Raw genomic sequence first — 109,949 nt, forward strand, 5'->3', positions numbered from 1 at the left:
TTATTCATTTTTCACATCTTATTAGGTCAATACTGTTTGGATGTTCATTTATATACTTATTAAATTCCATTGCTAGTGTTCTAGCCTCGTAAGCGTCAGAGGCATAAAAACAATTTTCTAATCTTATATTTTGAAAATCACGGTAGTGCACTGTATATGGCTTCAACATATTAATTTTGTTAATTTTAATTTACTAAAAAGCAATTAAGCTATATCTCAACCATGCATATGTTCGTAAAATTAAAGCACTACTTTTGTTGTTATCAAAATATATATACATAGATTATGTATTTAAAAATACTTAATGAAGAAAAAAAGTAATTAATCTATTTTTTTTTATTTTTAGAGTCCTGCTTTTTACCTTCTATTAAAAAAACAAATTTAGATAAAATATGACCAAATACTGGAACCCAAAACTTTTCATAAAAAAATTTCATAAAAATTAAGCAGCCAATGATTCGTCATCTATAGTTTCATTTTTATTTATAATCTTCAAATCTATAGAATTAAATAAATGTTGCATAAGAAGGAAATCAAGTTCCCCTTTTAACAAATTAACATCGGATGAAAGTAGATCATCAACAAAATCATCAAAAGTATCAGAAAGACGATTCACAATTAAAAATTTATTTTTGACATTATCATCGCATTAACAATAAAAGTCAACCAAATTAAAATAATAATTTTTAAATTTTTTGTAAATTAAATAATAAATATAAACAGGCAAAATAACAGATTTAATATCAAGCTTAAGGTTTTTGAATTAAACTTCATTTAGCTCGCTTTTCTTAATTTTATATCGTTCCTGATTTGCATTATCAAAACGATAATACACATATTTGCTAAAAATAAATTTAAAGAAAGCATCATAAAACCTTTTAATATATTTATAGCCAGAATATTGATGTGCCAATTAGGAAAGAATCACTTAAAAATTTGTTAAAGGAAACAAAATTTTAAAGCAATCAAAAGCAATCAAATTAGATATTAATAGTTTATTTTAAATATTATTTTTTAATTAGCTCGAAGTAACCATTTTTATTTAATGAGTACTTATCAAACCAAAGGCTTAATAGATTATCTAATCCTATTCCATCCATTTTATTTATTTGCGAAGTCTTATAGTCTGAGAGTGCAAGCAATAAATACGGAAAAATCATATCTGAAACTCCTTTTGGCAGTTTTTCTAAAGGTACACCATGAGCTCTATCCCATAAAATTTGCATATCCTGAGAGAACAAAGAACTCCAATAACTAAAATTACAATATAACTTGTCTGGAGGGAGTAGATTTACAGATAGAAATGGGAGAGATGAATTCATAGGAATAAATATTTTATCGATTAATTGTTTTTATGTTTTTGAAATGTTGAAAATATTTTTAATAGGCGAATCTCCTATAAATACAAATTTAATTTAACGCACAGTGTATCACTTAGCAACACTTTATTAAGAGTTATATTTATCCATCATTTCCTGAAATTTTAGAAATGATAAAAACTTTTTATAAGTTTGCAAGTCAAAAGCCTCTTGATTCTCCTCATTTAAAAAGGTTGATTTTCTAGGAATTAAATTATTTTCAAAATTATTATCTATTGAGTGTTTTGCATTATCTATAAAGTCAGCAGAATTATCAGATAAGTCTTGTTTATCGAGATTATTCCTCTGATATGATTGAATTGCTTTACCATTTTTTTTATTAAATATACCTCTCATAGAAAGTGCTTCTTCCACCAAAATACTTATTATTTTAGAATTACTTAAATTGTTCTCTATGCTCAACTCATCAATTATTCTCATAACATCATCTCTAGGAATAAAACCAACTCTTTTTTTCTTGGTAGGCATTTAATAATTAATTAAAGTTCAGCACTTGACTGTCATAAGTGTTGCACTATATTCATTATAAGTCAATTAAATGCTAATGATTTTACCAACAACCTTACTTCTAGGAGCCCTTGGATATCTTTTCTACAACTCAAAAAAAGAACTTTCTATAGATCACTACAACACTACAGAAAAACAAAAAGAGAATGATGATTTGTATAAAGATTTGGAAGATCTATTTATCTAAAATTACTGCATCGGTACTTAAGAACTTTGTTTCTTGACTAAAGATATACAATTCCGTAAACATAATTAGAATAAAAATAAAGATATAAAATCAATGACTGTTCATCAAGATTACGAAATAAAAATCAATTTAAATGAATTGATTGAGAAGAGAATTCCATGTTGTGATTTACTTCATCCAGATCATTGTCTAACAGAACAACAAGTCTCTGAAATAGCACATGATATTCGTATGGATTTAAATTTGCACGATCTTTACAAGCAAGTGGATCAACACATTATGAATTATGTAAATGCAGCTGGTATTGATAACAAAGAACATTGGGTTGAACCCCATCTACCAGATTTGGAGAGAGATTTAAAAGAAGAAGTTGGTATAGAATTTGATTAATTTTTATTCCTAAAAAAATTAATATATGTATTTTTTTTCTAAATCATCTATTAATTTATAAATACTTTTTGCTGACCTCTTTCTTTTTTTTAAAATGGTAAAAACTATAAATCCAATCAATACTGCAAAAATAGGTGTGAAAATAATAATTTCAAGATTCATAACCATCTAACAGAGGCATATTATTTAAATTATTAAAAAGTCTGACTCTATAGAATAGGTACTTTATACAAATATTTCACTAAAAACAATTAAGTTTTTTTATAAAGAAGTGAAAGAATTAAAATTTTTTGTAAATTATGTAGATAAATTTTAATTAAATAAATGTAATGAATAAATATTTTGCCTTAACATTAACTGAGATAGGAATCGGTAAAGTAGAGTTAGCAGTTATTGGCCTAGTAATTTTAATATTTCCAATTTTATTTATTTATGCATCTAAAAACCTTGATGCTAAGGGTGTTTTCGAATGGATGATGGAGAAACCTAATGATTGGATAGGTAAAAAATGAAACTTTAAAAATTTACATTTTCTCTAGTTAAATTTTAAATTTTCTAAATTACTAATTTCAAAATCATAAACTTGGCAATTATTTTCTAAATCATTAACTATTGAATTTTTTAGAAGAGAATAATCTATCAACTTATTGAGTTTATTATTTTTAAATTCCTTATTAGTCTCTCCAATAGCAAAAGCCAAAGCTCCTTCATAAGAAATACCGAATTTGGTAGTGTTGCAGTAAGTTCTAGTGAACTTGCTAGAAATCTTTTTAGTATACTTTTCAAGAGTTTTAGAGGAAATATCTAATGAGTAAACTGGACTACTTAAAAGAAAAAGCAAAGTTAAAGTGAATATAGCAAAAACCCTTTTGATCATAATATTTCAAAAATTGCAAATTTAATATAGTTTAAAATTTAACTCTGCGGACTATGTTTTATTAAAAATATAGAAATTAAAAGTTTATTAACCAAAATAGAAATTTCATATTTTTGAAGATAAAAACTCTCTAAAGGAGTATTTTATAGTTTGAATTTTTTTTGGTAGTTTTTTTATAAAGCGCCTAAATGATTTTGGCATAATAAAAAATCCATATCAATAATTAATAAATAACAAATAATACATGGGTATTCAATCAATAATTATCCAAAAATAAGTAAATTAATTATTAAATATATGGATTAAGCTATGGAAATGTATTTGAACATGAATTATTGTTTAATTATTAAATACAAAATTAATATGGCATTACCAGAACTTATTTATGCTCCTATTGATGGCGGAACAATACATAGATATGAAATTAGTGGTGGCAAGAGAAAATTTTTAAGATTTATAGGTTGTTATTTGGGTCAATGTAATTTCCACAAAAATATTGATGATGCTATTGATTACATAAAAAATTTGAAGGAATCACAAAAGATACAAAAAACATGAAATAAAGATACATAGATACTAAGAGACTCAATATTTTTTTGATAACTACATAATTATTGCTACAAATAATAGAGAATTTTCTTTTTATAATAAATTGATTATTTACTTGGGTTATAGTTCCGAAAGATAAACAGTCATTTAAAAAAAGAAATTAATTTATGGAAAACAGACAAATTAATTTTTTTAAATCAAAAGACTTTAATACCGTTCTTAAGCCATTTAAAAAAGGAACGGTAGTTAAAATTGACTCGTTTGATATTAGAGATAATCAAAAAGAATTAAATATAGGTTTATTTGGTTGGTATGCAATCTGTCCTTCTAATGAAGTAAAAAAAAATAAGTTATATTATTTTTCACTCTATGATGAGCCTCTTATTCTTTATAGAGATGAAAATAAAAACGTTAGGTGTATTAAAAATATTTGTCCACACAGAGGGGCCTCCTTTTTTGGAGGGACATTATCAGATGGAGTAATAACCTGCCCTTATCATGGAGCTAAGTTTTCATCTGAAGGAAGTTGCCAAAATCTCGACAGAATAACATGTCGCCACATAGTTGATAATAACTACGATAACTACGCCAAAAGAATTCATTTGTCTCAATACAAAACTTCAGAAAAAAATGGATATATTTTTGTACATTTTTCTAAAAAATCTGAGACTGATTTATACAACATAAGTGAAGATACTCCTATAAATAACTACGAATTACATGAAAATGGGTTTACACATAAGGATTATGTCTTTGAGGAGGTATTAGTTGACTTCAAATGTGATTGGTCAAGGATTATTGAAAATCACCTAGATATCCTTCATATCTTTTGGGTTCATGGTGATACAATCCCTGATAAAGATGTGAATAAAAACGTACTAGTTAGTTTTAACCAGAAAATTAATATTAATCCCAAATACATTGAAAGTATTTATTATTACAAGAATGACCCCACAAAAGAATTTATTCGGATAAAGTACATACCTCCAGGAAGGATATTAATTTACAAAGGCGATCCTTCTTCATCAAGATATTTGCAAGTTTTAGATCATATTCCTCTAGGAAACAACAAAGCAAGAGTAATAGTGAGACACTATAGGAAATTCTTACAAAATAAACTACTTAATAACCTCTTATTATTTAAAGAGACCCAAAGAAAGATTTTTTATAAGATATTCGATGAAGATTATATGATTTTAAAAACACAAACATATAATCACGATATGGGATTTATAAGTAAGGATGAAATAAAATTATTGGGAGAAGACAGAATAATTAATTATTTTTGGAAGTGGTATAAGAAGTCGGAAGATAAAGATAAACCATGGAAAAATACTAACAAAGCCCAAGATCTTGATGTATATGAAAAAGTGATATTGAAATATCCTCCTGAGATAAAGAAGTTAGAAATTGCAAATAATTTAGATATTATTAGAAAAACATTTGTAAGATTTGCTGCTCCGCTTATATTTTTTATGTTAATAATATAATTAATGAAAAAAGTAAATAGACCTTCATGGTTGAATTGGCTTTATCTCTTTATATTTATTTTAAGCTCGATTCAATTAATTATATTTTGGAGTAATAAGTTTTAGTGTTTAATAAATTTTGGTTTGACGCAAAAAATATAAATTGTTTTAAAAATGGATTTAGAGTAATTAAAGATTTAAATTTAAAGATAGCGTATTCAGAAAATGTAATATTAATAGGACCAAATGGTTCTGGCAAATCATCCTTAATTGAAATAATTAATAGAAACATATACCCAGTGGTAACTAATGAATCGAAACTGATGATATTTGACAAAGAACTTATAAATTTATGGGAACTAAGAAATAAAATAAGTACCGTAAATAATGATGTAAAAAATAGAATAAATCCAAATTTACAAGTTTTTGATTTAATTTTAAGTGGACTATACGGAAGATATTGCAACGTACAAAATAAATCTGAAAGAGATTTTTATAGGGTGGAAAGAATCATAAAGAGAATGAATATTTCTAATTTATCTAAAAAGAATTTTTCCTATTTATCAGATGGAGAAAAACAAATTTCTCTCATTGCAAGGGCATTAGTCAAAAAGCCTGAAATCTTAATCTTAGATGAACCAATTGCAAATTTAGATTATAAATCAAAGTTTTTTGTAATTGATAAGGTTAATGAATTATCAAAATTAAATACTAAAATCTTGTGCGTCACGCATGATATTTCAACGATTACAGAAATTTATGACCGGGTCATAATGCTAAAAAATGGCAAAATAATCGCTGATGGAGATCAAAATAAGGTTATAAATAGTGAAAATCTTAATAAGTTATTTGGCATTCAAGTAGAGGTAACTAAAAATAATGGACTTTGGAATATAAACAGATTACTTAAATGATTATTATAAAAATAGCTATCGAAATTGCAAGCAAAACTAATTTTTTACTTTTTAAAAATGAAGAAGATTTTTTTTTAAATGAAGAGGATCCACATTTTGAACATACAATCTTACCTCCTAAAGATCGGTCCGAGACGAATGAAGAACATCCACAATTGAAACAAACTCTATTTACGCTCATATAAAATAAAATATTTACCAATTCTACATAAATTATATTCCTAAATACTATGTAAAGAAAAACATCAGAAATGTGATGATAATGAGAATCTATTGCAATAAGTAAATTTATAGTGCATAATTGATAATAATTCTCATTATCATATTTTTATTAAATGAATTTCCATAGCTATGGAGAATCTCCGTCAAAATCAGTAAGGATAATAACTGGGCAATCCGTTTTAATAGACCCTTCATCAAGACCAAAAGGCACATGCCTAGAGGTTGAAAGTGGAATTGCAAGAGTTTATTGCCCCTGTGAAGAAACTGAAGGAATGACTCTCGCATTTCTACAATCAGGAGATCAATTAAGAACGGATCTTTTATGTAGTGAAGGTGTATGTGTTGAAGCACTAACAGATTTGTCTTTTCATAGCAATGTAAATATTGATGAGAATATTGGTTTCGATGCAGTAAATGAATGGACTTTGCAACTTCTTAGGATTAGACACTTAGGAAATGCAGAACAGCGATTACAAGCGTTGCTTTCAATACTAGTAAATCGTCTAGGTAGAAGATGCGGTCAATGGTGTGAATTACCTTTTAGGTTAACTCATGAAAGGATTGGTGAATTAATCGGTTCTACACGAGTAACATCAACAAGATTAATTTCTAAATTAAGATCATCTGAGTTGTTAATAGCTCCTATCGGAACCCAAACAGTCAGTGTTGCTCCCTCTTTTATTGAAACATCACCTCTATAAAAAAATGAAGGAATCACAATCACTTACTAACAACTTATTAATGGAAGTTGAAATTTTATCGAATAGACTTAGAAATATCAAGCAATCCTACAAAACTACAGAAAATAAAGCATTAAGGGAAAGGTTATTTTCTGAAAACAAAAATATTTTTAAAAGAGTTAATGAGATTTATAAAATAGCTGAGCTATTAAATAAAAAAAATAGTGAGAAAATTAAGTTTTCTAATTTACTTTTTGAAATAAGTAAAAGAATATTGAATGAGAATAAATTTGAAAGTAATTTATTTTTTCTTTAAATCACTATCTATTAATAAGATTGCAGAAGGTTGATTAGAAGCGAACTTTACTTTTCCAAGTATATTTGCGAATTCATCTTCTGATTTTGTTTGAGCATCTATGATTGGATCTAAAAATACGTTAGTTCTTGTATCAGAAATTCTTTCTGAAATAGAATAAAGTTGTTGCAAGGATGAAGTTAAATCAGCTTCCATGTTGAAAGAATAACAAATCAGATCCTCTATTGAATCCCATTTTTGAACGGGTGCAGGAATTTCATCTAATTTTACGCTTTGTCCTCTTGCGATTAAATAATCTGCAAACTTCTGAGCATGTATCATTTCACCATGAGATTCACTTAGAAAATGAGAAGCGAATCCATTTAAATCACGTTCTTGAAACCAAAGATACATAGAAAAATATTGAACATTAGCATATCTTTCCATAGTTAAATGTTCAAAAATATTATCTAATAAATTATCCTCTATCGGTTGAGCAACAGCTCTCCCAGATGGACCAAAATTGATTAATTTCTTTGTTTTTAAATTATTATCAATCATTTTCCGAAAAAAAGAAACTAATTAAATAATACAACATTTTGTATAAATTAGTAATAAATTTATCCTTTAAATTAAATTAAATAATATGATAATGAAAATCAATCTCAATACTATAAATGAATTTAGAGTACAGTTTTTCTGAACTGCTATTAACAAATAAAATATATAAAAGTAAAAAGAAGAAATGTAAAAAGAAAAAATGCTCTAATTGGAAGGGGGGCAAGTGTAATTGCCTATAAAAAAGTCTATATATATTCCTTATATGCCCCAGGATATAAAAAATAATAACTATTTTTATTAATAGAAAGAGAACATTTATCGCCATTACTAAGGAGATTATTAATATCAGTTCTAACCCTTAATATGTTTCCATTAATAGATACCTTATATATAAGAAATTCTCCAAGAAATTCTTTAGATATAACAATCGCATCACCAGATTCTGATCTTTTAATTGAAATAAATTTAGGCGAAATTGACATACTTTTTATACTTGTATTTTTCGAATTCTCTGAACAATTTATCTCACCTAAACAAGAAATATATGAATTACCATTTTTTTTGAGATTGATAATATTATTGCCCAAAATAAAACTACTTACAAATATGGTCTTGGGATTATTTAGAAGGTTAATTGGAGTATCAATTTGATGTATTTTTCCATCATTCATAACGGCGACTTTATCGCAAATTGACATCGCTTCTTCAGGATCATGAGTAACCATCAACCCGCTTGCGTTACAACCTTTTAGAATATTAGGGAGTTCACTTCTCAATTTTAGTTTGACATGCATATCAAGACTACAAAAAGGTTCATCTAATAAAATAAAATTTGTACCTGGAGCAAGTGCTCTCGCAATTGCAACTCTTTGTTTTTGGCCTCCAGACAGTTCATGTGGGTATCTTCCAACAAAACTATCAAGACCAACAACATTTAATAAATAATCAACTCTAGATCTGTCTTTTTTGTTTTTTAAACCAAAAATCACATTTTCCAAAACAGTTAGGTGAGGAAAAAGTGCATAGTCTTGAAAAACCATCCCAATATTTCTTTTCTCAGGACTAAGATTTTTTTTCCTACTTGAAATTTCCTTATCATTTAGAGAAATCCTCCCTTTAGAGGGATTTTCAAACCCCGCGATTAATCTTAAAAGAGTAGTTTTTCCGCAACCAGAAGGACCAAGTAATCCTAACAATTCACCATTTTCAATTTTCAGGCTAATTTCGTTTAATATCCAATTTGAACATTCTCGCTTATCATATTTATGATGCAAATCATCAATTATTAACGCATCATTTTTCACTAAGTACTTCTTATTTAAATATATTAAATTAGCAGAAAATATTCACCTAAAATATACCTTGTATAATTTTATACACCATTTAATTTTCAAATTTAATGAGAAAGTCTGAAAGAGCAGAAATAATACGTAAAGAACTCAAAAAGCTATATCCATCGCCTCCAATACCCCTTGATCATACAAATGCATATACTCTTCTGGTAGCAGTAGTTTTAAGTGCACAATCAACAGATAAAAAAGTTAATGAATTAACAAAAAGCTTATTTAAGGTTGCAGATAATCCAGAAAAGATGATGCAGCTAGGTATTAATGGCATTTACGAATACATAAAATTTCTAGGTCTATCCAATCAAAAATCAAAGAACATCTATAATTTATCTAAATTGTTGCTTGAGAAGCATAATGGTACGGTCCCAGATTCTTTTGAGAAGCTTGAATCTCTTCCAGGGGTAGGTCATAAAACAGCATCAGTTGTAATGTCTCAAGTGTTTAAAATACCCTCATTCCCAGTCGATACTCACATACACAGGTTGGCACAAAGATGGGGCCTATCAAATGGCGATAGCGTAGTTCAAACAGAAAAAGACCTAAAAAAAATATTTCCTGTTAATGATTGGAATACTTTACATTTGCAAATAATCTTTTATGGCAGAGAATACTGTACAGCAAGAGGCTGTGATGGAACAAAATGTTATTTATGTCGCACTCTTTATCCCAAAAGAAAAAAGAAATTTATATGTAAAAAGCCTTAAGAAATTTATATAATATTAAAATTAGTTTTTTAATCATGAAAATAGCAATTACTGGTGCATCGGGGAAAACAGGTTATAGAATTTCCGAAGAAGCAGTTAAGAAAGGATATAAAGTAAGGCAAATCATCAGAAAGAATTCAAAAGTTTCAGCAGGACTAGAGCGTTTAGAAACAATTAGGGTTTCTTTAGACAAAAAAGGGGAACTTGATGAAGCTTTAAAAGATATTGATGCTTTGATAATTGCGACTGGAGCTAGAGCATCATTAGATTTAACTGGTCCTGCTAAGGTTGATGCATTAGGTGTATACAGGCAATTAGAGAGTTGCAAAAGAGTTGGTATTAAAAGAGTTATTTTAGTTAGTTCCCTTTGTACTGGTAAATTATTTCATCCATTAAACTTATTTGGTTTAATTCTTATTTGGAAGAAATTAGGTGAAAACTTTCTACGCAATTCAAATTTTGAATGGACTATTATTAGACCTGGAGGATTAAAGGAAAATGAAGATATTAAATCAGAAAATATAAATTATTCAAAAGAAGATACTCAAGTTAATGGATCAATACCAAGAAGATTAGTTGCGCGATGTTGTATAGATTCTTTAAAAAACAAAGAATCCATAAATAAATTAATAGAAGTTACAAGTTCAAATGATAATAAAAAGATATCTTTTAAAAAAGCTATGCAAATGATTTAAAAGATGTAAATATATTAATTAAAACTATGCAAATAAATCCCAAAATTGACGCATTGCAATTAATGCTTACTGATTTAAGAACTAGAAATGAGCCAATAAGACATAAAGCTGCATTTAAAGGTTGTCAACCAGAATTTCAAAGTCTTGTATCAAGATTAATAAAGCAGTTAGAGGACGAATTAGTTGCTGAAAAGCTTACTAATCGTGATAGTTAAAAAATTTAGATTACTTAAATGAAATTAAGTTATCCAATTTTGCTTGTTCTGAAAGTTCATCATATCCTCCAAAAAATTTATTATCCAAAAAAATTTGAGGGAAAGTATTATGGCTACTTTGAGCCATAATTTTTTGAAAGCTCTCATCATTGTCTATTAGAGTAACTTCATGAGGGATAGATAAAGAATTAAGCAATCTAATTGCTCTTTTAGACCAAGGACAATCCTTTAAAATATATGCTTTTACACGTGATTCATTAGTGATTAAATCATGATTTGAGATATTAATAATTTTCTGTTCAAAAGAAAGTAAAAATATATCAGTACCTTTTTTTACAATACATCCCTCCTCTAGATGCCCGCCAAACACATTACATCCCTCATCTGCAAAACTCAAATGTAAATGAACATCTCCTTTATTAAAATGTCCGTTTAATGAAACTATTTCTAGATTTCCTTCAAATTTATTTATCTCTTGATTACCTGGGCATTGAATACAAACTGTTCTAAGATTACCAACCACTCCAGAAACATACCCATATAAATTATTCGATAAAGAATATTCTTTAATTGAATTTATCAAATCAGATTCTGGAGATAGCTTTAGGCTATGAGGCTGCATTAGATGTAAGGAATAATTTTGTAATATAAAACATCATCATTCATAAAGAGAAGTTGAGTTTATAATCTTTAGGATTAAGATTTAAATTAAATTTTAGAATCTTGCTTCAAAAACCATTTAAAATTTTTACTTAAAATTTAAGCTTGTTGAGAGTGTAATATATTTTTTATATACAAAAACTAATTTGTTATTAAGAAAAAATCTTAAAAATTTGGCATTGAATACTCCCAATCTATTATCGATATCTCGCCTTTTCCTTGTATTTCCATTAATACTTTTTTTAGAAATTAACAGACCTTTTTATGTCTTTATATTGATAATTATTGGAGGTTTAACTGATTATTTTGACGGGTTAATTGCAAGGAAATTTAATCTTAAAACCAGAATAGGAGCTATCCTTGATCCCTTAAGCGATAAAGTATTCTATTTAATTCCTTTGACCTTCCTTTGTAAAAATAATTTTATACCCTTCTGGTCTTTGTCATTAATTTTATTTAGAGAATTAATTATCTCTAGCCTAAGGAACTCTACAAAAGATGGTTTGCCAGCATCAATGTTAGGAAAATATAAAACATTTTTCTTTTTTATTTCAGTAATTACTTTCTTTACACCATTAAAAATTACCTTATTGAATAATTTGGCTTTAATTTTTTATTGGTTAGGATTCATCCTGACCTTGGTGACTTTATTAGGCTATTTAAGAATTAAAAAGAATATTATCTGAATTTTCATCAAACTCCTCACTCTTTTTATTATTAAAATCATTCACAAAACTATCCTTTAGACCGTTAAGTAAATCAAAAGTTGGCGCCCACTCTAAATCACGTTTTATCTTAGAGATATCAGTCTGATAATGATTTAATCTAATTGGAAATCCCTTTCGAGACTTAGGATCTAATTTTTGATAATCAAATGTTCTTAGAGAAATCTCATTTTGGTTTAATCCAAGAACTTTCGCACAGAAAAAGATTAAACCCTTGATTGTTACTCCTTTTTCACCTGAACAATTGTAAATATTATTTCTGGAATTTTCAAAATTTATGCACCTAATCATTACATCAGTTAGGTCCGAAACATGGCCTAGCTGAGTAATTAAGGAACCGTCACCAGGGATTGGTATAGATTTTTTAGTAAATAATCTTTCAAAAAACCAATTTTCAATTTTATTATAATTTCCTGGTCCATAAATATAAGTAGGTCTAAAACTTGTAAAAGGAATTTTTTGTTTTTTTAACCAATTTTCTGTCTCAAACTTTCCTTTGTGCCTACTTTCTGGATCAATTGGATCAACTTCGGATAATGGTAGTTCAGAATTATCTTTATAAACACCTGCAGAGCTTACATATATATATCTCTGGAAAGAGTTATCTAAATTTTCTATAAGAAGTTTGGTTTGTTCTAACTCTCGTCCAGAAATATCAAAAATAACATCATACTTTTCATTTCTTAGTTTGACGATATCTTCTGAATTATTTCTATCACCCTTAATTAAATATGTTTTTTCAGGATTACTTTTATTACCTCTCGTGAAAATATCAATATCATAATTTTTACTTAATAACTTTCCAACCAAAGACTTGCCAACAAATCTAGTGCCACCCATTACAAGAATTTTCATATTCAAAAAATATTTAACTGAAGTAGTAATCTTAAATAGAATTACATATTGAATAGTACTACTAATAAGTAATTAATGAAAAGGATGATTCTATGGACCTAATACCAGCAATTGATTTAATGAATGGTAAGTGTGTAAGGCTTTTTAAAGGCGACTTTAATAAAAGAAAAGACTTCACAAAAGAGCCTCATGAGCAAGCTAAATTTTGGGAAAGCGAAGGAGCAAAATATATACATATAGTTGATTTGGATGCTGCAAAAACTGGATCCCCAACAAACGATAAATCAATAAAAAAGATTGCAAAAACAGTAAACATACCTATTCAAATAGGTGGGGGTATAAGGTCTCAAGAAAGAATAGAACAATTATTTTCTTATGGTATTGAGAAAGTTATCATGGGAACCTCTGCAATAGAAAATAAAGAACTAGTTAAAGACTTATCAAATAAATTTCCTGGAAGGATAATTGTTGGGATAGATGCAAAAGATGGAAAAGTTAGTACAAGGGGGTGGCTTGAGCAATCTAATATTTTTGCTACAGATCTAGTAAAGGAGTTTTCTTCATTTAAAATTGCTAGTTTTATTGTTACAGATATAAATACAGATGGGACTTTAGAAGGGACAAATGAAGAATTCATAAAAAGTATACTTGAAATTACAGATATTCCAGTAATAGCCTCAGGAGGTGTTGGTTCAATTTCTGATTTATTATCCTTAGTAAAATTTGAAAACTCTGGACTATTTGGAGTAATAGTAGGTAAAGCTCTATATGAAAATAAATTCACGATAAACGAAGCGAATAATGTATTGTCAGCAGAGAGATTAAATGACATTGATTTAAACACAAATTACTACGCTTAAAAGAGTATAAAAATTGATTTAAGGCTGGTGTTTGCAGTAATTGTTAGTTAATTTTGTATAAGAGATAAGAAAACTAGTCTTGGAATTAATTTCAAAAAAATCGATATTGATTATTGCTCCAAGCTTAATAGCGGAATCTTTATCGCTTAAGTTAACATCACTAGACCAAAATTTAGAAATTAATTTTAATAATGAAACAGGTGATAAAACTCCAGATTTAGTTATATGGAATGTTCTTAATTTCCAATCAGAAGATCTTATAAGGTTAGAATTATTAAAATTAAGAGAAAGATATGATGAGTCAAAGTTTCTTATAATTCTCTCTGGCGAACTTGTTTATGAAGCAAATACCTCGCCATCGTTAAATGCTGAAGGTTTTCTTTTAAATCCCAGTGCAGAAAAAGTTCTTGAATCTATTGATACCATTTTAAATGGAGGGAGGGTATTTGATATTGAAAATAATTCCCGAGTTCAATTAAACAAAAATAAGCCTCTCTCTTTTAGTCAAAAAATTCTAACTTCAGGTCTTAAACAAATAGATTCTGAAATTAACTATATATTCAAATATGTCAACTCTGATTCAACACCAGAATTTTATAAATTCATTTTAAAAGGAAGATTAAGAGAACTTATTACTGCAAAATCTTTTCTAATTTTCTTATGGGGTAATTCACTAGAACTTTATACAGAGGCAGTTTACACTGAAAATAAAATTAATCTTGAAAATAAGAACACTGTTTTCATTAAAGATAAAAACACCGCAGAAATATGGAATTTGATTTTAGATAGACTAAAAGAAAGGTATAGCTCAACTAACTTACAAGTTGAATTTAATAATTCATCAATAATTCTCTCTGGAATAAAGAAAGAATTCATTTCGCGACTAATTTGCAAAATGTTAGATGAGTTAGATAATTTAGTCAAAAATATTAAGGAAAACTATAAGGAGAAAGATTTTAAAGATGATTTAAACTCTCTTATAAAAGAACTTAAAGTTAATACAATTTCAAATATCACAGACAGTTATTTTCGATTAAAAAAAGGAAGCGAATCTATTTCAATAAATGATTTTATTTATAGTGAAGTAAGTTGCGAAGAGATAGATAGAGAATCACATGAATCAATTATGTTTATTGAGCCAATTATTAAAAATGAAGCTCTTGACTATGATGGGAAATTACTCCCTCTATATGAAACAGAATCGTTTTTGATCCTTGAAAATATTATTTCAAACTGGACAATAAGGAACTGTAATTTATTAGCTTCTGAAATCTTTAATATTTGTTCTTCTTGGCCTGAATTAAGAACTGTACTCATAAATCCCGAATTACAATCGACAAGAAATTTTGAAAGATTTAGAAATAATATTAATAACTACAATCGCTGGCATGACAATATTTATATGCCTATCTACTTGTATGAAAGTAAAAGAGAATATATTGATATTATCGATAAAAAATTTACCCGTTACTTTAAAAATGAAAATAGGGAGAAAGAATTAGATAATCTAGAATGGCTACAAAAACAAGTTACATTGTTAGTTGAGATAAGAGATGCCGTAGCACCGCAGTTAGAAGTTGCTGTAAAATATATCGGTAATCTTTTCGTAACTTTCCTTACAAAGGTCGTTGGTAAAGCTATCGGTTTAGTGGGGAAAGGAATCCTTCAAGGATTAGGAAGATCAAGTTCAAAGTAAGTTATTAAACTTTAATGAAAATAATTCAATGGATCCTGATAGCATTAATTTTCTTAAGCCCATTTAAAGCAAATGCCTCTAGAGATACTGATAGTTACGATGGCAACATTTTCCCAATATACGCAGGTAACGGGGCTATAGTTCCTCCCCAGACAACTCTTCAGGAATCATTAAAAAATAAAAGAGTTGCAGTTTTATTTTTTTATCTTGACGACAGCTCGGATAGTAAAGCTATGGCTCCGATAATATCCGGTTTAGATTTGATATGGAGAAATAATATAGATATTATTGCTCTAACTACTGATGAATTACAGGATAAAGAAAAGTCTGATCTTATAAATGAACCTAATTATTATTGGAACGGATTAATTCCACAAACCATTATTTTAAATAGTGATGGTGAAGTTAAATTTGATAAAAATGGAATAATTAATATCGATGAATTAAACAAAATTATTGGAGAACTAAAGGGAATTGATATAGAAGAAACGACATTTTCTGTAGAAAGTTTTAATGAATACAATAGTATCATTTCTGAAAAAAAAAATAAAAACAAAAATTAATTAAAAAAAATGATATTAATAAATATCTTCTTAGTTCTTTTAATTTTTTTAATTATTTCAGATTTATATATTAAAAACTCACCCAAATCAAAGTTAAATCTGGTACCTATAAGTTACAAAATCAAAAAAAAGGATGGTTTAAACGAATTAATTATTGATTTAAAAATAACTAATAAAAGTAAAGCTAAAGAGACGATGGTTTCTAATATAAATTTTGAGTTAGATTGTTTTAAAAGTAAAGGTAACGAATATTGCCAAAATTTTAATTATCAAGAAGATATTTACATATATGAAAATAATAAAATTAAGAATTTAAATAACTACTGGCCAACAACAATTATCAAGTCAAATTCAGAATTATTTGTAAGAATCATATATAAATTTAGCAATGATAATTTTAGAAAAAAAATAAAATATCTATGGTTAAAAATATATTGGGAGAACTATGGACATTTTGGTATTTCAAATAATAAGGATTGTTTCTTAATTAATTTAGATGGTCAAAAACAAAGGCCGAAAGAAGTTTTTGAAATTCCAATAAATAATAAATATAAAGCTTTTGCTATTGAAACTGATTTACTTGGTTGCTTTGATAACCCAGTAAATACTGTTATTGAATACTGCAAAGGAATTGTAGAAAAAAATGATATTTTAACTATCGGTGAGAGTCCGCTAGCGATTATGCAAAATAGATATATTTCCCCTCAGAATTTAGAATATAGTTTATTTTCGAAAGCTTTATGTTATTTTTTTCACCCTACAAGCAGTCTCGCAACAGCTTGCGGGATGCAATTATTAATAAATAGAATTGGAGTCACAAGAATAACCTTTGCACTATTTGTTGGATATCTCTTCAAATTAGTTGGGATTAAAGGTATGTTTTATAGGTTAACTGGTTCAGAATCATCCCTCATTGATGATATAAGCGGCACAGTTACACCTTACGACAAGAGTATAGTCATGGGTCCTCTCAATGCGGATTTATTTTGTAAGGAGGTCTCGAACTATCTAAATATAGATGTTGCAGTTGTCGATGTTAATGATCTTGGAGGTGTGAAAGTCTTAGCAAGTTCAAATAAAAAAGTAAATAAAATACTTAAAAAAAACTTATTATCTAATCCAGCTGGCAATGGAGATGAAAAAACCCCTATAGTATTAATAAGAGAAAAAAAGTAAATGAAAAAAGATACCTCTTATTCTTTTCAATCTAAAAAAGGAATGGAAGTAACTTTTGAAGAACTCCATATACGGCACATTAATCTTTTAATAGATATTAAAAATAAGGAATTGAATAATTGGTTTTTAAAGATGGCAATTATCAATACCTTTGATGACTTAAAAATCTTTTTGAATAATCTTAAGAAAAATAAAAATAAATGCATAATTGCTATATATGGAAACGAAATTATTGGTTATTTGAATATTTTTCCTTTAAACAAAAAAGAGACTTGCTTAAAAATATCTAAGCCCAAGTTGATTAATAGCAAGTGTTCTTTAACCGATAAACAATTAACTTTAGGATTGATAAAAAAATCCATCTCAATAAAAGAAATCAAAACTTCAAGTTGGATAATTAATTCAGATATAAATAATGTTGATCTCATATCAAACGCAAGAGAATTAGGCTTTCAACCTTTAGGAGAGATAATCCTTTGGGATGGTTCTGATCTAAATAAACCTAAAAATCAAAATTCCAATGCCTATACATTTATTAATGAATACCAAAACATTAATAAACAAAATATATTAAAAATAGTTAATTTCATAAGATCAAATCAATCTCCCTTAATAAGAAATATTTTAGATTTTGATCAATACGACATTCTTAAAAGAAATAACTCTAAGAGTGGTGCCTTAATATATGAAAATTCAGTTTTATGTACAATTTTAAAAGATATTAATTATCAAAATGAGGAAATTTATACTTTAACTATAAGTAGATATTGGGATAAGAGACTCAATTCTATTTTAAAAGAATTTATAAAAAGATTTTTTGAAAAATCACCTGTTTCATATTTAAAAACCTATAAAGAAAATTCTCAATTAAATGTTTTTCTTGAAGAGTGTAATATCAAAGAAAAAAATCAAGAAATAATTCTTATTAGGAACACAATAATTAAGAATGAAGCCAAGCAAGTAAATATAATAAATCAATCTTTGGAATCAATCTTTGAAAAATTAAGTCCACAAGGTAATCCATATCCATCTCCTTTTCCATTAAAAACAAAGTGAAATTTTGCAAACCCAAACCCAAGTCAATTTTGAGTTTGGATATAGGTACCAAAAGAATAGGATTAGCTTATTGTGATCCCCTCTGCATAACATCAAATATCCTTCCAGCAGTAAAACGATTTGAAAATAATCAAGAGATTAAAATCATTAGAAATTATATAAATGAATTTAATTTGACTGGTTTTATTGTGGGTATTCCGCTAGATGAGGAAGGTAAAATGACCACTCAAGCTATTGACTGTAAAAATTACGGTCAATTACTTTCAAATGAATTAAAGCTTCCTTTTTCTTATGTCAACGAACATAGTTCAACTTGGGAATCTTCAGAAAGATTTGGAATAAAAAAAGATAAATCCGGATTGATTGATAGTTTTTCAGCAAAAATAATACTTGAACAATGGATCGAAGAAGGTCCTGAATTAGAAGAAATAGCTGGTAAACGTCAAATAAAATATTAGTATTAAAAAGGATAGATAATTTTTAAATGAAAGAAGCCAATTCAAATGATAATTATGATGCACAGACTCTTTTATTAAATGACTCAAATGGAAACGAGTTATTTTGTTATCTTGAACAATTAGTAAGTGTTGAAGGCCAAGAATATGCTTTATTAACGCCAGTTGATACACCAGTAAGTCTTTTTAAGATAAATGAAAAAGATGAACCTGAACTAATTGAGAAAATAGATAAAAATGAACAAATACTAAAAAATGCTGAAGCAGTCCTTCAAGAACATGATTTAAGACTTATCAGATCAGCAGTTACATTAACAGTATCAGGAGAACTTGAAGAACCAATTTACGATGAATTAGAAGAAGATTACGTCGATGATGATAGTGAGAGTTATGAATTGCTCGTTAACTTTAATCTTTTTGACCAAGAATATGGCTTATATATACCACTAGATCCTTTTTTTATTGTTGGTAAATTAAAAGACAAAGGTGTCTTATTAGTTGAAGATGATGAGTTCGATAAAATTCAACCTTTGATTGAAACTGAGCTTGAAAAAAGTAGTTCTTAAAATAAATGAGATCTATCCTAAATATCAATTGGGATTCAAACTTACCAATATATAATATTTCTCAATCTGAGTTGCAAAAAAAAGGAATTAATTCTTTATTGCTAGACGTGGATGGGACTCTAGTAAATAGAAAATCAAATATGATCCCAAAAGCTGTAAAAAATTGGATCATAGAATCTAAAAAACTTTTCTCCTTATATCTAATAAGTAATAATCCATCAAAAAAAAGAATCGCAAAAATAGCGAAAGAATTAAATTTAAGGTATAAATACAATGCATCAAAACCTAGAAAAAAAGTAACTTTGTCTGCTATCAAAGAAATTGGCAGAGAGCCAAAAAATATAGCCATTATTGGCGACAGAATTTTTACAGATATTATTGTTGGGAATAGATGTGATATAAAAACAATATTAGTTAAGAGATTAAATAGAGATGGCCTGCCTATAAAATTTAATTTAACTTTGACAATAGAAAAATTAATTTCTCATTTTATAAAATGAAAACTTGGGTTATAAAAATTGGTACTAGTATTTTAAGAGGAACAGAGGAAACATCTACAGAAGAAGTTATTGAAAACCTTTCTAAATCCTTTACAAGTTTTCTTTCAAAAGGAAACAAGTTAATTTTAGTAACTAGTGGAGCCGTTGGATTAGGTTGCCAAAAGTTAAATATTAAAACAAGACCAAATGATTTAAGTACCCTTCAAGCTACTGCTGCAGTAGGTCAAGTTAATTTAATGTCCTTATACGATAAAGTATTTAATAAATTAGGTCTTAATATTGCTCAAATTTTAATAACTAAAGCTGATTTCAATTCACGAGAATCTTTTAATAACGCTTCTAGAACTTTAAAAAGATTAATCGATTTGAATGTTATTCCAATAGTAAATGAAAATGATACCGTAGCAAATGAAGAGCTTAAATATGGAGATAATGATACCCTCTCTGCTTTAGTTGCCTTGGCTATAAATGCTAACAAGCTTATATTATTAACCGATATTGAAAATCTATACTCAAAAGATCCACGTAATAATAAAGATGCGCAACCTATTAAAGAAGTTCATAATAGTGAATTAAAGGAGATTAAAGATAAAAATATTCAAAACTCAAATAATGAATGGGGAACAGGAGGAATTTCTACAAAATTAATTTCTGCAGAAATAGCAACAAAAGGAGGAGTCGAAGTCCAACTAGTTGATGGAACTAATAAAAAAAACTTAATTGAAATATTTAATGATAATAAAATTGGAACTTTATTTTATCCAGTAGAAAAACCTATTGGAAATAAAAAAAGTTGGCTTTCACACGCAATTCAAACAGTAGGGAAAATCACTTTAGATGATGGCGCTTCTTTTGCAATTAAAAAAAAAGGTGCCTCACTTTTAGCGGTTGGTGTTAAGAATGTAGAAGGAAACTTTACGATTAATCAGGCAGTTAAAATCGTAAATACAAATGATAAAGAAGTTGCAAAAGGTTTAGTATCAATAAGTAGCGACAAATTAAGAAGTATCTTAAATAATAAAGAAAATAACAACTCCTCGATAATTGTCGTTCATAGAGATGTTCTTGCTCTCTCTTAGAAAAAATTAAAACTGAAAAATGCTTTTAAGTGATTTAGTTGATCTAATAAAAAAAGGAAATTCAAATTTTATTAGTGCCAATATTTTCGAAGATTTAAATATAGATAATGCTGCCTCATTAGATGCTGCAGTTAAACATCAAATATCTTTTTTAGAAGAAAATAATATACTTAAAGAAAAATTAGATCAAACTAAAGCATCAGCAATAATAACTACTAACAACGATGAAATCGTTAGTGCCCTAAAAAAACTCAATATATCTAACATAATCGTTAAAAATCCAAGAATTGCATTTGCAGAAGTATTGGATTATTTATATAAAACTATCAATTTCAAACCAGGAATTCATGCTTCAGCAGTTATAGATAAAACAGCAATAATTGGAGCAGATTGCCATATTGGACCTAATGTCTATATTGGAGAAAATACCGTAATTGGAGACAATAATCATATTCTTCCGGGATCATCAATTTTAGGCAATGTTCAAATAGGAAATAATAATATAATTCATCCAAATTGTGTTATTTACGAAAATACCACTCTAAAAAATAATTGTGTAATTAATTCAAATTCTGTTATTGGATCAGAGGGATTTGGTTTTATTCCTGAAAATGGTAAATGGGTAAAGATGCCGCAAAAAGGTGGTGTAAAAATAATGAGTTTTGTAGAAATTGGAACTAATTGTTGTATTGATAGACCCGCAGTTGGATTTACTTTTATTGATGAAGGAACAAAGTTGGATAATTTAATACAAATAGGTCATGGCGTAAAAATTGGAAAGAATTGTGCATTTGCAGCTCAAGTTGGTATCGCTGGAGGCGCAAATATTGGAGATGGTGTTATTTTGGCAGGGCAAGTAGGAGTCAATAATAGAGTAAAAGTTGGTAATAATGTCATTGCGAGTTCAAAATGCGGAATCCATTGTGACATTGAAGATGGCAAGGTAATAAGTGGTTTCCCCGCGATGGAAAATAAATCATGGCTAAGGAGTTCAAGTATTTTTAAAAAATTACCAGAATTAGCAAAAAAACTTAGACAATTAGACAAGCAATAATTTATTGTTCTATTAAACAAAAATTTAAATGAAGAAATATAAGATTGTTTTATTGTCAGGAGACGGAATTGGACCAGAGATTTCAGAAGTTTCAAAAAAAGTTTTAAAAAAGCTTTCAAAAAATCATAATTTCGATATTGAGATTATTGAAAAATTATTTGGAGGGATAGCGTATGAAAAATATGGTACTCCTGCTCCAGATGAAACACTAGATCAATGTAAAAAAAGTGACGCAGTACTTTTAGCATGTGTTGGAGATATTAAATATGATTCTCTTGCAAGAGAATTAAGGCCAGAAAGTGGGTTACTAAAGTTAAGATCTGCCCTAAACCTTTTCGCAAATATCAGGCCTGTCAAAATAAGAAAATCTTTATTAGAGGCAAGTACATTAAAAAAAGAAATCGTTGAGCATGTAGATCTTATTGTTGTAAGAGAATTAATAGGAGGAATTTATTTTGGAAAACCAAGAGGTTACATAACAAATACAAAAATCCCAAAAGCTTTCAATACGATGGTTTACGATTCGACTGAAATAGAAAGAATAACAGAAATAGCAATAAAAATTGCTAACCAAAGAAATAAAAAAATATGCTCTGTTGATAAATCAAACGTTCTTGAGGTTAGTCAATTGTGGAGAGATACAGTTTTAAATATCACCTCAAAAGATAAAAATATATCTCTAAGCAATATGTACGTTGATAATGCTGCAATGCAATTAGTTAGAGATCCTGGTCAATTTGATGTGATTTTAACTAGTAATTTATTTGGAGATATTTTAAGCGATTTAGCCGCAATGTTAACTGGTTCTATTGGTATGCTTCCATCTGCTTCTTTAAACAATAATGGCCCAGGCGTTTTTGAACCTGTTCATGGTTCGGCTCCTGATATAGCTGGTAAAAACATAGCTAATCCTATTGCAATGCTTTTATCTGCTTCCATGATGTTAAAAATTGGATTAAATGAAGAAGAAGCTGCAGAAAATTTAGAAACTGCCATTGATAAAGTTTTATCAAAAGGATTTAGAACAGCAGATTTAGCTGATGGGTCTACTGAAGTTTTATCTTGCAGTGAAATCGGAGATAAAATAATGGATGAAATTTAAAAAAAAATTAATAAATAAAAAAATATTTTTAAGTAAAACATAAAGTTGGCATATGACCTGTCAGAATCATTAGATATTGTTTTTAAAAAATGTCAAAACGTCATCCAGTGGTTGCTGTAACAGGATCTTCAGGAGCAGGAACAAGTACAGTAAAAAGAGCCTTTGAGCATATTTTTGCCAGAGAAGATATTGTTCCCGCAGTTGTTGAAGGTGATAGTTACCACAGATTTGAAAGAATGCCTATGAAAAAAGCTATGGCAAACGCTCTTTCAAAAGGTGAAAATTTCTCACATTTTGGTCCAGAGGCTAATCTTTTTGACAAGCTAGAAGAACTTTTTAAAATCTATGGTGAAACTGGAGGAGGAAAGAAAAGATATTATCTACATAGTCTTGAAGAAGCAGAAGAACATAATACAAGACTTGGGACATCCTTAGAACCTGGGCAATTTACTCCATGGGAAGATATTCCTGAGGGAACAGATGTACTTTTTTATGAAGGTTTGCATGGCGGGGTAGAAGGTGATGGATACAATGTTGCCTCTTATGCTGATCTACTTGTTGGAGTTGTTCCGATAACAAATTTAGAATGGATTCAAAAAATCCATAGAGATAACGCAGAAAGAGGTTACTCAGCGGAAACCATTGTAGATACTATATTGAGAAGAATGCCTGATTATATAAATCATATATGCCCACAATTCAGCAAAACCGATATTAATTTCCAAAGAATTCCCACAATTGACACTTCTAATCCTTTCATATGCAGGAATATCCCAACTCCTGATGAGAGCTTTGTGATCATACATTTCAGAAAAGGGGCAAGAGAGAAATGGGGGATTGATTTTCAATACTTACTTGGAATGATTAATGATTCATTTATGTCAAGTCCAACAAGTATCGTTGTAAATGGAGGGAAAATGGGATTCGCAATGGAACTAATTCTCACTCCAATAATTCATAAAATGATTGAGGAGAAAAATAAATAATAATTAATTTTCGATTATCAACTTAAATCATTATTCTTTAATTTTGAGAAGTTTTTAATCTAGAGGATCTCAAATTTTTATATATCTTTCTTGATAAAAGTACCTTACTTAGATTTAAATAGAAAAAAAAGGAAAAGTTGTGTCATTAATCGACTGGTTTGCCGCAAGGCGTAAAGATCAATTTGTTGGGAAAGTTTCCCAAGATACTGACGAAGGAGATGGTTTGTGGGTTAAATGTTCAGAGTGTTCGCAAGTAGCCTATAGAAAAGACCTAATTTCAAATTTCAATGTTTGTAGTAATTGTGGACACCACAATAGGATTAATAGCGATGAAAGGATAAATATAATTGCTGATAAAAATTCATTCAAAGAATTTGATAGTTCACTAAGTCCTACAGATCCTTTGGGTTTTAAAGATAGAAGAGCGTATGCTGATCGTATTAAAGAAAGTCAAGCAGGTACCGGTTTAAGAGATGGAGTCGTAACAGGTATCTGTTCTGTAAATTCAATGCCTTTAGCATTAGCTGTTATGGATTTTAGATTTATGGGAGGATCCATGGGTTCAGTAGTTGGTGAAAAAATTACAAGGATAATTGAGAGAGCAACTTTGGAAAATTTTCCAATTCTTATTGTTTGCGCATCAGGAGGAGCAAGGATGCAAGAAGGTATGTTGAGTCTCATGCAAATGGCTAAAATATCTGGAGCACTAAAAAAACATAAAGAGAAAAATCTCCTATATATGCCATTGTTAACTCATCCAACTACTGGAGGGGTAACAGCCAGCTTTGCGATGTTAGGTGATTTAATTTTGGCGGAACCTAAAGCACTTATTGGATTTGCTGGAAGAAGGGTTATAGAACAAACATTAAGAGAAAAATTACCCGATAATTTTCAAACAGCTGAATATCTGCTTGAGCATGGTTTTGTTGATGTAATAGTGAAAAGGAAAGATCTCAAGGATACTTTGACTAAAATTTTAAAAATTCATGGTGTAAAAGAACTCGCAGAATCAAATATATAAAATGAGAATAATTTCTAATTTATTTTATTTTTCTTTAAGCCTTCTACTCTTTATTTTAAACTTTGCCTCCTATTCATATGCGATAGGAAATGTTGATTGGGTTCTCCTTAAAGAAAATGATGATGGGAAGGAATGGCTTGATAAAGGGAGTATTAAGTCGCTCCCAAATGGCGAAATAAGTGTATTAACAAAGTTCTTTAAGAATCCAACTAATTCTGATGATGATGGAGAGTTATCACTTTATGTAATGAGAATTAATTGCAATGAAAAAAAGTTCAAAGATACATCAATAAATGGAATTCCTCAATTCAATTCAAAATGGCAAACTTCTAATAATGATGAACTTATAGATGTTGTTATTGAAAATAGCTGTTCAGAGTTTATTAATAAAAAGAATGAATACTAAAAATAAAAAATTAAAAATAGCAGTCGCTGGACTAGGATTTGGGAAAAAAGTTCATTTAGAGGCATTAAAAGAGTCTGATCACTTAACTCCTGTAGCAATTTATCATTACGAGAAAAAGCAAAAGTCGATATTAGAAAAAGAAACGGGCTTAGATTTTTTTCACAATTGGGAAGACTTAATTAAATCTCCAAAAATTGATGGAATTATTATTGCCACTCCTCCCGAATCAAGATTTAAGTTAGCAAAACAAGCCCTTGAGAACAATAAAAATTTGCTCCTAGAAAAACCCGTTTCAATAACCTCCTCAGAAATTGAAGAGCTTCAGAGAATATCTTTGATTAATAATTTAAGCGTATGTGTTGATTTTGAATATAGAGCAGTACCTCTTTTCCTTCAGACAAAAAAACTTATTGATGAAAATATCTTAGGAGATATATATTTAGTCAAATTAGATTGGTTAATGGGCAGTAGATCCGACCCCAAAAGATCCTGGAATTGGTATTCATTGGAAGAAAAAGGTGGAGGAGTTATTGGCGCTTTAGGTACTCATGCATTCGATATGTTGAATTGGTTTTTTGGAGAAGCAATAAACGTGTCTGGCAAGTTAGCAACATCAATAAAAAAAAGACCTTTACCTAATTCATCTGATTCAAATGATGTTACGAGTGAAGATGTATGTTTAGCCAATATAGAAATATCAAACTACAGCTCAAATCTTATTCCATGTCAGGTATCTTTATCATCAATTTCTAAAAATGGTAGAGGATTTAGTTTAGAAATATATGGAAGCGAAGGTTCACTAATTCTTAAAAGCGAAAACCAAAAAGATTATGTACATGGTTTTAATTTGAAATATTCAAACAACGAAAATAAAATACAAAATCTCACTGCAGATTCAAGTTTTAATTTTGAAAAAACATGGACTGATGGGAGAATAGCTCCAGTTTTGAGAATTCAAAATTTATGGGCACAGAGTATAATTAATGGAACACCTGTAATCCCAGGCTTATGCGAGGGACTTGCTAGTCATAAAGTTTGCGAAGCCATAAGAGAATCTTCCAAAAGTGGATTAAGTATAAAAATTTAAGGCTATACATTTATAAGTAGCAATTATCACCCGATAAAGTATTGGATTGATTTTATTTTTTTTTCATATTCTGGAAAAATCAATTGAACTGAATTATTAAAGAATGGCTTTAAATTATTACAAAAATGAGCTTAAAGAAAATGCTCAATTACTAGCTTCTAAAGGAAAAGGAATATTAGCGGTAGATGAATCCACTAAAACAGTAGGTAAAAGACTCGCTGGAATTGGCGTTGAGAATACTGAAGACAATAGGAAGGCATATAGAGGAATGCTTTTTACTACAGAGGGTCTTGGCAAATATATAAGTGGAGCAATCCTCTTCGAAGAAACTCTTTATCAGAATCACCAAGATGGCGAGTCAATGGTTAAGAAACTAAATGAATTAGGTATTATTCCAGGTATAAAGGTCGATAAAGGCCTAAATCCACTTCCAGGAGGTGGAGATGTAGAAACTTTTTGCTCTGGCCTAGATGGGTTAGTTGAAAGAGCCGCAAAATATTATGAACAAGGTGCCAGATTTGCAAAGTGGAGAGCAGTTCTGCAAATTACAAATGATGGTTATCCTTCAAAACTATCAATTCAAGAGAATGCTTGGGGATTAGCAAGGTATGCAAGATCAGTTCAAGAATCTGGGTTAGTACCAATTATTGAACCTGAAATCTTAATGGACGGTGACCATACTATTGAAAAAACTGCTGAAGTTCAAGAAGAGGTAATAAAGCAGGTTTATATTGCCTGTCAAGCAAATGGAGTTTTTCTAGAAGGCTCTCTATTAAAACCTTCTATGACTGTTAATGGAGCAGATTGTCCAACAAAGGCTGATCCTATGAAGGTTGCTGAAATGACAATTAGAACTATGGAAAGATGCGTTCCTGCATCTGTTCCTGGAATAGTTTTCTTATCAGGAGGGTTAAGCGAAGAAGCTGCTTCTGTTTATCTAAATAATATGAACACTCTTTACAGGAAAGCTTTATGGAATGTTTCATTCTCTTATGGAAGAGCATTACAGCACTCATGCTTAAAGGCCTGGAAAGGATGCGACGTTGAAGGAGGTCAAAAAGCATTAATAGCAAGAGCTCAAGCAAACTCTGAAGCTTCAAAAGGTGCCTATGTAGCAGGATCTCAACCTTCATCTGATGAGCAATTGTTTGTGGCAGGCTACACTTACTAACTAAAAAATCCTAAAAATATACTCTGGGTCATAAAATTAGTTTCTTTAATTTAGTATTTTGTATATCTAATGACGTGACATTTGATACCTCTTTATACTAAACTCTCGGAAACATATGCTTTATATAGCATTTAACTTATTTTAATTATGGCTCTCGTTCCACTAAGACTACTTTTAGATCACGCTGCTGAGAATGGTTACGGTATTCCAGCTTTCAATGTTAATAACCTTGAGCAAGTTCAAGCAATTATGGAAGCAGCATATGAAACTGATAGTCCTGTAATCCTCCAAGCTTCAAGAGGGGCAAGAAATTATGCAGGAGAAATTTTCCTACGTCATCTAATCCTTGCTGCCACAGAAACATATCCTAATATTCCAGTGGTAATGCACCAAGACCATGGTAATGAGCCATCAACATGTTATTCAGCAGCAATAAATGGTTTCACATCAGTAATGATGGATGGTTCTCTAGAGGCAGATGCAAAAACACCTGCTAGTTACGAATATAATGTTGCAGTTACTAAAAAAGTTGTAGATTTTGCTCATTCAGTTGGAGTTAGTGTTGAAGGAGAATTAGGTTGTTTAGGTTCATTAGAAACAGGGAAAGGTGAAGCAGAAGATGGTCATGGATTTGAAGGTGAACTTTCTACTGATATGCTTTTGACTGATCCTGAAGAAGCTGCAGATTTTGTTGCTAAAACAAAAGTTGATGCATTAGCTATTGCTATAGGTACAAGTCATGGTGCTTATAAATTCACAAGAAAACCTACAGGAGAAGTTCTTGCAATAAGCAGAATTGCTGAAATTCATAAAGCACTTCCAAACACCCATCTTGTAATGCATGGATCAAGTTCAGTTCCTCAAGAATGGTTGGATATCATTAACAAATATGGTGGTGAAATTCCTCAAACATATGGTGTTCCTGTTGAAGAGATTCAAGAGGGAATAAGAAATGGAGTTAGGAAAGTCAACATCGATACCGATAACAGACTTGCTTTCACTGCCGCGGTAAGAGAGGCAGCATTTGCTGATAAAGCAAACTTTGACCCAAGACATTTCAACAAGCCTGCTAGAAAATACATGAAGCAAGTTTGTCTTGATAGATACAAACAGTTCTGGTGCGAAGGTCAAGCAAGTAAGATCAAGCAAAACAGCACCAATTACTTTGCTGATCTTTACGCTAAAGGTGAATTAGATCCCAAAGTAAAAGCTACTGTTTAATTTCTTCCCAAATAAAATAAAAAAGACCTCCAAAAATGGGGGTCTTTTTTTATTTCAATATTAATGATTTTAATGTAAAGAGACCATCAGTCCCTCCAATTGTCTCGTCACATGCTCTCTCTGGATGAGGCATTAAACCTAGAACATTACCCTTTTCATTAGTTATGCCTGCGATATCGAATGAGGATCCATTAGGATTATTTTTATATCTCAAAGATATCAATTCGTTATCTACAAGTTTTTTTAAAGTATCAGAATCACAATGATATCTTCCTTCCCCATGCGCTATGGGTAACTTAATAGTTTGTTTTTCAACTCCATCATTAAACCAACCTCCCTTTGAAGAAACAATATCAAGTTCAACATCATCACAGATGAAATTAAGATTTTTATTTGTAGTAAGGGCACCAGGCAAAAATCCTGATTCTGTCAAAATTTGGAACCCATTACAAATTCCTAAAACTCTTCTTCCACTTTTCACAAAGTCATCCAAAGCATTTATTAATGGAGAGAATCTCGCTATTGCTCCGCATCTTAAATAATCACCATAGCTAAATCCTCCGGGTAAAACTATTGCATCTACATTGCTTAAATCTGAAGACTCATGCCACAAGTATTTTGTTCTTATGTCTAAACAACCTTCCAATGCCCATGAAACATCACGATCACAATTAGAACCAGGGAAGACAACAACTCCTACAGTAAAATTATCCATCTTATAATTTTTCTAGTGAATACTCATAATCTTCAATAACAGTATTTGCGAATAACCTATCACACAATAAATCAATTTTTTCTCTTACTTCGTTTTCACCATTACCTTCTATTTTTACCTCAATCATTTTTCCTATACGTAGTGATTTTATTCCTTCGGCTCCAAGTTTTATAGAAGCAGATTTGGTAGCTTCCCCTGCTGGATCTAAAACTGAGGGTCTTAGTCTTACAAAAACTTTTACAGCAAATTGGTCCAATTAAAAATTAATTTCTATTAGAAGATTAGTTTAAATTCTAATAAAAAAAACTATTGATTAATAAACAAATATTTTTACCTTAAGGTTTTCTGAATTATTAAATATTTATGTAGCCTCTACCAAAACAAACTAAACAAGTTCTTCTTGAATTTTCATGTGTTTTAAAATTTCCTGCCCCTCCACATTTTGAACATTTTATTTTATCAATTGATGTAACTTCGTCAGAGATTATTTGTTTTAAAGTAATTTTTGAATTTTTCATCTTGGGCTGTCTACTGTAGTTAGTATCCCGACAGCTAACTATAAAGTCAAATTGCTATTTTTGGGTCACTTAAAATCTTAAATTTCTCTTTAATTTTTCTATTGAAATTTTTTATAGATTTTTCATCAAAGGAAATTATTACTAATTCAAGCCCAGCATCATCATTTGGTCTCCAACAATTGTCTGGAGCTTCTTCAAACCAAGTATTAATTTTCTTTCCAACAATTTGTATTTGTAAAGGCAATGATTTATTCGGTATCCAAATACGTCCTTTTATTCGAAGAATGTTTAATTTATCCAATATTTTTGACATCTCCTTTTCAAAGTCATTTTTTTCAAGGAAATAATTTGATTTAATTGAATCTGATACAAGCTCAACATGATTATGGTCATGTTCTTCAGTTAAATATTTTTTATAAGTCTCTTTTTTAAAATTAAAATCGAATAGATAATTCAAATCAATTTTGCCCTTCTTGGATTTAAGGACAGGTGTAGTTGAGTTTAGACTTCCTTGAATTTTATTTTTTACAACATCAAACTGATCATCATTTAAGATATCTGATCTAGAGACTAAAACGATATCAGAAACTTCTAATTGCTCCTCAAAAAGTTCATCTATAGTGGCGTTGTGATCAATTTTATCTGTTTCATTATATTGTTTTGTTATTTTATTTAAATCATTAATTGGTGAACCATTAAGCATTGATTCTCCATTAACGATACCAACAACAACATCAAGGTAGATGGAAGACCTAATCTCAGGCCAATTAAGTGCTTGAATTAAGGGAATTGGTAGTGCTAAGCCACTTGTTTCGATAATTATTGATTCGATAGAAGGATTAAATTCTAGGAGAGCTTTTATTGATGGAACAAAATCATCTTGAACAGTACAACATAAGCATCCATTATTTAATTCAATTACGCAGTCGTCTTTAGATTCATCACATTTTTCACAACTTTTAATCAAATCACCGTCAATTCCAACATCACCAAATTCATTAATTATTAAACCAAATTTTTTATTACTCTCTTTTAATAGATATCTTAGAAAAGTTGTTTTACCTGAACCAAGAAATCCCGAAACAACAATAACTGGAATTTTTTTTTTCATCTTTGATGATTAACAACCTAAGCTATATTCTGTACTCTCTCCTGTAGAACTATTTGTGCCATTAGCAATCGCACATAATTGTTTTTGTTGTGTACGACTAAGAACAGCATCAGTAAAATCTGCACCATCTATTTTTGCACCTTCAAAATTACTCTCCATTAATAAGGCATTAGTAAAATTAACATCCGAAAGATCAGCATCTGTAAAGTCTGTTGCATAAGCTAGTGCATCTCTTAAATTTGCTCCAGTAAACTTTGAGTTTTGCAATTTACTATTATTGAACACCGCCCCTTCTAAATTACTTTCACTGAAATTAAACCCATTCAAATCAAACTTAACGTATTCGTTACCGCTTAAGTCTTGACCATGCATATCTGGCTCTAGATTAAGGTCTTGCTGGTTTCTAATCTCAGGAGGTCTTTTAGCCCATGCAGAATTTACAGAATTAAAAAATAAAATCCCAACGAATAACAAAGTAATTAATGCATTCTTTAGTGAGTGGAAAACAATTGATTTAATCATAATAAGACTGTATTTTAGAACTTAAGTATTTAAAGTTTGTAAGAGTATCTTAAAGGAAAATATATGGCAATGTCACTAAAGGTTATTGTTCCTCCTCATCCATTAATAAAACATTGGCTTTCAATATTGCGAGAAAAAAATACTCCAAATATTTTGTACTCAACAGGATATGAGCAATTAGGGAAATGGCTTACATATGAAGCATTGCGTAATTGGCTGCCATATAAAAAAGAGATAGTAAATACTAATAATGGAAACGCAGATGGATTCTTTATTAATAACGATTATCCAATAAAAGTGCTCGCAATGTTGCCCGAAGGGTTATCTCTTTGGTTTGGATCTAAAGAAGTAATTCCTAATTCAACCCTCTTATTAGGAGAACTTCCAAAAATTATTGAATCAAATGAAGGAGTTATATTTTATTCAGAACAAATAACAACAAAATCACCAACATTAGAAACTTTAATTAAATTAAAGGAATTAGGTGTTGATTCAAATAGGATTCTTTTAATAACTGCTATTTGCTCAAATAAAGGGTTAAATGAAATTGCGAAATTACTCCCTAATCAGGTAATTTACACTTCTTGCATAGATGAGGAAGACGAAAAAACACAATTATTAGTACCGGGTATTGGGAATCCTCTATCGCGTTTAAGTACTATATTTCAAGATAAGAACTAATATAGAATATAGGAGTAAATATTTTACCAATGTCTGAATACAGAGATTCGTCTTCAAATAATCTTTTATCATTAATAAGCGGTGCTTTTATTGGAGCAGCAGGTCTAGCTTGGTGGTTAATATCCGAAGCAGACAAAAGAAAGGAGGAAAAAAAACAAAAAGCAATGATGTATTCCTCCAGAATTCAAGACGGCTCAGAAGCGATTGATTCAAATGAAAATATAAATGAAGTTGAAGGAGAGAATCTGGAGAAGAAAGTTGAGCAACTTAATTCTGCAATTGCTGATGTGAGGAAGCAACTTGAAGAGTTGGGGCAATAGAATAAAAAAGGTTCTCAAATAATATGAATAAACTCAGGTCATCTGCAATAACCCAAGGTGTGCAAAGATCCCCTAACAGATCGATGTTAAGAGCTGTTGGATTTAATGATGAAGATTTTAATAAACCTATTATTGGAGTTGCAAATGGATACAGCACCATAACACCATGCAATATGGGTTTAAATAAGTTAGCTTTAAAAGCTGAAGAGTCTATAAAAAGATCAGGTGGGATGCCTCAGATGTTTGGGACTATAACAGTAAGTGATGGCATTTCTATGGGGACAGAGGGCATGAAATATTCCCTAGTTTCAAGAGAAGTTATTGCTGATTCAATTGAAACAGCATGCAATGCTCAGAGTATGGATGGAGTACTTGCTATAGGTGGATGTGATAAAAATATGCCGGGTGCCATGATTGCGATTGCAAGAATGAATATTCCCTCAATTTTCATTTATGGAGGGACAATAAAGCCTGGGAAATTGCATGGAGAAGATCTTACTGTTGTTAGTGCATTTGAAGCTGTTGGGCAATTAACATCAGGCAAAATTAATGAAGAAAGGCTAATCCAAGTTGAGAAAAATTGTATTCCTGGTGCTGGTAGCTGTGGAGGAATGTTTACAGCTAATACAATGTCTGCGGTTATTGAAGTATTAGGGTTAAGTCTTCCTCACAGTTCCACTATGGCTGCTGAAGATCTTGAAAAAGAACTAAGTGCAGATAAAAGTGCTGAGATATTAGTCTCTGCAATAGAAAAAGATATAAGACCTCTAGACCTAATGACAAAGAAAGCATTTGAAAATGCAATATCAGTAATTATGGCAATTGGCGGATCAACAAATGCGGTATTGCACATCTTAGCTATTGCGAATACTGCAGGAATAGATATCAACATTAATGATTTTGAGAGAATCAGACAAAAAGTACCAGTTATTTGTGACCTTAAACCGAGTGGTAAATATGTGACGGTGGATCTTCATAAGGCAGGTGGGATTCCACAAGTAATGAAAATACTTTTGAATGCAGGATTAATTCATGGCGATTGCAAAAACATTGAAGGGAAAACCATCTCAGAGTACTTACAGAATATTCCAGATATGCCTCCAACAAATCAAAATGTCATAAGAGACATAAATGACCCTCTTTATAAAAAAGGACATCTAGCGATATTAAAAGGTAACTTAGCGATCGAAGGTTCTGTAGCCAAAATTAGCGGAGTAAAAAACCCTGTATTAACAGGTCCCGCAAAGATTTTTGAAAGTGAAGAAGATTGTTTAAAATCGATATTAAATAACGATATCAAAGCTGGTGATGTTGTTGTTATTAGAAACGAAGGTCCTGTAGGAGGTCCAGGTATGAGAGAAATGTTAGCTCCAACATCTGCGATTGTTGGTCAAGGGCTAGGAGAGAAGGTGGCTTTAATTACCGATGGTAGATTTAGCGGGGGTACCTATGGCCTTGTTGTGGGTCACATAGCTCCAGAGGCTGCTGTAGGAGGAAATATTGCTCTAATAAAACAAGGTGATTTAATTACAGTAGATGCTGTAAAACAACTAATTGAAGTTGATTTATCTGACGAAGAATTAGAAAAAAGAAAAAAAGATTGGGTAAAACCTATTCAAAAATACAAAAGAGGAATTCTTTCAAAATATTCGAGAATCGTAAGCACATCAAGTTTAGGAGCTGTTACTGATTTATAAATCAGCTCAAATTTTATTTTCTTAATCAATAAAACTTTTTATCCTATTTGCTAAATTTTCCAATCTAGCGCTGTATTTTGGTGAGTTGCATTTTTTCCCATTATTGCTATCCATCCATAATGTTTTAACTCCACACCATAATATTGGTTCATCAGGGAAGTTAAGCTTAGAGATTACTAAAACCAATTCTTTATTTGATTTAAAAAGTTCTAATTCAAGATCATAAATTTCTAATCTTTTACCTTCTTTATCTCGACATAAAATATTAACTGTTAAATCAATATCTTCATCTTCGAATTCGTATTCACCATTTATTTTTACTACAGAATGAACAAAAGGTTTATTTGTTAAATCTGCTGACTTAGCGATTAAGCTCTCTATATTTTTAGGTGGATTTTCAAATAACACTTATTGATTTAATTAAAACTTTTATTGAACCCTGTTTAAACTCATTATTAAGTAATCCATCATCACCGAACTTAGAGTGTAGTAATTGCAATCTTTTAATTTTAGATGGCTTGAATTTAAATGGAAAACGTACTTTATTAGCTCTTACTGAAGGTTTTAACTCACTAAAAGGAATTTGAATATTTGTTGTCCCGAATTTTTTTGTTGGGAATGATTTAATCCATCTAAGTCCACCCGGAATAAATTCGGTTAGTCCGAGTAGATCATCTTCACAAGCGACAGCAAATTTAAAAGTTCTTCCTTTTCCATCAATATTTAATTCAAAGGATGAATACTCAGATACATTTAAAGAAGGTTTATATATAGACGATCTACAACTAACAAATCCTCCTGCTTTCTCAACAATATTACCCTTTAATATTAAACCCGAATTTGAAATTTCACAAAAAGCTGAACTTGATCCGCCCATAACAGTATCATTTAATGTTTTCCAACCATCGAACTCGTTTTTCTGGAATAAAAATTTTTTCTTACTCATTAAATAATTTAAATTATTAATAGACTTTAACTAAATTTCTAATTCTTTTGCTGATTCCTGATCACAAAATATTGAAATTTGATTAATAGATTTTATTAATTTTGATGGTGTTCTATCTGGTGGCTCTTTTTCATCTAATAACCTCTCAAGCGCAATTCTTTTAGAAGCTCCACTAACTAAAAATACTATCTTTGAAGAAGCTGAAAGAACCTTTGGAGTTAATGAAATTCTTTTTAAACCTTTACCTTCATTAAAAATAACAAAATCATCTACATTATTATTTTTTTGGTAAGGGAATAGTGAGGCTGTATGACCATCGTCTCCAAGACCTAATAATGTTAAATCAAAAGTTGGAGGGTTTGATCCGCATTTTTCAAATAATTTAGAAATAAATTGATTTTTTATAGCTTCATCATCAGCATTAAAATCATTGAAAATTTCATAAAAAAAAGCTTTAGATCCAAAATTAGTTAACAATGAATTCTTCAACATTAACGAGTTACTCAATTCTGAATTTTGATCAACACATCTTTCATCCCCTAAAAAGACATCAACCATATCCCATCTAAGATCACTTTTTGATAAAAGCTTATAGACAGATTTAGGAGTTGAACCTCCACTTACACAAAATTTGAACCTGTCTATTTCTTTTAAAGTATGAATAATGTAACTTTCAATAAACTTAAAAACCGCTGTAGATAGCTCTAACTTGTCTTTGTAAATGTTAAGTGTATATCCATTTTTAACCTTTTCAATCATTTCATCCATTCAGTATGAAAACTACCTTCCTTATCAATTCTTTCATATGTATGAGAGCCAAAACAGTCTCTCATTGCCTGAACAAGGTTCTGAGGAAGTCTATCGGTTCTATAACTATTCAAATAATCTAAGGTACTGGATAGACATGGGACTGGTATACCAGCTTTTGTGGATAAAGAGACAACTCTAGCTAAGTTATCTAATCTTGTCGCGATTTCATTATTGAACCAATCATCAAAAATTAAATTTCTTAGATTAGGATCCTTGTTATAAGCATCTTGAATTTTACTTAATAATTTTGATCTAATTATGCAACCACCTTTCCATATTTGAGCAATTGACGGCATATTCAAACCATAGCTATATACTACAGATGCTTCTCTTAAAATATCCATACCTTGGGCATAGCTAGCAATTGTGGCAAGGACTACAGCATCAAATAAAGGTTTCATTCCATCTGATAAATTTCCTAAATCGAAATCCTCTATCTCTTTAGATGGGATAGTTTTTTCAATCTCACTACGTTGCTCTTTTAAAGAACTCATTACTCTTGCATTTAAAGATGCATAAATAGTTGGGACTGATACCCCCAGCTCTAGAGCACTTACAACAGTCCATAACCCTGTACCTTTCTGGCCAGCTTTATCTAATATTTTTTCCACGACATCATCTCCAGTTATCTCATCTTTTGTATTGAGACAAATCTCTGTTATCTCAACAAGATAAGAAGCTAATTCATCAGTATTATTCCAAATACCAAATACCTCTGACATTTGCTGACCGTTCATACCTTTAACTCTCTTCATAAGGTCATAAGCTTCTGCAAGTATTTGTTCAATTCCATATTCAATTCCATTATGAACAGTTTTCACAAAATGACCTGAGCCTCCTGGTCCAACATATGCAACACATGGTCCGTCTTCAACTTTGGCAGCCATTTTTGTTAATAAGCTTTCTATTGCATCATATGAAGCTTTAGTACCACCGGGCATCATACTTGGACCCTCTAGAGCTCCTTTGGCACCTCCAGAGACTCCCATCCCAATGTATCCAAAACTTTTACTTTCTAGAGTATTCACCCTTCTTTCTGTATCTTTAAATTGAGAATTACCGCCATCTATTAATAAATCTCCTTCCTCGAGATATTCAGAAATATTATCAATGACAGCATCTGTTGCGGGGCCAGCTTTTACCATCATTAGAATTCTTCTTGGCCTCTCAAGCTTGTTAACAAATTCTTGAAGAGTTTCAGCTCCTTCTATATTCTTCCCGAGGCCACGACCTTGTAAAAATTCTTCGGTTTTTGAGTAAGTCCTATTAAAAACTACACTAGAAAATCCATTTCTCTCTGCGTTAAGAACTAAATTTTCGCCCATAACACCAAGACCTATTAAACCAAAATGTGCCTTGGACATAAAAAATTAAAAAACTCAATAAATATAGTTTGCCTGCAACTCAACAAAATTGCTCAAAAAAAATACTTATGTCAGCGAAAAATGATGGAAAAGATTTAAATAACAGTTCCGTTTGCAATAGTGGCATTTTTAACTACTACAACAATTCCATTTCTAATATAGAAGCCTAATTCTGGCTTATCTGCTTCTTCTACTCGATCTTTATTAATGATCACGACATTATCACCAATTCTTGTATTCTTATCAAGAATTGCTCTTTTTACAGTAGTCCCTTCACCTACTCCAAGAGGCGTTCCGCCCCCTTTTCTTAATTCAGTCCTCTCTTCAGGGGATTCAAAGAAATCGGCTCCCATAACAAGAGTATCCTCAAGAACCGAGTCACTCTCAATCCTACTTCTTACACCTAAAACACAATGTAAAATACTGCATGACTTTAAGATTGTACCTTCACAAACTATTGAATCAGTAATTTGAGCATCTACAAGTTTAGAAGGGGGGAGAAATCTAGGTCTTGTATAAATTGGAAATTTCTCATCATAAAAACTAAATGGAGGTTTTGGTTGCTCAGTCAATGCAAGATTTGACTCAAAGAATGCCCCAATGGTACCGATATCTTCCCAATAATCATCGAATACATAACTTTTAAGAGTATCGCCTCTATTGAGGGCTTCTGGAATTATGTCCTTACCAAAATCCGTATAATTAGGAAATTTATTTAGAAGATCGAAAAGAGTATTTCTGCTAAAAACGTAAATACCCATAGAGGCTAGATATGGTTTTTCGGCAGCTGACTCCTTACTTAAACCAAATTTTGAAGTATCTACAGCCATTGCCTTCAACTTCTCTCCAGTAGGCTTTTCACTGAATTCTTTAATATTTCCTACATCATCAGTTCTCATGAGGCCAAAACCTTCCGCTTGAGCTTCATCAACAGGCAAAGCTGCCACAGTTAGATCAGAGCCATTATCTCTATGATGTTGAACAAATAAACTGTAGTCCATCCTGTACAGTTGATCTCCTGACAATATTAAATATTCATCAACATCCCATTCTTGAAATAACCATTGGTATTTTCTTACAGCATCAGCAGTCCCTTCAAACCACTTCGGGCTATCAGGAGTCTGTTGTGCTGCTAAAACCTCCACAAATCCTTGACCGAAAGGGCCATTTAAATTATAGGTTCTTCCTATATGCCTATTTAGAGATGCACTATTGAACTGGGTCAATACGTACATTTTTTCAATGCCTGAATTTATACAATTACTAATCGGAATATCTATCAAACGATACTTACCTGCCAATGGCACAGCAGGTTTAGCCCTCATTTTTGTTAGAGGGTAAAGTCTAGAACCTTTTCCTCCTCCGAGGATTATGGCCAACACGCGCTTCATTCAAACTAATGGATGTAGATATACAACTAACTAAAGTAACTGATTATGGGCATATTTAGAAATACAGATGGTCAGTTTACAAAGGTATTCCGATAAATCACTGGAAAAACTTAATATAAATCGAAAAAAGTTAGTTATTTTTATCCTCTTCTACCAAAGAAAACAATTTTTCAACGATTTTCAAAGAAACTTGTCTTTCTTCTCTTGATTGAGGACTTCTCAACTTGGTGACCGGCGTATGAAGTATTTTATTAATTATTCCTTTAGTCAGAGCTTCCACAACTTTTCTTTCTCGAGCCGAAAAATCTGGTCCCATTCTGCTAAGTGCTTTTTGCAATTCCTCTTTTCTAATTAGCTCCAAATCTGATCTAAGTTTATTTATTACTGGAACGGCCTCTAAACTTGCCCACCATTCTAGAAAAATGATCCTTTCTTCTTCTACTAGAGATTCCGCTTCCTTTGCTATTTTCTGTCTAAATTCTTGATTTCTTGAAACGACCTCTTGTAAGTCATCAACATCAAATGATTTTACAAATTCATGTTGTTTAACATCGTTAGATATATTTCTCGGTACCCCAATATCAATAAATTTAAGTCTATTACTCAAATTTAATTTTTCAATTTTTGCGAGATCAATAATTGGTTCTTCAGAAGCAGTACTAGTGAAAACAATGGAAGATAGTGATATATTTTCTTCTAATTCGTTTAATCCTCTACAAACAATCTCTAAATCAGGGAAGTCTTGAGCTAGATTTAATGCTCTATCAATATTTCTATTTAAAAGGATAAGTTTATGACATCCTTTTGATTTTAAATGAGTTATTAAAAGCCTACTCATTCGTCCGGCGCCAATAACAAGAACGTTCTCTGATTCCAAGCTTACAAGAGTATCAAAACCATTTTCTTGTCCAATTTTTAATTGGGCAAGTTCTACCGCTGCTGAACTAATTGATACGGCTCCAGTTCCTAAATTTGTTTCAGATCTTACTTTTTTACCTGTACTAACTGATTGAGTTAATAATCTATTAAGAATTGGTCCAGTAGATTGATTCTCTTGACCTAATCTCATCATTTTTTTTACCTGCGAAAGGATTTGTCCTTCCCCCAAAACGAGGCTATCGAGTCCTGCCGAGACTTTCATCAAATGCAAAACTGCTTCTTCCTGTCTAAAGCAAAACAGATGTGGATTTAAATCTTCAAAAATAATTCCAGAATATTCTGATAAAAATTCTTTTATAGATGAAATTCCAGTATTTTTATCCTTTACTAGTGCATATATTTCCAGCCTATTACAAGTACTTAAGATTGACACCTCTAAGACATCAGAGAAAGCTTTTAATGCTTTCAATGATTCTGTTATGGATTGGTCAGGAATACTTAATTTCTCACGCACTTCAACAGGTGCCGTGCGATGACTCAGTCCGACGACAACAATGTGCATAATATCAACAATGAATTTTTAAAGGCTGATACTCTTAGCACCATCTTTTATATGAACAGTATTTGTGAACCTTGCAGTACTATCTAATGTACTAATAACCAGACTACTTGTTCTAACACAATCCCTTTCAAATTTAACTCCGTCAAATAGTAATCCATCAGTTATTCCACTTCCAGCGAAAACAACATTTTCTCCCGATGCCAATTCATTAGCTTCATAGATTTTATCTATATCGGTTATGCCCATATCATTAAGACGTTTTATATTGCCTTCTTTTGTGTAATCAGCCCATTCAGAAGTCTGAGCGATCGCTGGATCATAAACTAGTTGGCCTTGAAAGTGTCCGCCTAGAGCTCTCATTGCAGCAGCTGAAATAACACCCTCAGGAGCTGCACCTATTCCCATCAAGCAATGTGTTCCAGTTCCTGCAAAACCGCATGCAATCGCAGCTTGAACATCACCATCAGAAATCGGTTGCACTTTTGCACCACATCCTCGAATCTCTTTAATTAAATCTTTATGCCTAGTTCTATCCATTACAACAACAGTAAGCTCATCAATAGAAAGACCCAAGCAATCACTTAGTATTTTCAAGTTTTCAGTAGCTGTATTTCTAATATCTACTTTACCTTTGGCAGCAGGAGGCGCTGCTAATTTGTTCATGTAAAAATCAGGAGCATTGAAAAGACCACCCGTATCAGAGGCAGCTAAAACAGCCATAGACCCTCTTTGATTATTTGCACAAAGATTAGTTCCTTCACAAGGATCTACTGCAAAGTCGACCCCTGGGCCACTTCCACTACCAACCTCTTCACCTATATAAAGCATAGGTGCTTCATCTCTTTCACCTTCTCCAATAACAATTTTCCCTTTCATTTCAATTTTGCCCATTCGCAATCTCATTGCTTCGACAGCTGCAGCATCAGCTTCATCTTTTTGACCGAGTCCTGTTAGTTTTGCTGAGGCAATAGCAGCTTGCTCGACAACTTCGAGAATTTCTTGAATTAAAGTTTGATTCACAATTAAATTTTTAGGATTTTCTAAAAGGTTTTGAGTATGATCTCATAAAAAATGGCATTTTTTATGAAAATTATTATGCTAGTAAGCTTTTTTTAACTCTTTACAGCTGTTACTTTATCAGCCCGTGACTTGAAATTAGGAATAAACAACTAAATATAGTATCTTTATTAAATATTTTAAAAATTAAATGACTGAGTCAAATCAAGTAAATTTAGCTGGTACTAATAGACCAATTCAAATAATTCCTTCAGTTTTACCAGCAGATTGGGCCAATATGGGAGCATGTGTGAAAGAGCTAGAAGAAGCTGGGGTAGATAGAATTCAATTTGATGTAATGGATGGGAATTTCGTGCCAAATCTTACATTCGGTCCTGAAATGATTGCTGCATGCAGGAAATATTGCAATGTCCCTTTTGAAACTCAATTAATGGTGAGTCAATACAACTGTGAAACCATGCTTGAATCTTATGTAAACGCCACAAAAGGGGCGAATGGTGAACCAGGAGTAGTAATAGCTCATGCCGAAGCAAATATTCATTTGCATAGAGTTCTAGGAAGAATAAGAGATCTAGGAGGATCTCCTTCTGTTGCATTAAACCCTCATACTCCTTTTGAAATGATTAAAAATATTATGGATATGGTTGATCATGTTTTGGTTATGACAGTTAATCCAGGCTTTGGAGGACAAGCTTACATACCAACAATGCTTAATAAAATCAGAGAAATAAGAAACTTTATTATCGAAAAAAACTTAAATGTCGATATTGAAGTTGATGGAGGGATAAAAGCAAACTGGACTATTTCACAATGTGCCGATGCTGGTGCTAATTGTTTTATTGCAGGTAGCGGAATGTTTGCTTACCCAACATTAAAAGAAGGATGTGATGACTTAAGAAAAGTCGCACTAGAAGCACAAAAAGGGAATGTCCTTTCAGAACCTCAATAAATATTCTTGATGATTAAAAACTCACCCAAATATCCATCCATAACTATGCAACCCTATTCCTAAAAAATTAACTCCTAAATAACATACTAAAACAACTAAAAAGCCTGTAGAAGCCAATAATGCTGGTTTGCGTCCTTGCCAACCCTTGCTTATTCTCATATGCAGATAAGCGGCATAAAACAACCATGAGATAAATGCCCATGTTTCTTTTGGATCCCAACTCCACCATGTACCCCAGGCCTCATTAGCCCAAACTGCACCTGAAATCAAACCGAGAGTCAAAAGAACAAAACCTACTAATATAGAACGATAACTTAATGTATCTAATTCTTCTGAATGCGAAAATTCAATAGGTTCAACTAATTCATTTAAAGAATAGCTGTTTGAAAGTTTAAATCCTCCTATACCTGTAGAACTACTTCTGATTTGAAGTGGCTTATTTTTATTGATTAATAAAACGGACATCGAAAGTAAAGAACCTATTATTAATGCTGCATAACTAAGCATTACGACGCTAACGTGCATTACTAACCAACTAGACCTCAAAGCTGGAACCAAGTTGGATGATAATTTCAAATCCTCAGGCAAAACAAAACAAGCAAAAGACACAGTCAGTAACTCGATAGGTATAGCAATTGAGGGAATTATTGGAGCTTGGTATTCTCTTTCAACCAATAGTTGACCTAATGTGATACCCCAAGTCAGGAAATAAAGAGATTCATACAAATTGCTAATAGGAAAGTGCCCAGAAATTGACCACCTAAAAAGTAATTGTAATGTTATTAGTAAGTTCACTAAAATCGTAATAAGTCTTACAGCAGAAGAAGACTTTTTTTTAAAAACTGCACCCAAAGATATAGGTAAGTTAATTAATAAAAAATAAAAAACTAAAAGACCTAAAACTGAAACTGGTTCATATATTATATTTTTAAAAAAATTATCTAGTATCATTTCTAGAAATTTCTCAAGTTTTAATATTCAATGACAAACAAATAATAATTTAAATAATTCTTATATGAGTAATTCTTTAATAATAAAGTTTTAATTTATTTTAAAAAGCATTTCAAAGTTTGAAATTATCTCCTAGGTAATACTTCTTAACTATTGGATTATCAGCCAATTCACTTGATGAACCGTTAGCTAAGATTGTTCCTGCACTTAATACATATGATTTATTAGTAATTAGAAGGGTTTCCCTCACATTATGGTCTGTAATAAGAATCCCCACCCCATCGCTACTTAATTTAAGAATTAGTTTCTTTAGATCATTAACAGCTAGAGGATCGATCCCAGCAAACGGTTCGTCCAATAACAAATATTTAGGTCCTTTTCTGCCTACAGTAAGAGCCCTAGCTATCTCACACCTCCTCCTCTCTCCTCCTGAAAGTTGATAACCATAATTATCTACAAAGTTATTCAAATTAAATTCATTAATTAATTGTTCTCTTCTATTTCTTATCGCTGCTCTACTATAAGATGCATTTTGTAAAGCCAAATCTATATTATCCTTTACAGTGAGATCTCTAAATATACTCGCTTCCTGAGTTAAGTACCCTAACCCAAGTCTTGATCTAATTGGTAGAGGAAGATTGGTTATATTTTTCCCATTCATTAAAATTTTACCTTTATCCGGTTTTATATTCCCAACTGCAAGATTAAAAGTTGTAGTTTTCCCAGCACCATTAGGTCCCATCAAACCTACAACTTCCCCTGGATTAACAGTTATCGAAACATCATTTACAATTAATCTTCCTTTAATTGAAAGAGATACATTATGAATCTTTAGGTTCATTTTCCTTGAGATCGATTAGTTTTCTTATTTTCTTGAAAAAAAAATGAAATAGATAATAATAATTTAATTGAAGATAAAGATATATTCATCAGAGAGGTTTCAAAAAAGGCTTATCGTTCTCGTTTAATAGTTCTTTATATTGTAATTTCGTCAATAAATCTTCCAAACATTGGCAGAAGGACTCAAGATCAATCCCTAAATCAATCTTAGTTCTAGTTTTTATTCTGCCTAAACCCTCTCCAAGCAAAATAGTAGCTCCATTTAAATTTCCTTTACTTAAATGAAACTGAGAAACAGATACTTGTAAAATTCCCTGGATAACTTGTCTTTCGTCACCATCTACGGAATTCCATATTTCTTCAAAAGCATCATGAGCCTCATACCATTCGTGATTGTTAAAAAGATTTAAAGCTGCAAAAAGGGAATCTTGAAAACTTTTTGTACTTTCTTCGTTCATTAAACCAATTACTAATTTTTTTTCTTTTTATTTATTTTTCTCATTCTTATTGAGTCCGGTGTTACCTCTAGCATTTCATCTGGGCCAATATATTCTAGTGCTCTTTCAAGGGTAATATCGACAGGTGACTGCAAAGTATCAAGTTCTTCTGCCCCTGCAGACCTCATATTAGTCAACTGTTTGGTTTTACATATATTCAACTCAAGATCTTGAGGTCGATTATTCTCTCCAATTATCATTCCTTTATAAACTTTAACTCCGGGTTTAATGAAATAGACTCCCCTATCTTCAGCATTTTTTAAAGCATAAAATGTGGCTACACCTTCCTCAAAAGCTATTAGAACGCCATTCCTTCTAGTTTCAAAGTCTCCTGTTTTAGGTTTATATTCATAAAACGAATGACTCATGATGCCCTCACCTCTTGTTATCCTTACAAATTCCCCACGAAATCCAATTAATCCTCTTGATGGAACAAGAAATTCTAATTGAGTTCTACCATCTGAACTTGTCTGCATGTTTTTCATCTCTGCCTTTCTAGATCCAAGCTTTTCGATGCAAGACCCGACAGATACTTCAGGTATATCTAAAACTAAAGTCTCTATAGGCTCACATTCAACATTATCAATTTCCCTGAAAATTACTTGAGGTTGTGAGATTTGAAACTCAAAACCCTCTCTTCGCATAGTTTCAATCAATATCCCTAGATGTAATTCTCCTCTTCCTGAAACTGAGAACCTGTCAGGAGAATCAGTTTCTTCTACTCTCAGGGCAACATTTGTTAAAAGTTCCCTCTCTAATCTATTTTTTAATTGTCTACTCGTAACAAATTTCCCTTCCTTTCCCGCAAATGGTGAATCATTGACAACAAAAGTCATATTTAAGGTAGGTTCATCAACTTTGATTAATGGAAGAGGATGAGGAGAATCGGGACATGCTATGGTCTCACCAATATTGACGTCATCGAAACCGGAAACAGCAACAATATCACCTGCAAATGCTTCATTTATATCAATTCTTTGTAATCCTTCAAATCCTAAAAGCTTACTAACTTTACCTTTAATAGTTTTGCCGTTTTCTTTAATTAAACTAGCCTGTTGGCCATTTTTTATAGTTCCATTGTGGATCTTTCCAATTACTATTCTGCCCAAGAAATCAGAATAGTCCAAAGTAGTTATTTGTAGCTGCAGAGGCTTATTAGAGTCACCTACTGGAGGAGGAACGTGTCTGATAATAGCTTCAAAAAGAGGCATCATATTGTCACTATTAGATTCCATCTCTTCTTTTGCAAAACCAGATAAGCCACTCCCAAAAAGATAAGGGAAATCACATTGATCATCATCAGCGCCTAATTCCAAAAATAAATCAAGGACCTTATCAATAGCTATTTCTGGCACTACTCGTGGTCTATCAATTTTATTTACAAAGACTATAGGCCTAAGTCCTTTTTCTAATGCTTTTTTTAAAACAAATCTTGTTTGAGGCATAGGTCCCTCATTTGCATCAACAATAAGCAGACAACCATCAACCATTCCCAAAACCCTTTCAACTTCTCCTCCAAAATCAGCATGACCAGGCGTATCTATAATATTAATTCTTGTATCTTTATAGTTAACTGCAGTATTTTTTGAGAGAATTGTTATCCCCCTTTCTCTTTCAAGATCATTTGAATCCATCACACATGTAGGAATAACTTCATTGTCTCTAAATATTCCTGATTGAGATAACAACGCGTCAACAAGAGTTGTCTTCCCATGATCTACGTGAGCAATAATTGCAACATTTCTGATTTCTTTTAGCGAAGATGACATTTATAGAATTTATATAAATAGTGAATTGTCTTTATTAAGGCTAACTCAAAGTATGCCTTTTTTTAAGAATTTTCTTTTTAAGACTTTGAAAAACATAATCTATAATTAAATTAATCAATTAGATTTATAATTTCTGTTTGAGCTTTCAAAAACTTTCAATGCTTCAATTGATCCCTCATACCTCCAATGCCATGGTTCGTAATCTATATATTTATTATATTTGTTGAACGATAACTTAAAGTGAAACTTAGCTGCATTTTTTATTAGCCATCTAAAGGCGTCAGTATTTTCGAAGTCGGTTTCAAAATCTGTCTCTCTTTGAGTAGCATCACCAATATCTATTGCGAAACCTGTACTATGTTCAGAATACCCTGGAGGGGCTGAGACTCTAGCTCTTTCTGCAGCTTCTTGATTTCTAATAGATTTTAAAGAGTAAAAGATATCTTTTTGCAAATTAATTGATCTATAACCACTCAAGAAGACCAAATATATCCCATCCTTTTTGGCATCTTCTCTCATCTTTAGTAAAGAATCGCGCATATCCATATGAACTTCAATGTTAGGCTCTATTAAAACTAGTTTCTCTTTAGGAGTTTCGTTATAGGGAAGATGGCCTAAAATTCTGGCATCATGATTTTTTGCAACCTGAAAACTGAGATTATTAGGAGGTATTAATCCTACATATTTAATAAATCGCAATGCCGATACAGAAAAGATAAGAAAAAGAAATGGAGTAAATATTAATAATTTTTTTAATAATGTTGAATTTGGGTTATTTAGGTAAGTTCTTTTGGCAAGTGGTATATCAAATTGATCGATATCTTTGTTTTGTTGCAATATCTAGAAGTGAATTTGGAAAAGATATTTCGATATTAACTATTATTTTAAGAAATGCACTTTTATAAGCAAAAAAGATGTAGTTTTTATATACAGTATTATTTTTTTTCATATGTTGAGGGTAGCTGTTATTGGTGGTGGTCCAAGTGGTTCATGTGCTGCAGAAATACTTGCTAAATCTGGGATAAAAACGTGGCTCTTCGAGAGAAAATTGGATAATGCGAAACCATGTGGAGGAGCTATTCCTCTTTGCATGGTAGAAGAATTTGATTTGCCCGAATCAATTATTGATAGAAAAGTAAGGCATATGAGAATGATATCTCCATCAAATAGAGAAGTTGATATAAGTCTAGATAGAGTTTATGGGAAAAGCGATAATGAGTTTATTGGGATGTGTAGAAGGGAAGTTATGGATGCTTTTATGCGTAATAGAGCATCAGATCTTGGGGCCACACTAATAAATGGATTAGTTACTTCTATTGATACTGGCAATAATAATCAAGGACCATATAAACTCACCTATTCAGATTTTGCGAATGGAGACAAAAAAGGGGAAATTAATGAGCTTACTGTTGATCTTTTAATAGGAGCTGATGGAGCAAATAGTAGAGTAGCAAAAGCAATGGATGCAGGAGATTACAAAGTTGCTATCGCATTTCAGGAGAGAATTAAACTACCTAAAGAAGAAATGAGTTACTACGAAGATCTTGCTGAAATGTACGTCGGCACTGATGTTTCTCCAGATTTTTATGGGTGGGTATTTCCTAAATACGATCATGTTGCAGTTGGAACTGGAACTATGCAAAAGAATCAGTCATTAATTAAAGGACTTCAAGAGGGAGTAAGGAATAGGGCAAAGAAAAGACTTGTTAATGGTGAAGTAATTAAGGTAGAAGCTCATCCTATCCCTGAGCATCCAAGGCCAAGAAGAGTAGTTGGGAGAATGGCATTAGTTGGTGATGCGGCTGGTTATGTTACAAAAAGTTCTGGAGAGGGTATTTATTTTGCTGCAAAAAGCGGAAGAATGTGTGCTGAAGAAATTGTTGAAGCATCAAAAAACGGTCAAGTAATTCCATCAGAAAAAGATTTAAAAAACTATCTTAAAAAATGGGATAAAAAATATGGCACAACTTATAAGGTACTAGAAATACTTCAAAATATTTTCTACAGAAATGATTCTGCGAGAGAAGCCTTTGTTGAGATGTGTGATGACATGGATGTACAAAGACTTACTTTTGATAGTTACTTATACAAACGAGTGGTCTCCATGAAACCATTACAGCAACTTAAAATTACAATGCTTACACTTGGTTCGATTTTAAGGGGGAAAGCCCTAGCCCCTCTAAAGTATAAACCCGTTGATAGTGCTGTAAGGGAAAATAAAGAAGTAGAAAAAATGCTAGAAAATTATTCAATAAAGGGAGGCATTAAAGTTAAGAGTTCAAAAGTGTAAAGTCGGCTATTTTTAGAGAATAATTTCTTATTAAGCTCAACAAATTAAGTCTATTATTTCTTATTTTTAAATCCTCTGACATTATTAGGACTCCCTTTTCATTATCAAATAAATCCTCGATAGTGTTTATATTAATCTCAAACAAATTAAGAAGTTCCAAATAATTGCAATAACCTTCCGAAAAAAGTTTTTCTAATTCTCCAATAAATTCAAAAACTTTCAATTCACAATCTTTTTCAAAGAGTTTTGTGTCTACATAATCTTTTGTTGAGAAAACGTCTGTTGAAAGATTACTATTATTAGCTAATTTGCTTACCCTAGTAATTACCTTCTGAATTTCAACAAAATTTTCCTTTTCTTTAAAATTCATAATAGATTTTATCCTATTTTTAAGATCAACAATATTCAATACTTTTTTTTGAGATAATTCATCGGGAGAGCAAACGGCCTTTATTAATTCTTTACTTAGTGATATCTCTTCTAGATGACTAACAATTCTTTGGACTAAAAATTGATTTAAATCATTAAATACTGTTTCTCTAGAGAAGTTTAAATTAGGAAATGCGATTTTCCAAAAATCAATAAGTTCGTTGAATAATTTATCTAAAGGTAAATTAAGTTCATAATCCCAAATTATTTTAATCACTCCATTCAAATTTCTTCTTAAAGCATAAGGATCAGATGATCCAGTGGGTCGCTTACCAGAAATAAATATACTTATTAAAGTTTCGACCTTATCCGCTATGGAAACTATTGCACCATATTTTGAAGAGGGCAAAGCATCTTTGTAAAAAGAGGGTAAATAATGTTCAGCGACAGCCAAGCAAACATCCTCACTAAATCCTTCATATTTAAGATATTTACCACCCATTATTCCTTGGAGCTCAGGGAATTCGAAAACAATTTCGCTACATAAGTCATTTTTGCAGTATTTAGCAGCTTCTATTATTTTTTTTTCTTCTAAAGACTTATCATTTAAAAATTTAAGAATCTTTTTAGTAACTTCCTCTATTCTTTCTACCCTCTGAAAAATATTCCCAAGTCCTTTCAAATAGGAAACAGATTTAAGCTTTTGATTTCTTTCGATTGAAGCAACTTTTTTGTCACTTTCTACGAAAAACTTTGCGTCTGAAAACCTTGCCCTCAATACTTTCTCATTCCCTTTGGCAATATTATTATTTGATTCTTCAAGACCATTTGAAATAACGCAGAAAGTTGTACTGATATTTTTTTCAGAGCTCAGATCTAGTTTAGAAAAACTTTTGTTTTTCAATAAAAGGGGAACGTATCTCTGATGACTTTTCATGACTGTTGAAAGAACTTCAACCGGAAGATCAAGAAATTCATCACTAAATTTGCCAATAATTAAGTCTGGCCATTCAACTAAATCAGTTAATTCATTTAGTAATCCTTCTGAAAGGTCAGGTTTCAGATTTAAAGATTTAGACGCCTGATTTATTAAACTTTCAATTTTTTCTTTTCTTTCTTTTCGAATACCTATTACTCTATTTTCTTTCAATAATTCAAAGAAATCATCAGGATTCTGAACTTCTAAAACTTTATTTATTAGCCTATGACTTTTTGATTTATTACCTATTTTGATCTTTGGATCACATTCATCAAATTCAAAATCAAGAATTTCATCATTATAAATAGAGGCAATCCACCTAATAGGTCTTGAAAATTTTATGTTCCCAGCCCCCCATTTCATAAATCGAGGACCTTGAAGACTCTTTACTAATTTTGGGATAATCGAAGACAAAGAAATTTTTGTTGAAAGTCCTTTCTCAATTTTCTTTCCAAATACAAAATCACCCTTTTCTGTATTTTTTATTTCTAGCTCACCTACATCTATATCTAAGCTATTAGCAAATCCCAAAGCAGCATTAGTAGGACATCCATTTAAATAAGCTGAATTTGCTTTAGGTCCTTTTCTTTCTATTATCTTATCTTCTGCATAATCAACTAAACCTTCGAGAAGTAGAACTATCCTCCTTGGTGTGGAGGTAACAACTATATGTTCGAATTTGATTAACTTTTTATCCAATTCAAATTCTATTAGAGATTTAAATTGCTTTAGAACAGAATAAGAAAATTTTGCGGGCAACTCTTCTGTTCCTATCTCAAGTAAATATTTAGACAAGAAAAAAATATGACTTAACTTACTATAATTTACTACCAGTTAAATAAGCTTTTCGCTAATGTATAAAAAGAGATATTTTTTGTTCCTTTGATCAAGGTTGAGAAAGTAAAAAAGAAAAAAGATCCTACCAAGGAAGAAACTGTTTGTTTGGCAAATGGGCTAGAAGTTTCTAAATTTGAAAATTTTAAAAAAAGTAGTCAATTTCTTAAAGAACCACTTGCTACGGAATTAGTCAATGATAGCGATCATTTTACCAATGATGCAGTTCAGTTATTAAAATTTCATGGTAGTTATCAACAAGATAACAGGGAAAATAGAAGGCCGGGCAAAAGTAAAGATTGGCAAATGATGCTTAGGTTAAGAAATCCGGGCGGTGAAGTCCCTGGGAAATTATTTTTAGCATTAGATGAATTATCTGACAAACTAGGTAATGGAACACTTAGGGCCACTACAAGACAAGCCTTTCAAATGCATGGAATTAGAAAGGAGAACCTAAAGGAAGTTATTAAAACAATAGTAAATTCAATGGGCTCCACATTAGCTGCATGTGGAGACATAAATAGAAACGTTATGGCCCCTGCGGCTCCATTTGCTTCGCCAGACTATAAAATTGCTAGAGCATTGGCAAAAAAAGTTGCAGATCTTCTCACCCCAACGGCTGGCCAAGGCACTTTTTTAGAGCTTTGGGCTGATGGAGATTTAGAGTACACCATAAAGCCCGACAAAGATATTGAAGCAATTAGGAAGCTCCAATTCAAAGATAATGTTTTTAGCGGGATAAAAGATGAGCCTCTTTATGGGTCAACATATTTACCGAGAAAATTCAAATGTGCTGTGACAGTTCCTGGGGATAATTCTGTTGATCTTCTTACCAATGACATAGGAATAGTTGCCTTTGCTTCTAAAGATGGAAACTTAGAAGGGTGCAACTTCTATGTTGGAGGTGGCATGGGTCGCACACATAATAATGAAGAGACCTTTGCTAGAATTGCAGATCCCCTTGGATATGTTGAAAAAACTGATGTTTATGAATTAATACAAAGTATTGTGGCTATTCAAAGAGATTATGGTGATAGAAAATCAAGAAAAAATTCGAGAATGAAATATCTTCTTCATAGAAAAGGTATTAAATGGTTCAAAAAGATACTTTTTGATAAGTATTTCAAAAAAGAAATTAAAAAAATCAGAAAAGAACCGGATAAGATTCTTATTGATTATCTAGGTTGGCATAAACAAAATAAAAACTCCTATTTCGTAGGTTTACCATTATTATCAGGGAGATTATCTGGAGAGAAGAAGAATACCATAACAAGTATCGTTAGAAAATATAATTTAGATTTAAGACTTACACCTAATCAAGATATTTTACTTTGCAATATCGCCAATAAAAACAAAGGTGAAATTCAAAAATCTCTAACAAAAATTGGATACGAAAATTTAGAAGACATTAATAAAATTCAAAGACATGCTTTGGCTTGTCCTGCCTTACCACTTTGTGGACTTGCGATGACTGAAGCTGAAAGAATATTACCTGATGTATTAAAAAGGATTGAAAATTTACTTTTAGATCTAAAAATACAAAAAACAATATTATTTAGAATGACAGGATGTCCGAATGGATGTACCAGGCCTTATATGGCCGAATTAGCACTTGTTGGAAGTGGGCAAAACAAATACCAACTATGGTTGGGGGGAAGTAAAAATCTACAAAGGCTGGCTAAACCATTCTTACAAAGAATGGAACTTAACGATTTAGAAAAAACTCTTCAACCATTATTTGATGATTGGAAGGGCAATTTGGATTTGGATTTCGGAGATTTTATAAATACTCTAGATGACATTTATATATTGAATCTACTAAATAAAAATCAATAGAATTTAAATTTTTCCATAAAGAGCATTTGCTTTTTTATTTTTCCAAGCCCATAATTGATCACCATAACTAAAATGCCACCATTCATTAGGGTGTTGAGCAAATCCAAATTTAGTCATAACTTCCCTTAATAAATTTCTTCTGCTATTCCAAATAATTTCCTCTTCATTCTTTATATTTGCATAAAAATTAGGATTTGAGGTCTCATCCATTTGATCAACAATGCTTCCCATTTCAACAAGATTTCCTTCTTTATCTGATAAACAAACATCCAATGCACCCCCAGTTGAATGAGGGGGAGGACACCTAGTGTCATAAGAAGGATATGCCCAAAATTTTTCAATTTTTTTTAAAATTGATGGATAAGATTTTATATTTTCAAAAGAAATATCAATATCGGATTTTTCACACTCTAATAAAAATGCTCTTTTAAACATAAATTCCTGGACTTCTAAAGGTCGCCAACTGTCATAAATTAAAAGGTTAAAGCTACTCTTTGATATCAAATAATCATTTACTTTTACAATTCTATTTACGACCTCTTCTCTTAATTTCCAAATAGAAGTTTTATCTTTATAAGGTGCTCCCAATTGAAAGTAAGGGTGGGGATCTAAAAACTTTAAGCAGCTAGGTATAGCTATTAATTTATCTCCATTATCTTTAATTGGTATTTTATTCCAAATTTTCAATTGAAATTTGCAATTGATTTATAGTGGCATATATATCGTAAATTACAATGACAGTTATCAATTTAAGAAATCATGAATGAATTTATTATCAGAATTATCAATAAGTATATTCCTTAAGACAATATTTTCTTTTAAATCAGGATCATCACTAATAATCTTAATAGCCTCTTCACGAGCCTTTTCAATAAGAAATTTATTGTTAGGTAAATTGTCCAGTACAAAATCAGGCAACCCGGATTGTCTATACCCTAAAATCTGACCTGGTCCTCTAAGCTCCAAGTCTTTTTCAGCAATATAAAAGCCATCATTAGATCTTTGCAAAACACAAAGCCGTTTATTTTCTAATCCATTTTTATCGGGGGTTACCAGATAACAAAAAGATTTTGTTGATCCTCTACCAACTCTCCCCCTTAATTGATGTAGCTGGGACAATCCAAATCTGTCCGAATTATAAATAATCATAATTGTGGCGTTAGGTACATCAATACCAACCTCAATTACTGTGGTTGAAACCAATATATTAATTTCATTCTTTAAAAAAGAATTAATTACTTCATTCTTTTCTTGTGAACTTAATTTGCCATGTAATAATCCAACTTTTTTGTTAAAAAAGACCTCTTCTGATAAATGTTTGAATGTTTTTTTTGCAGAGCTTAAATTCATTTTTTCTGAATCTTCTATAAGTGGCAAAATCACATAAGCTTGATTCCCTTTATTGATCTCATCCTCAACAATCTTGAACAAGTTAGTTAAATCATCTTCTGAAATTATTTTTGTAGTTATAGGAACTCTCCCAGGAGGGAGTTCTTTAATTTGACTCACATCTAAATCACCATAAATGGAAAGAGCAAGAGTTCTTGGAATTGGTGTTGCTGTCATTGATAACAAATTAGTATTTTCTCCTTTATTTAGTAATCTATTTCTTTGAGTTACTCCAAATCTATGTTGTTCATCAATTACGACCATCCCTAATGCATTAAAGATGACTTTATCCTCAAATAATGCATGAGTACCTACGAGGATATCAACTAATCCATTGTTCAAATTAGAGAGAATTTCTTTTCTCTTTTTTTGAGGAGTATTTCCAGTAAGTAGTTCAACAGAAACCAAAAGGGGATTCAAGTATTTTAATAAGTTTTTATAATGTTGTTCTGCCAATACCTCTGTAGGGACCATAAATGCACCTTGCAGGTTTTTTTCAATGACGAGTAAAAGAGACGCTATCGCAATTATGGTTTTACCGCTCCCCACATCTCCCTGAAGCAATCTAGACATTGGTACGGGATTAGATAAATCATTCTTAATTTCATTTAAAACATTTTCTTGAGATTTTGTTAATTCAAAAGGAAAAGTTTTTAAAAATTCTCTTAATAAAGATTTCTTTTGAGGTAATTGTTGGGAAGTTACATTTTTGTTCGTCTTTCTTTTTCTAAGTAGGAACTTTATTTGCAGTAGGAACAACTCATCAAAAACCAAACGTTTTTTTGACTCAATAAGTGCCTGTTGAGTTGGTGGAAAATGAATATTAATCAACGACTCGCCTTTTGAATATAAAGATAATGAATCAAGTTGCTTTTTATTTAAAATTTCTGGATATTGCTTTGCATAAATTAGTACCTTTTTCATAAGTTTTATAAAACTGATATTTGATAATGCTTCACCTAATGAATATAAGGGTAATATTTTGCCTGAGAAATTAAAATTATCATTATTATCCTTAAAAATTTCAATCTGCGGATCTACAAAAGTTTTACCATACTCTGTTAATTTAACCTTACCTGAAATTGCTAATTTAGTTCCAGGAGTATATAAAGATTTTTGAGATGCGAAAAAGGAGTAAGATCTAAATCTTCTTCCTAAAAAAAATTTAGTAACTTTTATCGAAGACGTTTCATCAGAAACTACGAAATTCATTATTGATAAATTACTATTCTTTTTACTCTTATGAATATAAAATCTTTTAACGTTTGCAATGCAGGTGTATAAATTATCTGGTTTTAAATTTATTATCTTAACTCTATTCGTATAGTCTAGATATGTTCGTGGGAAATAATTAATTAGATCTTTTATATGAAATATTCCTAATTCATTAAGCTTATTTTTATAAACTTTTCCTACATTTTTTACTAATGAAATATCTGAATCAAAAGACAAGCTTGAATCAGCTTTATTCAAAAAAACATTATTAGAAATATTATTAGAACTTTCTATTTCTAGAGTTTTCCCTAGTTTATAAAGATTTTTTCTTGTATCTATAATTAACCTTTTTCTTTGATTTTCATCTAATCTATTATATTCATTATATTTTTTAGAAAATTCATAAAATATCCTTAGATATTCTTCTGAGATATTTAGATTGTCTAGTTTTTGCAATGATTCATGCAAATAATCATTAAAATATTTTTCTCTTCCTAAAGTATTAATAAATTTGTTTTCAGTTTCAATAGTAAGAGACTTTTGAAGAGGTCTTATCCAATCTTTAATTAATTTATTGTTATTCCTGCTAAAAGTCACATTTGAAAAAAGATTTATTTTTTCAACGTATCTTATTCAAGCTTATTTCTTTTTGCCTCCAATATGTCTCTTTTTTAATCAAACGCTGAAATTGATTTTTTAGCTCATTTATTTTGTTCCGTTGAATAGAAAGATTTAAATTTTTAAACTCTAACTCAACAGTAGATATATTGAAAAAAATAATGCTTGGAAAATTATTATCTTTTAATGATGACCGATTTAAGTTTAATTCGAAATTAATAACAAAAGGATATGGGTGTTTTATCATAAAATTTTTGCCTACTAAGTAATCAAAGGAATCTTTAGATATCATCTTTTTTATTAGATTTGCCTTAAATAATTCTTGATTAATTTTATATGAAAGATTCAATAATAAATTTTCCAATGACTTGTCTATTAAATCAAAATTTTCAAGAATCTGATTTTTTGGTAAATTATCCACTTGATGGATATCTTCTTTTTCTGGATCTCTTGGTTTTTCAACCTTTTCTTCTCCTATTAATTCAAGTAAGGAGGAAATAAATTGTTTTTCAAATCCTAAATTTTCAAAAATATTGTTTCTAGATAAATAATTATTATGGTCGTTATTATCTAAATCAAGTGATACAAATTTCTCATAATTATGAGCTTGATAATATTTAGAAGTATTTGAAAAGTCTTTACTAATTTCGAACTGAATGGATTCTTTTAATTGAAAACCATCTTCATATTGAAATTTTTCTATTTGATCATCCTTTGTTTTTGTGGAACTATCAAAAATAGTAAAATGAATTTCCTTATTTATATTTTTTTCTATTTCATTTATTTTTAACTGTTCTACTGTTAATAAGGGCAAATTCGTAAAAATTAATCTACTTATTTTCTTTTCAAAAAGACTATAGAATTCATTTTCATTTAAGAAATTATCATTATTTGTTGGATAACTATATATTTGATTAAGGCCTTTTTCTACAGAGATGAAAAGTAGATTTCTTACCAGATCAAGATAAAGTTCATATTGCCTATAGATATTTTTAGTTAATATTCTTTTTTGTATATCTGCCCTCTCTAATTGAGCATTAATTTTATCTATATCTATGTAATTATTGAAATTATTCAAATCATTCAAGTGACTATTTTGTTTGCATTGATGCAACTTCTTCAGCAAAGTCCATCTGATTTTTTTCGATACCTTCACCCAATGTATATCTTGTAAAGCGTCTTACTTTGATATTTTCCCCAATTTTTGCAGCAGCTTGTTTAACAAGATCTTCAACTGTTAAAGAACTATCTTTAATGTAGGGTTGTGAAAGCAAAACAAGCTCATTAAGTCTTTTTGCTATTCTCCCTTCAACTATTTTTTCCTTAATTTGTTCTGGTTTTCCAGATAAATCATCCCTACCCATTTCAATTTGCTTTTCTTTTTTCACAACATCTTCTGGGATTTCATCAATTGATACGTACTCAACATTTGGGCATGCTGCAACTTGCATTGAAACATCCTTCAACAGAGATTGGAAAATATCACCTCTAGCAACGAAATCAGTTTCGCAATTTAACTCTAATAAAACTCCGACTCTTGATCCAGTATGTATATAACTACCAATTGACCCTTCGGCTGCTACTCTTCCCGATTTCTTTTCAGCACTAGCTATGCCTTTCTTTCTTAACCATTCCAAAGCTTTATCTAGATTTCCTTCAGTTTCGTTAAGTGCTTTTTTGCAGTCCATCATTCCTGCGCCAGTTTTGTCTCTAAGATCTTTTACAAGTTTTGCTGTAATGTTTCCCATTTGAAGTAATAAAAAATAGTGAATAGTAAGTTTTGAATTGGAATTTAATTTTTTCTTTCGGCATTAGAGCCCTTTCTACCCTCATTTATGGCATCTGCAAGTCTTCCTAAAATAAGTTGGACAGATCTAACGGCATCATCGTTACAAGGAATTGGGACTTCACACAAATCAGGATCGCAATTTGTATCCAACATTGATACTAATGAGATATCTAATTTTCTAGCTTCTAATACTGCATTAGATTCTCTTCTCTGATCAACTAATACAACTACATCTGGTAATCTTCTCATACCCTTAAGTCCACCTAAGTATTTTTGTAATCTTTCAAGTTCTCTTCTTAATACTGCAGCTTCTTTTTTAGGTCTCATTGCTATTGAACCACTACTTTCCATTCTTTCTAGATCCTTTAATCTTTCAATCCTAGCTTTCATTGTTGTCCAATTAGTCAACATACCTCCAAGCCATCTTTGATTTACATATGCAGCTCCACAGCGTGTAGCTTCCTGAGCCACAACATCTGATGCTTGTTTTTTTGTACCGACAAAGAGGAAACGTTTACCGCTTTTTGCAGCGTTTCTCGTCCATTTATATGCATTATTCATACACAATGCTGTCTTTACAAGATCAATAATATGAACTCCATTTCTCGCGCAATATATATATCTAGACATCTTGGGATTCCAACGTCTAGTTTGATGCCCAAAATGAGCACCAGCTTCCATCATTTCTGATAGTGATACAACAGCCATAATTTAAAAAGGGTTTCGGGTTAGCCTCCATCTGACGGGGATTTAATATTAATAAATCACCCGAAACTGCCAGATGTGTGGATTTAATTTCAACAATTCTAGCAAGTGATGTGTATTTCTAAAAGTTTTTTTATCTTGATTTGGTTAACTGTTTAATGTAAATCATATTTAGAGGGATTCTAAGTATCTCAAGTGCAAGTCTATTTCTTTTTATATTTACTAGGAATCTTAATAAAGGAACGATTCTATCAACACTGATTAGTCCTCCCAAGCAAAGAATTTGCCAAAGTAAATTATGGAGAGGAGTTAATTGAATCATAAATCTAACCCTTAAATTTGGGTGTTTCTTATAAAACACTAAAGCCATTTTTGCTCTCTCTTTTTCTTGAGCTATTAATGAATCTATTTGTTCGCAATTAAATGGCGGATGCCAATGAAAACCTACTGCATTTGGGCATTTAATTAATTTTGTCCCAATTTTTTTTAATCTTTCTCCAAGTTCTAAGTCCTCCCAACCGTAAAGACTAAAAGAAGTGTCAAATAATCCCACACTTAAAATCAATTCTTTTGATATTGCTACATTCCCAGTAGCAAAGTATGCAAAAGAAGTGTCCATTATTTTATGTTTTTCACTCTGAGGATTTAGAAAATTAGATGTATTGACGACCGAGCCATAGGTAAAACATTTTTTATCATTTTTTCTCCAAAAGGCAAGTAATTTCTCTACATGACAATTTATAAAATTATCTAAAACAATAAGATCACTATCAATAAATATAATAATTTCATATTTTGATTTAATTACTCCCAGATTTCTTCCAAGAGCAGGGCCTCCATGTTCTTGTTGAAATAGAATAACGTGTGGGAGATTAGCTTTATTTTTATTTATCCATGAAGTTGTCCCATCAGTCGATCCATCATCAACTACTATTACCTCATAATTACTGATATTTGTATCTAATTTTTGATCCTCAAGCGCAAATAGACATTTCTCTAATATAGGTAATCTATTGTAAGTCGGTATAACAATACTTACATTCATGACTATATCTTAAATATGCATAATATATTGAGCTCCAAAAGATAGTAATAAAAGATATTCTCTAATCAGCTGCACCGCCATTATTTGCTGTACCTGTAACGTTTCCACCATCAGGTCTTCCATCAGTTCTTAATTTCCTTTTTTTGAATTTTCTAGCATAGGCTCTATTACGTTCCTGCTTTTCTTTTTTTAGATTCCTTCTCTTAGACATAAAATTTTTACCTTTTAATTATATTAGCTCACTATGAGCACTATATATTTTACCATCTTCCATATTTAATATCCTATCAGCCATATCAGAAATTCTTGGATCATGCGTCACCATAAGTACAGAACAGTTTTGCTCTTTTGCTAGTTTCCTTAAAAGGGTTACTATTTCTCTTCCTGTTACGCTATCTAAAGCAGAAGTGGGCTCGTCAGCTAATAAAAGTTTTGGGTTAGCAGATAAAGCTCGAGCAATTGCTACTCTCTGTTTTTGCCCACCAGATAAGTCATTTGGCAACTTTTTATGATGTTCTTCTAATCCTACTGCTGACAACCAGTTCCGTGCTATTTCACGTCTTTGCAAATATGTTAAACCTTTTATTAAATCAGCTCCCATCTGGACATTTTGTTCTGCTGTTAAACATCTGAGAAGATTGTGACCTTGAAAAATCATTCCAATACTTCTTCTTAGAATCTGACGAGTTTTCCTTGATGCTCCATTTAACTGATTATTTAATACAGTTAAATCTCCACTTTGACAGGTTCTCAAGGCGCCAATTAATGTTAAAAGAGTCGTCTTACCACATCCAGAAGGTCCTTTCAAAAGAACCAGCTCTCCTTTATCAATATTTAAATTAACGTCATTAAGAACTTGTTTTTTATTCTCATTTTTTCCATAAAAGTGACTCAAATTATTTATTGATACTGTTTTAAGGTTTTTAAAATTATTTTTTGATTTATTAGCTTTAACCATTTATGCTCAATTGTTAAAAAATTTCTGCAGGATCAGCGTCAACTAATTTACGCATCGCAACAGCGGCGGACCCCATACACATAACTAAAACTAGTACGAAAATTAAAATAGTTTTATCTGCGTCCATTATTATTGGGAGTTTAGTAGAACTTCTTATAACTGAGTAAAGTATTTGGCCAGAGAAATAAGCAGGTAAATAACCAAACAATGCCAATAAAAACCCCTCTCTAGCTACTACAAAGAAAAGAGATTTAAGTCTATATCCCATTGCTAATAATGTGGCGTACTCTGGGAGATGATCTGTAACGTCACTATAAAGAATTTGATAAACGACCACACATCCTACGACGAAACCCATCAAAGCTCCCAAACTAAATATAAAACCTATTGCAGTACTATTTTTCCAATAATTCTTCTCAAATTCTATGAATTGTCTTTTTGTAAGAACCCTAACATCATTTGGAAGTGAATTATTTAATATCCTTGAAATCATTTCAGGATCTGATCCTTTTTTTAGCTTTACCAAACCAATTTCTATACTGCCAGGAGGATTAGCAGGAAAAAGTCTTAAGAAGGTTTCTCGACTGGTTATCAAATTACCATCTGCGCCAAAAGATGGTCCCAACTCCACAAGGCCCTCAACAATTACTCTTTTTCCAGCAACCTCAGTCTCAACTTTTCTTTCAGATAAAAACCATTCTTCAATCGGTCCAAATTCAGGTCTAGATAGTTTGTCAAAAAGAACTCTTGATGGATTTCTCAATTTATAAGCTTTCATTGAAAATCCCTCATCTAATAGAAGTGAGTCGGAGGGATTAAAACCTAATGCCAGTATTGATCGAGTTTTAAGATTTTCAGGATTTCTCCAAAGTAAATAATTTAGATTGACGGGAGCAGTTTCCTCAACATCTTCTACTGCGAGAGTTTGAATTAACCTTCTTTTTGGGAATCCACTCATGCTTATAGAACTTTTTGATCTGGGACTTATCAATACAAGATCGGCATCTAGAAGTTTATGAATAGTTACGCTCGTGTCAAATAAACCATCCCTAAAACCTAATTGCATAAACATCAAAATCCCTGCAAAACTGATTCCAGCTATTGCAACTGCTAACCTCAATGGTTGCCTAGTTAATAACAACCAAGCTAATGGTATTTTTCTAAATTTCAAACGAGAAAAAATCATTAGGGAATAAATTTTGCAATCACTTTCATTCCTGCATAGTTTTGAACGATATCTATAGAATCTTGATCTAGTTTTACTAGTACCTCAATAATTCGTGAATCAGCATCCCCTGTTGGATCAGTCGATAGAACTTTTCTTTGTTTTACCTGAGGACTAATCCTAATCACCTTTCCCTTAAGATTTTTTTGGAAACCTCCATTCTCACTTCTTAATTCAACATCCTGAGAGATAAAGACTCTATCGATGTCAGATTCATAAACCTCTATCAAAGCTTCCATTTTTTGACTAGAACCAATATCCAAAATCCCTTCATTTTGTGGCCTTTCACCAACTCTCGTGTTTATTCCAAGGATAAAACCATCGATTGGACTCCTTAGTTTTGAATTAAATAGATCTATTTTGATATTTTTTTGATCTCCGACGAGATTTATTTTCTGTTTTTGCAATTTTAATAGTTCATCTTTTCTCTGTGAAAACTCTACAAAAGAATATACATCTTCGCTCAAAGCTAACTCATACCTTTGAATTTGATCTTTCTTTAGGGTAATTTCTTCATTGATAGTATTAATTAGATTTTCGTTTCTTTCAAGATCAGCAAATAATTTTTCTCCATTTTCAAAAATTGCGAGGATATCACCTTTTTTTACGAAATCTCCTTCATTTACTAAAATTTCGACAATTCGGGGAGAAGAGCCAAACTGACTTATTGGAGCTGCCAATTTTCTTATCTCTCCAGAAGGAGAAAGTTGACCGAGTGCGGCAACAGCTGTAATAGGAGGTATGAAATCTGAAGTTATTTCCTCTTTAAATTTTGAACTAGATTTATTATTTCCAGAACAAGAAATAACACCAAGAGATATTGGTGTAAATAATAAAAAATAAATAAATAAATTTTTTAATATTTTTAATTTCATTAAAAATCGAAGAGTACTGTTTTTATATAGTTATTGACCCATTTTTCATCAAAATATTTTAAAAGAACCATGCTAGTCTTTTCATTTTTCATTTGTTGAATACAATAATTTTTTTGAAAATCTATTCTCTCTTGGATAATTTTCTCATTAACTTCCGGTTTAGCTTTTTTACTTAAATTGATCAAAATAGTAAGATATTGATCCACAACTCTACAAAAATCATTTTTTTCAGATTTACCTTTTAAGGAAGCAAAAAATACATTTTTAGAAAAAATCCCTCCCCATTTAGGAATCTCTCTCAAAGAGTTAAAAGAACTTTTATCAACTTCAGAAAGTAATTTTTCGTATTTCAAACCTTGGTTTTGTGATGCAGGGGATAAATCAACAATGGCAGCAGAAACAATATCATTTATTTTTACCAAATCCATCCCAAAAATTGGGATATCAAACTTTGGATCAGGAAAAAAAACGCAGTGTAATATTTTAAGATTCTTTGAAAATTCTGCTACTTCAATATGTAACTTTCTAAAACCTTTTGCTTTATGAAATTCATTTTCAATATAAAGTTCTCTGCCTATTTTTTTAGATATTATGTTAGTTAGTTTTGGATCAATTTTTATACTCTTTAGGTCCTCAAGCATGGATCTATGCTCTCTAATATTTTGTAATAAATCCAAAATAAGAGGGTCAGTTAATTTTGTTTTAGTTAAAGATTCAGACAACAAGGCTAAAAAGTACCAAAATAGAATTTAAAGAAACAACCGAAATGAACGTAGGAGATGTTAACTACCACACCCATTCAAGCAAAACTAGATGTGTGTTTGTGGATAATAAAGAATTGCCGCTTATAAGCATTGATATTTGGTGCAAAGCAGGTTCTTCATTTGAGGATGTTGATAAAAACGGCACTGCTCATTTTCTAGAACATATGATTTTTAAAGGATCTAACAAAATAATGCCAGGTGAGTTTGACCATAAAATTGAATCACTAGGAGGATTAAGTAACGCTTCAACTGGTTATGATGATGTACATTACCATGTCTTAGTTCCACCCAATAACTTTAAAGAATCACTTGCTCTTTTGACAAATATTGTCGTTGCTCCAGATTTTAATCCTGATGAATTTATAAAAGAAAAAGGGGTAGTTATTGATGAAATAAAACAACAAAATGATCAGCCTGAAGAAAGACTATTTAATTACTTTTTGAAAAGGGTTTGGTTAAGTCCGAATTATGCCAATTCGATTCTAGGAACTGAACATAGTATTAAAAACTTAGAGATAAACGACCTTGTGAAATTTCATAGCAAACATTACACTTCCGAAAAAATTTGTATTGCAATTGCGGGGAATCTCTCTGATGAAATTTATAAAATTTTTGAAAAAAGTGATCTATCTGGTATTAAAGAAAGTCCAAATTTAATAAATCCAAAAAATAAACCTTCACTAAAAATTAGGAATGGTAGAGAGTCAGTTAAGTTTGATAATTTAGAGTTTTCAAGAATATTTATGGCTTGGTTTATCCCAAACCTAAATGATCAAAAAAATATTATTGGGCTTGAGATATTAGCGTCAATACTCTCTGTTGGAAGAAACAGCAGATTAGTTAAAATTTTAAAAGAAGATAGTAATCTTGTTGAATCTGTATATGTAGATGTAAATGCTGGAGAATTAGGAGGATTATTTATAGTGGAAGCAAGTTGTGAGTCCGAAGATATTGATTTAGTTGAAAAGCAAATAAATAAAACAATTAATGAGATCTCAAATTGTAAAGATTTGGCTTTGGATGAAATAAATAAAGCAATAAATATTGTGAAAAGCAACTATATCTTTAATTTAGAGACATCTACACAACTCTCTTCATTCTTTGGAAATGAACTTCTTTGGGGGAGAAAATCTTCAATAAAAAATTTAGATAGTCATTTAAAATATTGGAACAACATGGATAACTTCAGAGAGATCACAGAATATATCCGCGGAGAGAAATTTACTTTAGTTGCATCTCCGGGTAAATGTTAAAAAGATATTTTTTAAATAATAAAAAAAGAAATTTTTCAACTGCTTCAATTTGGATTAAAGGGGGGAGTGACATGGATAGTGCTGGCAAAAAAGGGATAAACAAGATCCTTTGTTCATTACTTACCAGAGGATGTGAAGGTTTTAACAATTTCACTCTTTCTGAGTATATTGAGTCTTATGGAGCAGAATTAAATCAAGAAATATTTGAAGATGGTATTTCAATAAGTATTAAATCCCTAAATGAACATTTCAGCAAATTATTCCCTTTACTAGATTTAATAATTAACAAGCCAATCCTCTCGGAAACTGAATTTAAAAAAGTAAAAAAATCTTCTATAGATAACATTAAAAAAGATAAAGAGAATCCATTCAATATCTGTTTTGAAAAATGGAGAAAAATTGTTTACTCAAATCATCCTTATGCTTTCAATACATTTGGCAATACTGACGATGTCTCAAGGATTACCTATGAAGATGTTTTGCTTGAGTTTAAAAATTTAATAAATAGAGAAAAATATTTAATTTCAAATAATCCCGAAATAAATGGGGAAAATTTTGGAACATTAGAAAAAAAAGTCTTAAAAGAAAAATCAGATCCTTTAAATCATAATTTAAATACTACGAATAGATTTGATTACATTAATAATGATTCAAATCAAACAATAATAATGATGGGGGACCAAACTTGCTCCCGAAGAAGTAGTGAATATTTTCCTCTTAAGGTTTTGGAGTCATATTTATCTTATGGAATGAGCGCTGCTTTATTTAAACTTTTTAGAGAAAAACATGGTATCACTTATGATTTAGGTGTTTATTATCCTATCAGGAGTGGAAATGCCCCATTTTTAATTTATTTATCCGTAACTAATGAGCAAGCACTTTTTGCTTTTGAACTATTATCAACACTATGGAAAAATTTACTTAAAGATCCGTTGACTGATGCTGAAATATTTTTAGCAAAAGAAAAACTAAAAGGTTCTTTTCTATTAGGAAATCAATCACTAGATGAAATTTTACAGAGGAATATACAGTTAGTTAGCTATGGTATTTCACCAATTTCTGAGAATGATTTAAATACAAAAATAGATAAAATATCTTCGTTAGATATTTTTAAATTAACAAATAAGTATTTTTCAAAACCTTTTCTAAGTATTTCTGGGAATAAAAAAATATGTTTAGAAATTTCTAATAGGTGGAAGAAAAACTTTTAAGTCAGTTTTTCTTAATCTTATCAATATCGATTAAAAACGAACCTCTTCTAAATTTTACTTCAACAGTATCTGGAGATTTAATTGAAAGGATTTCCCCAATTTCATCAATTGCTACTAGATCAGGTGGTCTTAGCATCGGCATATTATCTGAAGTCTTCAAGTAAGAGACTGGCGCAATCAACTTAACCTTATCGTTGATCTCAAATTTCATTTATAAATTAGATACATTAAAGAGTAGTATAAACATAAATTTAGAGAAAATATCAACGAAAGGTACTGATTCAGTCTAGAATCCAATAATTAACTTTCTACAAATTAATGAATCAGAAATTTAAAACATTAATTTTATGGGCTTTACCTATACTTTTAGTAATAGCACTTTCCTACCAATTTTTATCTTCAAGCAATGTTGATTCACTTAAATCTAATGGAACTACTGTTGCACCAAGAAATTCAGCGGTAGCAAGAGTTAGTTACGGCAGATTTCTAGATTACATTAATTCAGGAAGGGTTACATCTGTTGATATTTTTGAGGGAGGTAGAAATGCAGTTATAGAGACAATAGATTCGGATTTAGATAATAAAGTACAAAGGTTGCGTGTAGATCTTCCAGGCTTAACACCAGAACTTATAAATATTTTAAAAAATGAGGGAATCAGTTTTGACGTTCATCCAGTTAAAACAGCTCCCCCTGCATTAGGAATTTTAGGTAATTTACTCTTCCCGGCTATTTTAATTGGAGGTTTAATTCTGTTAGCGAGGAGATCTAATGGTATGCCTGGAGGTCCTGGCCAAGCAATGCAGTTTGGGAAAACAAAGGCAAGATTTGCTATGGAAGCTGAAACAGGAGTTGTATTTGATGATGTTGCAGGCGTTAATGAAGCCAAGCAAGATCTGCAAGAAGTTGTCACTTTTCTAAAAAAGCCAGAAAAATTTACTTCCGTAGGGGCAAAGATTCCCAAAGGGGTTCTGTTGGTGGGACCTCCTGGTACTGGTAAAACCCTCTTAGCTAAAGCAATTGCAGGAGAAGCTGGTGTGCCATTTTTCTCATTATCAGGTTCTGAATTTGTTGAAATGTTTGTTGGTGTTGGCGCTAGTAGAGTTAGAGATCTTTTCAAAAAAGCTAAAGAGAATAGCCCTTGTTTAATTTTTATTGATGAAATTGATGCTGTCGGAAGACAAAGAGGTGCAGGTATTGGTGGAGGTAATGATGAAAGGGAGCAAACTCTCAATCAATTACTTACTGAAATGGATGGCTTCGAAGGTAATAGTGGCATAATAATAATTGCAGCCACAAACAGGCCCGATGTCCTAGACTCGGCCCTAATGAGACCGGGGAGATTTGATAGACAGGTAACTGTAGATGCACCTGATATAAAGGGCAGACTATCAATATTGGAAGTTCATGCTAGGAATAAGAAACTTCAAGAGGATTTGACACTTGAAAGCATTGCGAGAAGAACACCAGGGTTTACTGGAGCAGATTTAGCAAATTTATTAAATGAGGCAGCTATATTAACTGCTAGGAGGAGAAAAGACTCTATAAGTATCTCAGAAATTGATGACTCTGTAGATAGGATTGTCGCAGGAATGGAAGGTTCTCCATTAACAGATGGTAGAAGCAAGAGATTAATTGCCTATCATGAAGTTGGCCATGCTCTCATAGGTTCACTTGTTAAAGCCCATGATCCTGTTCAAAAAGTGACTGTCATTCCAAGAGGTCAAGCTAAAGGATTAACTTGGTTTACCCCAGACGATGAGCAAACCCTTGTTAGCAGGGCGCAATTAAAAGCGAGAATAATGGGTGCTTTAGGAGGAAGAGCTGCTGAAGATGTAGTTTTTGGAGAAGGTGAGATTACTACAGGAGCGGGAGGTGATTTCCAACAAGTTGCGTCAATGGCCCGCCAAATGGTTACTAGATTTGGAATGAGTAATTTAGGTCCTATAGCTTTAGAAAGCGGTAATCAAGAAGTTTTTGTTGGTAGAGATTTAATGACGAGAAGCGAAGTTTCTGATTCAATCTCTAAACAAATAGATGAAAGTGTAAGAGTTATGGTCAAAGAATGTTATAAAGAAACCTACGATATAGTAAGCAAGAATAGAGAAGCTATGGACAAGATAGTTGACTTATTAATAGAAAAAGAAACATTAGATGGCGATGAATTTGTAAGTATTCTTTCCAAATTCACCAAAATTCCTGAGAAAGAGAGAACACCTCAGTTATTAGGCTAAACTTTTATTGGTTTCTTATCTAACACTAGATCAATTAAACCGTACTCAACCGCTTCGTTTGGAGACATATAAAAATCTCTATCAGTATCTTCTTTGATAGTGTCATAATCCTTTCCAGTTCTTTCTGATAATTCAGTATTAAGTCGTTCTTTTAAAAACAAAATTTCATCTGCTTGAATTCTTATATCACTGGCTTGCCCTCTAGCTCCTCCAAGTGGTTGATGAATCATTATTCTTGAATGTCTAAGGCTGCTTCTTTTACCTTTAGTACCTGCCGCAAGCAAAAATGCTCCCATACTAGCTGCTAAGCCAACACAAACTGTATGAATGTCTGGCTTTACATGTTGCATTGTGTCAAAGATACCCAATCCGTCATATACTGATCCGCCAGGTGAATTTATGTACATATAAATGTCCTTATCTGGATCCTCTGCCTCGAGGAACAATAATTGAGCAACAATTCTATTAGCAGTTTCACTTGTAACTTGTTCTCCCAAAAAGATTATTCTCTCTCTTAAAAGTCTCGAATAAATATCAAAGACTCTTTCACTACCACCTGATTCTTCTAAAACTAAAGGGATCATAATAATATTTATCTGTTTATTAGATATTAACGATATTGAGTCAACATACGCTAACCTTATTAAGGTTTACATATAAAAAATTGAAAGAAAAATTGACTGTTTCAGATAGCAAAAAGGTATTTCATGAAAAATTCCCTTACGTAATCCCAGGTTTATATAAAAGAATAGTTGATGAAATGCTTGTCGAACTTAATCTGCTAAACCATCAAAATGAATTTACCCAAAATTATCTCTTTTGTGTCGGTCTCACCGAAACATTTAAAGAATTAATGAAGGGATATCAACCTGAAAAACATTTGGATCTACTTTTTGAATCTTTGTGCACTTCTACAAATTTTGAGCATAAGGAAATTAATGAAATATCTAAAAAGTCTCAAAAAGAATTCAAGGATAAAACATCTAAAGATATTTTAAAATTATTAATAGAAAAAAGTAATTCTAAACTTTATCCCTCAAGGATTTTGAACTTAGGAGTATATATATTAATTTCAAACGCCCAAGAACTTAAAGAAAAAGATGAATCAGAGATAAATAAGATGATTTCCGATATTTTTGAAAAATTAAACTTATCTGCTAATAAAGCAGAAAAAGATATCGGGATTTATAAAAGCACTATTTCAAAAATGGAACAAGCGAAAGAACTAGTTGAAGAGCTAAGGATCAAAGATAAGAATAAAGAACAAAAAAAATGATATCTATTTTTTTAATCTTTTTTTATCTTTCCAAGAGACATAGGATATATAAATTACAGCAAATGTTATGAATATGAGTAAAACGAACGATGTAAGGATAAGAAATTTACTTAAATAGACTTCATAAGTTAAAAATGAAATCATATATCAATGGAGCCATCGCCATTTCTTCCCCAAACAACCATTGCAATTGAAAAAGTAAAAATTGCAGCCAATGCTGCCCAACCTATTTGAAAGATCATTAAAAATAAAGCGTTTTTATAAATATAACAGAACTTCAAAATTTTTAATCATTTTAAAGCTAAAGTTAATTTCTCAGAAACAAATTTTTCTCAATAGAATAAATATAAATTTAAATTGGGAAGATTAGTTTTAAATCATAGTACAAATATAGAAGGTCTAATTCCAATACTCAAAAAGTTAGCACTGGACATTAATATCAAGACAATAACTCCAGCTGCCATTTCAAGAGCCAGAGGAAGATCTTCTAAATTGATAATTAGATTATCAGTGAAAACGATAAACGGATATAAAGCAATAGCAAGAAAGGGGAAAACAGCTCAAGAAGTTTTTATTTCAACAGACTTAAGTAAAGATGAATTACGAGAAATTATAGATATTTATAATAGAAGTTAATTAAATTAAATAGAATTAGAAAATAGACAGGAAAGAACAAATGAGATTGTTATTAAATTTTTCTATTTCTTTATTGGCCTTCTTTTCATTTAGTAATCAATCATTCTCACTTACTGACAGCCAAATAAAAAGATTTTGCGCAAAAGAGAAAAAAGTATATTTATGTATCAAAAATTTACAAGAGAAAAGATCTGATCTCCAAAAAGGAAAGCTAATTGAAATACCAGTAACACCTTATAAACGGTAATTAGAGATTGCGATTGAATTTGAATTTAAATTTCAAATTCTGATTCGAAAATATTAAAGGCATTTTTATAGATTGTGAGAAGCTCTTCAGAATTATCAGAAAATCCTTCTCGTTCGTAATCTTCTTTTAATTCATCATATAAGTAAACCACTTTATTAAAAGCGCTCATATATTCTTTTTGTATGTCTTCATCATCGATATCATAGATTTTTGCCAGTACTAATTCGACATTTTTTTTTGATGAGTATATTTTTTTCTCAAAATCCTTATTTAACTTCCTTCTTTTTTTTGCCATTTAAAATTTTTCAATACAAATTAACAATACTCAAATTCATAGATAAATTAAATTAAAACTTATAAAATAAAAATATAGTTTCCAAATCAAAATAAAACCTCTACATTCCAAAAAATCATTCGATGATATGAGTAAAAAAGAAACAACTAACCATAGAGATGTTAGAAACCAAAACTATGAAGCCAAGAAAATGAATAATTCAGAAAACTTTATGAAAAAGAAAGATAAGGACCTTCCATGGTGGGTAGAGTTATTATTTGTTCAAATAGGATTACCAGATAAATTATTAATAAAAATATTAAAAGCCAAAAAAACATCTAAAGATTATATTAAAAATGATAAAAAATCAATAATAATATTTTTCTTTGTAATTACTACATTGGCATATTTTTATCCAGTTATTAAACATGCAAAAAACAAATTAGATTGTGAAGCGATTGCTAAAAATTATATTATTAAAAATAAAAATATAATCGGAATTAATAATAGGGAACTAAAAATGATATCAACAAACTTTTGTTATGGTGGCGAAGAAATCTATGAAATAGAAAATTTAAAAAATTAAATTTTGAATTATTCTCTAATAATTAATCATTTCAATATTATGATATTAACTTAAAGTTTAATAAAATTTATATTTTATTCCTATGACTGATATAAGACAAAAAAAAGAGAATATTAAAATGCATCTAAAAGATTTACGGCAAAACCTAAAGAAAATGCATTTAGAAGTTTCAGAAGAATTAATATTACCGAAGCCTGGTGATGTAAAAGACTTGATGAATAAAATGGATGAACTATTAAAATTAATAGAATCAAAATAAACTATAATTTAAATAATTTAGAATCATAAAAAGTTAAAAAAATGAAAATAATAAAACAATTTCCACTTATAATTCTTATTGCAATTTTCTTAATTTCTTGTAGGACAGCAACGAATAAAAAGTATCCCATTAATAATTTGGAAAAAAGTATTGAGGAGAATCCTAATTCAGAAAAGAAAAGAATGGAAATAAAGTTTTCTTGTGAAGAGGATGGTATTTCAGAGTACTTAGATGATGGATGGAATATTTTAAAAGAAGATTCCCAAGAAAAAGTTTGCACCTGGAAATCTGTTCCTGCCACAAAAGATTGTAATATGGAAAAAGATAAAGGATGTAAAATAACAAAGCCAGATAAAATAGGTGAAGAGAAAATTTATTTATTGGAAAAATAAAGTTAATATATGACTCCAAAATCAGAACATATAGTTTATTTGATTTTTAAGAAATTAAAAAACTATAAGAATAAAAAAATATTTTTAGAAAAAGAAAGTTTGAATAAATTTATTCTTTCGCTTTTCAAAGAAAGCTGAATCCAAGATTTATTTAACATTATTGCTATAGTTAAACCAATTATAAATTAATAAAGAGATGTATAGTTTTTCATCATTAACTGTTATTCTTTCAATAATTTTTATAGTAAGTCTTTATTTTTTATTTAGGGCAACTTCTAGTACAAAGAATTAGAAAGTATTTTTACATAATTTTTAGATAATCGGATCATCTCTCAGTAGTAAAACTGTATGCTTATTTAAACCGTCATTAATCCATTCCTTATATTCTTCTAGGACACACTTTTTATCAGAATTATCTAGTAGATTAATTCTTTTTTTTGCATTATCTAAAGCCAACTTAATACAGAATTTATAATCATTGAAGTGCTCTTGCATAATTTTTTTATTAAATACTAGTAAAAATAATTTCTTATTCTGTATTGAAAATTACAATCATAAGCTTTGATTTAATAAGAGTATCAAGCAATACTGAAGAATTTTCAATATATTTGGGATAATTTGCTTTTAAATTAATCTTATGTCATACGAAGCAGGCAGTAAAGAATGTAGGCATTTAATTGAAGCCAAAGAAAGTCTTCTATCAACTTTAGATGCGTTAAGTAATATTCATTCGACCGATCTAATACAAATCCAAATTAAAGAAATTTACAATAAATTAGAACAGATGCACGATAATAGAAAAAAAATAGAATCAGCTACAAATTCTTTTTAATATATTTTAATTAACCGAAAGTTTTCAAAATTGGCTTTTTATCTTGGTAACTTTTTTTTCTGATAATAAATCAAATAAAGCATCAAGCTGTGCGGATACTTCCTTTGCTTCATTAAGATCAGGCAACAAATCTTCTTTGATAAGCATTTGATGCATCTCTCTAAGCTCTAACCTTATATATCTAAGGTGTGAACATACTTCCTCTCTCTTAGTTGCACTCATATTTCCTTTATGTTCTATATATTATACAATATGATCTTTTTGACCCCATATCATTTTTGTTAAATTGAAAAATTTTTTCAACCCCAACAACATGTCAAAACCTTCTAAAGTCGCGTTGTAGTAATATATCCTTCATGAAAAAGAAAAAATCAAAAAAAAATCAAACTAATTCAAATTTTAAAGATCAAAAATTAGGTCAAACAAAAAATTCAGCAAAATTAGTTCTTTTTGTTTTTGGGATAGGTCCAATTATTGGTATAATAATATTTTTATATAGTAAGGGATTTTTTAATTCACCAACTATTTAAATCTTCAATAATTAAGATTAATTTTAAATATTTAATTTTAATAAAATTTAAAACTAATTATTGAAATTTTTTTAATGAAAATATCCTAAATTCAGCCATTTTTCTAGCATTTTCTGGATTAGATATTAAAAAAGGATGGTCTGATAAAAGTTCAAATACCTTATCTATCTTTAATTTTATATCATCACAATCAATATTTTCCCATTCCTCATCAAATGACATTGCAAAGCTATCAGCATTATCATATAGTTTATCTTTCATAATATTTGGAATTAAAGTTAAGAAAATTTCAGAAATCCGACCCAATCTGAAAGAGTAATTAGAAAAAACATATAAAGCTATCCTCATGACCATCTGAGAAATAACTTTGTATGAGTATTCTTTAAAATTATACTTTAAACTCATTATTTAAATTTTATAAATAAGGGTTGTCAATCAAAATCTGATTTCATTTGACAGAAGTGTTACAATATTGACATATGTAATGACCTATGGAAAATAAAGTTAAAAGAATAGGATATCTCCCTAGAAAAAGAGTACTTGAAATTATTGATGAAATATCAAAAAGCGAATCTATAAGTAGATCTAAGGTAGTTGGAATATTAGTTGAGGAAGCATTAGATGCAAGAGGAATTGCGAATTTTGGATATAGTAATATCAGTAAGTCAAATATATACAAATCGGATAATTTTAAAGACCTCCAAAATGAAAATGCCCACTTAAAAGATGCTGAAGACGAATTTGTTGATGATAGTGGTTACACAGTTTCATCTCACAAAACTTTAGACCGCTCAATATCTTCTGCAGATATTGAATTAGCAAATAAAATAAACATTCTTAAGGAATCAGGATTAATATGACTTTTATTGAGTAATTATTTTATTTTTTAATGCATAACATTGGATCATTGTTTATTCTTAGTCAAGAATAATATTCTTTTTACATAATTAGAATATAAAATCCTTTCTAGTATTAATTTTGTAATTGAAAAATGAAAGATATTAAATGTCCTTCATGCGGCAAAACTTTCCGAATTGATCCCAGCAGCTTTGAAGAAATACTTCTTCAGATAAAAGACGAAGAATTTAACAAACAAATAAAAGAAAGACTTTTTTTGGCTGAAGAAGATAATAAAAAAGCTTTGGAAATTTTAAAACGAGAGTTAAAAATACAGTTAATAGAGCAAAATCGTATTAAAGATTCTGAGATCCAAACTCTTGAATCTAAATTAAAAATAGCTGAAGAAAAGAAAACAAATGCTCTTAATGATTTAAAAAATCAAGCAACAAATAAAATTAATTTACTGAATAATGAATTAATCAAGTTAAAGGATGAAATTAAAAACCAGTCTTTAATTTCAGAATTATCTTTAAAAAACAAAGTTAGTGAAGCTGTTACTCATTTGGAAAAAGAAAACTCATCATTAACAAATTCCATTGAAAAGATGAGGCTTGAACATTCAATTAATGAAAAATTAATTGAAGAAAAGTTTAAAAGCAAAATTAGTGAAAGGGACTTGACAATTCAGGAGTTAAGAGAAATGAAATCCAGATTATCTACAAAAATGATAGGAGAAACATTAGAAATCCATTGCGAAACCCAATTTAATCTGAATCGTGCCTCTGCGTTTAAAAACTCATATTTCGAAAAGGATAATGATGCCACTTCTGGAAGTAAAGGGGACTATATATTTAGAGAATTTGATGAAAATAAAACTGAAGTGGTATCAATAATGTTCGAGATGAAGAATGAAAGTTTTAATGGTACAAATAAAAGAAAAAACGAAGATTTTTTAAAAGAATTAGATAAAGATAGAAGACAAAAATCTTGTGAATATGCAGTACTCGTATCGCTTCTAGAACAGGATAGTGAACTATATAATGCAGGAATAGTAGATGTTTCTCATAGATTCCCAAAAATGTATGTCATAAGACCTCAATTTTTCTTACCCATTATTTCTCTACTAAGAAATGCATCTATGGAAACCTTAAAATACAAATCACAAATTGATTTAATGAAACGTGAGAATTTTGATATAACTAATTTTGAAAGTACTCTTGAGCAATTCAAAAATGCAGTTGGTAAAAATGTTTCACTTGCCCAAGATAGATTTAACGATGCAATTACAGAAATTGATAAATCAATAACTCATTTACAAAAAACTAAGGAGGCTTTAGTTCTTTCAAAAAAACATCTTTTATCTGCTGACAGCAAATCTCAAGATTTGACAGTAAAGAAATTAACTAGAAATAACCCAACCATGAAGAAAAAGTTTAATGATTTAAATAATTTCGAAGATGAAGTAGCTTAATTAAAAAAGTTTTTGAAATTAATAATAGTTAAAAATATATTTAATTTCTAACTTATAAATATACTATAAATAATAAATTACATAGTAAAGAAAATAATGTCTATCAACACTCCTATTTTCAGTATTGCCAAAGATCTTAATGTCGAAAGTAATAGAATATTACTAGCGTGCAAGAAACTTGGAATCAACGCAAAAGGTGCGACAAAAAGATTAAATGAAGAAGAATTGGAAAAAATTAAAAGTTATTTTGAAACGGGCAAAAATGTGTCAGATGAAGTAATCAATTTAAATAAAGTTAAAACTAAAAGTAGTTCTAAAAAAATTGTAGAAAAGGTAAAGATAAAATATTTTGCTAACAGACTTATACGTAAATCTTAAATAAAAATAATTTTTTTTAATTACTTAAAGGAATATGCCACAGAAGGAAAAAATAATAATTTAACATAAGTAAAAATACTTAACATGAGCATAAGCAAAATTTTAAATACTCTCGAAAAATCCTGGGAAAGAGATGATATTCTTTTAAATATAAAGAAGGGGTTAGGGACAGATGAGATAGTTAATGAATTTCTTATGAAAAACGAAAGACAAATTAAAGAATTGAATTCTTTATTAAGGCCAGAAGATATTGATTTACTAAATCAAGTAGAAAAACTCTCAACCTGCGAATCTAAATTAATAAATGAGATTAAAAATTTAAATTACTTAGAAAATAATGAAAATCATCACATTATTAATAAAAGAAAGATTGTGCCATCTAATAGAGTTTCTTTCAACAAAATTAGTTCATTCATGATTAATTGGAGTAACAAATTTGTAGTTATTGCTTTACTAACAATTTCAGCCATAGCTTTATCAAAACAAGCGTGGGCATAATTAGCTAAATTAACTTCATTGTAAGAGATGTAGTTTTGAGAACTAAACAAGAATATTTAATTAGATATAAAGATGGAAATCTTTACTGTGAACTTGGTGATATTTGGATTGATCCAAGTAAGCCAGTAAAAAAGGCATTAATAACTCATGCTCATTTTGATCACTTTACATTTGGCTGTGAAGAATACATTTCTACTAATGAAACTGCGATACTGCTTAAAGAAAGAGTTGGAGATAATATCAAAATTAAGACTTTTGAATATGGAGAAGAATTTAAGATAAATGGCATTAATATTTCTTTTCATCCATCCGGTCACATCCTTGGATCTAGTCAAATTAGGTTCATTTTTGCTGAAGAAAAATGGCTAATTTCAGGTGACTTTAAGCTTCAAAAAGATCAGACTTGTAAACAATATGAAATAGTAAAAACTGATTATTTAATAAGCGAATGTACTTTTGGTTTGCCAATATTTAAGTGGGATGAATCAAATAAAATAGCAAATGATATTTCAAAATGGATAACTAATTCACCAGAAAAAACTTCTTTACTTTTCTGCTATTCACTTGGAAAAGCTCAGAGATTGTTAAACGAAATTAGTCAAACAAATTTTAAAGGCAATATTTATTCCCATGGCAGTATTCACAAAATGAACAATAGTTATAGAGAACTTGGAATAGATATTAAAGATACTATAAAAATTGAAAATAAAAAAAAGATAGATGAACTTAAAGGAAGTCTAATATTATTACCGCCATCTTTAAGTAAGGGTTCTTATTTAAAAAATTTCAAAAACATTCAAACAGCTTTCGCGAGTGGATGGATGTCAATAAGAGCTCTAAGAAAAAGATCAGGATATGATAAAGGATTCGCAATCTCTGATCATGCGGATTGGGATGGGATTCTTGAAGTAGTAAAAAAGTCTGAAGCAAAAAATGTATTTTTTCATCATGGAGATAGTGAAGCCTTAAGTAAATATTTAGTTGAAAAGGAGTCAATAAATGTCCTTCTATTCGGTAAATAAATATGAGCTTAAAAAAGTTTTCAGAATTATTTGGCGATCTAGATTCAATTAATAGTACAAATAATAAAATTGAAGTTTTAAAGAATTATTTTTTATCTAATGATCCAATAGATAATTCATGGGCAATATATTTACTAACTGGAAAAAGTAATAAGAGATTTATTAGTGGAAGATATTTAAAAAATATTTTTTCTCAAATATATGAATATCCTCAATGGTTAATTGATACATGTTATTTAAAAGTTGGCGATTCTGCTGAGGTAATAACGTTATTACTTAAAAATAAAACTAATTCTAGAAAAAAGAAATTATCAAATATAAGTCTCAATGAATTACTAAGCGAAACAATACCTGCTTTATCAAAACTTAATGAGGAGGAGAAAAATTTAGAAATTAAAAATCTTTGGGAAACATTACCTGAAGATAACCATCTAATTTTTAATAAAATCCTAACCGGAACTTTTAGAGTAGGAGTCTCTATCGGATTAATAACAAAATCAATATCAAAACTAATTAATATTGAGGAAGAGATTATCTCTCATAGGTTGATGGGTGATTTTAAACCTTCAATTGATTCATATGAATTTTTAATTAACAAGAATATCAATCTTCAAGAGTTAAATTCCAAACCATTTCCATTTCTTCTAGCGAATACTATTGAAGATAAAATCTTCAAAAATTCAATAAATGATTTTCAATTTGAATGGAAATACGATGGTATAAGGATGCAATTAATTAAAAGATCAGGCAATGTTTCGTTATGGACAAGAGGGCAAGAATTAGTAAATGAATCTTTCCCAGAATTAGTAGAGAAAATGTCACATATAAAAGATGATTTTGTTCTTGATGGGGAATTATTAGTTTGGAATTTTAAAGAAAAAATTGCCTTTGATTTTTCTTTACTTCAAAAAAGAATAAATATAAAGTCTCCTACTAGATCAATCCAAATAAAATATCCAATTATTTTTATTGCTTATGATCTTTTAGAGATTAATGGGAGAGATATAAGAGAAATTAAATTAGAAAATAGAAGAATTGAGTTAGAAAAATATTTTTTAAAATGGCAAATTAAAACTGAGAATAATATCTCTGATATTTTCAAAATATGTGATTTAATCTTTCCTAAAGATTGGCCTGATGCTTTAACTTATAAAGAAAAATCTCGAGAAAATAATACTGAAGGATTAATAATTAAGAAAAAGGCTTCTATATACTCCTCTGGTAGAAAGAAAGGTATTTGGTGGAAATATAAAGTTGATCCTATGCAACTGGATGCTGTTCTAATTTACGCTAAGGGTGGTAGCGGTAGAAGAGCTGGTCTTTATACAGATTACAGTTTTGCATTATGGAAAGACAAAGAATTAATTAAATTTGCAAGTGCATATTCTGGTTTAACAAATATTGAGATTAAAGAGCTAGATAAATGGATAAGAAAAAATACAATAGAAAAATTTGGTCCTGTTCGATCGTTAAAACCAGAAATGGTATTCGAAATATCTTTCGAGAAAATACAAATTTCTAAACGTCATAAGTCAGGCATAGCAGTAAGATTTCCAAGAATAACAAAATGGAGAAAAGATAAAAAAATTAATGATGCAGATAGCCTAGAGAATGCTTATAAACTAATGAAAAAAATATCATGAAAAATATTACGAAAAATTATAAGCAAAATAACTTAATTTCTAAAATTAAGAAGTTTTTCACTACAAATGGATGGGAGCCACTACCCTATCAGATCGAATCATGGGAAGCATTTTTAAATGGAGAAAGTGGAATAATACAAGTTCCTACTGGATGCGGCAAAACTTATGCTGCATTAATGGGACCCCTATCAAAGATAGAAGATCCCAAAAATAATAAAAGTGTGAATATATTATTAATAACCCCTTTAAAAGCACTAAGTAGAGATCTAAAAAATTCCATACAATTAGCAGCTTTGCATTTTAATAAAGCAATCACTGTTGAAATTAGGAACGGGGATACAACCCCATATGAAAAGAAAAAGCAACTAGCTAAACCACCTAATATTCTTATTACCACTCCAGAGTCTTTATCTCTTTTACTTTCTAATAAAGAATCTAATAATCTTTTCAAGGAGTTGTCATCAATAATTATTGATGAATGGCATGAATTGATGGGTAGTAAAAGAGGAAACCAGTGCGAGTTATCTTTAAGTTGGCTAAGAGGTAATATAAAAAATTTACAAATTTGGGCAATGTCTGCAACCATTGGAAATATTGAAGAAGCAGCAAGAGCAATAGTTGGGATGAGCGCTATTAAACCCAAAATAATAAGTACAAATATTCAAAAAGAGATTGAAATTATAAGCGTTTTGCCAGAGGAGGAAACGACCTTTCCATGGAGTGGCCATCTAGGAATCAGAAGTCATTCTTCACTTTTAAAAATCCTAGATAAAAATAAAAGCACATTATTATTCACCAATACGAGAAATCAATCTGAAAGATGGTATCAATGTCTTAAATTTTTTCTGCCAGAGATGGAAGACAAAATTGCACTTCATCACGGTTCCCTCGATAAAGAAGATAGAAAAAGAGTTGAAGAAGGGGTTAAAGACGGATTAATAAAATGGGTAGTCTGCACCAGCTCGTTAGATTTGGGAGTTGACTTTCAACCTGTAGATCAAATAGTTCAAATTGGTAGTGCAAAGAATTTAGCTAGACTTATCCAAAGAGCGGGAAGAAGTGCTCATAGACCAGGTGGAAAATCAAAAATAATTTTTATGCCTACTAATTCTTTGGAGTTATTTGAGATTAGTGCAATGAGAAGAATAATAAAAAGTGGTATATCTGAGAAAATTAGACTTCCTGAATTATCTTATGATGTGCTTCTACAACATCTAATAAGTTTGGCATGTGGAAATGGCTTTGATCCGAAAATTGAGAAAGAAAGAATCAAAAATTGCTGGAGTTATAGAAACTTAAAAGATCAAGATTGGAATTGGTGTCTTGACTTTTTAGAATATGGAGGAAAATGTCTTAAAGCATATCCAAAATATAAAAAGATAGTCAAAGAAGAATCACAAAATAACAATGAAAACTTTAAATATTTTGTAAAAGACAAATCTTTAATAAGAATGCATAAGTTCAATATTGGGACAATTACAAGTGACAAATTTGTGAATGTTAAATATATGAAAGGGAAATCCTTGGGAAATTTAGAAGAGAATTTTGCCTCAAAATTAAATCCTGGAGATACTTTTTACTTTGCTGGTAAAATGCTTCAATTTATAAGAATCAGAGATATGATTTTATATGTTAAAAAATCAACCAAAAAAAGTTCTCTAATTCCTGCATGGGTTGGAGGTCAAATGGCAATTTCTGATCTCCTTTGTGAAAGTTTGAGAAAAGAGATAGATATATGCAATGAATCAGAAAATTATGATTGCTCGAATCCTGAACTAAATTCATTACGCCCAATATTGAAGAAACAAAAGGTTCTTTCAAATATTCCAAAGAAAGATGAATTCCTTATAGAAATATATAAAACCAAGGATTTATCAACTATTTTTGTTTTTACACTTGATGGCAAATTTGTAAATGAAGGAATTGCATTTCTATGGGCTTTAAGATTAGCAAAATTAAAAAAATCTACATTTAGTATTGCTGCTAATGATTTTGGATTCAGCTTAACTACCTCAGAAGATTATGATTTTTCCATAATTAAAAAAGAAGCTGATTATTTTTTGGATAACAAAAAATTAGAGAATGATCTAGAAAATGCAATTAATTTTTCAGAATTAACAAAACGTAGATTTAAAAATATTGCCCAGATAAGTGGACTAGTAAATCAAAATAATCCAACCAAAACAAAAACTTCTTCTCAACTTCAAATAAGTTCAAGTCTTTTCTACGACGTCTTTACTAAATATGAAGAAGGCCATCTTTTGATACAACAATCGCATCAAGAAGTTAAAGAATATCAATTAGAAAACAAAAGAATATCTAGATCATTAGAAAGATTAAAAAATTTAAAAATGCTATTAAACGAGATAAGAACGCCAACTCCTTTTGCTTTCCCTTTATTAGTTGAACGACTTAAAAATACTTTAAGCAATGAGCCAATAGAAAAAAGAGTAGAAAAACTTATAAAAAAATATAGTGATTGAATGAAAAAAAGTTCTTTTAAATTTTTTTGGGAAGATACATTGTTAGAGATGCTTCCTTCTAGAGCATTATTTCTACCGGAAACAAAAGAGTTGTTAATATGCGATATTCATCTTGGGAAAGCCGAGTATTTTCAGCAAAATGGTATACCTCTTACTAATAATTCAGATAAAAACAATTTCGCTAGAATAAAAAAATTAGTAAAAAAATATAGTCCAAAAAAGTTAATAATATTGGGAGATTTATTCCACAGTAAATATTCAATAGATAAAACTCTTCAAAATAAAGTTGAGGATCTTCCTGAACTACTAAAAACTAATGTTGAACTCATCCTCGGAAATCATGATGTAGGTTGCGATATTAAAAATATAAAAATTTTTGACATTAGAAAATCTAAAAATATTACATTTAGCCATGAGCCAGTTAATTTAGAAAACAATAAAATCTTGAATATTTGTGGACATTATCATCCAAAAATCTATTTAAAAAGCAATGGAGATAAATTATCTTTTAGGTGTTTTGCAATGGATATGAATAAAAATGTTTTATATATTCCTGCATTTGGAGACTTAACAGGAGGATATCCTTGCAAAAAATCATTCAAAAAATGGGCAATTGTATCTGAAGAAGAAATTATCGAAATAAAATCTTAAGAAAAATCCTATTGAAGTGACTTAAATTTTTCATTTAGAAAAACCAATTTATACTTAAAAGTCTCGATTAGTTTTTTTATCAATTAATTTAAATCAATTAATCTATTTTCTACTAGCAAAAATGATAATAAAAATTTTATACAGCTAATGACCCTTTCCTTAGCAAACAATCCACGTTATAAAAAAAATAAACACATTTTATAGAAATGAAAAAATTAATAGCCTTGATTTTATTTCCATTTCTTATAACTCCATTTGCGGCAAAAGCAAATGATAATTTTTCTGTTGAGATAGAGGCACTTACACTCGTAATGGAGCAATATAAGGAAGATACTGAATCAAGTGTTGAATTAGATATAGAAGATAAAAAGCCAAGTTACATGGCTCTTAAACAAGACGAATGCAATGCCACTGTTGAAGTTACAGAAAAAACAGGATTAGAGGTTGTAAATACTGAATCTTTCGATGTAAATGTCTGTTTGAAAGAAATCTATAAAGTAATAAACTAAATAAGCAGTTTATAAAAATATTATAAAAACAAGCAAATTAAAGAGGTCTTTTACTTAAAGAAGGTAAGACCTCGAGACCTAACAGAAAACTTTGGAACGGGTTCTGCATACCTAATTGATAACTACAATGAAATTGTAGAGGTGTAATTAAAAGTACAAAACCTAAAATTATATTTTAAATAATTACTTCTTCTTTGATAATGTCTTTGATTCTTCTCTAGACATTAAAGCTTCGATTTGAGCAAGAACTTTTTGAAGTTCATCCGTTTTTGTAAGAGATGCTTCTGCTACTTCTCTTAATTTTTCTAACTGTTCTTTAGTTTTATCCATGATAAATAAATTAGAAATTAACCACTCTTAAAAATGGTTTTAATACAGATTTTTCACTCCCACACAGATTCATATTCTCTCTTTTTTTTATAAAGTCAAATAAATTTCCCTTTATTAAGGTTTTATTAGGACTTCCAATTAATTCTTTATTTAATATTGAAACCATAAGATTACCTGAAATAGAAATACTCTTAAATTATGAAGTAAATACAGGTAAACCTATTGTTGCAGTTGTTATGAGAGCTCCTGCAAAAATCAAGAAAGGTAGAAAAGGGTAGTTTTTCAAAGATAAACTTACTAATTCGAAATTACTATATAGGTATTTATACTGTTTGTCTACCCTTTATCCGTTTTAAAGCTAAAAATCTTTCTTTTAAAAGTAAAAATTTAACATCAGCCAAATTTACCTGATATGTATTCCTGAGTGGTTTTTTCTTTTGGAGAGTTAAAAATTTTCTTTGTCGAATTAAATTCTGCGAGGTAACCAACCTTTCCTCCATCACCATCTTCATACTCAATTGCATTAAAAAATGCAGTCATATCACTTACTCTTAATGCCTGTTGCATATTATGAGTAACGATTATTATTGTGTAATTCTTCTTAAGTTCATGCATCGTCTCCTCAATTTTTAAAGTTGAGATTGGATCTAAAGCAGAACATGGCTCATCCATGAGAATTATTTCAGGTTCAATTGCGATGGTTCTTGCTATACATAGCCTTTGTTGTTGTCCGCCAGATAACGAGTAACCACTATCATTCAATTTATCCTTACATTCACTCCATACAGCAGCTTTTCTCAAGGAACTTTCCACTAATTCATCCATATCTCCCGTAAAGCCATTGATTCTTGCTCCGAATGCAATATTTTCGTAGATAGATTTTGGAAAAGGGTTAGGTTGTTGAAAAACCATTCCGATTCTTCTTCTAACTTCAACTGGATCTACTCTTTTGTCATAGATATTAGTTCCATCAAAGAGGACTGTCCCTTTTAACGAACAATTAGGGATTAAATCGTTCATTCTATTCAAAGCTCTAAGAACGGTTGATTTACCACAACCAGAAGGGCCAATGAGTGAAGTTATATCTCCTGCTTTAAAATTTAAAAAAACATTTTTTACCGCTTCAAAAGTGCCATAACTAATAGAAACATCCTCAAGAGATAAAATGTTTTCCTTTTCCGACTTTTTAGTGTTTTTAATCATTTCATACCCTCTTAGTTTTCTCAGTAAAAGCGGCCAATATCCTTGAAAAAATATTAACTGTTAGTATTGATATGACAAGAATAAATGAAGCCGCCCAGGCTAGTTTATTCTGTGCATCATAAGGTTCAAGGGCAAAATTATATATCAAGACAGCTAATGAGCCCATCTCGTAAAACAAATCTTCAAAACCTACTATGTAGTAGTAAGAAAATAAAGCAGTAAATATCAAAGGTGCTGTTTCGCCTGCAGCCCTTGCGATTCCAAGCACAACCCCAGTAGCAATAGATCTAAATGCTGTGGGTAAAGTTATTTTTAATATTGTTGTATACATACTTGCTCCTATGCCTAGAGAAGCATACCTTAATTCATTTGGTACTAACTTTAAACCTTCATCAGTAGTTTTTATAACTGTAGGCAACATCAATATTGAAAGAGCCATACCTCCTGCTAAACCACTGTACATACTACCAAATAAAATTTTTGTTGAAACGATTAAGGCATAAATAAATACACCTGCAATTATTGAAGGAACACCGGCTAAAACATTAACTCCAAATCTAATAAATTTTGAAAAAGGTCCTCCGTTTGAATATTCAGCTAGATATATGCCACCGCCAACACCTACTGGTATGGAAATAATTGAAGCAATAGTTGTAATTACTAGTGTCCCAATTAATGCAGGATTAATTCCTCCTGCATCTAAATCATCTCCAGGAGGATTTGGTTCTAAAGTAAATAATTCTGGTGTGATTTGAGCTCCCCCTTTAATAAGAATATATGTAACCACAAAAATCAAAGGAAGAATTGCAATGAGTGCACAAAAAACTGATAAAGAAGTAAAGAATTTATCTCCTACATTTCGTGATAGCTTTTTCTGGTAATAAAGAGAATTCATAATCATCTAATATTTGAGACTAAATTTCTTAACTAGCCATTGAGCAAAGATATTAACTACTAAAGATAGGATCATTAGTACAAAAGCCGCATAAAAAAGTGATGAGACCTGACTTCCATCGGCTTCACCAAACTGGTTTGCAAGCATAGAAGAGATCGTATATCCAGGAGATAATAGTGACCAACTAAATGCATTAGAATTTCCAATAATCATCGTTACAGCCATGGTTTCACCCATTGCCCTGCCTAACGCCAATAGAACTCCTGCCATAATTCCTGATAATGCCGCAGGCAAAATTACCGAAAATATAGTTTTCCATCTACTTGCACCAATTCCATAGGAAGCATTCCTAAGCTTTTTAGGAACTTGATTCAGACTATCTCTAGCTATCGAGGTCACTATTGGTAAAAGCATTACCACTAAAATTATTATCGCTAAAAGTGAATTCCGACCTGCAGGCTCCGAACTAAATAAAGGAATCCAACCAAAGAATTTATGTAAAAAAACAAAAAACTCTCTAAAGAAAGGTTCCATAACAAATATCGCCCATAATCCCAATACGACAGATGGTATAGCTGCTAGTAATTCAACAAATGAACCTACTATTTCTCTGACAAATTTCGGAACAAAATCCTCTGTAATAAATATCGCAGTTCCAACACCTAAAGGGATAGTAATCAATAATGAAAGAAGAGAAGTAACTAATGTCCCATATATTGCTGTAAAAGCTCCATATTCATCTTTTACTGGATTCCATTCAGAAGTTACTAGAAAATTTAAGCCATACCTTGAAAATGATTCAAATGACTGAAAAAAGACTACTAAAATAATTCCAAAAAGTACTATTGCAACAAGACTAGACAAGGCTAGGGTTGTATTTTTAAAGATTAAATCTATATTTTTTTCAATTCCGAATCTTTTACGATTTTTGAAAAGAGTTAATTTCTCTTCCATAAAAAAAAGAATATCTCTATAAATCTACTACTAAATATTGGAAAAGACTTTAAGAGGGGTTAAAGGTATATGAAAGTCATGATAATTTGACATCTATTAAAAAAATTTAACTACCTATTTTTTCAACGGCAGCTCTTGATTTCAAAAGGATATTTCCTTTTAAGGGGATAAATCCAAGGGATGAAGCCTTATCTTGATACTCATCACTTAACAATTATTAAAGGCTTGTTTGATTGCTTTTGTGTTTCTACCATTACCTTTTTCGTAAGCGAGTATCCATGTCAATGAAGCGATAGGGTATGCTCCTTTTGCTGTTGGATAGGATTTTTACCCGCAAGATTTTCATCTAAAGTAATCCCATTATGAGCCTTAGCTCCTGCTTTTCCAGATGGTTTTAGAAACTCACCTGAAAGATTTTGAAGTGCAGCAGCTTTCACATTTCCTTTTATGTATGACTGGTTCATATAACCTCATTTATTTAGAATTTAATTTTTGTTGTTACTCTGTTTTTATTTTGGGATTTGAATTCAAAAATTCCTGTATCAGTAAATATGGTCAACTCATCTCCAGATGTTTCTTCAATTGAAATTCCTTCAGACTCTAAATTTTTAACATATACATTACCAATAAGTTTTAGAGATTTATCATCCTTGTCAAAAGAAAGCTTGTCAGAATAAGCCTCAAAATTACCACTATTACTCTTAATGACTACATTTCCCTTAGCCTCTAAATCTCCTTCTAAAGTATTAACTTGAGAATCAGATGTAATTGTGTAATTAGTTAATTCCTCAGCAAAAGAGAATTCAGCTATTAGAAATAAAAAAGATGCAAAAAATAAGCTTTTCATTTACTCCCAACCCTTTTCTGCATTTTGAATAATCCATTGTGCAAGAACCTTATCCTCTCCATCCTTTAATTTATTTTTATAACCCTTCATAAAACCAATCCCGTCATTGGCAATTTTTGCTATTGAAATCTCATCTGCTATTCCTCTTTTTTCAAGGTCGGAAAGTTTTAATGATTTGGATCCTTTAAGAACGACTGATCCACCTCTTACATGGCAGCCTGCACAAACATTTCTAAAAATTGTTTCTCCATCTCTAATTTCAGAAGCCATTAGATATCTATTTTGCAAAGAGGTTTGAAAAATAATTATTAAAGTTATTACAGGAATTACAAATAGAAATTTAAATATTTTCATTTGATTTATTTCACCCACAAATATTTTAGCAATTAATTCTGTATCTAGATTTATCTACTTTAATAGCTCTACTGCCACAACAAGATTTCCTAATAATCCGTTCAAAATATTTAGCTGTTCTTTACTACCAAATGCTATTAATACCTGACCTGGTTGAAGTATGAAATTGCCGCCAGGATTAGTGAACAACTTTTCATTTTCCTTAATGGCTAATATTTTCGCACCACTCTTTTTGCCTATTCCAAGTTCAGAAAGTGATCTTTTCTCTGCTGTTTCAAAAAGACTAATATCATTGCTTAATTCAAATTCTTCAATTTCACATTCACTTCCTGCAAGCAGATCAAGAAAGTCAATAGCGATAGGTCTTAAAGCCATTGATGCCATAGCTCTTCCTGCTGCAATATAAGGACTTACTACTATACTTGCTCCAGCTAATCTCAACTTACTTGCAGCTTCTTCAGTTCCAGCTCTTGCAATTACTCTTATAGAACTTCTTATCCCTTTAGCGCTTAAAACGACATATAAATTTGCAGCATCGTTAGGCAAAGTCACGACCAAACTTTTACATTTTTCTAATCCTGCAAGTTTTAAAGTCTCGTCAAGAGTTGCATCAGCACAAAGAACTTCTAAACCATTTTCTTCAGCAATCTTTTTTCTATCTTCATCGCTCTCAACCACAATAATTGGAATATTTTGCGTTTTTATTTGGTTAGATATTTCCTGACCTACCCTCCCATATCCGCACAAAATTACATGATTTTCCATTTTTCTAAGAAGTCTTTTAAAACGTAATTCGTTTACTCTTTGAAAATAGCCAGATTCGAATAATCTAACAGCTTTTTGAAAGGTAAATTGAATAAAGATCAATCCGCCAACGATTACTAAGACAGTTACGATCCTGCCTTCAGGACTTAAAGGTTGAACTTCTCCAAAACCAATTGTGGTTATTGTGATCAGAACCATCCATAGGCAATCACTCCATTCCCATCCCTCTGTTATTCGATAGCCAATTGCACCTAAAAAAAACAGAAAGAATAAAGAATAAATAAGACCAAACCAAGGTCTTAAATAGTCTTTAATAAAATAGAACTCAAATAATCTAAGCTTCATATCCCTTATTATCGTTAACTATTCAAAAATTTCAAAAAAATTTTCTATTATGTTCCTAAAACTATTTATTTGTTTAAGTGAAATTTATATTAAGCAGGTTGATAATATTTATTTTCGTGGCTCTATGCATTAAACAAATGATTACTATCTCAGATCTTTTTTAATGCTTCATAAAAAATTAATTCAAGGTTTTACTTGTACTGATTCAATAAGAAAATCAGAAGCTGCTTTTAACCAATCAGCGACGGTAAGACGAAGGTCAGGTTGAGAATATACAAGCGCGATAATAATTCCAACTAAGATTATCTTTACCATGGCATTTCAAATATTCTTATGAATTAAAGCACACCTATTTAGTAAAAAGAACCTTAAATTTATAAAAAATAGAATAACTAAAATTTTTCTAATTGATTAAACAAGTATTCTACTCTTCTAAGATTTACACCTAAATCAGATTGCCCTAATCTTGCTGCAGATCTTATCTGAATGATTCCTTTAGATCTATCTACATAACTCCTTACATCAAGCTTTAAAATTTCAAGGTCATCTGGAAATCTAAAAATCAAGCTCCTACAAACACCTCTCCAATAATTTCTACCACTTTCAATAACTTCAGTACGAGGTAAACCTTCTGCCAGAGAAACAAGTTGAATAAACTTTTGATCAACATTTATTAGTTTCTTTTCTACTAAGGCACTATTTAATGGATTAGTTATTGGAGCAAGACCTTGAATTGAAGAAACCATATTTTTTTAGGAATGATGTAGATGTTCTAACCGATTTCATATACAAAGTGAGAGAAAAAAGTAAAGAATTTTCCCATAAATTTGATCTCTTTATAAAGATTCCTTATTTTGTGATCAAAATTCTAAAATTTGAGATTTTTTATTGTTTTTTTTGATAGAGATGGTTGCCTACTTTGTTTACTAATAAGTTTCCTAACCCATAAAAAAACTCCAACAAACAAAAAAATTTCAACAATAATTCCAACCGATATTAGATTCATTTTTAATCCTCTTTTTTCTTGTTGGTGCCCTCTATGTATGGCACAAGAATATTTAATAACCACTTTTTAAATGAACTTAAAGGTTTCATAATCTATTTACTTGCCTTTTCTCCATAAACTCCTCCCTTTAACGAGATCCTCTATATTTGGCCAAGCTGCTATTAATTCTTTAAGTGCTTTTCTATTAGGAGTATAGAAAACACATGACAATGCACTTATTACATAAAGGATGAACCATAACTTACTTTCTGAATAAGCTAAAAACAAAGAGAAAAGAAAACTTCCAATAAAGAAAAAGAAAAATGACCTATTTAATATTTCTAATGGAGTTCTTTTGAGTCTGTAGAATTTAATCTTTTTAATATCTTCTTCAGTATCTTTCTGAAATTTACTTTCGTACGAATTAATTATTTCTTCTTCTAGAACTTTTTCATACTCTAAATTATCAATTGGATCACTTTGATCCTTTTTATTTATCATTGGTATCTATACAGTACAAATATGGTAACTAATTTAAGGTATTTTAAAAAGTATCAAATTTTATCTGATAACTTGGACTATACGAACAGATCATGGTTTTGAAAATACTTCAAGATTGTCTTATTTATAAAAGATAAATTAGTCAAAATATTCTTTTTAATTTTCCCAAATCTTTCGGTCATTTAAAACAATCACTTCTATAAACTTCATAGCATTAATTAAATTAGGAGGCAATATCTAAATCTAGAGTTAAAATAGTTTAGAGATTTTAATAATAATCTATATGCAAAGGTATTTGATTTCCTACGAATTTACTGATGGCGAGGATCAAGAAGAAGGAGCAGAAATGCTAATTAATTGGTATGAATCGGGAGGTCCCCAAAACAGACCTGAAAACTATGAGGTTCATTCTTGGATTTTTATGGTTCAAAATGGGATTGGACATTCTGTAGTAAGTGCAGATTCTCTTGAGACAATTTGGAAGCAATGGCATCCCTGGAGAAGGTTAATGGATATAAGTATTCAGCCGTGTATGGATCTTGATGAGACAGTCGGATTATTCAAAAAACAAAAAATGAATACAAGGATAGTCTAAAAGTATTTGAATTCCAAATATAAATATCTTTTTAGTAGCACCTAATACTACATACATATCTCACTGCGTTAAAAAGGATAAGATTAATTTTCCATGATGAATGATTCTTATCACATTTACTTCAAAGGAGAAATTCTTTTCAAGAATTTAAGTAAAGATGAATTTGAATTTGTTTGGGGAAAACTTTATACATCTTATATAAATGCCCTAAATAAAGAGCTAACCTACGAATTAATTAGCGAAAACAATATTATGGAGCCGGTATTTAACCTTGAGCCATCTTACTAAATCAAGAACTAAATCCTAGATTATGAATAAAACAAGAAAAGCTGTCTCTCTTTTATTTTGAGGTACTCTTTTTCTTCTTTAGTTATATCTAAAGCAATTCTATTTGCCTCAATTTCAACATTCGAACTATAAGTTTCAAAGTTTTCCTCTCTTTTGAATAGAGCAACAATGCCAATATCGGTTATGAACCAAATAAAATGATTAGTTTCTCCAATTGGCTCTCCTTTTAAAGAATCAATAATCAAATCACAAGTTGAATCCATTTAATTAATCTGAGAGGGGGTTTAATTGCCCCCATTGCAGTACCTTACGGCCTCAGAATTGGTGCCACCATCTTCAATTATTTCTGCAACACATTTATTAAAAAGTTTAGATTCCTTTTTTACTGAACAGAATCCAAAAGCGATTGCAGCTAAAGCTATTGCCGATACGAAACTAGACCCAAGTTGTATAAAACCATAGGCAAACATAATGTTTTTCTTTCCAGAACATTTTTTTGAATCCTTTTTTTCTTCTGACATTTTAGATATTTAACTAATACAAACCTATTTGATTAATCATGCGTTTGGGAATTGTTGCCATAGAGAAAACCGAATTAAACAATTTTTAATCAGCTATGACAAAAATCAAAAATTTCAAGTTTAGATTGATTTTTCTTCACTTTAATTTTCAATTTGATACTTCATGAAGAAAAAACTTTTTGAATTTTTTATCAACATGAGCTTTTGGTATAGAAAATTTATCTTTTTTAAAAAGTAATGATCCCATAGTCATAACAAGAGATTATGTTACTTTTTAAACTATATTTTATTTTTTTTGATGAAGTATTAATACTTAAAAATTTTTCCAGAAAAGCTTGTTTTGATAATGCTCCCGAAGAGTTATCCACTTTTTAAGCGTTTTTCAACAGGGTTTTCCACAATATGTTGATTAAATTTGAATTTCTATGTGCAAAATAAAATATTATCTTCTTTTAAGAAAAACTATCCACAATTTTTTTTTGGGATCACTATGATCTCAAATGTCTTTAAATAATTTTCAGTAGAAATCTTATGAATCTAAAAGAGACAAATAAGGATTTAAATCCTGAAATCAAAAAAGTGTTGGAAAAATCTAAGCTCGAAGTTCTTACTAATGAAAATGATTTTTTAGTTAAAAACCTCAAGAAGGCTGGATAATACACTAGAACTTTAAAAATTTTTTAAACAATAAATTTCTAAAATTCCTTCCCGAGACAAAATAATATTTCTTGAATGATCACCCAAAAAGTTTAAGTTTATCAAATATAAAATTTCTATTAAAAATATAAATTAATTTTCTTTATGCCAAACATATAAAACAAATCCTAGTTATATTAACTTAATCTCAGTAAGAGATCAGATTAGAAATATAAACGGGAAATCCAAAGTTCTTTAATTTATTAAAACATTCAATTTTCCCTGTTTCGCATCTTAGATTCAATAAAGATGAATATTCAAGAACTTAAAGTCAACTACAAAAAGCTTTTAAACAAAGCTGCCAAAGCAAACGGCCGTAAAGAAACTGTTTCTTACTTAAATCGTGCTGCTAAAATTAAATCAAAAATCTATTCAAACACAAAAGTAAATTGCTTTAGATGTAATGGAGCAGGTTTTCTAAGAATTTCACTAGATGAGACTAAAACATGTCTATCTTGCTACGGGAAGGGTTTTTTAATTAAAGAAATTCAGCAGGTTTAAAAAATTTGATTGCTCATGAAAGATCTCATTCAAGCTCACAAAAAATTAATTAAAACAGTTAAAGAACAAATGGGATTTTCCGATTATGGGATGTATTGGTTAGCTTTCCTAGAAGGTGGTCTAACTATATGGCTGTTGGATAGAATATTTTTCCACTGGTTAAAGTTTTAATTTTTATTTAGGTCAAAAAAGATTTCTGCAGGTATTTAATAAATTAATTTATCGAAACCATTTGAAAACTTGTAGGATGGTAAAAAACTAATATGCAATTACTCGGATTAATTCTTCTTCTAGCTAGTAGCTGGTATTTATGGAAATTAACATCAAACTTTCTTGATGAACCAACAAAAAAAGAACTGACTAAAAGTTTAAATAACCTCAAAAATAAATTCTCTGAGGGAAAACAAAATTTCACTAAAGCAAAAATAAGCGAAGCTTGGGAAAAATACAAAGAAGAAAGTGGTGCCTTATCTAATAAAGACAAAAGCTAGTGGACTTTTTTATTATTACAAGTCTCACTAAAGATATTTCTAGAATTGATCTGATTGGTATTTTAATTGGTCATTTAATATTTGGTATTGCATTGACGCAGCTTTTAGATTGGACCTGGTTGAAGAACCTTATGAGTGAAGAAGATAAAAAAAGAATGCTTAAAAGTTACACATGGAAAGACTTATTAGTTGATGGAGCAATTGTTGCGGTAGTTCTAGGAATAATCTTTTTGATAATTAGCATTTTTCTATAAATGAACGTAACTTACATCCTTTTATTTTTTTTAATGATATCAATTGTGATTTTCACTCAAATAATCAATTACTCCGATAAATCAAAATAAATGACCGAAGTAACTAGCAACTCCTCAACTGGATGGTACTTAATCGCTTTGGTAAGCACTTTATCTTTTTTAGCCTTAATTTACTTCGGCCAAAAAAGATAGAGTAACTTTTGAAAGACTATTTAAATTCATAAAAAAAGCTCTGCAACTTCATGAGATACAGAGCTTTTAATTATTGAGTAACTGATTTATATAAATCTGTTGATTATAAAACCTTTTTTCTTAATCAAAGAAAAAGAGACCGATGAATGTGATGAAGATACTAAATTCACGGCCTCTATGATAACCGCATTTTTCGGTAGATACGACAATGAATCACCTCCTTTACTAATGTTTTTTTAAAGATAACTAAAAGAATTAAATAAGGAAAGAAATTCGTTAAAAATTTAAAAGTTTTTTAACAAATTAAGGATATAAATCTCTTGAAAATAAATGTGTTGATATTACCAAGGCAAAACTTCTCCTTTGGCATGCCAGAACGTACCCGAGTTATTTTTATTTAAAGAATCTATACGTTTTAAAAGACCATTTGCTGATTCTTCAGGACTAATTCCATTTCTTGTAAAGCCAGTCATTCTTGTACTCACTAACCCAGGATGCAAAATAGCTACATAAATATCTTCTCTTGATAAATCTATGGAAAGTGATTTTGCTGCCATGGACAAAGCTACTTTAGACATCCTGTAACCATAAGAACTTCCTGATGTATTATCTTCAATAGACCCCATTCTACTTGTGATAAAAGCAACTTTAGAAGATCTTTTTAAAAGATGTTTAAGTGATTGAGTCATACATATTGGGCTCAATGCATTGACTTCAAATTGCCGTAAAATACTTTTCTTTTCTAAGTTTTCGAAAGAATTAAATTCATAAATTCCTGCATTATGAATTAAGCAATCTAATTTAACTCCAGATAGTTTTTTGCACAAATTTGTTATCGACTCATCAGAAGAAATTTCTATATTCTCTTCAATTCTCACTCCTAAATCTCTAAGTTCTTTTGAAGCTTTCCTACACGTTGCAATTACATCATCTCCCCTTTTATGGATTTGCCTACATAGTTCTAATCCAATACCCCTATTTGATCCTGTAATTAGATAAGTCGACATCTCTAAACTAAAAAATAAAAAATTAATCTAAATCCAAATATAAAAGAAAACGAACTAGAAAAAGAAAAATTTATAAAATTCCTTATTAGATTTTTTAAGGTTATGATGGGTTATGAAATTTAAAATATTCTATAAAATAAAGCAAAGATATTTGTATCATCAAAAATTAATTTATGGAAATTTTCAATCAAGAATTTATAGAAGAGTTTATTAGGTTAACGTGGAGAAATCCTGCTTTCATGGCTATAGCTATCGCGTTAGTTTGGCTTATCCCACAATTATTTATCAGAAAAATGATGGCAAAAAAATATGAAATAAGAAAAATAGAAATTCAGAAAAATAAAATTCAGAAGCTTTACCCAACTAATACTCCTAAATAAGATTTTTATTTATAAGATGAACTAATGAATCAAAAAAATACTTTTAGGATCTAAGTAAAATATGACCTACAAAATAATTAGAATTGATGGGAAAGATGACGAATTAACATCTCAAAGTTTTGATAAGTATTCAGATGCGTACGATTTATTAGAGGAACTATATGGAGATTTATGTTGTTCAGATGCTGATTATGGAGACATAACCTATTACGATATTGTGGAAAATAATTAAAAAATTTTAATGGAGAATAAAAAATGGGCTCCCTCCCAAGAAGAAAATTTGGGGGTAATAACGAGTGTATATGAATTCATTAAAGAAGAACTTTCAGAACTTCAAAAAAAAACTGGATGTCCTGATTCATTTATTTATGATTTTATTGGCAAGATTCAGAATGAATGGCATCCTGAATCTTGCCACTCCATAGTTAGAAATAAAAAAAGGAAAAATTAGAAAATATTAAATCTTCAACGCAAATTTATAAAATTTCTCTAATATAATTTGAATTTTAAAATACTAAATCATGATTATTAGAATACTAGGAATCGTACTTATCCTTGGTACTATTGCATATTATGGTTTAGTGTTAACTGGGCAAAGCAACCTTTAGTTTTTTAACTTTTAAAATTTCTCATGAAATGGCCTCCTACTTTGTGTTGGACAGCACCAAAAACAATTAATGGTAATAGGCATTTTCAAGTTAAAGCTTATGGTGGAAAAAATGAAGATAGATGGGTTGATATTTTTCCTACCAAAAATAAAAAAGATATTAAAAGAATCTCGTGGGCAAAACTAAAAACAGAATGGACTACTGGATGGTTAAGGCTCCCAAAAGATAAAGATTAATTTGTCTATGTAAACAAATATTATTAACCAGAAAACTGTAAAAAATAATACCTAACTCAAAAAAAATAACTTCTAAAATTTTTTAAATTGCTGTTTAATATGAAGTCAGAACCCAAGAAAAAACTCCCTAATAAAAAAGTTATAAGTTCAGCAAAATTTGAGGCTAAAGAACAATTCACAAAATCTGCATTAGAAAATTTAAAAACAGAAAATGAAAGACTTGTTAATTCACTAAAAAAATCTGGGGAGATTAAAGAATCAAAAAGAAAATAGACTTACAGTATTTAAAAATTTTTATTATTATAGAAATTTATACATTGAGAAATGATTGAAAAAATCTCTCTAGCAAATTCTCATTTACCTCAACTTGTTGGGTTCGTTCTGATGTCAATTGGATATACATTAGGCAATAAATTCTACCTTCCGGAAATCAAACAAAAATAATAATTTCTAATCACTAAAAATATTTAAATAAATAACATTGAAAATATATTCCTTATAAAATTTTTCAAAATTTTATCTAATTTAAAGTAAAAACCTTAAAGTTAATTCTCTCATTCAATTAAGACTAGTCTTAGGATGTACCTGACACATATATGTAACAGTAAAGTACTTAAAATTGTGAAATCGAAAGAAAAAGTAAGAATTCATACTAATTTTTTTTAAATATGTTACATTCTTTAATAATTAAAGGGTTTCCTCTGTAAATAAAGCAGAAATTAGGAAATGTTTGATGTATAAAAATGTCATTTATTCTTTGGCTTACTAATTGGTCACATATGAAATCTAAAAATGGATGCACTTACTAGTTTTATAGTTGTTATCATCGCAATTACAATTCAATTCTCTTTATACGCCATCAAAAGGTTGCAGGAACCTTTAGAACCAAATTATTTGATAGATAAAAATTCGAAAAAAAATAGAAACTATATGGGTAAATTTTGGAAAAATGCCGAAATAACAAATGGGAGATTAGCTATGATTGGTTTTTTTGCTTTGATAATAAACTACGGTTTTTTTGGGTGGATAATACCTGGTTTTATTTAAACTATCAATACAGTAAGGTCTTAAAGAAAAAATCTCTTGTTCAAAACAAACTCTCCTTTTAAAAAAAAAATTTTTATTATAAGAAAAAAAGCATTTGAGTAATTCTGATTTTGATGAAAATGGATTTGATAGCTATGGAATACATTGGCTTCAATATGCTGCTTTTGCTGTCTCTGGTTTTGCTATTTTTACAACCTGGGCATTTTTTTATGATGAAAGATTCCACAACTTTGTAATGAATATTTTCAGGGTTATTAACTGCAGTGGCTTCAACTGTAATGGAGCATTTTGAAATTCTATGGCTAATCCAGATCAAAAAACATTATTAATTGATAATGCTTTTGAGGAAATAAAAAACATTTGTATAAATCTTCAAAAAGATGCTGATGCCTCGAATTCAGAACTTAAAAGTTTACTAAAACTAATTATTAATGAATGGGAAGAAAAAGAAGAACAAAAAACTGGTTTTGGATTCAGGTAAGGTTAGCCACTATCTAAGAAGAGACTTAGCCAAAATCATTTTAATATGAACAGTTTTTTACTTTTAAAATTTAATACTTATAATTTACATTTTTTAGAAAGAAATTAAAAAGGAATGAATCTCAGATAAAAGACTCATTCCAGATTTAGCATTAGTTTTATCTAGATTTAAATTTTATAATTTAACTCCTCTGGTGGACTGTCAATCATTAGATCCCTCCTATTCAACAAGTTAAACCTACGCCTTACTTATTAAGAAAGTAAATCAGTAAAAATGCTGATTTATTATTTTCTAAAATGTTTGAATTAAAGATGCCAATTCTGGTGCATCTAATAAAAGTGCAAAAAATGTAAGCACAACTAATAAAAATATGGAAAAGTAGAATTGAATCATGCTTTAAAATTACTTAAAAAGAATTTTTTAAGTTGTATAAAATAATGCTTTGTTTACATAATTAAATATCTCTACCTAGAGAAGTTTAATTAGAGAATAATTAAGATCCTTCAGGGGAAAATATCGTCCTATTTTTTTGCCAATACTCACAGCCTTTAAGTAAATGATCACCCTGTGGTATGCGTTTTTCGTATTTTGGACAGATTAAGATAGTAGCAAAAGTTTCTGTAGTGCTGTAGCGAAAGTGATGGCAAGTAATGCAAATCTTTGTTCGTTTTCGTTTTAGGATAGATTCTTTTAGATATTCCCATTTTGACGGATTTACCTTGATCATGACTACTGGAATTTATTAGTAACAATTTGCCAACCTCCTGAAATTAATTCATTCCATGTTTCACAAGCACACTCAATGGAATGAAGTCTTGAATTTTTAATTTGAGCTGGTTCACCTAATTCATTTGCATAGAAAAGATGAGTATATACTTGTAAGTTATTAGATAAAGATTTCTTATAACTCTCAAAAAAAATTAATAAACCACTTTTTTTGTTAAACAACCAGCCAGTTGGGGGGTCAATAAGACTGCCACGATAAAAATAAGTCCGAACATTAGCAACTCCTGATGTCATAAAGATAATACAGTTGTACTATTAATATAGATGTACTACTCGTAGGCGTCAAGTATTCCTCTGGTAATTATTTAAAACCTAAAATTACTTTCCAGAAATAATCAGCCATAAACTTCTTATTTGGTAATAGTGAATACAAGTAACTACTTGAAAAGGAAAATATCATTTAAAGAGTATCTCCAAAAGAATGCAATGTATCGAAATCCCTTCTACTTAGGATGGAATAAAGGTTGGTCTTTTTTATTTTTTTTAGAGGGTGGCATTGCAAAAATTGAAGCAAAAGGTTTTGGTATTTCTATTACAACAAAAGTTAAGAAAGGAGAATCACCCCTAGAATCTGCGGATAGATTAGTTTCGAAAGAGCAAAGGATTAGAAAATCAAGATATTATTCTTGGGTTAAATCTATTAATGAAAAAACAATAAATTAACCAATCCTTAAATTTCTAAAGTAATTTGTTGACAGTCAATTTAAAATAGAAAAATAGTCATTTATTTTTCGTGTCCAATAAATTTTATGAATGGTGGAAAAACCATAGAAAAGTTGTAACCTATGGGGCTTTTATCATCTTGTTTGGTTTTTATTTATCTCCTATTGTCAAAGAAGCAAAATACAAAAACCAATGTATTAAGTACTCTACTAAAGGAGCTTTAACTAAATTTAATAAGAATGATATTGGAAAAACTTTACTAGAAGAAACAGGTTTGAATATTGAAGAACTAGCAAAGATTGAAGGTTATAAGAATTGCATTAATTAAAAAGTTCGCAAAAATTATGCTGAGTTTTTAAATGATTAAAGGTATCTCTAAACTTATTTTATTAATACTATTATTTGGATTTATATCAATAAGTCCAAAAACAAGATACTTGGTTGGCATAACTCTAAAAGAAATTTCTTCATTTCTTTTATGGACTGTTAAATTTGAAGATAGAGAAAAATGGATTATAGATAAACCAAGTTGGATACCTGACCAAAAAATTAAGCCATCTTATTAAATGAAGACTTATTTAGAAGAACGAATTGAATGGTATGACGATAATTATAGAAATGGGAATGCTTTAATCTCTGATAAGCAGTTCGACCAACTTGAAAAAAATTTATTAAAAACAAACCCTAATTGTGATTACTTTAAAAAGAAAAATAAACTAGTTTTACCTTCACTAGAAAAGGATTCAATAGATGAATTTTTGAAAGGATTATTAGTAGATACCAGATTATTAATTGAACCCAAAATTGATGGTTGTGCTGTTGCTTTGCAATATAGGGATGGAACCTTGGAGAAAGCAATTTCAAGAAAAGGGGCAGACGTTACTAGTAAAATTACTAAAGTCCAAGACATTCCCAATAATCTCCCTTTACGAGGAGTTCTTCAGGTTAGAGGTGAATTATATGCACCCAACCAAAGTCCAAATATCTCCCAGAGAATCGCTTCTGGATTTCTAAGAGCTAAAGAAGGATTTCCTGAAAGTCTTAGCTTCTGCGGATTTCAAATACTTAATTCAACACTTAACCAATATGAGTCCAAAAAAAGTCTTTCAAAGCTTGGCTTCACGATCCCTCAGGATATTTCATGCAACTTTACGAGCCAAGTTGAAGTATTTAGAAAACAATGGCTAGTAGGGAAGCTTTTTAATAAATATCCAACAGATGGAATAGTTGTAAAAATAAATTCTAGAAAATTACAATTGATTAGAGAAAAATCAAATTTAGATTATCCTTATTGGCAAGTGGCAATAAAACGTTAATGGAATTAATACACCAGATTTTTCCTACTTGGCATATTTACTTGGATATGTTTTTGGTTGGCTTTGCAACTTACGGTTTTCTGAGAATTAAGAAAAAAATAAAAACTAAATAAAGTTTTTAAATCATCCGTGGTCCTTAAGCATGGATTTAAGTTGTTGGGTATCTAATTGTTCAAGATAATTTCTCATTGCCAACCAAGATCTTCTGCTTTCTAACTTTCCACTTTGTTTAAATAAATTTGCGGAAACTTGATCTATTAAATCTTTATGAGTCATATTTATATTCTTCATCAAGTTCAACGACAACACCATTAAAAAATTCTGCTAATAATTTTGATGGGTCTTGCATAGATATCTTTCTATCTACTTTTGATAATTTCTTTTTGATTGGATTTAAGTTAGTCATACAGATTCAGGTAATTCAAGTTCTTCAAAAGTCCAACCTTCTAATTGAAGGTCATGCCATTTATCCCAAGCATTATCCAAATACATTTGAGTGGATGATTTAATTGCCATTGGCTCACCAAGATCATTTGCATAATATGTATGAGCAAAGATTCTCATACTATTTCTTGGAGATTTTTTATTCCTTATAAATAAAATTAATCTGCTGCGGTCTGGGCTAAGCAACCAACCACTTGGGGACTCATTACGATAACCGTAAGAAAAATTAGTCCAAACATTAGCTCCTCCTAAAGTCATTACTTAGTAATACATGTGTACTATAAATATAAATACATTAGGAATGGATCGTCAAGTATTTTGACAAATAAATTATTTACGCTGATAGAGAATAAAAACAGCTCAGTTATTCCAAAAAAAATAAAATACCTACCAAAAGCATGTTATAGCATGCATTTTGATAGGTAACACCAGATCCCCGTCAGTTCTCTGCTGCATCGACCTGGAAATGCCATAGTCTCAAAGAATTCCAATAATAGCTTGAATTACTGGGTTTTCATTGCTATTTTGGTCCTGCATAATGGTCCTGCACGAGTGTCTAGTATTCACCAAAGAAAAGGTAGAACTGGTTATTACATAACAGTTGCGACACCAAAGTCTTTAAGGTCTAAGCTTGGAAATTCAATTAGAAAAAAGGTAGGTAATACTCACAAAGAAGCACTGGCGAATAGGTCAAAGGTCGAAGCAGAAATTCAACGTCAAATTGGAAAGGAACTAAATCAACTTTCACTCGTTGAGGAAGTTCAAGAGAGTTATAAAAAGAATGATCTTTATGAATTACCAAAATCCGAGAAAGAGTTGCTCAAGGATATATATCAAATTGATTTTGATAAAGAAGGAAAACCAACCAACCCTGAAGAGGTAGCACTTTGGGAAGAACTTGATGGGAAGACAACTTACCATCAATGGATCAACAAAAGAAAAATGATTGAAGGTGTGAGTAAATCAACCGTTAATGGATGGCATACAAAACTAAGAAAATTAGCTAACTGGAAAGGATCAGATTATTTAGCAGAACTAACAAAATCGCAAGCAATTAAGTTCAAAGATCATCTCATTCAAAAAGGATATGAACCATCATCAGTCAAAAATATCATTGGGACTCTAAATGCTTTTTGGAATTGGGGAATGGAGAATGAGATTGTCGAAATGAATATTTGGACAGGGTTAAAAAAACGATTGCCAGATCCAGAAAAGAAGGGACTACCTCCAAAAGAAGTCTTGTATAAAGCTACAGAAAAAGCCGTCACAAACCTACACAGGAGACCAATCAATACAACTAATACTCCTAACTAAAAATTGACTGATTAGCAGACCTAACTAACTGCTATTACTACCGCATAGAGGCGGGCGGTAGTTCTTATACAACAAGAGGCGGAGCCTAACTTCGTTAACCTGATATCCTCAGCGAACGAAGTGAGCGGGTGAATGGATATCTTGTTAACACTCTCCCACACTCATCTAACTAAGTGGATAGTGATGAGATTAATTACAATTAACATCCATTAATAACACTATTAATACCAAATCAATAAACAAAGAAAATGAAGGATCAAAACAACAAACTATTTAATAGAGATATGAAGCAAGCTATTAGTCTTGCAATAAAAATAAAAGATCAATATGACAAATCTAAAAATAATCCTAGAGATTATTCAGAACTTAAATCAGACTTTAATAATGAACTATATGTTGATGGTGGAGCTGTAAGAGTAAGGTGAGATGTGGTTTAACAAAGAGCAGTAAAAGTTAAGATTTATATTGATTGACAGTCGATCTAAAATTAAGGGCAATTAGTCCCTTTGTTTTTATGCCTAATACGTTAGTTGTTTCGACCTTTGGTTGTCCTTTTTCTGAATTTGAAATGATGGTAAAAAAAGTTGATAAAGAACAAGGATATGTTTTTTGTTCTGAGTTGGAGATTGTAAAAGTAAATGAACATAAGGCAATGATTCTTATGAACTGTTCTGATTTAGAAAAGTTTGGTGCAATGCTTGAACAACCAGAATTAAAACAATGGGATATTGATAACAACTGTGTAGATACTGTTTATAATCTTGAACTTGTTGAATAAATGAAACGCTTACTACTTGCAGCTAAATTAAATACGATTGAAAGTCGATCTAAATCTTAATTTAAAGATAAATTAAATGCTTTTAAAATTATCGTTTTTAGATTGAAATTATACTATCCAATTTTAGTTATGGCTTACTATCACGTTCATGGCGTTATCCCAGATACTCTTTCGCAATCCGAAGGTTACAAACTCTTTGAACAATATATTGCTTCTGGCGCACCTAAGGATAATTTTGATGGATTTGAACTGATTAGTAGAGTACATGCTCCACAAACTGGAGAAGTTTTTGTAACATGCAAAGCTGACAGTCATCTGAAAATGGCTGAACATTTTGGTATTTGGAGAGCAAAATTTGGCGTTGAATGGAATGTACTTCCCGTTTTTAATGATGAAGAAGTTATTCTAAGAAATAAACAACTTGCTGAAGAACTAGCAGCGATGGGATAATTTAATTGATTGACAGTCGATCTACCATAATTAGCATTTAGCTCCATTAAACAAAATAGTATTGAATCTATTCTATAGAATAAATCTCCTTATTTTTGCTGTAATCCATTCACTAAAAACAACCGCTACTACTATTGCTAATAAAATAACTGATACCTTAGCCCAAGCTAAGTCTCCTATTTGAGCATCTAATTCTATCCCTATACCTCCTGCTCCAACTAAGCCAACAACAGTTGCTTCTCTAATATTTATATCCCACCTATAAATAGAAATACTCGTAAATGCTGGGAGAATTTGAGGCACTATGCCAAAGGTCATAATTTGTGCTTTATTTGCCCCTGTTGCCTCAATAGCTTCAATTTGGTTTTCATCAATTTCCTCTATAGCTTCATAAAGTAATTTTCCACAAAATCCAATCGATCTTAATCCGATAGCAATTATGCCAGCCAAGACTCCCGGACCGACAACTGCAACAAGAAGTAATGCCCAGATTACTGAATTAATTGATCTGCTTGAAACTATGCAAAATAAGGCTAAAGGTCTTAAAAACTTTTTACTTGGGGTAGTATTGTTTGCGGATAAAAAAGCTAATGGTATTGCAATTAAAGTTCCAATCGTTGTACCAATAGTCGCGATATTTAAAGTATCCCAAATAGGTTTTATTAAAGTTAAGAAATAATTAGTTTCTGGAGGAAACATCCTACCTAAAAGATCTAAAGCCTCATTATGTGAATCAAATACATAAAACCAGATTGTTTTACTACTAATCAGACCGAAACAAAAGCTAAAAATTAAAGTACCTAAGAACCAACAAAGCCAGTTTTGTAAATCTCTTTTTCGATCAAATTTTTTCCAGGTTTTGTAATCCTTTTGTTTTATTATTGGCATTACTTTATTAATTTCCTGAGATGACTAGATGTATATTCAACAATCATCACGATAGAAATAATTACGATAAGAACAGCCGCTGCAGTCTCAAATTCATATCTATCAAAAGCTGTATTTAAGGTAGAACCAATACCTCCTCCCCCAACAATTCCAATTACCGCAGACTCTCTAAAATTAATATCCAATCTGTATAAAGATAATCCAATAAATCTTGGCATAACTTGAGGCTGGACACCATAATTAACCCATTGAAACCAACTGCTGCCAGTAGATTTGATTGCTTCAGCTTGGGATTTATTTATGTCTTCAATATCTTCAGATAATAATTTAGCGAAAAACCCTATTGTCGATAAACTCAGAGTTACCATCCCAGCAAAAGGTCCAAAACCCATTAACTTGACAAAAAATATTGCTAGGATAACTTCCTGAAAACTCCTCGACAATGTGATAACTCCTCTTGATAAGAAATAAACAAATTTAGGAGCTATGTTTTTAGCCGCCCCTAAGGATACAGGTATAGAAATAAGTATCCCCACAATAGTTGCAACAATAGTCATCCATAGACTTTCAAAAATGCCTGCCAAAATCTCATCAGATCTAGTTATAAAATCTGGAGGGAAAAAAGCAAATATAAAATTTTTACCCCTTGGGATCCCTTCAAGAATTCTTTGCCAATCAATTTCGGTAGTTAGGAAAACAGATAATAAGTAAGTACTAATTAGCAAAATTAATCCAATTCTTAATAACCTATTTTTTATTAGCGGTTTTCTTTTCCAAATTACTTTCTTATCATTCATTTAATATATTCCTAATTTGCTACAGTTTTAGACCAGTCTTCTTCTCCATATATTTTTGTCAGTATTGTCTCTGATAAGCCACTTGGCTTGCCATCGTAAACAATTTCTCCAGCTTTTAAACCTATTATTCTTTCTGCAAAATTCTGAGCAAGAAAAACATCATGAATATTTATAATCGCAGCAAGATTTCTTTCCTTACATAACTCGCATATTAATCGCATAATTTGCCTGGAATTTTTGGGATCTAAACTAGCTGTAGGTTCATCTACTAAAAGTAATATTGGATTTTGTATCAAAGCTCTAGCAATTCCTACTCTTTGCCTCTGCCCTCCTGACAATTCATCGGCTCTTTTATCAAGCATATGCTCTAGTCCAATTCTTTGAAGCAGACGGAATGCTTCTTCAATATCTTTTTGAGGAAATTTCCTGAAAAAACTATTCCAAAATCCTACGTAACCTAATCTGCCGGAAAGGACATTTTCCATTACACTTAATCTTTCTACCAAAGCAAATTCCTGGAAAATCATTCCAATTTGTCTTCTTATTTTTCTTAATTTAGATTTATTTAAAGAAATAATGTCATTTTTTTCATTAGCGAAATAAACTTTCCCTGAAGTGGGCTCAACTAATCTATTTATTGTTCTAATAAAAGTACTTTTACCAGCACCTGAAGGACCGATAAGAGCAACTACTTGCCCATTAGGAATTTCTAGGTTTATTCCTTTAAGCGCCTCTTCTCCATTTGGATAAACCTTTTTGAGGTTTATTGTTTTAAGCATTAAGTCTGATTTTATTTATGATTAATAATTTTTATTTGCAATCATAAACAACACCATTAGCCTTATCTATTTTTCTAATAACATCCCAATCGTGCTTGTGACTTATTGAAATGAATCTATCAGCCTTTTTAAATTCTTTATCTAATGTTGAATTATCCCAGTTATAGGTGTAAAAAGCTTGCTTTACTTTTGCAACTACAGCTGGATGTAGATTATGAGCATGAGCATAACCTGTCGTTGGGAAGGTTTGGGATTTATAAATAGTTCTTATTTTAGAAGAATCAACAACACCTCTTGCATCCATTCTTGTAAGAACTGAGTTAGCAATTGGTGCTACTTCATAATCTTTGTTTGCAACACCCATTATTGAATTTTGATGCTTGCCAGAAAAGACTGGGGTGAAATCTTTATTTGCCTCAAGACCAAATTCTCCTTTAAGAATGGCCGATGGTGCTTTAAATCCTGAATTAGATGTCTTAGATGTAAATGTAACTTTTTTACCTTTTAAATCTGCAGGAGAATTAATTGGACTATCAGAAGGAACAATAATTTCCATTTCATAACCGTAAGATAAATCTTTTTTAGCCATCATTCCAAATGGAACTGCTCCTGCACATGCTGCTGCCACTGTATTGCTTCCAGTATTAATTCCTGCTACATGAAGACGTCCAGATCTCATTGCCTCAACTTGAGCAGCATAAGATTGAACTGGTAAGAAAGTGACTTTTTTACCAGTCACCTTAGACATATGTATTACAAAATCTTCCCAAACTTTTGCATAAACGGAGGGGTCTTCAACAGGTGTATATGAGAACACAATGGTTTCAGGATCTATCCATTCATCTTCGGAAAGGGGTAGATCTGCGAGAAAATCTCCATCTCGATCACAATATTTGCTGTCAACAGTATTATTTGGATTGCAATCAGATAAATCTAAATCTCCAATTAAATCACTTGATTTGTTTCCACAACTTGAAATACTTGTACTAATTATTGATAGACCTAAGACTATCTTTAATAAATTTTTCATTAGTGTTGAATTTATTCTTCATATTTAACTTGCTCTAAAGAGATTAACTTTTTCCCAAAAAGAGTTTAAATTCTGATTAATTGTTTTATTTTGAGTTAGTCAATTTTTAATCAGATTTATTAGGGAATTAAATAATTTTTAATTTATTTTTAACTTTATAAATTTAGGTTGAAAGCATTTTAAGAAATAAATATGATAATTCCTGAAAAGCAAAATATAGAATTTAAAGAAAATACAATTCTAGAAGTCAAATCAGGAATATTAATAATGCAATCAAAAATCAAGAATAAGAAAAATATTGTTGGGATAATAAATGAAAATGTTGTAATAAATTTGGAATTATGTAACTACGAAAATATTCAATTAATTGCGTTGACAAATTGCGAAATTAAAACAATTAAAAGAGGGCTATTTTTTTCATCTACAGACTTAATAACAAAAAGTCTAAAAAGAATTGATCAATTGGAAAAACTTTTATTAATAAGTAATATAAAAAAATCAGAAGAAAAACTAAAAGAATTTCTTTTATACTTATCTTCAATTATTGGCTTAAAAAAAGATAAACATATTTATCTAAATTTAAAAGAATTTAATTTTACCCATAAAATTATTGGTAAGTCAATTTCTTCAACAAGAGTAACCGTAACAAGAAATTTAAAAATACTAGAAAAAAAAGGTTGGCTCAAATTTGAAAAAAAAGGTATTTTAATTCCGTTTAAAGATAATTAACCAAGCCTTAATAAAATAGATTTATTTTATATATACAAACAATATCTTTATTATGTCTTGCTCTATAACATCTGTTTTTACTTTTAGAATTGAAAGCACTTTCGATGAATGGGCAGCAATATTTGATAGTGCAGAAGCAGATAAAAGGCATTCAGAATTTGATATTAAGCCACTTTTTAGAGGAGTAAGTAAGAAAGATCCTCAAAAAGTTATTGTTATTCATCAAGCTCCAGAAGGTAATGTTCAAAAGTTTGTAGAAGCTAATGGTGACTGGATGGCAACTCATAGAGTTGACTTATCAACAATGGAAGAATCATCTTGGACTTTTTCAGCAACAACGGAGAATTGTTGTGATTAACAAATGAAAAGACTACTATTCCCACTACTAGCTCTCTCAACTATTATCCTTGCGAGTTGTACTAGTAACCCAAACAAAATAGGTACTCAAAAGGTTTCTGAAACCCAAAAGCAGAGAGAAGTCTGTCTAGATTGGTATGGCTACAGAATTGATACCAATAAAGCAATTAATGATTTAAATCTAAAAATTGAAACCGAATCAGAATTAATGGCTTACTGCGATTTCTTCAAGAATGTAGCTGATACAAAATAGATTTTTACAAAAGAATTTATAATCGATTACTCAATAAATATCATTAATCACAAACCATCGTAGATTAAGTAGCATCAGATATATTGTTATTCGTATCTTCAATCTTTTCAATCTCTTTAATCATTTCCTCTAGCCATAAAGTATTATCTTCTGATCTCTTTTTAAAATAAGAAATCTTAGGTTGATTGATTTCTAATGTCTCATAATCTCCACTCATAAAATTTTCCTAAATTTATAACCACTTAAATTTTAGTTAGTTTATTTATTAGTTTTACTAAGGGGAAAATAAGAAAAAATTAATTTATGGTTAATATGAACTAAGACAAATTAAATATTATTTATAAAAATATCGGCACTTAATTTACCTAATGCTAACCACCAGTACAGAAACGAACCGCATCAGCTGTTGGCGAACCAGTCGCTTTCATTTCTTCAACACATTCATTAAAGAACTTTGATTCTTTTTTTAATGAGCAAAAGCTTAGTGCAATAGCTACTAAGGCAACAGCTGATACAACTGCTGATCCTAGTTGTATCACTCCGTAAGCAAGCATAGCTTTATTCTTTTTAAAATCTTTTTTTGTATCTTTCTTTTTATCAGACATTTTTTTTGAAATTCTTAGCTTATTATATTCAACTAAATAACTAGACTCCACATAAAGAAAAGGTGCGTTATAAAGTTAAATGTATATTGTTAATCCCATAACCAAATTCTGAAGAGGAAAAGCTCAAACTAAAGAGTAGAAAAAGTGATGAGAAAATTAATTAAAAATTTATTTGAAATTAATTATTTTGTGATTGGTTTTTGAAAATAATTTAATTTCTTAAAGATAACGTTTTCTTAAATTATTTTTAAATTTCATATGACATTAATATAGATAATTGAATAATCTTAATGCATATTGATGATGCAGTGTTTTTAGAGGATTTATGCCCTAAGCTCAAATTAAGATTCTGGCGAAAGTCTATTCATACATTTACGAGCAAAAGATGCATATATTGCGGAAAACCTTCAGAATCAATTGATCATATATTGCCACGAAGTAAAGGAGGTTTAAACTTAACAGAAAATTGCGTTCCAGCTTGTCTTTCATGCAATGGAAACAAATCAGACGAGAATGTTTTTTCTTGGTACAGAAAGAAAAATTTTTATGACCCTCGAAGAGCAATGGCTATTAGAGCATGGTTAGAGGGAGATTTAAGATTATCTATAAGATTATTAGAATGGGCTAATAAAGAAATTAAGGAAAATAAAGAAAATTTTGAACAAGAAGAATTAAATCTAGATGCTGCTTAACTAGAAAATTTGAGGGAAATTTGAGGGGACGCTTATTAAAAACAATACTTTTGTTAGGTTCAATTTTTGTTGTTTTTATTTGTTTTAATCCAATTTCAAGAATTTATATTGCTGATTATTTAGAAAAGATATCCTTATTTTTATTTAAAACAGTAAGTGAAGAAGATTTAAATAAGTGGTATGAGAAAAGAGATAAGTATGAATTACTTGAGAAATTAGGAGGAACTTCTTATTGATTGACAGTCGATCTACAATAAGTAGCAATTAGCTTCTTTTTTATGTCAATTGAAACAACTGTTTTAGATTTCAAATTAAGCAATACTTTTGAGGAATATGAGGCTCACATGACCGCTCCTGAACAACAAGCCATGTTTAAAGAGATGGGAGTAAAAACCTTTTATATTGGCAAATCGTTAGAAGACCCAAAGAGAGCAACCGTTATGTTTCAAGGACCAGTAAATACTTGTTACGACATCTTTATTAACCCAGAAACCAAACCAATAGTTGAAGCATCTGGTCATATTTATGAAGGAACAATAATTAACCGCTGGATTTCTGAATAATTTTGAAATGCTTACTAACTTGCACCTCCAAAAATTAGAAATTGACAGTCGATCTAAAATAAGGGGCAATTAGCTCCTTTTTCTTTTGAAGAGATTTGTTTTATTACCCTTATCATTGATTTTACTGACTAGTTGTTCCGCCGT

The 109,949-nt window shown here is 30.3% G+C and carries 152 protein-coding genes and 1 pseudogene (1 of these 153 running past the window's edge); 84 read left to right on the forward strand and 69 right to left on the reverse strand.

Going from position 1 to position 109,949, the window contains the following annotated elements; all coding sequences use genetic code 11:
* Nucleotides 1-4: 4 nt before the first annotated feature.
* The 4 genes from EU98_RS09620 to EU98_RS07295 form a co-directional block, all read right to left on the reverse strand.
* The gene (locus EU98_RS09620; protein WP_072165439.1) at nt 5-169 is read right to left on the reverse strand and encodes a hypothetical protein; all 165 of its coding nucleotides are present in this window, start codon (nt 167-169) and stop codon (nt 5-7) included.
* Between the two features lie 273 nt (nt 170-442).
* On the reverse strand, nt 443-616 hold the full coding sequence (locus EU98_RS09715; RefSeq protein ID WP_193742988.1) for a hypothetical protein: 174 nt from the start codon (nt 614-616) through the stop codon (nt 443-445).
* A 391-nt stretch (nt 617-1,007) separates the two neighbouring features.
* Nucleotides 1,008-1,322, reverse strand: coding sequence for a hypothetical protein (locus EU98_RS0108760; protein WP_032515165.1), 315 nt, complete (start codon nt 1,320-1,322; stop codon nt 1,008-1,010).
* Nucleotides 1,323-1,448: 126 nt separating this feature from the next.
* Entirely contained in the window at nt 1,449-1,847 is a 399-nt protein-coding gene (locus EU98_RS07295) for a hypothetical protein (RefSeq protein WP_032515166.1), read from the reverse strand.
* A 76-nt stretch (nt 1,848-1,923) separates the two neighbouring features.
* Between EU98_RS07295 and EU98_RS09720 the strand changes: the two genes are divergently transcribed.
* The 3 genes from EU98_RS09720 to EU98_RS07285 all read left to right on the forward strand — a co-directional run bounded on the left by EU98_RS09720 (nt 1,924) and on the right by EU98_RS07285 (nt 2,975).
* Nucleotides 1,924-2,073 carry a hypothetical protein gene (locus EU98_RS09720; RefSeq protein ID WP_193742989.1) on the forward strand — a complete coding sequence of 50 codons (150 nt, stop codon included), beginning with the start codon at nt 1,924-1,926 and terminating at the stop codon, nt 2,071-2,073.
* A gap of 93 nt (nt 2,074-2,166) precedes the next feature.
* A complete protein-coding gene (locus EU98_RS07290) occupies nt 2,167-2,463 on the forward strand; it encodes a hypothetical protein (RefSeq protein WP_032515168.1) in 297 nt (98 codons plus the stop codon).
* Nucleotides 2,464-2,792: 329 nt separating this feature from the next.
* On the forward strand, nt 2,793-2,975 hold the full coding sequence (locus tag EU98_RS07285) for a hypothetical protein (protein WP_032515169.1): 183 nt from the start codon (nt 2,793-2,795) through the stop codon (nt 2,973-2,975).
* A gap of 23 nt (nt 2,976-2,998) precedes the next feature.
* Here EU98_RS07285 and EU98_RS07280 read toward each other — a convergent pair whose 3' ends face one another.
* The gene (locus EU98_RS07280) at nt 2,999-3,340 is read right to left on the reverse strand and encodes a hypothetical protein (RefSeq protein WP_032515170.1); all 342 of its coding nucleotides are present in this window, start codon (nt 3,338-3,340) and stop codon (nt 2,999-3,001) included.
* Between the two features lie 363 nt (nt 3,341-3,703).
* Between EU98_RS07280 and EU98_RS07275 the strand changes: the two genes are divergently transcribed.
* From EU98_RS07275 to EU98_RS07250, 6 genes are all read left to right on the forward strand, one after another.
* Nucleotides 3,704-3,898, forward strand: a complete 195-nt coding sequence (locus tag EU98_RS07275) for a hypothetical protein (RefSeq protein WP_025931807.1) — start codon at nt 3,704-3,706, stop codon at nt 3,896-3,898.
* A gap of 158 nt (nt 3,899-4,056) precedes the next feature.
* Complete coding sequence (locus EU98_RS07270) at nt 4,057-5,379, forward strand: Rieske (2Fe-2S) protein (protein ID WP_032515171.1); 1,323 nt, start codon at nt 4,057-4,059, stop codon at nt 5,377-5,379.
* A 104-nt stretch (nt 5,380-5,483) separates the two neighbouring features.
* Nucleotides 5,484-6,272: an ABC transporter ATP-binding protein gene (locus EU98_RS07265; protein ID WP_032515173.1), complete on the forward strand. Its 789-nt coding sequence runs from the start codon at nt 5,484-5,486 to the stop codon at nt 6,270-6,272.
* A complete protein-coding gene (locus EU98_RS09725) occupies nt 6,269-6,457 on the forward strand; it encodes a hypothetical protein (protein WP_032515174.1) in 189 nt (62 codons plus the stop codon). The genes EU98_RS07265 and EU98_RS09725 overlap by 4 nt, the downstream gene beginning before the upstream one ends.
* Before the next feature lie 150 nt (nt 6,458-6,607).
* Nucleotides 6,608-7,195, forward strand: a complete 588-nt coding sequence (locus tag EU98_RS07255; protein WP_032515176.1) for a Crp/Fnr family transcriptional regulator — start codon at nt 6,608-6,610, stop codon at nt 7,193-7,195.
* 4 nt (nt 7,196-7,199) lie between these two features.
* Nucleotides 7,200-7,490 carry a hypothetical protein gene (locus EU98_RS07250; protein WP_032515177.1) on the forward strand — a complete coding sequence of 97 codons (291 nt, stop codon included), beginning with the start codon at nt 7,200-7,202 and terminating at the stop codon, nt 7,488-7,490.
* Here EU98_RS07250 and EU98_RS07245 read toward each other — a convergent pair.
* On the reverse strand, nt 7,476-8,030 hold the full coding sequence (locus EU98_RS07245; RefSeq protein ID WP_032515178.1) for a ferritin: 555 nt from the start codon (nt 8,028-8,030) through the stop codon (nt 7,476-7,478). The genes EU98_RS07250 and EU98_RS07245 overlap by 15 nt on opposite strands.
* 245 nt (nt 8,031-8,275) lie before the next feature.
* Complete coding sequence (locus EU98_RS07240) at nt 8,276-9,334, reverse strand: ABC transporter ATP-binding protein (RefSeq protein WP_032515180.1); 1,059 nt, start codon at nt 9,332-9,334, stop codon at nt 8,276-8,278.
* A gap of 95 nt (nt 9,335-9,429) precedes the next feature.
* Here EU98_RS07240 and nth point away from each other — a divergent pair, with 95 nt between their 5' ends.
* Genes nth through EU98_RS07225 form a run of 3 tightly spaced genes read left to right on the forward strand, consistent with a single transcriptional unit; the run spans nt 9,430 to nt 10,993 of the window.
* Entirely contained in the window at nt 9,430-10,083 is a 654-nt protein-coding gene (gene nth / locus EU98_RS07235) for an endonuclease III (RefSeq protein WP_032515181.1), read from the forward strand.
* Between the two features lie 35 nt (nt 10,084-10,118).
* On the forward strand, nt 10,119-10,778 hold the full coding sequence (locus EU98_RS07230) for an SDR family oxidoreductase (protein WP_032515182.1): 660 nt from the start codon (nt 10,119-10,121) through the stop codon (nt 10,776-10,778).
* A 26-nt stretch (nt 10,779-10,804) separates the two neighbouring features.
* The gene (locus EU98_RS07225; protein ID WP_032515184.1) at nt 10,805-10,993 is read left to right on the forward strand and encodes a hypothetical protein; all 189 of its coding nucleotides are present in this window, start codon (nt 10,805-10,807) and stop codon (nt 10,991-10,993) included.
* A 10-nt stretch (nt 10,994-11,003) separates the two neighbouring features.
* On the opposite strand, the gene EU98_RS07220 is transcribed toward EU98_RS07225, so the two are convergent.
* Nucleotides 11,004-11,615, reverse strand: coding sequence for a PCC domain-containing protein (locus tag EU98_RS07220; protein WP_032515186.1), 612 nt, complete (start codon nt 11,613-11,615; stop codon nt 11,004-11,006).
* A gap of 184 nt (nt 11,616-11,799) precedes the next feature.
* Here EU98_RS07220 and pgsA point away from each other — a divergent pair, with 184 nt between their 5' ends.
* Entirely contained in the window at nt 11,800-12,339 is a 540-nt protein-coding gene (gene pgsA / locus EU98_RS07215; RefSeq protein ID WP_032515187.1) for a CDP-diacylglycerol--glycerol-3-phosphate 3-phosphatidyltransferase, read from the forward strand.
* Here the strand turns inward: pgsA and EU98_RS07210 are convergent.
* Nucleotides 12,313-13,233, reverse strand: coding sequence for an NAD-dependent epimerase/dehydratase family protein (locus tag EU98_RS07210; RefSeq protein ID WP_032515188.1), 921 nt, complete (start codon nt 13,231-13,233; stop codon nt 12,313-12,315). The genes pgsA and EU98_RS07210 overlap by 27 nt on opposite strands.
* Before the next feature lie 92 nt (nt 13,234-13,325).
* Between EU98_RS07210 and hisA the strand changes: the two genes are divergently transcribed.
* The 17 genes from hisA to fba all read left to right on the forward strand — a co-directional run bounded on the left by hisA (nt 13,326) and on the right by fba (nt 29,232).
* Nucleotides 13,326-14,093, forward strand: coding sequence for a 1-(5-phosphoribosyl)-5-[(5-phosphoribosylamino)methylideneamino]imidazole-4-carboxamide isomerase (hisA, locus tag EU98_RS07205; protein ID WP_025963676.1), 768 nt, complete (start codon nt 13,326-13,328; stop codon nt 14,091-14,093).
* A gap of 79 nt (nt 14,094-14,172) precedes the next feature.
* A complete protein-coding gene (locus EU98_RS07200) occupies nt 14,173-15,789 on the forward strand; it encodes a DUF3685 domain-containing protein (protein WP_032515189.1) in 1,617 nt (538 codons plus the stop codon).
* Nucleotides 15,790-15,803: 14 nt separating this feature from the next.
* Nucleotides 15,804-16,352, forward strand: coding sequence for a thylakoid membrane photosystem I accumulation factor (locus EU98_RS07195; RefSeq protein WP_032515190.1), 549 nt, complete (start codon nt 15,804-15,806; stop codon nt 16,350-16,352).
* Between the two features lie 9 nt (nt 16,353-16,361).
* The gene (locus EU98_RS07190) at nt 16,362-17,528 is read left to right on the forward strand and encodes a hypothetical protein (protein WP_032515191.1); all 1,167 of its coding nucleotides are present in this window, start codon (nt 16,362-16,364) and stop codon (nt 17,526-17,528) included.
* Complete coding sequence (locus EU98_RS07185) at nt 17,529-18,584, forward strand: hypothetical protein (protein ID WP_032515192.1); 1,056 nt, start codon at nt 17,529-17,531, stop codon at nt 18,582-18,584.
* Nucleotides 18,581-19,042, forward strand: coding sequence for a Holliday junction resolvase RuvX (gene ruvX / locus EU98_RS07180; RefSeq protein WP_032515193.1), 462 nt, complete (start codon nt 18,581-18,583; stop codon nt 19,040-19,042). The genes EU98_RS07185 and ruvX overlap by 4 nt, the downstream gene beginning before the upstream one ends.
* A gap of 26 nt (nt 19,043-19,068) precedes the next feature.
* Nucleotides 19,069-19,605 (forward strand): DUF3727 domain-containing protein, encoded by a 537-nt coding sequence (locus tag EU98_RS07175; RefSeq protein ID WP_032515194.1) that lies wholly within the window; start codon nt 19,069-19,071, stop codon nt 19,603-19,605.
* 5 nt (nt 19,606-19,610) lie between these two features.
* On the forward strand, nt 19,611-20,105 hold the full coding sequence (locus EU98_RS07170) for a YqeG family HAD IIIA-type phosphatase (protein WP_032515196.1): 495 nt from the start codon (nt 19,611-19,613) through the stop codon (nt 20,103-20,105).
* Nucleotides 20,102-21,184: a glutamate 5-kinase gene (proB, locus tag EU98_RS07165; protein ID WP_032515197.1), complete on the forward strand. Its 1,083-nt coding sequence runs from the start codon at nt 20,102-20,104 to the stop codon at nt 21,182-21,184. Before EU98_RS07170 ends, proB begins: the two co-directional genes overlap by 4 nt.
* A gap of 19 nt (nt 21,185-21,203) precedes the next feature.
* The gene (gene lpxD / locus EU98_RS07160) at nt 21,204-22,238 is read left to right on the forward strand and encodes a UDP-3-O-(3-hydroxymyristoyl)glucosamine N-acyltransferase (RefSeq protein WP_032515198.1); all 1,035 of its coding nucleotides are present in this window, start codon (nt 21,204-21,206) and stop codon (nt 22,236-22,238) included.
* Nucleotides 22,239-22,266: 28 nt separating this feature from the next.
* On the forward strand, nt 22,267-23,340 hold the full coding sequence (gene leuB / locus EU98_RS07155) for a 3-isopropylmalate dehydrogenase (protein ID WP_032515200.1): 1,074 nt from the start codon (nt 22,267-22,269) through the stop codon (nt 23,338-23,340).
* 89 nt (nt 23,341-23,429) lie between these two features.
* Complete coding sequence (locus EU98_RS07150) at nt 23,430-24,326, forward strand: phosphoribulokinase (protein ID WP_032515201.1); 897 nt, start codon at nt 23,430-23,432, stop codon at nt 24,324-24,326.
* Nucleotides 24,327-24,465: 139 nt separating this feature from the next.
* On the forward strand, nt 24,466-25,347 hold the full coding sequence (gene accD / locus EU98_RS07145; protein WP_025881187.1) for an acetyl-CoA carboxylase, carboxyltransferase subunit beta: 882 nt from the start codon (nt 24,466-24,468) through the stop codon (nt 25,345-25,347).
* A gap of 1 nt (nt 25,348) precedes the next feature.
* The gene (locus EU98_RS07140; protein ID WP_032515202.1) at nt 25,349-25,753 is read left to right on the forward strand and encodes a hypothetical protein; all 405 of its coding nucleotides are present in this window, start codon (nt 25,349-25,351) and stop codon (nt 25,751-25,753) included.
* A complete protein-coding gene (locus tag EU98_RS07135; protein WP_032515348.1) occupies nt 25,743-26,840 on the forward strand; it encodes a Gfo/Idh/MocA family protein in 1,098 nt (365 codons plus the stop codon). The genes EU98_RS07140 and EU98_RS07135 overlap by 11 nt, the downstream gene beginning before the upstream one ends.
* Nucleotides 26,841-26,943: 103 nt before the next feature.
* Nucleotides 26,944-28,011 carry a class I fructose-bisphosphate aldolase gene (locus tag EU98_RS07130; RefSeq protein ID WP_032515204.1) on the forward strand — a complete coding sequence of 356 codons (1,068 nt, stop codon included), beginning with the start codon at nt 26,944-26,946 and terminating at the stop codon, nt 28,009-28,011.
* Between the two features lie 147 nt (nt 28,012-28,158).
* Nucleotides 28,159-29,232 (forward strand): class II fructose-bisphosphate aldolase, encoded by a 1,074-nt coding sequence (gene fba / locus EU98_RS07125; protein ID WP_025881177.1) that lies wholly within the window; start codon nt 28,159-28,161, stop codon nt 29,230-29,232.
* Nucleotides 29,233-29,281: 49 nt separating this feature from the next.
* Here the strand turns inward: fba and purQ are convergent, their stop codons facing one another.
* The 5 genes from purQ to EU98_RS07105 all read right to left on the reverse strand — a co-directional run bounded on the left by purQ (nt 29,282) and on the right by EU98_RS07105 (nt 32,098).
* Nucleotides 29,282-29,947: a phosphoribosylformylglycinamidine synthase subunit PurQ gene (gene purQ, locus EU98_RS07120; protein ID WP_032515206.1), complete on the reverse strand. Its 666-nt coding sequence runs from the start codon at nt 29,945-29,947 to the stop codon at nt 29,282-29,284.
* A 1-nt stretch (nt 29,948) separates the two neighbouring features.
* Nucleotides 29,949-30,203 (reverse strand): phosphoribosylformylglycinamidine synthase subunit PurS, encoded by a 255-nt coding sequence (gene purS / locus EU98_RS07115; RefSeq protein WP_011376342.1) that lies wholly within the window; start codon nt 30,201-30,203, stop codon nt 29,949-29,951.
* A gap of 97 nt (nt 30,204-30,300) precedes the next feature.
* Nucleotides 30,301-30,465: a hypothetical protein gene (locus EU98_RS09730; protein ID WP_193742990.1), complete on the reverse strand. Its 165-nt coding sequence runs from the start codon at nt 30,463-30,465 to the stop codon at nt 30,301-30,303.
* A 46-nt stretch (nt 30,466-30,511) separates the two neighbouring features.
* Nucleotides 30,512-31,576 carry a GTP-binding protein gene (locus EU98_RS07110; RefSeq protein WP_032515207.1) on the reverse strand — a complete coding sequence of 355 codons (1,065 nt, stop codon included), beginning with the start codon at nt 31,574-31,576 and terminating at the stop codon, nt 30,512-30,514.
* 9 nt (nt 31,577-31,585) lie between these two features.
* Nucleotides 31,586-32,098, reverse strand: coding sequence for a pentapeptide repeat-containing protein (locus tag EU98_RS07105; protein ID WP_032515209.1), 513 nt, complete (start codon nt 32,096-32,098; stop codon nt 31,586-31,588).
* A 63-nt stretch (nt 32,099-32,161) separates the two neighbouring features.
* On the opposite strand from EU98_RS07105, the gene EU98_RS07100 reads away from it, so the two are divergent.
* From EU98_RS07100 to ilvD, 3 genes are read left to right on the forward strand one after another with little or no spacing between them, the layout of a single operon-like run.
* The gene (locus EU98_RS07100) at nt 32,162-32,779 is read left to right on the forward strand and encodes a uracil phosphoribosyltransferase (protein WP_032515210.1); all 618 of its coding nucleotides are present in this window, start codon (nt 32,162-32,164) and stop codon (nt 32,777-32,779) included.
* A gap of 29 nt (nt 32,780-32,808) precedes the next feature.
* Complete coding sequence (locus EU98_RS07095; RefSeq protein ID WP_011376338.1) at nt 32,809-33,099, forward strand: hypothetical protein; 291 nt, start codon at nt 32,809-32,811, stop codon at nt 33,097-33,099.
* A 23-nt stretch (nt 33,100-33,122) separates the two neighbouring features.
* Complete coding sequence (gene ilvD / locus EU98_RS07090) at nt 33,123-34,796, forward strand: dihydroxy-acid dehydratase (RefSeq protein ID WP_032515211.1); 1,674 nt, start codon at nt 33,123-33,125, stop codon at nt 34,794-34,796.
* Nucleotides 34,797-34,817: 21 nt separating this feature from the next.
* On the opposite strand, the gene EU98_RS07085 is transcribed toward ilvD, so the two are convergent.
* The 7 genes from EU98_RS07085 to glpX form a co-directional block, all read right to left on the reverse strand.
* A complete protein-coding gene (locus EU98_RS07085; RefSeq protein WP_011818278.1) occupies nt 34,818-35,204 on the reverse strand; it encodes a hypothetical protein in 387 nt (128 codons plus the stop codon).
* Nucleotides 35,194-35,742 (reverse strand): CIA30 family protein, encoded by a 549-nt coding sequence (locus EU98_RS07080; protein WP_032515212.1) that lies wholly within the window; start codon nt 35,740-35,742, stop codon nt 35,194-35,196. Before EU98_RS07080 ends, EU98_RS07085 begins: the two co-directional genes overlap by 11 nt.
* A 30-nt stretch (nt 35,743-35,772) precedes the next feature.
* Complete coding sequence (gene pgl / locus EU98_RS07075; RefSeq protein ID WP_032515213.1) at nt 35,773-36,510, reverse strand: 6-phosphogluconolactonase; 738 nt, start codon at nt 36,508-36,510, stop codon at nt 35,773-35,775.
* Nucleotides 36,498-37,916 (reverse strand): NADP-dependent phosphogluconate dehydrogenase, encoded by a 1,419-nt coding sequence (gndA, locus tag EU98_RS07070; RefSeq protein ID WP_032515215.1) that lies wholly within the window; start codon nt 37,914-37,916, stop codon nt 36,498-36,500. Before gndA ends, pgl begins: the two co-directional genes overlap by 13 nt.
* A gap of 95 nt (nt 37,917-38,011) precedes the next feature.
* Nucleotides 38,012-39,307: a glucose-1-phosphate adenylyltransferase gene (locus EU98_RS07065; RefSeq protein WP_032515216.1), complete on the reverse strand. Its 1,296-nt coding sequence runs from the start codon at nt 39,305-39,307 to the stop codon at nt 38,012-38,014.
* 130 nt (nt 39,308-39,437) lie between these two features.
* Nucleotides 39,438-40,748 carry a glutamyl-tRNA reductase gene (locus EU98_RS07060; RefSeq protein WP_032515217.1) on the reverse strand — a complete coding sequence of 437 codons (1,311 nt, stop codon included), beginning with the start codon at nt 40,746-40,748 and terminating at the stop codon, nt 39,438-39,440.
* Between the two features lie 18 nt (nt 40,749-40,766).
* Nucleotides 40,767-41,768: a class II fructose-bisphosphatase gene (gene glpX, locus EU98_RS07055; protein ID WP_032515218.1), complete on the reverse strand. Its 1,002-nt coding sequence runs from the start codon at nt 41,766-41,768 to the stop codon at nt 40,767-40,769.
* A 187-nt stretch (nt 41,769-41,955) separates the two neighbouring features.
* Here glpX and rpe point away from each other — a divergent pair, with 187 nt between their 5' ends.
* Nucleotides 41,956-42,714: a ribulose-phosphate 3-epimerase gene (gene rpe, locus EU98_RS07050; RefSeq protein WP_032515220.1), complete on the forward strand. Its 759-nt coding sequence runs from the start codon at nt 41,956-41,958 to the stop codon at nt 42,712-42,714.
* Between the two features lie 21 nt (nt 42,715-42,735).
* On the opposite strand, the gene ccsB is transcribed toward rpe, so the two are convergent.
* The 5 genes from ccsB to EU98_RS07025 form a co-directional block, all read right to left on the reverse strand.
* Nucleotides 42,736-43,665, reverse strand: a complete 930-nt coding sequence (gene ccsB / locus EU98_RS07045; RefSeq protein WP_032515221.1) for a c-type cytochrome biogenesis protein CcsB — start codon at nt 43,663-43,665, stop codon at nt 42,736-42,738.
* A 112-nt stretch (nt 43,666-43,777) separates the two neighbouring features.
* Nucleotides 43,778-44,506, reverse strand: coding sequence for an LPS export ABC transporter ATP-binding protein (gene lptB / locus EU98_RS07040; protein WP_032515223.1), 729 nt, complete (start codon nt 44,504-44,506; stop codon nt 43,778-43,780).
* A gap of 88 nt (nt 44,507-44,594) precedes the next feature.
* The gene (locus EU98_RS07035; RefSeq protein ID WP_032515225.1) at nt 44,595-44,963 is read right to left on the reverse strand and encodes a DUF309 domain-containing protein; all 369 of its coding nucleotides are present in this window, start codon (nt 44,961-44,963) and stop codon (nt 44,595-44,597) included.
* An 11-nt stretch (nt 44,964-44,974) separates the two neighbouring features.
* The gene (gene typA, locus EU98_RS07030) at nt 44,975-46,771 is read right to left on the reverse strand and encodes a translational GTPase TypA (RefSeq protein ID WP_032515227.1); all 1,797 of its coding nucleotides are present in this window, start codon (nt 46,769-46,771) and stop codon (nt 44,975-44,977) included.
* A 114-nt stretch (nt 46,772-46,885) separates the two neighbouring features.
* Nucleotides 46,886-47,608, reverse strand: coding sequence for a M15 family metallopeptidase (locus EU98_RS07025; RefSeq protein ID WP_032515229.1), 723 nt, complete (start codon nt 47,606-47,608; stop codon nt 46,886-46,888).
* Nucleotides 47,609-47,720: 112 nt separating this feature from the next.
* Between EU98_RS07025 and chlP the strand changes: the two genes are divergently transcribed.
* The gene (gene chlP / locus EU98_RS07020) at nt 47,721-49,061 is read left to right on the forward strand and encodes a geranylgeranyl reductase (protein WP_032515230.1); all 1,341 of its coding nucleotides are present in this window, start codon (nt 47,721-47,723) and stop codon (nt 49,059-49,061) included.
* On the opposite strand, the gene glyS is transcribed toward chlP, so the two are convergent.
* A complete protein-coding gene (glyS, locus tag EU98_RS07015; RefSeq protein ID WP_032515231.1) occupies nt 49,042-51,204 on the reverse strand; it encodes a glycine--tRNA ligase subunit beta in 2,163 nt (720 codons plus the stop codon). The genes chlP and glyS overlap by 20 nt on opposite strands.
* An 87-nt stretch (nt 51,205-51,291) precedes the next feature.
* Between glyS and EU98_RS07010 the strand changes: the two genes are divergently transcribed.
* On the forward strand, nt 51,292-53,079 hold the full coding sequence (locus EU98_RS07010) for an NADPH-dependent assimilatory sulfite reductase hemoprotein subunit (RefSeq protein ID WP_032515232.1): 1,788 nt from the start codon (nt 51,292-51,294) through the stop codon (nt 53,077-53,079).
* Nucleotides 53,080-53,082: 3 nt separating this feature from the next.
* Here EU98_RS07010 and EU98_RS07005 read toward each other — a convergent pair whose 3' ends face one another.
* The 11 genes from EU98_RS07005 to EU98_RS06960 all read right to left on the reverse strand — a co-directional run bounded on the left by EU98_RS07005 (nt 53,083) and on the right by EU98_RS06960 (nt 63,623).
* Entirely contained in the window at nt 53,083-53,766 is a 684-nt protein-coding gene (locus tag EU98_RS07005) for a M15 family metallopeptidase (protein ID WP_032515233.1), read from the reverse strand.
* Nucleotides 53,767-53,823: 57 nt separating this feature from the next.
* Nucleotides 53,824-56,280, reverse strand: coding sequence for an ATP-dependent DNA helicase RecG (recG, locus tag EU98_RS07000; RefSeq protein WP_032515234.1), 2,457 nt, complete (start codon nt 56,278-56,280; stop codon nt 53,824-53,826).
* A gap of 22 nt (nt 56,281-56,302) precedes the next feature.
* The gene (locus EU98_RS06995) at nt 56,303-57,379 is read right to left on the reverse strand and encodes an adenylate cyclase (RefSeq protein ID WP_241466374.1); all 1,077 of its coding nucleotides are present in this window, start codon (nt 57,377-57,379) and stop codon (nt 56,303-56,305) included.
* 13 nt (nt 57,380-57,392) lie between these two features.
* On the reverse strand, nt 57,393-58,049 hold the full coding sequence (gene tsf / locus EU98_RS06990; RefSeq protein WP_032515237.1) for a translation elongation factor Ts: 657 nt from the start codon (nt 58,047-58,049) through the stop codon (nt 57,393-57,395).
* Between the two features lie 44 nt (nt 58,050-58,093).
* Nucleotides 58,094-58,798, reverse strand: a complete 705-nt coding sequence (gene rpsB / locus EU98_RS06985; protein ID WP_025951904.1) for a 30S ribosomal protein S2 — start codon at nt 58,796-58,798, stop codon at nt 58,094-58,096.
* 130 nt (nt 58,799-58,928) lie between these two features.
* A complete protein-coding gene (locus EU98_RS06980) occupies nt 58,929-59,840 on the reverse strand; it encodes a glycosyltransferase family 2 protein (RefSeq protein ID WP_032515239.1) in 912 nt (303 codons plus the stop codon).
* 61 nt (nt 59,841-59,901) lie between these two features.
* Nucleotides 59,902-60,051: a hypothetical protein gene (locus EU98_RS09625; protein WP_011376314.1), complete on the reverse strand. Its 150-nt coding sequence runs from the start codon at nt 60,049-60,051 to the stop codon at nt 59,902-59,904.
* Nucleotides 60,052-60,069: 18 nt separating this feature from the next.
* Entirely contained in the window at nt 60,070-60,798 is a 729-nt protein-coding gene (locus tag EU98_RS06975; RefSeq protein ID WP_032515240.1) for a DevA family ABC transporter ATP-binding protein, read from the reverse strand.
* A 13-nt stretch (nt 60,799-60,811) separates the two neighbouring features.
* Nucleotides 60,812-61,984 (reverse strand): ABC transporter permease DevC, encoded by a 1,173-nt coding sequence (devC, locus tag EU98_RS06970; RefSeq protein WP_032515241.1) that lies wholly within the window; start codon nt 61,982-61,984, stop codon nt 60,812-60,814.
* Nucleotides 61,984-62,898, reverse strand: a complete 915-nt coding sequence (locus tag EU98_RS06965) for an HlyD family efflux transporter periplasmic adaptor subunit (RefSeq protein WP_032515242.1) — start codon at nt 62,896-62,898, stop codon at nt 61,984-61,986. Before EU98_RS06965 ends, devC begins: the two co-directional genes overlap by 1 nt.
* Nucleotides 62,898-63,623 carry a phycocyanobilin:ferredoxin oxidoreductase gene (locus tag EU98_RS06960; RefSeq protein ID WP_032515244.1) on the reverse strand — a complete coding sequence of 242 codons (726 nt, stop codon included), beginning with the start codon at nt 63,621-63,623 and terminating at the stop codon, nt 62,898-62,900. Before EU98_RS06960 ends, EU98_RS06965 begins: the two co-directional genes overlap by 1 nt.
* Before the next feature lie 41 nt (nt 63,624-63,664).
* On the opposite strand from EU98_RS06960, the gene EU98_RS06955 reads away from it, so the two are divergent.
* Entirely contained in the window at nt 63,665-64,915 is a 1,251-nt protein-coding gene (locus EU98_RS06955; protein ID WP_032515245.1) for a M16 family metallopeptidase, read from the forward strand.
* Nucleotides 64,909-66,126 carry a M16 family metallopeptidase gene (locus tag EU98_RS06950; protein ID WP_032515246.1) on the forward strand — a complete coding sequence of 406 codons (1,218 nt, stop codon included), beginning with the start codon at nt 64,909-64,911 and terminating at the stop codon, nt 66,124-66,126. The genes EU98_RS06955 and EU98_RS06950 overlap by 7 nt, the downstream gene beginning before the upstream one ends.
* Before the next feature lies 1 nt (nt 66,127).
* Here EU98_RS06950 and EU98_RS06945 read toward each other — a convergent pair whose 3' ends face one another.
* Nucleotides 66,128-66,337, reverse strand: coding sequence for an NAD(P)H dehydrogenase assembly family protein (locus tag EU98_RS06945; protein ID WP_032515247.1), 210 nt, complete (start codon nt 66,335-66,337; stop codon nt 66,128-66,130).
* 107 nt (nt 66,338-66,444) lie between these two features.
* Between EU98_RS06945 and ftsH the strand changes: the two genes are divergently transcribed.
* Entirely contained in the window at nt 66,445-68,358 is a 1,914-nt protein-coding gene (gene ftsH, locus EU98_RS06940; RefSeq protein ID WP_032515248.1) for an ATP-dependent zinc metalloprotease FtsH, read from the forward strand.
* Here ftsH and clpP read toward each other — a convergent pair.
* Nucleotides 68,355-68,945 carry an ATP-dependent Clp endopeptidase proteolytic subunit ClpP gene (gene clpP / locus EU98_RS06935; protein WP_263890449.1) on the reverse strand — a complete coding sequence of 197 codons (591 nt, stop codon included), beginning with the start codon at nt 68,943-68,945 and terminating at the stop codon, nt 68,355-68,357. The genes ftsH and clpP overlap by 4 nt on opposite strands.
* A gap of 32 nt (nt 68,946-68,977) precedes the next feature.
* Here clpP and psb29 point away from each other — a divergent pair, with 32 nt between their 5' ends.
* Complete coding sequence (gene psb29, locus EU98_RS06930; protein WP_032515249.1) at nt 68,978-69,634, forward strand: photosystem II biogenesis protein Psp29; 657 nt, start codon at nt 68,978-68,980, stop codon at nt 69,632-69,634.
* A gap of 140 nt (nt 69,635-69,774) precedes the next feature.
* Here the strand turns inward: psb29 and petN are convergent, their stop codons facing one another.
* A complete protein-coding gene (petN, locus tag EU98_RS0108765) occupies nt 69,775-69,876 on the reverse strand; it encodes a cytochrome b6-f complex subunit PetN (protein WP_011376303.1) in 102 nt (33 codons plus the stop codon).
* Nucleotides 69,877-69,991: 115 nt separating this feature from the next.
* On the opposite strand from petN, the gene EU98_RS06925 reads away from it, so the two are divergent.
* Nucleotides 69,992-70,270, forward strand: coding sequence for a DUF2103 domain-containing protein (locus EU98_RS06925; RefSeq protein ID WP_032515250.1), 279 nt, complete (start codon nt 69,992-69,994; stop codon nt 70,268-70,270).
* A gap of 272 nt (nt 70,271-70,542) precedes the next feature.
* On the opposite strand, the gene EU98_RS06915 is transcribed toward EU98_RS06925, so the two are convergent.
* Nucleotides 70,543-70,812, reverse strand: coding sequence for a hypothetical protein (locus EU98_RS06915; RefSeq protein WP_032515252.1), 270 nt, complete (start codon nt 70,810-70,812; stop codon nt 70,543-70,545).
* A gap of 127 nt (nt 70,813-70,939) precedes the next feature.
* Here EU98_RS06915 and EU98_RS06910 point away from each other — a divergent pair, with 127 nt between their 5' ends.
* The 3 genes from EU98_RS06910 (at nt 70,940) to EU98_RS0108770 (ending at nt 72,028) form a co-directional block, all read left to right on the forward strand.
* Nucleotides 70,940-71,377, forward strand: coding sequence for a hypothetical protein (locus EU98_RS06910; RefSeq protein ID WP_032515254.1), 438 nt, complete (start codon nt 70,940-70,942; stop codon nt 71,375-71,377).
* Nucleotides 71,378-71,459: 82 nt separating this feature from the next.
* Entirely contained in the window at nt 71,460-71,636 is a 177-nt protein-coding gene (locus EU98_RS09735; RefSeq protein WP_193742991.1) for a hypothetical protein, read from the forward strand.
* Nucleotides 71,637-71,677: 41 nt separating this feature from the next.
* The gene (locus EU98_RS0108770) at nt 71,678-72,028 is read left to right on the forward strand and encodes a hypothetical protein (RefSeq protein ID WP_032515255.1); all 351 of its coding nucleotides are present in this window, start codon (nt 71,678-71,680) and stop codon (nt 72,026-72,028) included.
* Nucleotides 72,029-72,340: 312 nt separating this feature from the next.
* Here the strand turns inward: EU98_RS0108770 and EU98_RS0108775 are convergent, their stop codons facing one another.
* Complete coding sequence (locus EU98_RS0108775; RefSeq protein ID WP_032515257.1) at nt 72,341-72,523, reverse strand: hypothetical protein; 183 nt, start codon at nt 72,521-72,523, stop codon at nt 72,341-72,343.
* 142 nt (nt 72,524-72,665) lie between these two features.
* On the opposite strand from EU98_RS0108775, the gene EU98_RS06905 reads away from it, so the two are divergent.
* Nucleotides 72,666-72,860 carry a hypothetical protein gene (locus EU98_RS06905; protein WP_032515258.1) on the forward strand — a complete coding sequence of 65 codons (195 nt, stop codon included), beginning with the start codon at nt 72,666-72,668 and terminating at the stop codon, nt 72,858-72,860.
* A gap of 24 nt (nt 72,861-72,884) precedes the next feature.
* Here EU98_RS06905 and EU98_RS06900 read toward each other — a convergent pair whose 3' ends face one another.
* Nucleotides 72,885-73,082, reverse strand: a complete 198-nt coding sequence (locus EU98_RS06900; protein ID WP_032515259.1) for a hypothetical protein — start codon at nt 73,080-73,082, stop codon at nt 72,885-72,887.
* Between the two features lie 134 nt (nt 73,083-73,216).
* Between EU98_RS06900 and EU98_RS09740 the strand changes: the two genes are divergently transcribed.
* The gene (locus EU98_RS09740) at nt 73,217-73,390 is read left to right on the forward strand and encodes a hypothetical protein (protein WP_193742992.1); all 174 of its coding nucleotides are present in this window, start codon (nt 73,217-73,219) and stop codon (nt 73,388-73,390) included.
* Between the two features lie 57 nt (nt 73,391-73,447).
* Here the strand turns inward: EU98_RS09740 and EU98_RS0108780 are convergent, their stop codons facing one another.
* Nucleotides 73,448-73,651 carry a hypothetical protein gene (locus tag EU98_RS0108780; protein WP_032515349.1) on the reverse strand — a complete coding sequence of 68 codons (204 nt, stop codon included), beginning with the start codon at nt 73,649-73,651 and terminating at the stop codon, nt 73,448-73,450.
* A 230-nt stretch (nt 73,652-73,881) separates the two neighbouring features.
* Here EU98_RS0108780 and EU98_RS06895 point away from each other — a divergent pair, with 230 nt between their 5' ends.
* The 9 genes from EU98_RS06895 (at nt 73,882) to EU98_RS06855 (ending at nt 82,885) form a co-directional block, all read left to right on the forward strand.
* Complete coding sequence (locus EU98_RS06895) at nt 73,882-74,250, forward strand: hypothetical protein (protein WP_032515261.1); 369 nt, start codon at nt 73,882-73,884, stop codon at nt 74,248-74,250.
* Nucleotides 74,251-74,381: 131 nt separating this feature from the next.
* Nucleotides 74,382-75,701 (forward strand): DUF2130 domain-containing protein, encoded by a 1,320-nt coding sequence (locus tag EU98_RS06890; RefSeq protein WP_032515262.1) that lies wholly within the window; start codon nt 74,382-74,384, stop codon nt 75,699-75,701.
* A 96-nt stretch (nt 75,702-75,797) separates the two neighbouring features.
* Complete coding sequence (locus tag EU98_RS06885; RefSeq protein ID WP_032515263.1) at nt 75,798-76,079, forward strand: translation initiation factor IF-2 N-terminal domain-containing protein; 282 nt, start codon at nt 75,798-75,800, stop codon at nt 76,077-76,079.
* An 84-nt stretch (nt 76,080-76,163) separates the two neighbouring features.
* On the forward strand, nt 76,164-76,577 hold the full coding sequence (locus EU98_RS06880) for a competence protein ComC (RefSeq protein WP_032515264.1): 414 nt from the start codon (nt 76,164-76,166) through the stop codon (nt 76,575-76,577).
* Between the two features lie 35 nt (nt 76,578-76,612).
* Nucleotides 76,613-77,599, forward strand: a complete 987-nt coding sequence (locus EU98_RS06875; RefSeq protein ID WP_032515265.1) for a ligase-associated DNA damage response exonuclease — start codon at nt 76,613-76,615, stop codon at nt 77,597-77,599.
* A 2-nt stretch (nt 77,600-77,601) separates the two neighbouring features.
* Nucleotides 77,602-79,242 (forward strand): ATP-dependent DNA ligase, encoded by a 1,641-nt coding sequence (locus tag EU98_RS06870; protein WP_032515266.1) that lies wholly within the window; start codon nt 77,602-77,604, stop codon nt 79,240-79,242.
* Nucleotides 79,239-81,725: a ligase-associated DNA damage response DEXH box helicase gene (locus EU98_RS06865; protein ID WP_032515268.1), complete on the forward strand. Its 2,487-nt coding sequence runs from the start codon at nt 79,239-79,241 to the stop codon at nt 81,723-81,725. The genes EU98_RS06870 and EU98_RS06865 overlap by 4 nt, the downstream gene beginning before the upstream one ends.
* Nucleotides 81,726-82,376 carry a ligase-associated DNA damage response endonuclease PdeM gene (gene pdeM / locus EU98_RS06860; protein WP_032515269.1) on the forward strand — a complete coding sequence of 217 codons (651 nt, stop codon included), beginning with the start codon at nt 81,726-81,728 and terminating at the stop codon, nt 82,374-82,376.
* A 206-nt stretch (nt 82,377-82,582) separates the two neighbouring features.
* On the forward strand, nt 82,583-82,885 hold the full coding sequence (locus EU98_RS06855) for a hypothetical protein (RefSeq protein ID WP_032515270.1): 303 nt from the start codon (nt 82,583-82,585) through the stop codon (nt 82,883-82,885).
* 183 nt (nt 82,886-83,068) lie between these two features.
* On the opposite strand, the gene EU98_RS09745 is transcribed toward EU98_RS06855, so the two are convergent.
* The 11 genes and pseudogenes from EU98_RS09745 to EU98_RS06810 form a co-directional block, all read right to left on the reverse strand.
* Complete coding sequence (locus EU98_RS09745) at nt 83,069-83,215, reverse strand: hypothetical protein (protein WP_179852451.1); 147 nt, start codon at nt 83,213-83,215, stop codon at nt 83,069-83,071.
* A 393-nt stretch (nt 83,216-83,608) separates the two neighbouring features.
* Entirely contained in the window at nt 83,609-84,418 is an 810-nt protein-coding gene (gene pstB, locus EU98_RS06850; RefSeq protein ID WP_032515272.1) for a phosphate ABC transporter ATP-binding protein PstB, read from the reverse strand.
* Nucleotide 84,419: 1 nt separating this feature from the next.
* Entirely contained in the window at nt 84,420-85,313 is an 894-nt protein-coding gene (gene pstA, locus EU98_RS06845; protein WP_032515350.1) for a phosphate ABC transporter permease PstA, read from the reverse strand.
* Between the two features lie 6 nt (nt 85,314-85,319).
* Nucleotides 85,320-86,267: a phosphate ABC transporter permease subunit PstC gene (gene pstC, locus EU98_RS06840; protein ID WP_032515273.1), complete on the reverse strand. Its 948-nt coding sequence runs from the start codon at nt 86,265-86,267 to the stop codon at nt 85,320-85,322.
* A gap of 106 nt (nt 86,268-86,373) precedes the next feature.
* A pseudogene (locus EU98_RS0108785) lies at nt 86,374-86,737 on the reverse strand (phosphate ABC transporter substrate-binding protein PstS); the annotation flags it as partial.
* Between the two features lie 8 nt (nt 86,738-86,745).
* Complete coding sequence (locus EU98_RS06835; protein ID WP_032515274.1) at nt 86,746-87,114, reverse strand: LptA/OstA family protein; 369 nt, start codon at nt 87,112-87,114, stop codon at nt 86,746-86,748.
* Complete coding sequence (locus EU98_RS06830) at nt 87,115-87,468, reverse strand: c-type cytochrome (RefSeq protein WP_032515351.1); 354 nt, start codon at nt 87,466-87,468, stop codon at nt 87,115-87,117.
* A 54-nt stretch (nt 87,469-87,522) separates the two neighbouring features.
* Entirely contained in the window at nt 87,523-88,578 is a 1,056-nt protein-coding gene (locus EU98_RS06825; protein ID WP_011376270.1) for a potassium channel family protein, read from the reverse strand.
* A gap of 183 nt (nt 88,579-88,761) precedes the next feature.
* Nucleotides 88,762-88,893, reverse strand: coding sequence for a hypothetical protein (locus tag EU98_RS10115; protein ID WP_275040597.1), 132 nt, complete (start codon nt 88,891-88,893; stop codon nt 88,762-88,764).
* 77 nt (nt 88,894-88,970) lie between these two features.
* Entirely contained in the window at nt 88,971-89,324 is a 354-nt protein-coding gene (locus tag EU98_RS06820; protein ID WP_032515275.1) for a DUF1499 domain-containing protein, read from the reverse strand.
* A gap of 356 nt (nt 89,325-89,680) precedes the next feature.
* Nucleotides 89,681-90,064, reverse strand: coding sequence for a hypothetical protein (locus EU98_RS06810; RefSeq protein WP_032515278.1), 384 nt, complete (start codon nt 90,062-90,064; stop codon nt 89,681-89,683).
* A gap of 283 nt (nt 90,065-90,347) precedes the next feature.
* Between EU98_RS06810 and EU98_RS06805 the strand changes: the two genes are divergently transcribed.
* Nucleotides 90,348-90,659: a DUF3303 domain-containing protein gene (locus EU98_RS06805; protein WP_011818215.1), complete on the forward strand. Its 312-nt coding sequence runs from the start codon at nt 90,348-90,350 to the stop codon at nt 90,657-90,659.
* 308 nt (nt 90,660-90,967) lie between these two features.
* Here the strand turns inward: EU98_RS06805 and EU98_RS06795 are convergent, their stop codons facing one another.
* Nucleotides 90,968-91,210: a hypothetical protein gene (locus EU98_RS06795; protein WP_032515281.1), complete on the reverse strand. Its 243-nt coding sequence runs from the start codon at nt 91,208-91,210 to the stop codon at nt 90,968-90,970.
* A gap of 21 nt (nt 91,211-91,231) precedes the next feature.
* A complete protein-coding gene (locus tag EU98_RS06790; protein WP_032515284.1) occupies nt 91,232-91,468 on the reverse strand; it encodes a hypothetical protein in 237 nt (78 codons plus the stop codon).
* 531 nt (nt 91,469-91,999) lie between these two features.
* Here EU98_RS06790 and EU98_RS10120 point away from each other — a divergent pair.
* The 5 genes from EU98_RS10120 (at nt 92,000) to EU98_RS06775 (ending at nt 93,410) form a co-directional block, all read left to right on the forward strand.
* Entirely contained in the window at nt 92,000-92,125 is a 126-nt protein-coding gene (locus EU98_RS10120) for a hypothetical protein (RefSeq protein ID WP_275040598.1), read from the forward strand.
* Nucleotides 92,126-92,413: 288 nt separating this feature from the next.
* Nucleotides 92,414-92,665 carry a hypothetical protein gene (locus EU98_RS06785; protein ID WP_025931689.1) on the forward strand — a complete coding sequence of 84 codons (252 nt, stop codon included), beginning with the start codon at nt 92,414-92,416 and terminating at the stop codon, nt 92,663-92,665.
* 15 nt (nt 92,666-92,680) lie between these two features.
* Complete coding sequence (locus EU98_RS09750) at nt 92,681-92,836, forward strand: hypothetical protein (RefSeq protein ID WP_012007524.1); 156 nt, start codon at nt 92,681-92,683, stop codon at nt 92,834-92,836.
* Nucleotides 92,837-92,928: 92 nt separating this feature from the next.
* Nucleotides 92,929-93,156 (forward strand): hypothetical protein, encoded by a 228-nt coding sequence (locus tag EU98_RS06780; protein ID WP_032515285.1) that lies wholly within the window; start codon nt 92,929-92,931, stop codon nt 93,154-93,156.
* Nucleotides 93,156-93,410 (forward strand): hypothetical protein, encoded by a 255-nt coding sequence (locus tag EU98_RS06775; RefSeq protein WP_032515286.1) that lies wholly within the window; start codon nt 93,156-93,158, stop codon nt 93,408-93,410. The genes EU98_RS06780 and EU98_RS06775 overlap by 1 nt, the downstream gene beginning before the upstream one ends.
* A gap of 533 nt (nt 93,411-93,943) precedes the next feature.
* Here the strand turns inward: EU98_RS06775 and EU98_RS06770 are convergent.
* Nucleotides 93,944-94,609 carry an SDR family oxidoreductase gene (locus EU98_RS06770; protein WP_032515287.1) on the reverse strand — a complete coding sequence of 222 codons (666 nt, stop codon included), beginning with the start codon at nt 94,607-94,609 and terminating at the stop codon, nt 93,944-93,946.
* Nucleotides 94,610-94,782: 173 nt separating this feature from the next.
* On the opposite strand from EU98_RS06770, the gene EU98_RS06765 reads away from it, so the two are divergent.
* The 8 genes from EU98_RS06765 (at nt 94,783) to EU98_RS06745 (ending at nt 97,361) form a co-directional block, all read left to right on the forward strand.
* Nucleotides 94,783-94,989: a hypothetical protein gene (locus tag EU98_RS06765; protein WP_032515289.1), complete on the forward strand. Its 207-nt coding sequence runs from the start codon at nt 94,783-94,785 to the stop codon at nt 94,987-94,989.
* A 61-nt stretch (nt 94,990-95,050) separates the two neighbouring features.
* Nucleotides 95,051-95,221 carry a hypothetical protein gene (locus EU98_RS09755; protein WP_072165441.1) on the forward strand — a complete coding sequence of 57 codons (171 nt, stop codon included), beginning with the start codon at nt 95,051-95,053 and terminating at the stop codon, nt 95,219-95,221.
* Between the two features lie 9 nt (nt 95,222-95,230).
* Nucleotides 95,231-95,440: a hypothetical protein gene (locus EU98_RS06760; RefSeq protein WP_032515290.1), complete on the forward strand. Its 210-nt coding sequence runs from the start codon at nt 95,231-95,233 to the stop codon at nt 95,438-95,440.
* A gap of 180 nt (nt 95,441-95,620) precedes the next feature.
* Complete coding sequence (locus tag EU98_RS06755; protein WP_025894322.1) at nt 95,621-95,833, forward strand: TIGR02450 family Trp-rich protein; 213 nt, start codon at nt 95,621-95,623, stop codon at nt 95,831-95,833.
* Nucleotides 95,834-95,932: 99 nt separating this feature from the next.
* Nucleotides 95,933-96,106 carry a hypothetical protein gene (locus EU98_RS09760; RefSeq protein WP_011818200.1) on the forward strand — a complete coding sequence of 58 codons (174 nt, stop codon included), beginning with the start codon at nt 95,933-95,935 and terminating at the stop codon, nt 96,104-96,106.
* Nucleotides 96,107-96,625: 519 nt separating this feature from the next.
* Nucleotides 96,626-96,880, forward strand: coding sequence for a chlorophyll a/b-binding protein (locus EU98_RS0108790; protein ID WP_032515291.1), 255 nt, complete (start codon nt 96,626-96,628; stop codon nt 96,878-96,880).
* A 94-nt stretch (nt 96,881-96,974) separates the two neighbouring features.
* Nucleotides 96,975-97,172: a hypothetical protein gene (locus tag EU98_RS06750; RefSeq protein ID WP_032515292.1), complete on the forward strand. Its 198-nt coding sequence runs from the start codon at nt 96,975-96,977 to the stop codon at nt 97,170-97,172.
* 6 nt (nt 97,173-97,178) lie between these two features.
* Complete coding sequence (locus EU98_RS06745) at nt 97,179-97,361, forward strand: hypothetical protein (RefSeq protein ID WP_032515294.1); 183 nt, start codon at nt 97,179-97,181, stop codon at nt 97,359-97,361.
* 729 nt (nt 97,362-98,090) lie between these two features.
* On the opposite strand, the gene EU98_RS06740 is transcribed toward EU98_RS06745, so the two are convergent.
* Nucleotides 98,091-98,381, reverse strand: a complete 291-nt coding sequence (locus EU98_RS06740) for a DUF1651 domain-containing protein (protein WP_032515295.1) — start codon at nt 98,379-98,381, stop codon at nt 98,091-98,093.
* 192 nt (nt 98,382-98,573) lie between these two features.
* Between EU98_RS06740 and EU98_RS0108795 the strand changes: the two genes are divergently transcribed.
* The 4 genes from EU98_RS0108795 to EU98_RS06725 all read left to right on the forward strand — a co-directional run bounded on the left by EU98_RS0108795 (nt 98,574) and on the right by EU98_RS06725 (nt 100,126).
* Nucleotides 98,574-98,810, forward strand: coding sequence for a hypothetical protein (locus tag EU98_RS0108795; RefSeq protein WP_025938176.1), 237 nt, complete (start codon nt 98,574-98,576; stop codon nt 98,808-98,810).
* A gap of 70 nt (nt 98,811-98,880) precedes the next feature.
* A complete protein-coding gene (locus EU98_RS06735; protein ID WP_032515296.1) occupies nt 98,881-99,138 on the forward strand; it encodes a hypothetical protein in 258 nt (85 codons plus the stop codon).
* Nucleotides 99,139-99,169: 31 nt separating this feature from the next.
* Nucleotides 99,170-99,376 carry a hypothetical protein gene (locus tag EU98_RS06730; protein ID WP_032515297.1) on the forward strand — a complete coding sequence of 69 codons (207 nt, stop codon included), beginning with the start codon at nt 99,170-99,172 and terminating at the stop codon, nt 99,374-99,376.
* Nucleotides 99,377-100,126 (forward strand): NAD-dependent DNA ligase, encoded by a 750-nt coding sequence (locus tag EU98_RS06725; protein ID WP_032515298.1) that lies wholly within the window; start codon nt 99,377-99,379, stop codon nt 100,124-100,126.
* Between the two features lie 123 nt (nt 100,127-100,249).
* Here the strand turns inward: EU98_RS06725 and EU98_RS09765 are convergent, their stop codons facing one another.
* From EU98_RS09765 to EU98_RS06720, 3 genes are read right to left on the reverse strand one after another with little or no spacing between them, the layout of a single operon-like run.
* Entirely contained in the window at nt 100,250-100,402 is a 153-nt protein-coding gene (locus EU98_RS09765) for a hypothetical protein (protein WP_193742993.1), read from the reverse strand.
* Nucleotides 100,392-100,532, reverse strand: a complete 141-nt coding sequence (locus tag EU98_RS09770; protein ID WP_193742994.1) for a hypothetical protein — start codon at nt 100,530-100,532, stop codon at nt 100,392-100,394. The genes EU98_RS09765 and EU98_RS09770 overlap by 11 nt, the downstream gene beginning before the upstream one ends.
* A complete protein-coding gene (locus EU98_RS06720; protein ID WP_012007505.1) occupies nt 100,529-100,828 on the reverse strand; it encodes a DUF1651 domain-containing protein in 300 nt (99 codons plus the stop codon). The genes EU98_RS09770 and EU98_RS06720 overlap by 4 nt, the downstream gene beginning before the upstream one ends.
* A 294-nt stretch (nt 100,829-101,122) precedes the next feature.
* On the opposite strand from EU98_RS06720, the gene EU98_RS06715 reads away from it, so the two are divergent.
* From EU98_RS06715 to EU98_RS06710, 4 genes are all read left to right on the forward strand, one after another.
* Nucleotides 101,123-101,884: a phage integrase SAM-like domain-containing protein gene (locus EU98_RS06715; protein WP_152557464.1), complete on the forward strand. Its 762-nt coding sequence runs from the start codon at nt 101,123-101,125 to the stop codon at nt 101,882-101,884.
* 248 nt (nt 101,885-102,132) lie between these two features.
* Nucleotides 102,133-102,309: a hypothetical protein gene (locus EU98_RS09775; RefSeq protein ID WP_193742995.1), complete on the forward strand. Its 177-nt coding sequence runs from the start codon at nt 102,133-102,135 to the stop codon at nt 102,307-102,309.
* Between the two features lie 44 nt (nt 102,310-102,353).
* Nucleotides 102,354-102,662 carry a hypothetical protein gene (locus tag EU98_RS0108800; RefSeq protein WP_025922604.1) on the forward strand — a complete coding sequence of 103 codons (309 nt, stop codon included), beginning with the start codon at nt 102,354-102,356 and terminating at the stop codon, nt 102,660-102,662.
* Nucleotides 102,663-102,791: 129 nt separating this feature from the next.
* Nucleotides 102,792-103,112, forward strand: a complete 321-nt coding sequence (locus tag EU98_RS06710; protein WP_032515300.1) for a DUF3303 domain-containing protein — start codon at nt 102,792-102,794, stop codon at nt 103,110-103,112.
* A 72-nt stretch (nt 103,113-103,184) separates the two neighbouring features.
* Here the strand turns inward: EU98_RS06710 and phnE (EU98_RS06705) are convergent, their stop codons facing one another.
* Genes phnE (EU98_RS06705) through phnD form a run of 4 tightly spaced genes read right to left on the reverse strand, consistent with a single transcriptional unit; the run spans nt 103,185 to nt 106,606 of the window.
* Nucleotides 103,185-104,000, reverse strand: a complete 816-nt coding sequence (gene phnE / locus EU98_RS06705) for a phosphonate ABC transporter, permease protein PhnE (protein WP_032515301.1) — start codon at nt 103,998-104,000, stop codon at nt 103,185-103,187.
* Nucleotides 104,000-104,797, reverse strand: coding sequence for a phosphonate ABC transporter, permease protein PhnE (phnE, locus tag EU98_RS06700; protein WP_025980370.1), 798 nt, complete (start codon nt 104,795-104,797; stop codon nt 104,000-104,002). The genes phnE (EU98_RS06705) and phnE (EU98_RS06700) overlap by 1 nt, the downstream gene beginning before the upstream one ends.
* 11 nt (nt 104,798-104,808) lie before the next feature.
* Nucleotides 104,809-105,576, reverse strand: a complete 768-nt coding sequence (gene phnC, locus EU98_RS06695) for a phosphonate ABC transporter ATP-binding protein (protein WP_032515302.1) — start codon at nt 105,574-105,576, stop codon at nt 104,809-104,811.
* A 31-nt stretch (nt 105,577-105,607) separates the two neighbouring features.
* Nucleotides 105,608-106,606: a phosphate/phosphite/phosphonate ABC transporter substrate-binding protein gene (gene phnD / locus EU98_RS06690; protein ID WP_080725812.1), complete on the reverse strand. Its 999-nt coding sequence runs from the start codon at nt 106,604-106,606 to the stop codon at nt 105,608-105,610.
* Between the two features lie 192 nt (nt 106,607-106,798).
* On the opposite strand from phnD, the gene EU98_RS09350 reads away from it, so the two are divergent.
* Genes EU98_RS09350 through EU98_RS06680 form a run of 3 tightly spaced genes read left to right on the forward strand, consistent with a single transcriptional unit; the run spans nt 106,799 to nt 107,945 of the window.
* A complete protein-coding gene (locus EU98_RS09350; RefSeq protein WP_052045497.1) occupies nt 106,799-107,335 on the forward strand; it encodes a Crp/Fnr family transcriptional regulator in 537 nt (178 codons plus the stop codon).
* A gap of 52 nt (nt 107,336-107,387) precedes the next feature.
* The gene (locus EU98_RS06685; RefSeq protein WP_025881779.1) at nt 107,388-107,693 is read left to right on the forward strand and encodes a DUF3764 family protein; all 306 of its coding nucleotides are present in this window, start codon (nt 107,388-107,390) and stop codon (nt 107,691-107,693) included.
* 3 nt (nt 107,694-107,696) lie between these two features.
* A complete protein-coding gene (locus EU98_RS06680; RefSeq protein WP_032515303.1) occupies nt 107,697-107,945 on the forward strand; it encodes a hypothetical protein in 249 nt (82 codons plus the stop codon).
* Between the two features lie 64 nt (nt 107,946-108,009).
* On the opposite strand, the gene EU98_RS09780 is transcribed toward EU98_RS06680, so the two are convergent.
* Entirely contained in the window at nt 108,010-108,162 is a 153-nt protein-coding gene (locus EU98_RS09780; protein WP_193742996.1) for a hypothetical protein, read from the reverse strand.
* Between the two features lie 154 nt (nt 108,163-108,316).
* Nucleotides 108,317-108,550, reverse strand: coding sequence for a hypothetical protein (locus tag EU98_RS06675; RefSeq protein WP_025880550.1), 234 nt, complete (start codon nt 108,548-108,550; stop codon nt 108,317-108,319).
* A 290-nt stretch (nt 108,551-108,840) separates the two neighbouring features.
* Here EU98_RS06675 and EU98_RS0108810 point away from each other — a divergent pair, with 290 nt between their 5' ends.
* From EU98_RS0108810 to EU98_RS06660, 4 genes are all read left to right on the forward strand, one after another.
* Nucleotides 108,841-109,242, forward strand: coding sequence for an HNH endonuclease (locus tag EU98_RS0108810; RefSeq protein WP_032515304.1), 402 nt, complete (start codon nt 108,841-108,843; stop codon nt 109,240-109,242).
* 20 nt (nt 109,243-109,262) lie between these two features.
* Nucleotides 109,263-109,478 (forward strand): hypothetical protein, encoded by a 216-nt coding sequence (locus EU98_RS06670; protein ID WP_032515305.1) that lies wholly within the window; start codon nt 109,263-109,265, stop codon nt 109,476-109,478.
* A 42-nt stretch (nt 109,479-109,520) separates the two neighbouring features.
* Nucleotides 109,521-109,805 (forward strand): DUF3764 family protein, encoded by a 285-nt coding sequence (locus tag EU98_RS06665; RefSeq protein WP_025957052.1) that lies wholly within the window; start codon nt 109,521-109,523, stop codon nt 109,803-109,805.
* An 85-nt stretch (nt 109,806-109,890) separates the two neighbouring features.
* Nucleotides 109,891-109,949, forward strand: the 5' end (the start) of a protein-coding gene (locus EU98_RS06660; protein WP_152557465.1) for a hypothetical protein. The gene runs 469 nt beyond the window's last position; 59 of the gene's 528 nt are visible here — the first part of the coding sequence; the start codon lies at nt 109,891-109,893; its stop codon lies off the right edge, out of view.

Source organism: Prochlorococcus marinus str. MIT 9314 (genome assembly GCF_000760035.1).
Taxonomy (GTDB): Bacteria; Cyanobacteriota; Cyanobacteriia; order PCC-6307; family Cyanobiaceae; genus Prochlorococcus_A; species Prochlorococcus_A marinus_B.

Bases quoted from the DNA above. Each gene is read 5' to 3' on its own strand.
- EU98_RS09620 (WP_072165439.1), bottom strand. From the start codon at position 169: ATGTTGAAGCCATATACAGTGCACTACCGTGATTTTCAAAATATAAGA.
- EU98_RS0108760 (WP_032515165.1), bottom strand. From the start codon at position 1,322: ATGAATTCATCTCTCCCATTTCTATCTGTAAATCTACTCCCTCCAGAC.
- EU98_RS07295 (WP_032515166.1), bottom strand. From the start codon at position 1,847: ATGCCTACCAAGAAAAAAAGAGTTGGTTTTATTCCTAGAGATGATGTT.
- EU98_RS09720 (WP_193742989.1), top strand. From the start codon at position 1,924: ATGATTTTACCAACAACCTTACTTCTAGGAGCCCTTGGATATCTTTTC.
- EU98_RS07290 (WP_032515168.1), top strand. From the start codon at position 2,167: ATGACTGTTCATCAAGATTACGAAATAAAAATCAATTTAAATGAATTG.
- EU98_RS07285 (WP_032515169.1), top strand. From the start codon at position 2,793: ATGAATAAATATTTTGCCTTAACATTAACTGAGATAGGAATCGGTAAA.
- EU98_RS07280 (WP_032515170.1), bottom strand. From the start codon at position 3,340: ATGATCAAAAGGGTTTTTGCTATATTCACTTTAACTTTGCTTTTTCTT.
- EU98_RS07275 (WP_025931807.1), top strand. From the start codon at position 3,704: ATGGCATTACCAGAACTTATTTATGCTCCTATTGATGGCGGAACAATA.
- EU98_RS07270 (WP_032515171.1), top strand. From the start codon at position 4,057: ATGGAAAACAGACAAATTAATTTTTTTAAATCAAAAGACTTTAATACC.
- EU98_RS09725 (WP_032515174.1), top strand. From the start codon at position 6,269: ATGATTATTATAAAAATAGCTATCGAAATTGCAAGCAAAACTAATTTT.
- EU98_RS07255 (WP_032515176.1), top strand. From the start codon at position 6,608: ATGAATTTCCATAGCTATGGAGAATCTCCGTCAAAATCAGTAAGGATA.
- EU98_RS07250 (WP_032515177.1), top strand. From the start codon at position 7,200: ATGAAGGAATCACAATCACTTACTAACAACTTATTAATGGAAGTTGAA.
- EU98_RS07245 (WP_032515178.1), bottom strand. From the start codon at position 8,030: ATGATTGATAATAATTTAAAAACAAAGAAATTAATCAATTTTGGTCCA.
- nth (WP_032515181.1), top strand. From the start codon at position 9,430: ATGAGAAAGTCTGAAAGAGCAGAAATAATACGTAAAGAACTCAAAAAG.
- EU98_RS07230 (WP_032515182.1), top strand. From the start codon at position 10,119: ATGAAAATAGCAATTACTGGTGCATCGGGGAAAACAGGTTATAGAATT.
- EU98_RS07225 (WP_032515184.1), top strand. From the start codon at position 10,805: ATGCAAATAAATCCCAAAATTGACGCATTGCAATTAATGCTTACTGAT.
- EU98_RS07220 (WP_032515186.1), bottom strand. From the start codon at position 11,615: ATGCAGCCTCATAGCCTAAAGCTATCTCCAGAATCTGATTTGATAAAT.
- EU98_RS07210 (WP_032515188.1), bottom strand. From the start codon at position 13,233: ATGAAAATTCTTGTAATGGGTGGCACTAGATTTGTTGGCAAGTCTTTG.
- hisA (WP_025963676.1), top strand. From the start codon at position 13,326: ATGGACCTAATACCAGCAATTGATTTAATGAATGGTAAGTGTGTAAGG.
- EU98_RS07195 (WP_032515190.1), top strand. From the start codon at position 15,804: ATGAAAATAATTCAATGGATCCTGATAGCATTAATTTTCTTAAGCCCA.
- EU98_RS07190 (WP_032515191.1), top strand. From the start codon at position 16,362: ATGATATTAATAAATATCTTCTTAGTTCTTTTAATTTTTTTAATTATT.
- EU98_RS07185 (WP_032515192.1), top strand. From the start codon at position 17,529: ATGAAAAAAGATACCTCTTATTCTTTTCAATCTAAAAAAGGAATGGAA.
- EU98_RS07175 (WP_032515194.1), top strand. From the start codon at position 19,069: ATGAAAGAAGCCAATTCAAATGATAATTATGATGCACAGACTCTTTTA.
- EU98_RS07170 (WP_032515196.1), top strand. From the start codon at position 19,611: ATGAGATCTATCCTAAATATCAATTGGGATTCAAACTTACCAATATAT.
- proB (WP_032515197.1), top strand. From the start codon at position 20,102: ATGAAAACTTGGGTTATAAAAATTGGTACTAGTATTTTAAGAGGAACA.
- lpxD (WP_032515198.1), top strand. From the start codon at position 21,204: ATGCTTTTAAGTGATTTAGTTGATCTAATAAAAAAAGGAAATTCAAAT.
- leuB (WP_032515200.1), top strand. From the start codon at position 22,267: ATGAAGAAATATAAGATTGTTTTATTGTCAGGAGACGGAATTGGACCA.
- EU98_RS07150 (WP_032515201.1), top strand. From the start codon at position 23,430: ATGTCAAAACGTCATCCAGTGGTTGCTGTAACAGGATCTTCAGGAGCA.
- EU98_RS07140 (WP_032515202.1), top strand. From the start codon at position 25,349: ATGAGAATAATTTCTAATTTATTTTATTTTTCTTTAAGCCTTCTACTC.
- EU98_RS07135 (WP_032515348.1), top strand. From the start codon at position 25,743: ATGAATACTAAAAATAAAAAATTAAAAATAGCAGTCGCTGGACTAGGA.
- EU98_RS07130 (WP_032515204.1), top strand. From the start codon at position 26,944: ATGGCTTTAAATTATTACAAAAATGAGCTTAAAGAAAATGCTCAATTA.
- fba (WP_025881177.1), top strand. From the start codon at position 28,159: ATGGCTCTCGTTCCACTAAGACTACTTTTAGATCACGCTGCTGAGAAT.
- purQ (WP_032515206.1), bottom strand. From the start codon at position 29,947: ATGGATAATTTTACTGTAGGAGTTGTTGTCTTCCCTGGTTCTAATTGT.
- EU98_RS09730 (WP_193742990.1), bottom strand. From the start codon at position 30,465: ATGAAAAATTCAAAAATTACTTTAAAACAAATAATCTCTGACGAAGTT.
- EU98_RS07110 (WP_032515207.1), bottom strand. From the start codon at position 31,576: ATGAAAAAAAAAATTCCAGTTATTGTTGTTTCGGGATTTCTTGGTTCA.
- EU98_RS07105 (WP_032515209.1), bottom strand. From the start codon at position 32,098: ATGATTAAATCAATTGTTTTCCACTCACTAAAGAATGCATTAATTACT.
- EU98_RS07100 (WP_032515210.1), top strand. From the start codon at position 32,162: ATGGCAATGTCACTAAAGGTTATTGTTCCTCCTCATCCATTAATAAAA.
- EU98_RS07095 (WP_011376338.1), top strand. From the start codon at position 32,809: ATGTCTGAATACAGAGATTCGTCTTCAAATAATCTTTTATCATTAATA.
- ilvD (WP_032515211.1), top strand. From the start codon at position 33,123: ATGAATAAACTCAGGTCATCTGCAATAACCCAAGGTGTGCAAAGATCC.
- EU98_RS07080 (WP_032515212.1), bottom strand. From the start codon at position 35,742: ATGAGTAAGAAAAAATTTTTATTCCAGAAAAACGAGTTCGATGGTTGG.
- pgl (WP_032515213.1), bottom strand. From the start codon at position 36,510: ATGGATGAAATGATTGAAAAGGTTAAAAATGGATATACACTTAACATT.
- gndA (WP_032515215.1), bottom strand. From the start codon at position 37,916: ATGTCCAAGGCACATTTTGGTTTAATAGGTCTTGGTGTTATGGGCGAA.
- EU98_RS07065 (WP_032515216.1), bottom strand. From the start codon at position 39,307: ATGAAGCGCGTGTTGGCCATAATCCTCGGAGGAGGAAAAGGTTCTAGA.
- EU98_RS07060 (WP_032515217.1), bottom strand. From the start codon at position 40,748: ATGCACATTGTTGTCGTCGGACTGAGTCATCGCACGGCACCTGTTGAA.
- rpe (WP_032515220.1), top strand. From the start codon at position 41,956: ATGACTGAGTCAAATCAAGTAAATTTAGCTGGTACTAATAGACCAATT.
- ccsB (WP_032515221.1), bottom strand. From the start codon at position 43,665: ATGATACTAGATAATTTTTTTAAAAATATAATATATGAACCAGTTTCA.
- lptB (WP_032515223.1), bottom strand. From the start codon at position 44,506: ATGAACCTAAAGATTCATAATGTATCTCTTTCAATTAAAGGAAGATTA.
- EU98_RS07035 (WP_032515225.1), bottom strand. From the start codon at position 44,963: ATGAACGAAGAAAGTACAAAAAGTTTTCAAGATTCCCTTTTTGCAGCT.
- typA (WP_032515227.1), bottom strand. From the start codon at position 46,771: ATGTCATCTTCGCTAAAAGAAATCAGAAATGTTGCAATTATTGCTCAC.
- chlP (WP_032515230.1), top strand. From the start codon at position 47,721: ATGTTGAGGGTAGCTGTTATTGGTGGTGGTCCAAGTGGTTCATGTGCT.
- tsf (WP_032515237.1), bottom strand. From the start codon at position 58,049: ATGGGAAACATTACAGCAAAACTTGTAAAAGATCTTAGAGACAAAACT.
- rpsB (WP_025951904.1), bottom strand. From the start codon at position 58,798: ATGGCTGTTGTATCACTATCAGAAATGATGGAAGCTGGTGCTCATTTT.
- EU98_RS06980 (WP_032515239.1), bottom strand. From the start codon at position 59,840: ATGAATGTAAGTATTGTTATACCGACTTACAATAGATTACCTATATTA.
- EU98_RS09625 (WP_011376314.1), bottom strand. From the start codon at position 60,051: ATGTCTAAGAGAAGGAATCTAAAAAAAGAAAAGCAGGAACGTAATAGA.
- EU98_RS06975 (WP_032515240.1), bottom strand. From the start codon at position 60,798: ATGGTTAAAGCTAATAAATCAAAAAATAATTTTAAAAACCTTAAAACA.
- devC (WP_032515241.1), bottom strand. From the start codon at position 61,984: ATGATTTTTTCTCGTTTGAAATTTAGAAAAATACCATTAGCTTGGTTG.
- EU98_RS06965 (WP_032515242.1), bottom strand. From the start codon at position 62,898: ATGAAATTAAAAATATTAAAAAATTTATTTATTTATTTTTTATTATTT.
- EU98_RS06955 (WP_032515245.1), top strand. From the start codon at position 63,665: ATGAACGTAGGAGATGTTAACTACCACACCCATTCAAGCAAAACTAGA.
- EU98_RS06950 (WP_032515246.1), top strand. From the start codon at position 64,909: ATGTTAAAAAGATATTTTTTAAATAATAAAAAAAGAAATTTTTCAACT.
- EU98_RS06945 (WP_032515247.1), bottom strand. From the start codon at position 66,337: ATGAAATTTGAGATCAACGATAAGGTTAAGTTGATTGCGCCAGTCTCT.
- ftsH (WP_032515248.1), top strand. From the start codon at position 66,445: ATGAATCAGAAATTTAAAACATTAATTTTATGGGCTTTACCTATACTT.
- petN (WP_011376303.1), bottom strand. From the start codon at position 69,876: ATGATCTTTCAAATAGGTTGGGCAGCATTGGCTGCAATTTTTACTTTT.
- EU98_RS06915 (WP_032515252.1), bottom strand. From the start codon at position 70,812: ATGGCAAAAAAAAGAAGGAAGTTAAATAAGGATTTTGAGAAAAAAATA.
- EU98_RS06910 (WP_032515254.1), top strand. From the start codon at position 70,940: ATGAGTAAAAAAGAAACAACTAACCATAGAGATGTTAGAAACCAAAAC.
- EU98_RS09735 (WP_193742991.1), top strand. From the start codon at position 71,460: ATGACTGATATAAGACAAAAAAAAGAGAATATTAAAATGCATCTAAAA.
- EU98_RS0108770 (WP_032515255.1), top strand. From the start codon at position 71,678: ATGAAAATAATAAAACAATTTCCACTTATAATTCTTATTGCAATTTTC.
- EU98_RS0108775 (WP_032515257.1), bottom strand. From the start codon at position 72,523: ATGCAAGAGCACTTCAATGATTATAAATTCTGTATTAAGTTGGCTTTA.
- EU98_RS06905 (WP_032515258.1), top strand. From the start codon at position 72,666: ATGTCATACGAAGCAGGCAGTAAAGAATGTAGGCATTTAATTGAAGCC.
- EU98_RS06900 (WP_032515259.1), bottom strand. From the start codon at position 73,082: ATGAGTGCAACTAAGAGAGAGGAAGTATGTTCACACCTTAGATATATA.
- EU98_RS09740 (WP_193742992.1), top strand. From the start codon at position 73,217: ATGAAAAAGAAAAAATCAAAAAAAAATCAAACTAATTCAAATTTTAAA.
- EU98_RS0108780 (WP_032515349.1), bottom strand. From the start codon at position 73,651: ATGAAAGATAAACTATATGATAATGCTGATAGCTTTGCAATGTCATTT.
- EU98_RS06895 (WP_032515261.1), top strand. From the start codon at position 73,882: ATGGAAAATAAAGTTAAAAGAATAGGATATCTCCCTAGAAAAAGAGTA.
- EU98_RS06890 (WP_032515262.1), top strand. From the start codon at position 74,382: ATGAAAGATATTAAATGTCCTTCATGCGGCAAAACTTTCCGAATTGAT.
- EU98_RS06885 (WP_032515263.1), top strand. From the start codon at position 75,798: ATGTCTATCAACACTCCTATTTTCAGTATTGCCAAAGATCTTAATGTC.
- EU98_RS06880 (WP_032515264.1), top strand. From the start codon at position 76,164: ATGAGCATAAGCAAAATTTTAAATACTCTCGAAAAATCCTGGGAAAGA.
- EU98_RS06870 (WP_032515266.1), top strand. From the start codon at position 77,602: ATGAGCTTAAAAAAGTTTTCAGAATTATTTGGCGATCTAGATTCAATT.
- EU98_RS06865 (WP_032515268.1), top strand. From the start codon at position 79,239: ATGAAAAATATTACGAAAAATTATAAGCAAAATAACTTAATTTCTAAA.
- pdeM (WP_032515269.1), top strand. From the start codon at position 81,726: ATGAAAAAAAGTTCTTTTAAATTTTTTTGGGAAGATACATTGTTAGAG.
- EU98_RS06855 (WP_032515270.1), top strand. From the start codon at position 82,583: ATGAAAAAATTAATAGCCTTGATTTTATTTCCATTTCTTATAACTCCA.
- EU98_RS09745 (WP_179852451.1), bottom strand. From the start codon at position 83,215: ATGGATAAAACTAAAGAACAGTTAGAAAAATTAAGAGAAGTAGCAGAA.
- pstB (WP_032515272.1), bottom strand. From the start codon at position 84,418: ATGATTAAAAACACTAAAAAGTCGGAAAAGGAAAACATTTTATCTCTT.
- pstA (WP_032515350.1), bottom strand. From the start codon at position 85,313: ATGAATTCTCTTTATTACCAGAAAAAGCTATCACGAAATGTAGGAGAT.
- pstC (WP_032515273.1), bottom strand. From the start codon at position 86,267: ATGGAAGAGAAATTAACTCTTTTCAAAAATCGTAAAAGATTCGGAATT.
- EU98_RS06835 (WP_032515274.1), bottom strand. From the start codon at position 87,114: ATGAAAAGCTTATTTTTTGCATCTTTTTTATTTCTAATAGCTGAATTC.
- EU98_RS06830 (WP_032515351.1), bottom strand. From the start codon at position 87,468: ATGAAAATATTTAAATTTCTATTTGTAATTCCTGTAATAACTTTAATA.
- EU98_RS06825 (WP_011376270.1), bottom strand. From the start codon at position 88,578: ATGAAGCTTAGATTATTTGAGTTCTATTTTATTAAAGACTATTTAAGA.
- EU98_RS10115 (WP_275040597.1), bottom strand. From the start codon at position 88,893: ATGGTAAAGATAATCTTAGTTGGAATTATTATCGCGCTTGTATATTCT.
- EU98_RS06820 (WP_032515275.1), bottom strand. From the start codon at position 89,324: ATGGTTTCTTCAATTCAAGGTCTTGCTCCAATAACTAATCCATTAAAT.
- EU98_RS06810 (WP_032515278.1), bottom strand. From the start codon at position 90,064: ATGATAAATAAAAAGGATCAAAGTGATCCAATTGATAATTTAGAGTAT.
- EU98_RS06805 (WP_011818215.1), top strand. From the start codon at position 90,348: ATGCAAAGGTATTTGATTTCCTACGAATTTACTGATGGCGAGGATCAA.
- EU98_RS06795 (WP_032515281.1), bottom strand. From the start codon at position 91,210: ATGGATTCAACTTGTGATTTGATTATTGATTCTTTAAAAGGAGAGCCA.
- EU98_RS06790 (WP_032515284.1), bottom strand. From the start codon at position 91,468: ATGTCAGAAGAAAAAAAGGATTCAAAAAAATGTTCTGGAAAGAAAAAC.
- EU98_RS10120 (WP_275040598.1), top strand. From the start codon at position 92,000: ATGAATCTAAAAGAGACAAATAAGGATTTAAATCCTGAAATCAAAAAA.
- EU98_RS06785 (WP_025931689.1), top strand. From the start codon at position 92,414: ATGAATATTCAAGAACTTAAAGTCAACTACAAAAAGCTTTTAAACAAA.
- EU98_RS09750 (WP_012007524.1), top strand. From the start codon at position 92,681: ATGAAAGATCTCATTCAAGCTCACAAAAAATTAATTAAAACAGTTAAA.
- EU98_RS06780 (WP_032515285.1), top strand. From the start codon at position 92,929: ATGCAATTACTCGGATTAATTCTTCTTCTAGCTAGTAGCTGGTATTTA.
- EU98_RS06770 (WP_032515287.1), bottom strand. From the start codon at position 94,609: ATGTCGACTTATCTAATTACAGGATCAAATAGGGGTATTGGATTAGAA.
- EU98_RS06765 (WP_032515289.1), top strand. From the start codon at position 94,783: ATGGAAATTTTCAATCAAGAATTTATAGAAGAGTTTATTAGGTTAACG.
- EU98_RS09755 (WP_072165441.1), top strand. From the start codon at position 95,051: ATGACCTACAAAATAATTAGAATTGATGGGAAAGATGACGAATTAACA.
- EU98_RS06760 (WP_032515290.1), top strand. From the start codon at position 95,231: ATGGAGAATAAAAAATGGGCTCCCTCCCAAGAAGAAAATTTGGGGGTA.
- EU98_RS06755 (WP_025894322.1), top strand. From the start codon at position 95,621: ATGAAATGGCCTCCTACTTTGTGTTGGACAGCACCAAAAACAATTAAT.
- EU98_RS09760 (WP_011818200.1), top strand. From the start codon at position 95,933: ATGAAGTCAGAACCCAAGAAAAAACTCCCTAATAAAAAAGTTATAAGT.
- EU98_RS0108790 (WP_032515291.1), top strand. From the start codon at position 96,626: ATGGATGCACTTACTAGTTTTATAGTTGTTATCATCGCAATTACAATT.
- EU98_RS06745 (WP_032515294.1), top strand. From the start codon at position 97,179: ATGGCTAATCCAGATCAAAAAACATTATTAATTGATAATGCTTTTGAG.
- EU98_RS06740 (WP_032515295.1), bottom strand. From the start codon at position 98,381: ATGACATCAGGAGTTGCTAATGTTCGGACTTATTTTTATCGTGGCAGT.
- EU98_RS0108795 (WP_025938176.1), top strand. From the start codon at position 98,574: ATGTATCGAAATCCCTTCTACTTAGGATGGAATAAAGGTTGGTCTTTT.
- EU98_RS06730 (WP_032515297.1), top strand. From the start codon at position 99,170: ATGATTAAAGGTATCTCTAAACTTATTTTATTAATACTATTATTTGGA.
- EU98_RS06725 (WP_032515298.1), top strand. From the start codon at position 99,377: ATGAAGACTTATTTAGAAGAACGAATTGAATGGTATGACGATAATTAT.
- EU98_RS09765 (WP_193742993.1), bottom strand. From the start codon at position 100,402: ATGACTCATAAAGATTTAATAGATCAAGTTTCCGCAAATTTATTTAAA.
- EU98_RS09770 (WP_193742994.1), bottom strand. From the start codon at position 100,532: ATGACTAACTTAAATCCAATCAAAAAGAAATTATCAAAAGTAGATAGA.
- EU98_RS06720 (WP_012007505.1), bottom strand. From the start codon at position 100,828: ATGACTTTAGGAGGAGCTAATGTTTGGACTAATTTTTCTTACGGTTAT.
- EU98_RS09775 (WP_193742995.1), top strand. From the start codon at position 102,133: ATGAAGGATCAAAACAACAAACTATTTAATAGAGATATGAAGCAAGCT.
- EU98_RS06710 (WP_032515300.1), top strand. From the start codon at position 102,792: ATGGCTTACTATCACGTTCATGGCGTTATCCCAGATACTCTTTCGCAA.
- phnE (WP_032515301.1), bottom strand. From the start codon at position 104,000: ATGCCAATAATAAAACAAAAGGATTACAAAACCTGGAAAAAATTTGAT.
- phnE (WP_025980370.1), bottom strand. From the start codon at position 104,797: ATGAATGATAAGAAAGTAATTTGGAAAAGAAAACCGCTAATAAAAAAT.
- phnC (WP_032515302.1), bottom strand. From the start codon at position 105,576: ATGCTTAAAACAATAAACCTCAAAAAGGTTTATCCAAATGGAGAAGAG.
- phnD (WP_080725812.1), bottom strand. From the start codon at position 106,606: ATGAAAAATTTATTAAAGATAGTCTTAGGTCTATCAATAATTAGTACA.
- EU98_RS09350 (WP_052045497.1), top strand. From the start codon at position 106,799: ATGATAATTCCTGAAAAGCAAAATATAGAATTTAAAGAAAATACAATT.
- EU98_RS06685 (WP_025881779.1), top strand. From the start codon at position 107,388: ATGTCTTGCTCTATAACATCTGTTTTTACTTTTAGAATTGAAAGCACT.
- EU98_RS06680 (WP_032515303.1), top strand. From the start codon at position 107,697: ATGAAAAGACTACTATTCCCACTACTAGCTCTCTCAACTATTATCCTT.
- EU98_RS09780 (WP_193742996.1), bottom strand. From the start codon at position 108,162: ATGAGTGGAGATTATGAGACATTAGAAATCAATCAACCTAAGATTTCT.
- EU98_RS06675 (WP_025880550.1), bottom strand. From the start codon at position 108,550: ATGTCTGATAAAAAGAAAGATACAAAAAAAGATTTTAAAAAGAATAAA.
- EU98_RS0108810 (WP_032515304.1), top strand. From the start codon at position 108,841: ATGCATATTGATGATGCAGTGTTTTTAGAGGATTTATGCCCTAAGCTC.
- EU98_RS06665 (WP_025957052.1), top strand. From the start codon at position 109,521: ATGTCAATTGAAACAACTGTTTTAGATTTCAAATTAAGCAATACTTTT.